The 115,343-nt window shown below is 45.8% G+C and carries 91 protein-coding genes, 1 riboswitch and 1 other annotated feature (2 of these 93 running past the window's edge); of the genes, 22 read left to right on the top strand and 69 right to left on the bottom strand.

The window, feature by feature from the left end; all coding sequences use genetic code 11:
• The 5 genes from P5G61_RS19890 to P5G61_RS19870 all read right to left on the bottom strand — a co-directional run.
• A protein-coding gene (locus tag P5G61_RS19890; protein ID WP_301248113.1) for an MBL fold metallo-hydrolase crosses the window boundary here: on the bottom strand, positions 1-615 show its 5' portion. 96 nt of this gene lie to the left of the window's left edge; the window shows 615 of its 711 coding nt (coding positions 1-615); the start codon lies at positions 613-615; the stop codon falls past the left edge of the window.
• 14 nt (positions 616-629) lie between these two features.
• Positions 630-1,787 carry an FAD-dependent oxidoreductase gene (locus tag P5G61_RS19885; RefSeq protein WP_301248112.1) on the bottom strand — a complete coding sequence of 386 codons (1,158 nt, stop codon included), beginning with the start codon at positions 1,785-1,787 and terminating at the stop codon, positions 630-632.
• Between the two features lie 231 nt (positions 1,788-2,018).
• Positions 2,019-3,110 carry a sensor histidine kinase gene (locus P5G61_RS19880; RefSeq protein ID WP_301248111.1) on the bottom strand — a complete coding sequence of 364 codons (1,092 nt, stop codon included), beginning with the start codon at positions 3,108-3,110 and terminating at the stop codon, positions 2,019-2,021.
• Positions 3,107-3,784, bottom strand: coding sequence for a response regulator transcription factor (locus P5G61_RS19875; protein ID WP_301248109.1), 678 nt, complete (start codon positions 3,782-3,784; stop codon positions 3,107-3,109). The genes P5G61_RS19880 and P5G61_RS19875 overlap by 4 nt, the downstream gene beginning before the upstream one ends.
• A gap of 87 nt (positions 3,785-3,871) precedes the next feature.
• Positions 3,872-4,426, bottom strand: a complete 555-nt coding sequence (locus P5G61_RS19870; protein WP_301248108.1) for a helix-turn-helix domain-containing protein — start codon at positions 4,424-4,426, stop codon at positions 3,872-3,874.
• A gap of 135 nt (positions 4,427-4,561) precedes the next feature.
• Between P5G61_RS19870 and P5G61_RS19865 the strand changes: the two genes are divergently transcribed.
• Positions 4,562-5,143: a LysE family transporter gene (locus tag P5G61_RS19865; protein WP_301248107.1), complete on the top strand. Its 582-nt coding sequence runs from the start codon at positions 4,562-4,564 to the stop codon at positions 5,141-5,143.
• 54 nt (positions 5,144-5,197) lie between these two features.
• On the opposite strand, the gene P5G61_RS19860 is transcribed toward P5G61_RS19865, so the two are convergent.
• Complete coding sequence (locus tag P5G61_RS19860) at positions 5,198-6,169, bottom strand: MBL fold metallo-hydrolase (protein ID WP_435874236.1); 972 nt, start codon at positions 6,167-6,169, stop codon at positions 5,198-5,200.
• 325 nt (positions 6,170-6,494) lie between these two features.
• Here P5G61_RS19860 and P5G61_RS19855 point away from each other — a divergent pair, with 325 nt between their 5' ends.
• Entirely contained in the window at positions 6,495-7,475 is a 981-nt protein-coding gene (locus tag P5G61_RS19855) for an alpha/beta fold hydrolase (RefSeq protein ID WP_301248105.1), read from the top strand.
• A 95-nt stretch (positions 7,476-7,570) separates the two neighbouring features.
• On the opposite strand, the gene P5G61_RS19850 is transcribed toward P5G61_RS19855, so the two are convergent.
• The 6 genes from P5G61_RS19850 to P5G61_RS19825 all read right to left on the bottom strand — a co-directional run bounded on the left by P5G61_RS19850 (position 7,571) and on the right by P5G61_RS19825 (position 14,009).
• The gene (locus tag P5G61_RS19850) at positions 7,571-8,224 is read right to left on the bottom strand and encodes a protein kinase family protein (protein WP_301248104.1); all 654 of its coding nucleotides are present in this window, start codon (positions 8,222-8,224) and stop codon (positions 7,571-7,573) included.
• A 275-nt stretch (positions 8,225-8,499) separates the two neighbouring features.
• A complete protein-coding gene (locus P5G61_RS19845; RefSeq protein WP_301248144.1) occupies positions 8,500-9,981 on the bottom strand; it encodes a DHA2 family efflux MFS transporter permease subunit in 1,482 nt (493 codons plus the stop codon).
• Between the two features lie 71 nt (positions 9,982-10,052).
• On the bottom strand, positions 10,053-10,640 hold the full coding sequence (locus P5G61_RS19840; protein ID WP_301248103.1) for a TetR/AcrR family transcriptional regulator: 588 nt from the start codon (positions 10,638-10,640) through the stop codon (positions 10,053-10,055).
• Between the two features lie 335 nt (positions 10,641-10,975).
• Complete coding sequence (locus tag P5G61_RS19835; RefSeq protein WP_301248102.1) at positions 10,976-12,193, bottom strand: MFS transporter; 1,218 nt, start codon at positions 12,191-12,193, stop codon at positions 10,976-10,978.
• Positions 12,194-12,416: 223 nt separating this feature from the next.
• Complete coding sequence (locus P5G61_RS19830; RefSeq protein ID WP_301248101.1) at positions 12,417-12,731, bottom strand: hypothetical protein; 315 nt, start codon at positions 12,729-12,731, stop codon at positions 12,417-12,419.
• Positions 12,732-13,079: 348 nt separating this feature from the next.
• The gene (locus P5G61_RS19825) at positions 13,080-14,009 is read right to left on the bottom strand and encodes an NAD(P)/FAD-dependent oxidoreductase (RefSeq protein WP_301248100.1); all 930 of its coding nucleotides are present in this window, start codon (positions 14,007-14,009) and stop codon (positions 13,080-13,082) included.
• A gap of 396 nt (positions 14,010-14,405) precedes the next feature.
• Between P5G61_RS19825 and cyoE the strand changes: the two genes are divergently transcribed.
• On the top strand, positions 14,406-15,329 hold the full coding sequence (gene cyoE / locus P5G61_RS19820; protein ID WP_435874241.1) for a heme o synthase: 924 nt from the start codon (positions 14,406-14,408) through the stop codon (positions 15,327-15,329).
• Positions 15,330-15,434: 105 nt separating this feature from the next.
• On the opposite strand, the gene P5G61_RS19815 is transcribed toward cyoE, so the two are convergent.
• The 5 genes from P5G61_RS19815 to P5G61_RS19795 form a co-directional block, all read right to left on the bottom strand.
• Positions 15,435-17,204, bottom strand: a complete 1,770-nt coding sequence (locus P5G61_RS19815) for an ABC transporter ATP-binding protein (protein WP_301248098.1) — start codon at positions 17,202-17,204, stop codon at positions 15,435-15,437.
• Positions 17,201-18,946, bottom strand: a complete 1,746-nt coding sequence (locus tag P5G61_RS19810) for an ABC transporter ATP-binding protein (protein WP_301248097.1) — start codon at positions 18,944-18,946, stop codon at positions 17,201-17,203. Before P5G61_RS19810 ends, P5G61_RS19815 begins: the two co-directional genes overlap by 4 nt.
• Positions 18,947-19,081: 135 nt before the next feature.
• Positions 19,082-19,813, bottom strand: coding sequence for a Stf0 family sulfotransferase (locus P5G61_RS19805; RefSeq protein ID WP_301248096.1), 732 nt, complete (start codon positions 19,811-19,813; stop codon positions 19,082-19,084).
• 454 nt (positions 19,814-20,267) lie between these two features.
• On the bottom strand, positions 20,268-21,086 hold the full coding sequence (locus tag P5G61_RS19800) for a copper amine oxidase N-terminal domain-containing protein (RefSeq protein WP_301248095.1): 819 nt from the start codon (positions 21,084-21,086) through the stop codon (positions 20,268-20,270).
• A 120-nt stretch (positions 21,087-21,206) separates the two neighbouring features.
• Complete coding sequence (locus P5G61_RS19795) at positions 21,207-22,445, bottom strand: MDR family MFS transporter (protein WP_301248094.1); 1,239 nt, start codon at positions 22,443-22,445, stop codon at positions 21,207-21,209.
• A 147-nt stretch (positions 22,446-22,592) separates the two neighbouring features.
• On the opposite strand from P5G61_RS19795, the gene P5G61_RS19790 reads away from it, so the two are divergent.
• Positions 22,593-24,359, top strand: a complete 1,767-nt coding sequence (locus tag P5G61_RS19790; protein WP_301248093.1) for an ABC transporter substrate-binding protein — start codon at positions 22,593-22,595, stop codon at positions 24,357-24,359.
• Positions 24,360-24,498: 139 nt separating this feature from the next.
• On the opposite strand, the gene P5G61_RS19785 is transcribed toward P5G61_RS19790, so the two are convergent.
• From P5G61_RS19785 to P5G61_RS19765, 5 genes are all read right to left on the bottom strand, one after another.
• Positions 24,499-27,132: a PAS domain S-box protein gene (locus tag P5G61_RS19785; protein WP_301248092.1), complete on the bottom strand. Its 2,634-nt coding sequence runs from the start codon at positions 27,130-27,132 to the stop codon at positions 24,499-24,501.
• Positions 27,133-27,326: 194 nt separating this feature from the next.
• Entirely contained in the window at positions 27,327-29,711 is a 2,385-nt protein-coding gene (locus P5G61_RS19780) for a polyprenyl synthetase family protein (protein ID WP_301248091.1), read from the bottom strand.
• 189 nt (positions 29,712-29,900) lie between these two features.
• Positions 29,901-30,698 carry a sulfite exporter TauE/SafE family protein gene (locus P5G61_RS19775; protein WP_301248090.1) on the bottom strand — a complete coding sequence of 266 codons (798 nt, stop codon included), beginning with the start codon at positions 30,696-30,698 and terminating at the stop codon, positions 29,901-29,903.
• A gap of 468 nt (positions 30,699-31,166) precedes the next feature.
• On the bottom strand, positions 31,167-31,922 hold the full coding sequence (locus P5G61_RS19770) for an SDR family NAD(P)-dependent oxidoreductase (protein WP_301248089.1): 756 nt from the start codon (positions 31,920-31,922) through the stop codon (positions 31,167-31,169).
• A gap of 355 nt (positions 31,923-32,277) precedes the next feature.
• Entirely contained in the window at positions 32,278-32,748 is a 471-nt protein-coding gene (locus P5G61_RS19765; protein WP_301248088.1) for a DUF6376 family protein, read from the bottom strand.
• 141 nt (positions 32,749-32,889) lie between these two features.
• Between P5G61_RS19765 and P5G61_RS19760 the strand changes: the two genes are divergently transcribed.
• Positions 32,890-33,858 carry a bile acid:sodium symporter family protein gene (locus tag P5G61_RS19760; protein WP_024628754.1) on the top strand — a complete coding sequence of 323 codons (969 nt, stop codon included), beginning with the start codon at positions 32,890-32,892 and terminating at the stop codon, positions 33,856-33,858.
• 85 nt (positions 33,859-33,943) lie between these two features.
• On the opposite strand, the gene P5G61_RS19755 is transcribed toward P5G61_RS19760, so the two are convergent.
• From P5G61_RS19755 to P5G61_RS19725, 7 genes are all read right to left on the bottom strand, one after another.
• Entirely contained in the window at positions 33,944-34,204 is a 261-nt protein-coding gene (locus tag P5G61_RS19755; protein WP_301248087.1) for a hypothetical protein, read from the bottom strand.
• A gap of 349 nt (positions 34,205-34,553) precedes the next feature.
• Entirely contained in the window at positions 34,554-35,639 is a 1,086-nt protein-coding gene (gene asd / locus P5G61_RS19750; protein ID WP_079344309.1) for an aspartate-semialdehyde dehydrogenase, read from the bottom strand.
• A gap of 117 nt (positions 35,640-35,756) precedes the next feature.
• Positions 35,757-36,034 (bottom strand) — a binding site (T-box leader).
• Positions 36,035-36,226: 192 nt separating this feature from the next.
• Positions 36,227-37,072, bottom strand: coding sequence for a class I SAM-dependent methyltransferase (locus tag P5G61_RS19745; RefSeq protein ID WP_301248086.1), 846 nt, complete (start codon positions 37,070-37,072; stop codon positions 36,227-36,229).
• A gap of 119 nt (positions 37,073-37,191) precedes the next feature.
• The gene (gene galU, locus P5G61_RS19740; protein ID WP_024628750.1) at positions 37,192-38,064 is read right to left on the bottom strand and encodes a UTP--glucose-1-phosphate uridylyltransferase GalU; all 873 of its coding nucleotides are present in this window, start codon (positions 38,062-38,064) and stop codon (positions 37,192-37,194) included.
• Position 38,065: 1 nt separating this feature from the next.
• A complete protein-coding gene (locus tag P5G61_RS19735) occupies positions 38,066-38,503 on the bottom strand; it encodes a GtrA family protein (RefSeq protein WP_301248085.1) in 438 nt (145 codons plus the stop codon).
• On the bottom strand, positions 38,496-39,482 hold the full coding sequence (locus tag P5G61_RS19730; protein WP_301248084.1) for a glycosyltransferase family 2 protein: 987 nt from the start codon (positions 39,480-39,482) through the stop codon (positions 38,496-38,498). Before P5G61_RS19730 ends, P5G61_RS19735 begins: the two co-directional genes overlap by 8 nt.
• A gap of 73 nt (positions 39,483-39,555) precedes the next feature.
• A complete protein-coding gene (locus P5G61_RS19725) occupies positions 39,556-41,805 on the bottom strand; it encodes an ArnT family glycosyltransferase (protein ID WP_301248083.1) in 2,250 nt (749 codons plus the stop codon).
• Between the two features lie 203 nt (positions 41,806-42,008).
• Here P5G61_RS19725 and P5G61_RS19720 point away from each other — a divergent pair, with 203 nt between their 5' ends.
• Complete coding sequence (locus P5G61_RS19720; protein WP_079344304.1) at positions 42,009-42,692, top strand: response regulator transcription factor; 684 nt, start codon at positions 42,009-42,011, stop codon at positions 42,690-42,692.
• Positions 42,692-44,218, top strand: a complete 1,527-nt coding sequence (locus tag P5G61_RS19715) for a sensor histidine kinase (protein ID WP_435874233.1) — start codon at positions 42,692-42,694, stop codon at positions 44,216-44,218. Before P5G61_RS19720 ends, P5G61_RS19715 begins: the two co-directional genes overlap by 1 nt.
• Positions 44,219-44,343: 125 nt before the next feature.
• Here the strand turns inward: P5G61_RS19715 and P5G61_RS19710 are convergent, their stop codons facing one another.
• The 6 genes from P5G61_RS19710 to P5G61_RS19685 form a co-directional block, all read right to left on the bottom strand.
• Positions 44,344-44,913, bottom strand: coding sequence for a GNAT family N-acetyltransferase (locus P5G61_RS19710; protein ID WP_301248081.1), 570 nt, complete (start codon positions 44,911-44,913; stop codon positions 44,344-44,346).
• Positions 44,914-44,978: 65 nt separating this feature from the next.
• Positions 44,979-45,389 carry a hypothetical protein gene (locus P5G61_RS19705; protein WP_301248080.1) on the bottom strand — a complete coding sequence of 137 codons (411 nt, stop codon included), beginning with the start codon at positions 45,387-45,389 and terminating at the stop codon, positions 44,979-44,981.
• A 220-nt stretch (positions 45,390-45,609) separates the two neighbouring features.
• Positions 45,610-46,185 carry a GNAT family N-acetyltransferase gene (locus P5G61_RS19700; protein ID WP_301248079.1) on the bottom strand — a complete coding sequence of 192 codons (576 nt, stop codon included), beginning with the start codon at positions 46,183-46,185 and terminating at the stop codon, positions 45,610-45,612.
• 586 nt (positions 46,186-46,771) lie between these two features.
• Entirely contained in the window at positions 46,772-47,080 is a 309-nt protein-coding gene (locus tag P5G61_RS19695) for a hypothetical protein (RefSeq protein ID WP_024628740.1), read from the bottom strand.
• 98 nt (positions 47,081-47,178) lie between these two features.
• Positions 47,179-48,933 (bottom strand): ATP-binding cassette domain-containing protein, encoded by a 1,755-nt coding sequence (locus P5G61_RS19690; RefSeq protein WP_301248078.1) that lies wholly within the window; start codon positions 48,931-48,933, stop codon positions 47,179-47,181.
• Entirely contained in the window at positions 48,918-49,763 is an 846-nt protein-coding gene (locus P5G61_RS19685; protein ID WP_301248077.1) for an ATP-binding cassette domain-containing protein, read from the bottom strand. The genes P5G61_RS19690 and P5G61_RS19685 overlap by 16 nt, the downstream gene beginning before the upstream one ends.
• A gap of 130 nt (positions 49,764-49,893) precedes the next feature.
• Here P5G61_RS19685 and P5G61_RS19680 point away from each other — a divergent pair, with 130 nt between their 5' ends.
• Both P5G61_RS19680 and P5G61_RS19675 read left to right on the top strand, forming a co-directional pair.
• Positions 49,894-50,484, top strand: a complete 591-nt coding sequence (locus tag P5G61_RS19680; RefSeq protein ID WP_301248076.1) for a biotin transporter BioY — start codon at positions 49,894-49,896, stop codon at positions 50,482-50,484.
• 23 nt (positions 50,485-50,507) lie between these two features.
• A complete protein-coding gene (locus P5G61_RS19675) occupies positions 50,508-50,639 on the top strand; it encodes a hypothetical protein (RefSeq protein WP_301248075.1) in 132 nt (43 codons plus the stop codon).
• 73 nt (positions 50,640-50,712) lie between these two features.
• On the opposite strand, the gene P5G61_RS19670 is transcribed toward P5G61_RS19675, so the two are convergent.
• The 4 genes from P5G61_RS19670 to P5G61_RS19655 all read right to left on the bottom strand — a co-directional run bounded on the left by P5G61_RS19670 (position 50,713) and on the right by P5G61_RS19655 (position 56,629).
• Positions 50,713-52,602, bottom strand: coding sequence for a beta-glucoside-specific PTS transporter subunit IIABC (locus P5G61_RS19670; protein ID WP_301248074.1), 1,890 nt, complete (start codon positions 52,600-52,602; stop codon positions 50,713-50,715).
• A gap of 216 nt (positions 52,603-52,818) precedes the next feature.
• Positions 52,819-53,649: a BglG family transcription antiterminator LicT gene (gene licT / locus P5G61_RS19665; protein ID WP_079344759.1), complete on the bottom strand. Its 831-nt coding sequence runs from the start codon at positions 53,647-53,649 to the stop codon at positions 52,819-52,821.
• A gap of 286 nt (positions 53,650-53,935) precedes the next feature.
• Positions 53,936-55,378 (bottom strand): 6-phospho-beta-glucosidase, encoded by a 1,443-nt coding sequence (locus tag P5G61_RS19660; RefSeq protein ID WP_301248072.1) that lies wholly within the window; start codon positions 55,376-55,378, stop codon positions 53,936-53,938.
• A gap of 420 nt (positions 55,379-55,798) precedes the next feature.
• Entirely contained in the window at positions 55,799-56,629 is an 831-nt protein-coding gene (locus P5G61_RS19655; protein ID WP_301248071.1) for an amidohydrolase family protein, read from the bottom strand.
• A 302-nt stretch (positions 56,630-56,931) separates the two neighbouring features.
• Here P5G61_RS19655 and P5G61_RS19650 point away from each other — a divergent pair, with 302 nt between their 5' ends.
• Positions 56,932-58,656 carry a cellulase family glycosylhydrolase gene (locus tag P5G61_RS19650; RefSeq protein WP_301248070.1) on the top strand — a complete coding sequence of 575 codons (1,725 nt, stop codon included), beginning with the start codon at positions 56,932-56,934 and terminating at the stop codon, positions 58,654-58,656.
• A 180-nt stretch (positions 58,657-58,836) separates the two neighbouring features.
• Here the strand turns inward: P5G61_RS19650 and P5G61_RS19645 are convergent, their stop codons facing one another.
• Positions 58,837-59,274 carry an SDR family oxidoreductase gene (locus tag P5G61_RS19645; protein WP_301248069.1) on the bottom strand — a complete coding sequence of 146 codons (438 nt, stop codon included), beginning with the start codon at positions 59,272-59,274 and terminating at the stop codon, positions 58,837-58,839.
• A gap of 379 nt (positions 59,275-59,653) precedes the next feature.
• On the opposite strand from P5G61_RS19645, the gene P5G61_RS19640 reads away from it, so the two are divergent.
• Complete coding sequence (locus tag P5G61_RS19640) at positions 59,654-60,100, top strand: hypothetical protein (RefSeq protein ID WP_301248068.1); 447 nt, start codon at positions 59,654-59,656, stop codon at positions 60,098-60,100.
• Positions 60,101-60,185: 85 nt separating this feature from the next.
• Here P5G61_RS19640 and P5G61_RS19635 read toward each other — a convergent pair whose 3' ends face one another.
• From P5G61_RS19635 to P5G61_RS19625, 3 genes are all read right to left on the bottom strand, one after another.
• Positions 60,186-62,153 (bottom strand): sucrose-specific PTS transporter subunit IIBC, encoded by a 1,968-nt coding sequence (locus tag P5G61_RS19635; RefSeq protein WP_301248067.1) that lies wholly within the window; start codon positions 62,151-62,153, stop codon positions 60,186-60,188.
• Between the two features lie 28 nt (positions 62,154-62,181).
• On the bottom strand, positions 62,182-63,657 hold the full coding sequence (locus P5G61_RS19630) for a glycoside hydrolase family 32 protein (RefSeq protein ID WP_301248066.1): 1,476 nt from the start codon (positions 63,655-63,657) through the stop codon (positions 62,182-62,184).
• Between the two features lie 169 nt (positions 63,658-63,826).
• Complete coding sequence (locus tag P5G61_RS19625) at positions 63,827-64,810, bottom strand: LacI family DNA-binding transcriptional regulator (RefSeq protein ID WP_301248065.1); 984 nt, start codon at positions 64,808-64,810, stop codon at positions 63,827-63,829.
• Between the two features lie 568 nt (positions 64,811-65,378).
• Between P5G61_RS19625 and P5G61_RS19620 the strand changes: the two genes are divergently transcribed.
• Positions 65,379-66,461: a bifunctional 3-deoxy-7-phosphoheptulonate synthase/chorismate mutase gene (locus tag P5G61_RS19620; protein WP_024633852.1), complete on the top strand. Its 1,083-nt coding sequence runs from the start codon at positions 65,379-65,381 to the stop codon at positions 66,459-66,461.
• 157 nt (positions 66,462-66,618) lie between these two features.
• Here P5G61_RS19620 and P5G61_RS19615 read toward each other — a convergent pair whose 3' ends face one another.
• From P5G61_RS19615 to P5G61_RS19545, 15 genes are all read right to left on the bottom strand, one after another.
• A complete protein-coding gene (locus P5G61_RS19615; protein WP_301248064.1) occupies positions 66,619-68,292 on the bottom strand; it encodes a ribonuclease J in 1,674 nt (557 codons plus the stop codon).
• Between the two features lie 249 nt (positions 68,293-68,541).
• Positions 68,542-69,813 (bottom strand): L-rhamnose isomerase, encoded by a 1,272-nt coding sequence (rhaA, locus tag P5G61_RS19610; RefSeq protein ID WP_301248063.1) that lies wholly within the window; start codon positions 69,811-69,813, stop codon positions 68,542-68,544.
• Between the two features lie 18 nt (positions 69,814-69,831).
• On the bottom strand, positions 69,832-71,901 hold the full coding sequence (locus P5G61_RS19605) for a bifunctional aldolase/short-chain dehydrogenase (RefSeq protein WP_301248062.1): 2,070 nt from the start codon (positions 71,899-71,901) through the stop codon (positions 69,832-69,834).
• Positions 71,902-72,139: 238 nt separating this feature from the next.
• A complete protein-coding gene (locus tag P5G61_RS19600; protein WP_435874240.1) occupies positions 72,140-73,072 on the bottom strand; it encodes a glycoside hydrolase family 5 protein in 933 nt (310 codons plus the stop codon).
• A 367-nt stretch (positions 73,073-73,439) separates the two neighbouring features.
• Positions 73,440-74,150, bottom strand: a complete 711-nt coding sequence (gene treR, locus P5G61_RS19595) for a trehalose operon repressor (RefSeq protein WP_301248060.1) — start codon at positions 74,148-74,150, stop codon at positions 73,440-73,442.
• Between the two features lie 134 nt (positions 74,151-74,284).
• The gene (locus P5G61_RS19590) at positions 74,285-81,796 is read right to left on the bottom strand and encodes a fibronectin type III domain-containing protein (RefSeq protein ID WP_301248059.1); all 7,512 of its coding nucleotides are present in this window, start codon (positions 81,794-81,796) and stop codon (positions 74,285-74,287) included.
• A gap of 175 nt (positions 81,797-81,971) precedes the next feature.
• Positions 81,972-82,628: a carboxylesterase family protein gene (locus P5G61_RS19585; protein WP_301248058.1), complete on the bottom strand. Its 657-nt coding sequence runs from the start codon at positions 82,626-82,628 to the stop codon at positions 81,972-81,974.
• A gap of 15 nt (positions 82,629-82,643) precedes the next feature.
• Positions 82,644-83,660, bottom strand: a complete 1,017-nt coding sequence (locus P5G61_RS19580) for an SDR family oxidoreductase (protein WP_301248057.1) — start codon at positions 83,658-83,660, stop codon at positions 82,644-82,646.
• 97 nt (positions 83,661-83,757) lie between these two features.
• Positions 83,758-84,183, bottom strand: coding sequence for a cupredoxin domain-containing protein (locus tag P5G61_RS19575; RefSeq protein ID WP_024633844.1), 426 nt, complete (start codon positions 84,181-84,183; stop codon positions 83,758-83,760).
• A gap of 204 nt (positions 84,184-84,387) precedes the next feature.
• Positions 84,388-85,341, bottom strand: coding sequence for an EamA family transporter (locus P5G61_RS19570; RefSeq protein WP_301248056.1), 954 nt, complete (start codon positions 85,339-85,341; stop codon positions 84,388-84,390).
• A gap of 106 nt (positions 85,342-85,447) precedes the next feature.
• Positions 85,448-85,558: riboswitch (purine riboswitch) on the bottom strand.
• A gap of 120 nt (positions 85,559-85,678) precedes the next feature.
• The gene (locus P5G61_RS19565) at positions 85,679-87,892 is read right to left on the bottom strand and encodes a DEAD/DEAH box helicase (protein WP_301248055.1); all 2,214 of its coding nucleotides are present in this window, start codon (positions 87,890-87,892) and stop codon (positions 85,679-85,681) included.
• Positions 87,889-89,232 (bottom strand): ATP-binding protein, encoded by a 1,344-nt coding sequence (locus tag P5G61_RS19560; protein WP_301248054.1) that lies wholly within the window; start codon positions 89,230-89,232, stop codon positions 87,889-87,891. Before P5G61_RS19560 ends, P5G61_RS19565 begins: the two co-directional genes overlap by 4 nt.
• A 7-nt stretch (positions 89,233-89,239) precedes the next feature.
• Positions 89,240-90,889 (bottom strand): TerB N-terminal domain-containing protein, encoded by a 1,650-nt coding sequence (locus P5G61_RS19555; RefSeq protein WP_301248052.1) that lies wholly within the window; start codon positions 90,887-90,889, stop codon positions 89,240-89,242.
• 213 nt (positions 90,890-91,102) lie between these two features.
• Positions 91,103-93,610, bottom strand: coding sequence for a diguanylate cyclase domain-containing protein (locus P5G61_RS19550; RefSeq protein ID WP_301248051.1), 2,508 nt, complete (start codon positions 93,608-93,610; stop codon positions 91,103-91,105).
• A gap of 78 nt (positions 93,611-93,688) precedes the next feature.
• A complete protein-coding gene (locus P5G61_RS19545; protein ID WP_301248050.1) occupies positions 93,689-94,330 on the bottom strand; it encodes a biliverdin-producing heme oxygenase in 642 nt (213 codons plus the stop codon).
• 224 nt (positions 94,331-94,554) lie between these two features.
• On the opposite strand from P5G61_RS19545, the gene P5G61_RS19540 reads away from it, so the two are divergent.
• The 4 genes from P5G61_RS19540 to P5G61_RS19525 all read left to right on the top strand — a co-directional run bounded on the left by P5G61_RS19540 (position 94,555) and on the right by P5G61_RS19525 (position 97,185).
• On the top strand, positions 94,555-95,352 hold the full coding sequence (locus P5G61_RS19540) for a Nif3-like dinuclear metal center hexameric protein (protein ID WP_301248048.1): 798 nt from the start codon (positions 94,555-94,557) through the stop codon (positions 95,350-95,352).
• 168 nt (positions 95,353-95,520) lie between these two features.
• Complete coding sequence (locus P5G61_RS19535; protein WP_079344274.1) at positions 95,521-95,946, top strand: DMT family transporter; 426 nt, start codon at positions 95,521-95,523, stop codon at positions 95,944-95,946.
• A gap of 36 nt (positions 95,947-95,982) precedes the next feature.
• Positions 95,983-96,681, top strand: coding sequence for a Crp/Fnr family transcriptional regulator (locus tag P5G61_RS19530; RefSeq protein ID WP_301248047.1), 699 nt, complete (start codon positions 95,983-95,985; stop codon positions 96,679-96,681).
• Positions 96,682-96,699: 18 nt separating this feature from the next.
• Entirely contained in the window at positions 96,700-97,185 is a 486-nt protein-coding gene (locus P5G61_RS19525) for a DMT family transporter (protein WP_024633834.1), read from the top strand.
• Positions 97,186-97,275: 90 nt separating this feature from the next.
• Here the strand turns inward: P5G61_RS19525 and P5G61_RS19520 are convergent, their stop codons facing one another.
• The 4 genes from P5G61_RS19520 to P5G61_RS19505 form a co-directional block, all read right to left on the bottom strand.
• On the bottom strand, positions 97,276-97,992 hold the full coding sequence (locus tag P5G61_RS19520) for a YebC/PmpR family DNA-binding transcriptional regulator (RefSeq protein WP_024633833.1): 717 nt from the start codon (positions 97,990-97,992) through the stop codon (positions 97,276-97,278).
• A 210-nt stretch (positions 97,993-98,202) separates the two neighbouring features.
• Positions 98,203-99,924, bottom strand: coding sequence for an assimilatory sulfite reductase (NADPH) hemoprotein subunit (cysI, locus tag P5G61_RS19515; protein WP_301248046.1), 1,722 nt, complete (start codon positions 99,922-99,924; stop codon positions 98,203-98,205).
• 54 nt (positions 99,925-99,978) lie between these two features.
• Entirely contained in the window at positions 99,979-101,826 is a 1,848-nt protein-coding gene (locus P5G61_RS19510) for an assimilatory sulfite reductase (NADPH) flavoprotein subunit (RefSeq protein WP_301248045.1), read from the bottom strand.
• A gap of 215 nt (positions 101,827-102,041) precedes the next feature.
• A complete protein-coding gene (locus P5G61_RS19505; RefSeq protein ID WP_024633829.1) occupies positions 102,042-102,431 on the bottom strand; it encodes a winged helix-turn-helix transcriptional regulator in 390 nt (129 codons plus the stop codon).
• Between the two features lie 176 nt (positions 102,432-102,607).
• Between P5G61_RS19505 and P5G61_RS19500 the strand changes: the two genes are divergently transcribed.
• Complete coding sequence (locus P5G61_RS19500) at positions 102,608-103,168, top strand: NAD(P)H oxidoreductase (protein ID WP_301248044.1); 561 nt, start codon at positions 102,608-102,610, stop codon at positions 103,166-103,168.
• A gap of 90 nt (positions 103,169-103,258) precedes the next feature.
• Here P5G61_RS19500 and P5G61_RS19495 read toward each other — a convergent pair whose 3' ends face one another.
• Complete coding sequence (locus tag P5G61_RS19495) at positions 103,259-104,815, bottom strand: ABC-F family ATP-binding cassette domain-containing protein (protein WP_301248043.1); 1,557 nt, start codon at positions 104,813-104,815, stop codon at positions 103,259-103,261.
• 245 nt (positions 104,816-105,060) lie between these two features.
• Between P5G61_RS19495 and P5G61_RS19490 the strand changes: the two genes are divergently transcribed.
• Positions 105,061-105,534: an SET domain-containing protein gene (locus tag P5G61_RS19490; protein ID WP_301248143.1), complete on the top strand. Its 474-nt coding sequence runs from the start codon at positions 105,061-105,063 to the stop codon at positions 105,532-105,534.
• A 203-nt stretch (positions 105,535-105,737) separates the two neighbouring features.
• On the opposite strand, the gene P5G61_RS19485 is transcribed toward P5G61_RS19490, so the two are convergent.
• The 4 genes from P5G61_RS19485 to P5G61_RS19470 are packed head-to-tail and all read right to left on the bottom strand — an operon-like array spanning position 105,738 to position 110,325.
• Positions 105,738-106,346: a DUF1349 domain-containing protein gene (locus P5G61_RS19485; protein ID WP_301248041.1), complete on the bottom strand. Its 609-nt coding sequence runs from the start codon at positions 106,344-106,346 to the stop codon at positions 105,738-105,740.
• 29 nt (positions 106,347-106,375) lie between these two features.
• Positions 106,376-107,722: a dihydrolipoyl dehydrogenase family protein gene (locus P5G61_RS19480; RefSeq protein WP_301248040.1), complete on the bottom strand. Its 1,347-nt coding sequence runs from the start codon at positions 107,720-107,722 to the stop codon at positions 106,376-106,378.
• 55 nt (positions 107,723-107,777) lie between these two features.
• Entirely contained in the window at positions 107,778-109,292 is a 1,515-nt protein-coding gene (opuFB, locus tag P5G61_RS19475; RefSeq protein WP_301248039.1) for an osmoprotectant update ABC transporter permease/substrate-binding subunit OpuFB, read from the bottom strand.
• Entirely contained in the window at positions 109,285-110,325 is a 1,041-nt protein-coding gene (locus P5G61_RS19470) for an ABC transporter ATP-binding protein (RefSeq protein WP_301248038.1), read from the bottom strand. The genes opuFB and P5G61_RS19470 overlap by 8 nt, the downstream gene beginning before the upstream one ends.
• A 371-nt stretch (positions 110,326-110,696) precedes the next feature.
• Here P5G61_RS19470 and P5G61_RS19465 point away from each other — a divergent pair, with 371 nt between their 5' ends.
• Complete coding sequence (locus P5G61_RS19465) at positions 110,697-111,059, top strand: iron-sulfur cluster biosynthesis family protein (RefSeq protein ID WP_301248037.1); 363 nt, start codon at positions 110,697-110,699, stop codon at positions 111,057-111,059.
• 245 nt (positions 111,060-111,304) lie between these two features.
• Entirely contained in the window at positions 111,305-112,078 is a 774-nt protein-coding gene (locus tag P5G61_RS19460) for a M15 family metallopeptidase (RefSeq protein WP_301248036.1), read from the top strand.
• Between the two features lie 161 nt (positions 112,079-112,239).
• On the opposite strand, the gene P5G61_RS19455 is transcribed toward P5G61_RS19460, so the two are convergent.
• Positions 112,240-112,479 carry a hypothetical protein gene (locus P5G61_RS19455; RefSeq protein WP_301248035.1) on the bottom strand — a complete coding sequence of 80 codons (240 nt, stop codon included), beginning with the start codon at positions 112,477-112,479 and terminating at the stop codon, positions 112,240-112,242.
• A gap of 141 nt (positions 112,480-112,620) precedes the next feature.
• Here P5G61_RS19455 and P5G61_RS19450 point away from each other — a divergent pair, with 141 nt between their 5' ends.
• Both P5G61_RS19450 and P5G61_RS19445 read left to right on the top strand, forming a co-directional pair.
• Entirely contained in the window at positions 112,621-113,253 is a 633-nt protein-coding gene (locus P5G61_RS19450; protein WP_301248034.1) for a nitroreductase family protein, read from the top strand.
• A gap of 351 nt (positions 113,254-113,604) precedes the next feature.
• Entirely contained in the window at positions 113,605-114,069 is a 465-nt protein-coding gene (locus P5G61_RS19445) for an AraC family transcriptional regulator (RefSeq protein WP_301248033.1), read from the top strand.
• Between the two features lie 90 nt (positions 114,070-114,159).
• Here the strand turns inward: P5G61_RS19445 and P5G61_RS19440 are convergent, their stop codons facing one another.
• A protein-coding gene (locus P5G61_RS19440; RefSeq protein ID WP_301248032.1) for an aminopeptidase crosses the window boundary here: on the bottom strand, positions 114,160-115,343 show its 3' portion. Its footprint extends 61 nt past the window's final position; 1,184 of the gene's 1,245 nt are visible here — the last part of the coding sequence; its start codon lies beyond the right edge, outside the window — the gene reads right to left on this strand; the stop codon is at positions 114,160-114,162.

Here is a 115,343-nt window from a genome sequence, read left to right as displayed (position 1 = left end):
GTCATACGCGGCAAATCGGGTGAGTGAATGGTAGGCTTGCTCCAGGTCCGGTGTCTGCATGGGATTCGGCCCTTGCAGTTGTCCTCCACGATTTAACATGGCATCACCGGCAATTAATGTTTTGGAAGCTGGATGATACAAACTGATATGCCCTGGCGTATGTCCTGGCGTATCAATGACAATGACTCCGCCACCGAATGCCAATTGGTCTCCATCTTGGATAGTATCTGTAACGACAGTTCCCGACACTAATGGGAAATGCGCCGTATTCAGCTGCATGGTTAGAGGCATTTGTTTTAGAAGAGGAAGCTCTCCATCGATGTAAGGACGATCGGCAGCATGTGCATACACCTTTATACCCGGATAGCTCTCCACGATTTCCGTTAGATTGCCGATATGATCCGCGTCCTGATGCGTGAGCAGAATACCCGTTAACTGTTCTAATGAATATCCTGCTTCCTTCAACTTAGCTTCTACTTCTTGCACCATTCCTGCCACCCCTGTGTCCACAAGAATCAATTCATCCTCCGAACATAACAGCGAAGGTGTGAAGGACCACATGCCTTGCGGAAGCTCAATACCGAGTTCAAGAGAAATTACACCTGATTTTTTCATTTTAATAGTCTCCTTTAGGATTGGATAGTAAGTTCATTCATCATTTCACATAATTCTTCAATGGCATTGTCAGAGAAAAACAATTCCATATTGGACTGGGTAACGGTTGCCGTTTCCCCTGCGTACTCAAACATCTTCGTTTCATATACCTGCACGGCTTCCTCAAGATCAGCATGATTTATAATGGCATCAGCAAGCTCGGCAGCATCCAGCATCGCCAGATTGGCTCCTGCACCCGCAAAGGGAGACATCAGGTGCGCGGCATCCCCGATGAGTGTAACGCCCGGTTTGTGTTCCCATTGGTGATGGACAGGCAGCATATATATACGTCTGGGTGTGATTGCCCCGTTCGCACATCGAATATAATTCTTCAGTTGTTCATCCCAATCTTCGAATAATGGCAATATCTCTTGCTTCGCTTCTTCCAAGTTGTCAAATGGAATATTACTCTGCTCCAGCCAATCTTGTTGCACCTTGAATCCCAGGTAAACCCGAATCCGTTTGTCCCCATTCAGCTGTGCCATGATTCCTTTGTGATCGCCTAGGGCATACATGCTTCCCATTCCATTAAATGCGGCAAGTTCGGGAAACTGGACTTCGGCATCCAGAATGTTAAGTTCAATCATGCTCACACCCGAATATGCTGCGGTTGCATCACTGACCAGTGGACGAACTTTGGAAAAAGCTCCATCTGCTGCAATGACCAAATCAACGGTATCGGTAAGACCATTGTCAAAATACAGTTCATGTTGTCCCTGATCAAGTGGCAGAACCTTGAACAATTTACATCCCCATTGAATGGAACTTGGCTGTAGCGATTCGAGTAGCATGGTCCGCAGCACGGAACGGTCTATCTCAGGACGATCATGTTCGGTTTGATCCAGGGCTCCCTGAGCATCAAGCAGAATGTTTCCTTTTTTATTCGAAAGCTTTAACGCCTGTCCTTCGAAGCGGCAAATGGCATGGAACTGATCAAGTAGCCCGGCCATCTGTAATGCTTTTTGGCCGCTCTCCTGATCCAGATCAAGTGTGCCTCCCTGTTCGCGATACGCCGGATAAGGATCACTTTCATACACGACAGGACTGTAACCTGCCTGCTGTAAGATCCTTGCCAGCGTGAGTCCTCCAGGACCTGCTCCAATAATAGCGATGCGTTTATGTTGATTACTCATAACAACCACTCCTAAATTGATTTGTTAATTTCATGTTGTTTTCCTGTTCACAAGCACATCTTATCGCTCGAAGTTAAACGGAATTTAAATGGATGAAGAAATCAACCGATTCATATTTTCGTGAGGTTGTTCTCCTTCTGACGATGTGACGAAAAATTAAAAAAGCACCAGTCGTTAAACGACTGATGCTCCGCTAATCCGATCCTATATTTCACAAGTTAACACCCGGTTTCAAGATTTCTCAGTGATAAGGGGCAAACTCACAACAAATTCCGACCCATGCCCAAGCTCACTTTGGGCAGTAACTTGTCCACTATGCATGTTTACAATTTTTTGGACAAGAGACAGTCCCAGTCCATTGCCTCCCTGTGAACGGCTCCGAGCTTTATCTGCCTTGAAAAACCGTTCAAACATGCGCAGCTGATCTTCTGGTGAAATGCCCACCCCATTGTCCGTGATCGTACATACTGCCTCATCTTGATCGCAAGCAAGCTTTACCCCGATTATCCCTTCTTCCGGTGTGAATTTGATTGCATTGTGTATAAGATTAATCCACACCTGACTCAACAAATCTTCATTTCCTGTAATTATGGTCGCAGGCAGAGAGACATCCAATTGAATTTGCTTTTCAGCCCATTGTGGCTCCAGCATAAGAAGAATGTTTTCAAGCTGTCTATCCAATCGATAAGCTTTCTTCTCCATGGAAGTGTAATCGGACTCCAATGCGGAAAGACGTAACAAATTGCCGCTCAGCTTGGATAATCGCTTACTCTCCGTTTCAATAATATCTGCATATAACACCACTTGCTCCGGATTCACAGTTTTATTTTTCAGCAATGAAGCGTATCCGCTGATCGAAGCGAGCGGTGACTGGATCTCGTGAGATACATTGGATATGAAATCCTGCCGCATCTGCTCCACCGAGCCAAGCTCTCTCGCCATCGAATTTAGGCTGTCAACCACTTCCTGATACGGGCCCTGTTCTATGTCCAGCTTCACAGATACATTGAAATCACCCTTGGCAATTCTGCTTATCGCTTCAAGCAATTCTGTACGTTGTTTATTGAAAATGTATCTGCGATCCTTCCCTTCACCGCCACGTATCCATGCCCACACGTAACCTCCTAACGGCATTAGAGTCAAACCAACAATTGCCGTAAGAATATGGGTAATCAGATCCGGGGGCTTCCCTGTCACCATATAGATCCATTGCATTAGCACATATCCAGCACATAGAGATACAGAGAAGAGCACAAGGAAGGAAATTGCTCGCCTTATAAACCTATCCATCTCCGCACGATTCGCAGCCCCCTCTTTCTTCAAGATGTCTCCTCCAATCGATAACCCAGTCCTCGAATGGTCGTAATCTTGAAACCTGCCGTCTCCGGTTGATAGCGTTCTCTCAACCGATTGATATGTACATCCAGTGTGCGCTCATTTCCTTCAAAATCGTACCCCCATAAGTCCTCGATCAGCTGATTACGGGATAGCGTTTTATTCGCATTACCGGCAAGCTTGAATAACAATTCAAACTCTTTCATGGGGATGGTATGCGTATTTCCCTTTATAATGACGGCGTAACTACTTCTGTCCAGCGTGATACATCCGACGGTAACCGATTGGGAGGCATTTATTTTATAACGCTTCAACAAGGCCTTTGTACGGGCTATAAGTTCAGCAGGTTCAAACGGTTTGGTGAGATAATCATCCGTGCCCATTTCAAATCCTTTAACTTTTTGAGTGATATCCTCCTTCGCAGTTAACATTAAAATCGGAATATCCTCATGAAATTGCCGAAGCTCGCGACACAATTCGAATCCGTCCATCCCCGGCATCATAATATCGATAATGCAAAGACTGGGATGCGCTTCTTCTACCTTTTGCAGCGCATCGTTTCCATCAACCGCTTCAATGGTAAGGAACCCTTCCTGTTTCAGGATCGTATTCACAAGTTCGCGGATATAAACATCATCATCGACAATCAGAATTTGATTCATTACCGCACCTCCCTTCTCTCATTCAGCATGATCGTACGACACGAATTTAAACAAAATATAAATAACATCTTATTCGTATGAACCATTTCATTTTGAATAATGGATGACCATGCTTAACTTGTTCTCAGAGGCACCCGAATTCTTATAGGCATGAGGCTTGTCCGCGCGAAAACGGATCGACTCCCCTTGTTTTACCGTATAATCCTCCTCCCCAACCCGAATTGTAACTTCCCCTTCAAAAACCGTAATAAATTCCTCTGCCCCTTCTATATGCGGTTCAGCATTCAAAGAAGACTTCTCATCCATCTCCATAACGTACATTTCAAAACGGCGCCCCTCTTCGAAAGTAAAATGCGGATATATTCGAATCTTTCCCTCATTCTCCATCAATGCTTGAATATCATTGCCCGTTACGACTGTAGTGTCCGACTTCGGCTCGTGAATCAAGGCGGTAAAGGATATTTTCAGGCCGTTCGCAATCTTCCATACCGTCGCAATCGTAGGGTTCGATTCCCCCCGTTCAATTTGACCCAGCATGGTTTTGCTGATACCAGACATCTCGGCAACCTTGTCTAGGCTAAGCTTTCTTTGTTCCCTGAGCTGCTTCAAATTCTGTGCCAGAACAACATTAATGTTTTTCAAAATAAAGTCACCTCTGTTTTTAAAAGATTATATTGTGCTGTATAGCGTACATATTGTACAATTATAAAGATCGTACGTTATGACGTACGTTTCAATTCAATATAACATACACCGAGAAACAGATGTGGAGGACTTATGAATATTATACCGTTACTGACGTACGCAATCGTGGCTTCATTCACACCGGGTCCCAACAACATCATTGCCATGACTCATGCAAAAAACGAGGGATTCAAAAAAATCCTTCCGTTTATTTCCGGCGTGGCAGCTGGCTGCCTGCTTATTATGTTTCTGTCCAGTTATTTCAACCTTGTTCTGCATCAATACATCCCAAGGATTAAACCTGCCCTGAACGTATTGGGATGTATGTACATGATCTATCTGGCGATCAAAATCATGCGAAATAAACCAGGGAATGCCAAAGATCCCAAGGTGAATCGTTTTTCATTTCTCTTTGGCTTTACCCTGCAATTCATCAATCCCAAAGTCATTTTGTATGGTCTTACGGCTATCTCCGTATTTGTCATGCCTCTCGGTCAGTCACATGTTCATATTATCGTTTTTTCGTTGCTTCTCACCCTCATAGGTGTTAGTGCTAATATGACGTGGGGGTTATGTGGTGTGTTATTTCAAAGTTTTTTATTGAAATATGAACGTCCTTTTCAAATGGTGATGGGTGTTTTGCTCATCTGCAGCGCCCTATCGATCCTATTGTAAAAAAACAAAAAAAGCGTCCTCTCCTCCGATGAGGGAACGCTTTTTCGATCTGCCTCAGTTTGATCTCCACCATGGTTGGCTTGGGTAATTCCCCGAATGCAGCACAACCTTCTCACCAATTTTGGGTGTTGCAATGTTGACACTCAAGGCATGTGCAGCCTTGGTGATCCGTTCAACCGGCTCGTTCCAGGCATGATAGGCCAACGTAAAAGCGGCCCAATGAATCGGGATGAGCAGTCCTCCCTTTACATCCAGGTGAGCTTGCACTGTTTCTTCCGGCATCATATGAATGTTGGACCAACGCTCGTCATATTGGCCGCATTCCATCAGGGTCAGGTCAAAAGGCCCGTATTTTCGACCAATTTCCTTGAAATGAGGACCGTATCCGCTATCACCGCTAAAGAAAACCTTCGTTTCTTGTCCAGCAATGACCCACGAACACCATAATGTAGAATTACGATCCAACAATCCTCTGCCCGAGAAATGCCGAGCAGGCGTACAAGCTAATGTCAAACCCTTGAAGGATAGCTCATCCCACCAGTTATGCTCCGTAATCTGTTCCGAGGGCACACCCAGCTTAATCAGTCGTCGACGCACGCCAAGCGGGACAATAAACCGTTTTGTTTTATTCTTTAATCTGCGGATGGAGGAATAGTCCAGATGATCATAATGGTCATGCGATATAATGATTGCATCCAAGGTTGGAAAATCCTCGGGTTGAATCGGCAGGTTAGTGCTGTATCGTTTCGTACCCGCCCAGGATACAGGAGATGGACGGTTGCCCAGCATCGGATCAAAAAGTAATCTGTGTCCTTCGATTTCAAGCAGAAAAGCTGAATGACCGAACCATGTCACCTGCGGAGGATCGGATACATTTAACGATTCCGCCGGTTCATATTTCACCATGGGAATGCTGCCCGCTGGTCTTCGCTCTATACTTCTCCGCATGGAATCCCTCAACATGCTTACAAGGGAGCTGAAGCTCATACCTGCGGCTGTTGGAATCTGATTTTCGTATTTTGTCATTATTCATACCTTCTGTTCTCTAAAATCAATAATTCAATCCATCATTCAATCTTGAGTATAACAGGAGTAATATTGCTTTATATTAAATCATTGTTCGTTTATAATCAATTTCGCCTTCGGTTATCTGAATTTGAACTTCAATCAACCCTAATGAGCTGTCGAAGATTTTACAGCCCAGCGACGAACATCTCACAGGACTATATCACTAACCCATGTTGATTCATCTCCTGGTTAAACATAATTAAGGTGGAATTAAGACTCTGTTTTCTCTCCAATAAGACTGGGCATATATAATAGAGAAAATACAGCAGAGAGTATGTGAGAGATGATGAAAAAATGGCAAAAAAGATTAATTAAAACGTTTATATTCGGAGTAGTGGCAATTCTCCTCCTTTTGGGTACAGGCGTGATCTACCAACAAGTGAGTGCACGGCAGGATGCCAAAACATTCATTCCTCCTGGCAAGCTGTACAGCGTACATGGTGACAATATGCATTTATATACGGGCGGACAAGGGGAGGTAACCGTTATTCTTGCATCCGGATGGGGTACCGCTGATCCTTATGTGGATTATTATCCGCTCTATGAAAAACTTGCTCCCTATACGAAATTCGCGGTTTACGATCGCTTTGGCTATGGTTATAGCGATATGACCGATAAGAAACGGGATGTCGATACCGTAGCAGATGAATTGCACGAGTTATTACAGGTTTCTGGACAAAAGCCTCCCTACGTGTTGGTCGCCCATTCACTGGGTTCACTCGAAACGCTCCGTTTTGCGCAAAAATATCCGGATGAAGTACAAGGTATAGTCATGATCGATGGTGGAAGTCCGGAACATTATGCGAATGACGATGGCCAGTTGGCTGATGTGATCGGCGGTTTTGCGAATCAATTCCGAATTCAAACGGGGCTGTTCCGCTTGTCCTTACAATCAGACGCAGTCGTGGAAGCCTCCAATGCCAATCGAAACGGTCTGAAGTTTGTGCCTGATGAACTGAAGAAGATCGATACAACGGCCCTGCTGCTTAACTATGGGAATGCCAACACCGTGGATGAGTTACGTGAAATGACAGCCAATGCCAAGGTTGTTGTCGACAACAAAAAGCCCTTTCCGTTTCCGCTTACTATACTGACAGCAGATTACTTTGGAGCCAGTGAACCTATATGGGATAAAACTCAAGCTGAATTTACGTCCTGGTCGGAACACTCCAAGCATGTAACTGTTAAGGATACCGAGCATTATATTCATCAATATCACCCGGACCTTGTCGCTAATGAAATATTGGAACTGGTTAAGAAGTAGATTCCCTGAATAAACGCTGAACTACCAAACCAATTCATGCCAAATAAAACCCTAACGATTCTGGTAATCGTCAGGGTTTTATTGTGTTAAAGGTCTCACTGTGCTAATGCCATCCTTGGTGTTTGCGATCTGAAATGCGCTAGTGCTTCTTGAACCTCCGTAGTCGTGAGGCCGTGCCGATCAAAATAATGCATGACCTCCTTCAGGTCAGTATCATCACCGCTGTATATCCTATCAATTTTTTGTATGATCTCTTGTTGTAATCGCTCTTGAATACGCATGCAACGGACAGGTTCACATAGCCAAAAATCAGTTCGTTTGACCTCCCCTGCTGCAGTCCATAGCAAATTCTCATATCGTATGACATCCCAATCATGATATCCCGCCTGAATCTGCTGAAGTTCTGTGGAAAACATATCATACAACAGGTTTTGCGGGATGTGTCCGTACGCAGCTCGATACTGTCTCAGATTGAATCCTTCAATCCACTCCGTCAGCGCAAAATTCCCGGAAGCATAAGCATACAATTCGGGAACATGATGGTTATTCTGCAAAGACAAGAGCGCTTCACATTCAAACTCCCCATCCATTTTCCCACGAGTAGTATACACTTTCAGGCAGTACTCATGTAAACGATAGACAACCGACTGCTTTCCCATTAGCGAAGCTTGCATGGTCAGATGACCGTTTTTCTCATAGCGATCCAACAATTGTTCAATGTTAGCAGGTAGAGATTTAACGATTCTCATAAAGACGTCTCCTTGATTATAGAATACATTCTAAAACGTTTTCTAATTTATCCATTATAATTAATCTACTCTCTATATTATCTTTAAAATTTCATATGAACATAACCAATTTCGCCAGAACATGAACTATTTGCTTCCATCATCGAGATTTATTCCATTTGCCTACAGGTTATTTTCACTCTAATGGATGGAACCCGTTTCATGTCAAGGTACAAAAAAACGATGCCCCCCTTCGAAGGGAGAGCATCGTTCATTTCTTCTTATATGACTTTCAATTAATGCATAGGGCCTTGTTGTCCCTGCTGAGCACCAACCTTAACTCGCTTCACGAACAGTGAAGTGATCAGTCCAATCACAGCGAGAACCAATGCGAAAACAAATGCATTTTGTACACCGGATGTGAAGCCTGCCAACTGATTCTCAGGACTCTCAGGATCCGTCACACCGCTCAAGAAGCGGGTCTGTCCTGCGCTCAGTATACTTACCGCAACAGCTGTACCAATAGCTCCGGATACTTGCTGCAATGTATTCATAATCGCGGTTCCGTGAGGATAGAAATCAGGTGGCAATTGATTCAGACCATTGGTTTGTGCAGGCATCATAATCATTGAAATTCCGATCATCATGAACACATGCAGCGTAATAATCTTGCCCAGGGTGGTTGTCGGAGTGATTCCCGTGTACATGAAGAGAACGACAGTCACGATAGCAAGTCCGATAATCACTAGCCACTTCGGACCGAACTTGTCGAACAGACGTCCCATAACCGGAGACAAAAATCCATTCAGCAAGCTGCCCGGCAGCAAAACCAAACCAGCAGTCAATGCCGTAACCGCCATACCTTGTTGCAGATACATTGGCAGGATCAGCATGGAAGACAGCATCATCATCATACAGAGGAAGATCAGGATCAAGCCGATCGTAAACATGGGATATCTGAACGCCCGCAGATCCATCATCGGCTGTTTCATTCTCAATTGACGGATGCTGAACAGCAGCAAAGATAACACGCCAATAACCAGTGTGGCAACAACGATAGGACTGGTCCAGCCACCGCCGCTTTCCCCATGTCCTCCGGCACTACTGAATCCGTACACGATTCCACCAAAACCAAGTGTGGAAAGGATAATGGAAAGAACATCAATTTTGGGCTTGGTCAATTTCGAAATATTCGGTAAGAACAGCAAGCCGCATACCAATGAGATAATGAAGAACGGCAAGGAGATCCAGAAAATCCAGTGCCAGCTCAGATTGGCCAGAATCAGACCCGAGATACTCGGACCACTTGCTGGCGCAAACATGATAACTAAACCGATCAATCCCATGGCAGCGCCACGCTTTTCAATCGGGAAGATAACCAATATGGTATTGAACATTAGTGGCAGTAACAACGCTGTACCTACAGCTTGTAATACCCGTGCCACCAACAGAATTTCAAAGCTCGGTGCAATAGCAGCAACAAGCGTTCCTGCAATCGAAAAAATCAGAGAAGTTGTGAACAACTGTCTCGTCGAAAACCATTGCAACAGCATACCGGAAACCGGCACCAAAATACCCAAAACGAGCAGATAACCTGTCGTTAACCATTGAATCGTAGTAGGTCCAACTTCGAGCAAGCCCATTAGCGGAGTCAATGCCACATTCAGTGCTGTTTCACCGAACAGACCAATAAAGCCGCTGAGCAGCATGGCGAATAAAATTGGAAATACTTTATATTGTTTTGTTTCTTGTTGATCCTGTACAGAACCAGCTTTCATGGAAGCCTCCACAATCCCATCCTCCTCAAACAATTTGACAATTTCTATTTCTATTTCTCTCTTTACGAAGCTTATTGCTTCTCTCTTGCATTCTTCGCCACGAGGGACAAATAATCAGCAGCCGTCAGCAAAGGCTGTTTGTCCTGGTTGGTCAGGCTGATAATCAATGCTCCCTCCATTAAGGAAATGACGAGAAGTCCCATCTCTTGTGCTTTCTCTTTACCTATACCATCCAAAATCAGATGTTTCGTAATCATTTGCTGCCAACCTGCAAACACATCCTGACAGGCAATTCGCAATTGCTGACTGATACAGGAGGTCTCCACGGCTGCCCAGAAACTAAATGGAAGAAAGCCCGTAAAACCTGCCGCCTCCGTTTCAACCGCTAAGTCATGGATAAATTGCTGAATAGCATCCCCCGTATTGTCATGAGCTGCAAATGTTTCTTCAAACTTCTGCAGAATGTTTTCATTGGCTTTTTGAATGCACTCGTGAGCGAGTTCTTCCTTGCCATGTGGGAAATAATGATATAGCGAGCCTTTTGGCGTACTGCTCTCCTTAATAATCTGATTTAGACCGGTCGCATGATATCCTTGTGAAAAAAACAGTCTGGCTGCTGTGCTGACGATTAGTTCTCTAGCATTAGACTTTTCACTCAATAAAGCCACATCCTTAAATGAATTATAACAATCGGTCTATATAATTAAAACCGTTTCAAAAAATACTGTCAACTTAATTTTTGATCCAATTCTGATGAAAGCGCTATACATTTAGTCCGAAAATAAAATAAAAAAAGCGAGAATTGATCCTCGCTTTTGTTGTGTATCATTCTTTAGATGGAATGTCATATGGCTTACTCGAAGAAATCATCGAACGACCGCACATGTTTTACATCCATAGGCTGCTTGGACGCAGCCAGACATGCATACGCCCCCACATATACGATCAAGCATAACAATATTAATGATAGCATGTTAAGCACTCCCTTTTTTATCTATCCATTCAGAATCCTCTTTTTCAAAATACGATTCACTTGCTCTGAGCTGGCCAGCATCAAGATAAGGAAAATAAGTACAACCAGCGGGAAAAAGCCGATATTGGTTTTTGCAGCAAGGACGCCAAAAAGCGGAGGAAGAAGTGTGGTCCCTGTGTACGCCAGTGCCATCTGGTATCCCATTAATCGGGCAGAATTCGCTTTGCCGAATCGGGCTGGAGTTTCATGTAGAAGTCCGGGATAGATGGGTGCAAGTCCCAAACCAATCAGCATAAATCCAGCCAGTGCAAACGAAATCGATAATGGAAGTAATAAAATGATTCCACCTACAATGGCGGTCACTTGACCCGCCAGAATTAACACCCGATTTTTAATTTTCAACGTGATAAAGCCTGTAATCAGCCTGCCAATCGTAATGCCACCGTAGTATAGGGAGATCCATCCCGCAGCCGTTTCTGCCGTGATGTTTCTTGCGCCTACCAGATAGCTGGCTCCCCATAAACCCACCGTTGTTTCCACGCCACAATAAAACAGAAATGCGATCAGTGAGTTTTTGACTCCCTTAATCTTCAATACATTCCGTTCAGGTTTGTTCTCACTTTGTAGATATGTGTTTTCCGCTTGCACATGATCTGATTCGTTTATCGGCCTCGCACGCTCACGACTAGCAGCAACACGCTTCCACAAAGGCAACGTCGCAAACAAAATGATGACGAGACAAAACTGGACGATAGCTACAGCTGTATATCCGTTTCTCCAGGAATGTTGATTAGCAATGTAATACGACATAATGATAGGTCCCGTCGTCGCGCCCACACCCCAGAAACAGTGCAGCCAGTTCATATGGTGTGCTTTGTAGTGCTCTGCGACATAATTATTCAACGCAGCATCAACGGCTCCGGCCCCAAGCCCCAGAGGAATGGCAAGAATGACGAGCCATACCAATGAAGGGGCAAAGGAAAATCCAAGGAGTGCTCCGGCTGTCAGATAACAGCTAATTAGCGTAACCTTGCCTGTTCCCCATTTTTGAATAACCGTGCCGCTTGCCAAGCTTGAAACGATGGTTCCCCCTGCAACAACCATGGATAGAATTCCTGCCGACCCAAACGAAGCTCCAAGTTCTGGCCACATAACTGGCCAGGCTGAACCTAGCAAGGAGTCAGGAATCCCCAGACTGATAAACGCCAGGTAGATGATGATAAGAAACCAAGTTGCCATAATAAAATCCCTTCCCTGCATATAAAATGAAAACAAATTCTGAATCTACTGTATAAAACATTTTATTCACACACTTTATAAAGTATATTTATTTATTTTGCTTCAAAAAAAATTCTTTGTCAATAGATCGTATCATCACAAATTAAAACAGCCACCAATCTGGATGAAAATCCAGATTGGTGGCTGTTTTTTGAATAGGTATCAGTATTGAATGATAAATTGATTAATAGGTGACGTAACCCTCATAGGTAACCGTCCACGTATAGCCTGTCTGACCATCGACTGATTTTAATGTAAGTGTCCCCCGGTACGGATCAACATTATAACTAGCCGTCATAGGAATATCACCAAGCGTTGGAAATTGAGATTTGGGTAAAATGGTTTGCCAGGTTATATACTTTTGTGCGTAAGAAACTACTTGTGTACTGTCTGGTAAACTACTTGTTGAAGTTGAAGGTACATTAGCTGCAAAAGATGTAGAGCCTAGCGTGAAACATGCAACGACAGTTAAAAGACCGACCATAAGTTTCTTTTTCATCTTCATCTTCCTTTCGTTTTGGAGTACAGCTCTATCATACAAGAAAGGGTTCTATTAAAATGTAATATTTGTCATATAGTGAAAATATTTGTTTAAATATACGAACTATTATTTCTCCCAGAGTTTAAAGTGATAGTATAATATATTATTTGATACAAAAAATAAACCGAACGAGAATGGAAATCAAATATGCGTTTACGCCAATACCGGTCGGAACCAGTCCACTCGACAACAGAGAAAATCTGTTAAACACAAAAAGGGAATTGCCTCTGCAATCCCCTTTTTGATTTGAATTATTTAGTTAAACTCTTATGCAAAGTCATGGAGATGAAACTGTACATCGTTATCCTATGGGTTTAGATGTTTACCACGCTCATCCCAAGCTTCCATATTCAGCTCACTGTTGATCGTTACAGCGGTTAATGCACCCAGGGACGCCGCAGTAATGGCCTGGTACATCTCTGACGCTGCATCTCCGGCGCTGAATACACCTGGTACAGTCGTTTTGCCGTAATCATCCACAACGACCGTACCGGCTTCATTAACCTCACATCCTAACGTCCGCGGCAGTTCAGATCCAACAGTCAGTTTCGGTCCAAAGAAAATCCCTGTACACGAGATTTCAGTCCCATCCTCCAACACAACCTGCTGCACCATGCCATCGCTTGACTCAATCGATCGAATCGGAGAATCCCATACCGGAACACCATGCTGCTTCAATTCCTGTCGCTGCTCATCCGTTAACTCATCAGGGCCATTTGTGCAAATGATAAACTGGCTTGTCCAGCCGGAGATCGTCTTGGCCATATGAAATGCCTTCGCTCCATTAACGATGATGACCAGCGATTGATCTCTTAGTTCCCAACCATCGCAATAAGGACAGACAAAAGCACTCTTTCCATATACCTCTGTCAACCCGCTAATATCTAATGGCAGATCTTTTTTTCCTACTGCAAACAAAACTTTCTTCGAGCGGTAGACCACTCCTTGGGCCGTTGTAACTTGAAAATCACCATCGGTTCCTGTCACAGAGGTCGCTGTATCCTCTACAAAATGAACGGACGGGTAAACACTAATCTGTTCTTTCGCAGCCGCTCGAAATTCACGGGGACTTGCGCCATCTCTTGTCAGAAAACCATGTGTTTTACGAGTAACCCAATTACGCGGACGTTCATCATCTATGACCACAACCTGCTTGTGGGCTCTGCCAAGTACAAGTGCTGCATTAAGACCTGCTGGTCCTCCACCAATAATCAATACATCCATCTTTTGTTCCATTTTAAACACCCTTTCCAGATATCTAATATCCTTTATTGTTCCAAAAAAATAGAACCATCCTGGTGACTTCTTGCCACTTGTATCTATTCTCAAAAAGCACGAGTGAGAGGAATTCATTTTAAACTATTAAAGACCTCTTATGTCTACAATAAACAAATAAATCTCAACATGCAAGAAAAATATCTTTCTTGTTATGGGCTACGCATTAGTTTCAATGACCTGTATCACAGAAAATCATTTTTAACAATTAAAAAAAACCTTGTTTTTAAATTGTTCACAATCAAATGACATTATTTTAAATACTAAATCGTTAATTAATTCACATAGTGTATTGAATGCTATAATGAAACCACGAGATATATAAGAATAGATATAGGAAGTGAGTTCTTGAAAACATTGAATAAAGGGTCACGGCCCGAAATCAGTCTGGAGTATACTAGCTCGATTCCGAAAGTATTCTTTGATACGATCAAGATCGGAATCATCAAATCCAATCTGATCGCCATGTTTGCCGGTTTAAGTTTGGCTTTGTATGTATTTGATGCATCTATCTTAGCTAATATTGTACCCATTATCCTCTCTGTCATCGGGTCTTCCCTGATTATTGGAGCGGCCGGAGTGTTCAACAATTTGTATGATCGGGATATTGATGCGATCATGGAACGCACCAAAACACGTCCTACCGTAACGGGTCGTGTAGATACCAAAACAGGTTTGATTCTCGGTATTGCCATTACGATAATCGGGGGTATCATGTTGTATATCGCTTCCCCTTCGGCTGCCGTATTCGGTATATTGGGACTGCTGCTGTACGTGTTCCCTTATACGATGTGGACCAAGCGGACAACGGTTTACAATACGGAAGTAGGAAGCCTTTCGGGTGCTGTTCCTCCCCTTATCGGTTGGGCAGCCATTTCACCAGAGCTGGGTCATTATGAAATTTGGGCTTTGGTCATTACCATGCTGTTGTGGCAGATGCCTCACTTCTATGGCATTGCCATCCGGAGATTCGATGAATACAAAGCCGCTGGTGTTCCTATGCTTCCTGTCGTAAAAGGAATCAGACGGACATACATCCAGACGAATGTTTATCTGGTATTGTTGTTATTCTCCAGCTTCTTGTTCTGGCCGATGAGTCCTTTCATTGCCATTGTTGCGTTTCTGGTAAGTTTGGCCTGGCTTATTCTTAGTGTGGCGACTTTCGATAAGAAAGAAACCAAGAAATGGTCACATAAAATGTTTATTTTCTCCATCAACCACATCACGATCATTTTCCTGGTCATCATTGCGTATTCATTGATTGCACAGCTGATCAAATAAAGATTGACCAAATTAGCCATAATAAAAGCCGTACAGATTTAACTCTTCCACAAAGAGTTGTCTGTACGGCTTTTTTCTTTTGTAATTTAGCGGTATAACTCATACCTATCCCACTTTAACCGGCGTCTGCTCACCTTGCCAAAGGAGCTGCATCTCTTCATTGGTAGCAAGCAAATCGGTCAAGCTTCCCTCGGCCTCAATTCGTCCATCCTTCATGACGATGATATGATCTGCCTTGGCAAGTGCTGCTCTGCGATGAGACACTGCAATACATGTGACATCCGGCTCCTGAAACAATCCTTCCCAGACCTGTTGCTCTGTTTCCACATCCAGCGCACTGGACAGATCATCGAAGATGAACAGGTCCGCTTCCGTCATCAGCATGCGACCGGTTGCCGCGCGTTGAATCTGACCACCCGACAGCATGACACCTCTTGGACCTACAGACGTTTCAAGTCCTTGATCCAAGTTTTGGATATCCTTATCCATAACAGCCAAGCGGATAGCTTTTGCAAGCGCCTTTTCCGTACGCCCCTGTTTGCCCTGAACTATATTTTCTTTCAACGTATCACTGAACAGTCGGGGCACTTGCGGCGTATATGCTGCTCTGGGCGGCATCAGGAAAGTAGCGGGATCAACATCTTCTCCATTCCAACGAATCGTGCCTTCCTGTTTGGGCAGCAGTCCCAGGAGTGTGCGTACCAGAGTCGATTTTCCAGACCCAACCCGTCCAGTGATGACCAGAAATTGTCCCCGCTTCACACGGAAGCTGATATCCTGTATTCCATTTGCAGAATGAGGATATTGGTACGTCAGATTACTGATCTCCAGCTCTCTTAGCTTCTCATTGGGATCTCTCTGTTCAGTAGGAAGCTCAGGCGGATCTTCATTCAGATAAGTCTCTCTGAAATCCATGATCTGGTCTTCCTCACCCGGACGAAACAAAGTTCGCATCCGGTCAAACGATACTTTGAGCCGTTTATGCTGAAACACCATATATCCAAACAATGAAATGCTAAAGCCAATATTGGCAAGATAACTGGTGAACAAGGCAAAATTACCTACGGTGAAATTTCCGGACTTCATCTCGGCCGCACACATCAGGAGAATGAGCCCTGTACAGATACTGAGCACATGCTGATTAAGGGATCGCATCCACTGTTTGAACAGATTATCCCGGAGTGCAGCCTGACGACGTTCTTCATTCAGTTTGTTGAAACGAGTAGAGACATGCTCTTCTGCCTGCCCAAGTTTCAGCGCCTGCACAGCTCCAAAGGTCTCGGCAATGAAACTGGTGATTCGTCCTGTCGATTCCCGATTGGCTTGAGCATATCGACGAGCACGATTACCAGACAAGTTATTCAGTAACGTTACAACGACCAGCGGCAATACCGCAACGAGAGTGATTTTCCAGTTGATGTTTGCCATGATGATGATAGATACGATGGCAAACACGAGCCTTCCCCAAAAGTCCACCCAGGATTCTACGTACTCAACCACCTCATCCACATCATCCCGAAAGCGACTCATCGCCTCACCCGGTGAAGCTGGCAGATTACGTCCTGGCCAGCGCATAATACCGGCAAGCATATTGGTACGTAGAATCGCCTGAATATGGTAGATATACGTTATCCATGCATAGAATGCGGCAAAAAACGTTCCTACTCTTACCGCTCTAATCAAAGCAATGAAGATCAGCGGAGCCGCCAACCACATATAATCACTGGAACCCGCTGTTGCCCGATCAAAGAACCACTGCATCCCGATTCCTATTAACAGCGGCAAAGAATGAAATATGCACCATGACAATCCGTTGATCAAAAATAGAAACGGCCTGAATCGAAACAAACGGCCTATAAATCCGGTTACAGTCATGCCAATTCCTCCTCTCGCCCCGTAAGCAGCAATCTCGCATAATGTGACGCCGGATCGCTGGCGAGTTCTTCTCTGGCTCCGAATTCCAGTACCTTTCCATCACCCAGTACCATAATTTGATCCACCTTCTCCAACGTAGCCAGACGATGTGCAATGATAATTCCGGTACATTGCTTCATCAGCTGGTCGATAGCAGACTGAAGCATGCTCTCTGTTGCGGCATCCAGTCGTGAGGAAGGTTCATCGAGAATGACAAGACTTGGTTCGGTCAGAAATACACGTGTCAGGGCAAATAATTGAGCTTCCCCTGCGGACAATGAAGAACCACCTGCCTTTAGATGTGTATCCAACCCTGCGGGCTGTGATTCGATCCATTGAGTTAATCCCAGTCGATCCGTTGTCTCCTTAATAATTTGATCCGAGACGTCCTGGTTGAACAACGTTAGATTGTCTCGCAGCGTACCGTCGAACAGCTGTACATCCTGTGTTACCATACCCACCCTGCGGTAGAGTGCAGGCAACGTAAGCTCTGAGATATCTTTCCCGCCAACATGAATCGTACCGCTATCCAGATTATACAGGCGCAGAAGAAGACGACTGAGACTTGATTTGCCGCTACCTGTACGACCGATGATCCCCAGCCGTTCGCCAGGTTTAATGGCAAAGTTAATATTCTGCAATACAGGTTTATCCTTGTTATAACTGAAGTTCACCTGCTTGAATTCCAGACCAAGCGGCCCTTCTGGCAGCTGATCCTCGCTTCCGTCTTCAATCTCACTGCGCAAAGACAACAGTTCTCTCGAACGAAGCATACCGGATTTTGCCTTCTGAAACTCCTGCACCTGATCGCCCAGCATCTCAATTGGATCATTAAGCATCTGTGTGTATTGATATATCAGAAACAGGGTTCCGATGCTGATGATTCCTTTCATGTAGTAATGAACACCGAGCAATAGTACTGCCGTAACAGCCAGGGCGAACAGAATAACCGTCGTATTCCATGGAATAACCCGAAGCAGCCAGGCTTTTCTGCCCTTTTGAAACACAACGCGCATCGTGCGATAAAAGCGATTCATCACATACGGGACATGCCCATTGGCTTGAACATCTTCGATTCCCGCGATACGCTCTTCAATCAGTCCGAACAAGGACGCACTCGCTTCCCGCTCATTTTTGGAAGAGTTCACTCCCAAATTCCGAATGAACACCATAAACAGAATCGATAACAATGTAAATACCGTCATGACAATCGCAATGGGTACATTTACGCTGAACATAAATCCGAGGATTCCGGCAAGCAATACAAAGCTTCCAATCACCTGCACAATAAACATGGCAAAGAAGTTGGAAATACTCGTCACATCACCATCCACCCGTTCAATCATCTCTCCTGGTGTCTTCACGTTATGGAAGCGCATATCCAAACGCAGACAATGCTTCAGGAGATCTCCCCGTAAACGGTTCGTTGCCCGCCAGGCAACATCATTACCCAGATAACTGACGGCTACCGTAATCAATTGATTCACTACGGCAACAACCAGAAATAATCCGGCAAGCTGAATCAGGTTAGCAAGGACTCCCCCACTTGCGGCTGCATCAATGAATCGTTTAATAATCTGTGGATTCAGGAGCTGCAGCCCCGTTGACGTTAGCAGCATCACCATAAGCAAGGCCAATCGCCCTTTAACGGGTTTTAGATATTGCAGCAGCCAGGACATGGAGCGTTTCTCTGTTTTGGGCATAGCCCATCACCCCTTTATATAACATTTCTGTTTCATTTTAAGATTTAATGCATTTTGATCCTCACTAAGATGAATCATGCATAATAACATTAAATGCAACATTTCCAACCCGTGGATGAATCTTACCAATTGTGTTCACCATTTTACATTCTCCCAATCCCTTTGGCATTCTTCCCGAAATCTCTGTACCCATTGTTCAGAAATCTCGTCTGCAATCGGGTCAAAGAATGGGGGTGATACGGTAACTTCGTCAGATTGAACATTCAAAAACGCTAGCACTTTCATGACGGTTCCTTCGTAATCTTCTATAAAATCCTCATAAACAATTGTCAGCGGCACAATACCTGACTCGGACAGGAAATCTTCAATTGCTGCTTCGCACATGTTACTCTCCACAAGCAGATGCTTAATCGCATTAAAATTATATTGATCTGCAATGTCTTGCAACTGAGGACTGTCTCCGTGCTTGCGGTGCCACTCGCCCGAGACAATGGCTCTCCACCATGACACAGCTAATCTGACTTTGTTGCGACGCGTCATGTAAATATGCTTGTTGCAATGAGGAAAGCCCGTACTCCATACCTCAGCCCGTGATAACTCTGTTGGAAGACTATAGAGTCTGCGGAATGCGTCAATCCATCGTTGTTCAAAATTGATCTTGATTCCGAAAACGCCGTTCGACGTTGTCCCCTGATCCCAGATCTGCTCCAGATCTTCACGCTTTAATGTGTCCGGGCTCTTATGCTGATAATGAAGCCATTCCCTCGGATAACCTGCGACACCCGTAGAACTTAAGGCTTCACCCAGCAGAGTACTGCCCGTTCTTTGGGAGAACCAAATGGTATAACTTTGAGTAGGTCGTTTCATATTGTTGCCTCTCTTTCTCCCCTTAGAGGTAGTTTCATTCATAAAGCACTACAAAATCTCCCTTCCATGTGCAACAAATTGAGTGGAATGCATGCAAAAAAGCCATAGATGAACTAATGTTCATCTACAGCTTGTAACAATAAGAGAACCATATGAAATAAGAAGCGTTTCTGGATTTCTCCTCTGCACGCAATAATGATGATCGTCCACGACAGGGGTGCACAAACATGACTGTCTAGACGCCAATATACAAATCCATTGGTTAAGTCACTATGCTCATGCGTATTCAGTTATCGATTCAGAATGCGCCCTGTCTGGAACATGTTCATCTTAACCACCCGTCACACATATTTGTTGTTTATTGTATTCGCTGCACCGTAATCCGTCAAGATAATATTAACTCAATTGTTATTTCCTTCATGCCATTGACCATCATATGCTGCAATTTCAACGATCATAACCCCAGATAGGGAATTTCTCTGAGATTAAACATTAACTGATTCACTTTCCATACACCATTACTGTAAACAAGTTCAATATTTCGATCATTTACATAATGAGAATCTCCCGTTAATGTATTTCCGATTACGAACGATTGGGATAACGTCGCTGTTGTACTGCTTGTATAATGAACGGAGGTCTCTGGAGCATCATATACCATCCAATCACTGACTAGATCCTGCCTCTTGAGAATAAATTGGATTAAATCTTCTGTAAAATAAGGCTTGAAATACGCACTGACCTGCTTAATCTGAGACAAGCCTGAAATTTCATTCAATTTCTCTGATAAAACATTTAACCGCCCCTGGGTTATTTTCCCAGTATCGGGTATTTGGATCGTCTCCTCTTTCATACTTACTATCATGTTTTGATTATTCAGGTGGATGGTTGCTTGTTTAGTTTGTGGGTTCCACTCTAGCTTGGCCCCTAACGTTTGGCTGACAAATCGCAAGGGAACATATGCTGTACTATCAATTAATTCAACAGGAGAATCCATTCCGATGATCTGTTCATTCACTCTCGCATTTTTGAAGTTAGCTACAAGCCAAATTTCTTTTTCATCCTTTTTAATTCGAATGCTCTTCCCGTCCTTATACCACGTTACGTCTGCCCCCAAATTGCTGGACACTACCCTCAAAGGAATTAGAACTCGATTATTGGATAATACTCCAGTCCCAATCTCTAGCGTGGTACCCTCAGCTAAACACGGCGTTGAAAACGCGGCAAACATAATACACGCAAGCAATGTTGAAGTGAGCTTTTTAACTATCATTTGGAACCCCCACGAGGAAATGTTTACCTAAAAAACACCGATTACTCAATGAAAGTTACACTCTCCAAAAAAAGTTAAAACAGCTAACACTTATTTGCATTACAACTCGCATCGCTTAAGCTATGCACTCACTTCTATTGGTGTAGATTCTTCTCTCTCCCTGACAACAAGGCGCCTATGCGCTACGATCAGAAATGGCAATCCGAGTGCAGTGGTCAGTGCCAGCGGTACAAAAACGAACAGGCCATTCCCCGTCCCAAATTGGGTTAATAGGAGTCCTCCTAGAATCGGTGCCATGACGCTGCCCAAGTTATTGAATCCAATGGTGCCGAAGTAGGTCCCTTTCCATTCGGGTTTGGCAATACGGTCAATCAGCACATCCATCATGGTGAACATGAGCACTTCCCCAACCGTGAACAGAATGACACTGATCATCAGCAGCATAACGCCTTCAGCGATGCCAAACAGCAACAGACTTGTGGCAACCAACAGATTTCCAAGAATGAGGGGCACCACCGGCTGGAATTTGCTGGCCACCCGCACAATCGGGAATTGGACTGCAAGCACCGTCAACGCATTAAGTGAAAGCATATAGGAAAACACTTGGCTCCCATGTTCAAAAAGAGGGTTCTGGGCAACATACTGAGCCAGGGTAGAGCTAAAATGACCATACCCGAGTACGCAAAACGTTGTTCCGATCAGTACTGGCAAAAATACACGGTCACGTCCGGTGGTAGCGAGCGCATCTCGTAAACGGGGTGCAGTGACCTGGACATGTTCTGGCAGAGTTGCGCGCTGCAATTGAAATTGCAGGAACAAAACCAGGCCGTAAATGATATACACCAACCCGGAGATCATAAACGGAAACGTGGACTCTGCTGATCCCAGCTGAAGACCGATAATGGGTCCGAACACAACTCCCAGATTAATAGCGGCATATCGGAGATTGAACACAAGCAGTTTATTCTGCGGCGGAGTAATATCCGATAAGAGTGCACGTGACGTAGGCTCAAACACGGCGCGGCATAATCCGTTTAATGTATTGGCCACAAAAAATACCCATAGATGCTCCGCTGCTGAAAAGATGAAGAAAACACAGGCCCAGCCAAATACGGAGACCATCATTACTTTTTTGCGACCGATTCGATCGGAAATATAACCTCCATAAAAGCTGACCATAACCCCTGCCAGAGAACTGACTGCGACGGTTACGCCAGTCTGTGTTGGTGTAGCTCCCAATACCTGAGTCAGATAAATGGATAGAAACGGAATGCTCATGGACGTAACGAGACGTCCAAACATCGTTCCCACAATAATGGTCCACGCTAAAGGATGGATTTGACGTAAATGTTGCTTCATGCGTATGGTTCTCCTGTTCTAGATGTTTTTGTCTCAGATGGGCTACCTTTGCCCAATCCCTTTATGTATAATTGTATGGATCAAAGGGGGAAATAAAAGTGTAAGAAAACGAGAGTACATTTCACCCTTTATGAAGGAGCACATCATATGGATACAGCAACAACCCATTATCTACATCTTGCCACAGCCAAAGAACTTTCTCTTAAATTTCATGAATCCGTTCCCGTAACCATCGACAGCCTTTCCGCCGCCCTATGCTGCACCCCACGCAACGTGAAGTTTATTCTGCGCAAGCTAGAGGAACAAGGCTTTATTCACTGGCAGCCCGGGCGAGGCCGGGGACATCATTCTGAGATGACATTGCTGCGTAGTGTGAATGAGGCGCTCGAGGAGAGCTTTTTGGAACTGATGGGCAGAGGCAAAATGAAGGAAGCGATCGAGCTGATTGGCAGTACCGAGAAGAACGATGCTCTACGGGAGCGGCTGCTGAATTCATTGAATAAGCAGATGGGATTCCACAGTCATGCCGAGAGCTCTTCCGGCCAGGACGTGCTTCGTATGGTGAGATCACGAAGATTAGCAGAGCTGGACCCTGCCTTTGTGTATACTGCTTTTGAAACCTATCTGCTTGGGCAGGTTTGCAGCACGCTGATCACCTATGATGCCAAAACAGGAACCTTCTTACCAGATCTGGCGCATATGTGGGAGTACAACGAGGATCAAAGGGTATGGGTGTTCTATCTGCGTAAAGGGGTACGGTTCCACCATGGCCGGGTAATGACATCCCGGGATGTCCAATCTACATTAGAGCGTTTGCATACTGTAAATAGTCCATTCATTTGGCTGTACCGGGATATCGAGCGTGCGGAAGTTGCCGGGGATTACTGCATTCGTTTTTATCTAAGTCGGCCTAATCACTTCTTCCTGCATTTGCTTAGTTGTGTCTCCATGACGATTCTTCCCTATGATGTCGATGTAGACCAACAATTGATCGGTACCGGACCCTTTCGCATCCATGAAATAAATGAAACTGTGCTGGTAATCAATGCATTCGATGCCTATTATGGAATCCGTCCTCATCTGGATCGAGTGGACATTTGGTTTGTGCCCAATCTGGGTCCATATGAACGTCATTATGAGTTGCCAGGAACTGACCGACTGAAGTTAGCTACAGACGATACAGGGACTAACAGTATCGATTATCCAGCAACAGGATGCCGATATATGCTGATTAATTTTCGTAAAGCCGGTATTCACCATCAACTCGAATTTCGGCAAGCCATGCGAATGGTTTTCGATCCAGTCGCTCTGGTAAGAGAATTGGGCAGCAATCGAATTACACCGGCAAACAGCTTTCTTCCCTGGAAAAGCGCTGAGCATGCTTGGCGCGAATCGTCTCTTGATGATGCCCGTGAGCTGCTGCGCAGCAGCGGATATCAGGGGGAAAAGATCATACTGGCATACACGGTGGCTAAAGATCAGAAAGAAGCAGAATGGCTTAAGCAACGCGGAGCCACAATCGGCTTATGTATTGAGTTACAGCCTTTCGTTGAATATCCCAATGTAAGGGAAACGAGCGAAGCTGACTTCATTATTGCAGAAGAAGTTTTGGAAGATGACTGGCAATTCGGCATGATTAATTTTTTCATAAACAAGCGTAACTATTTTCATATTTGTTTATCACCCGCTATACAGTCCATTTTTTATCGGAAAATAGAGACGTTCCTTCAGCAGAATGAAGATCAAAGGTCGACACTGCTTAATGAAGCTGAGGATTTACTGCGCGATAACTGCTGGATCTTGTACGGCTGCCACATGAACAAAAAGGCTTTGCTTAATCAGAGTCTCTTTGGCCTTCATACCGCTGAATTTGGCTTCATGGATATCTCCAAACTATGGATCAAAAATCAGTAATTTAGCATTCCAGGAATGGAACATGCCCAAAAAGCCGCTCCCTTATCCATCGATAAGTTAGCGGCTCATTTGCCGATCAAGAGTCAGTCCTACGGAATGTTGAATTCATTTGTATACCACTGTAGGACTGTTTGCAATATCATAAACGACCGGTTTGTTTCTTTGTCTTGTAGTACTCCTCCATCACTTGCATAATGGATTCACTTTTAATTGGTTTGCTTACATACGCATCCATTCCAGCCTTCAGACATTTGTCCATATCCCCTCTAACTGCGTTCGCAGTAACTGCAACAATATAAGGGCATGACTCTGGAAGTAATTCCTTAATCACTTTGGTTGCTTCAAATCCGTTCAGACGAGGCATGTGCACATCCATAAAAATAATATCGTATACACTTCGTTTGACCGCCTCCACTGCCTCTATCCCGTTCACCACATAATCCACAAAATGCCCTTTTTTTTCAATCATCCGGCGCAGAACAAGCTGGTTCACCTCATTGTCCTCCGCGATCAGAATTCGCAATTGATCTGTTTTAATCTTTTGCTGTTCTAGATCATATCTGTTGAACTCCTCCATGTTGCTGACTTTAAACGAAGCTGTAAAAATAAATGTAGTCCCCGGATCATCGGACTCTTCAATCCAGATATCTCCCTGCATAAGCTCTACAAGCTTCTTGCTGATCGCCAGTCCAAGTCCAGTACCTTGAGGCTTGCGCGTCATGAAATTCTCCAATTGGTAGAAGGCCTCGAATAAATGCTCTCTTTTCTCGACTGGAATTCCAATCCCTGTATCCTTCACTTTAAACTGAAATTGAACGTCATTATATTCTTGTCCGATAACCTTCACCTCGATTTCAACACTGCCTTCCGGGGTGAACTTCACGGCATTGCCGATGATGTTGGTTAGGACTTGTTTTAGACGGTAAGCATCCCCATACACGGGAAGAGGAATGGCGTCATCGAGGCTTAGATGAAGATGCAACTGCTTCTCCCGAATCATTGGCGTTACGATATTAACCGTCTCCGTCACAATTTCCTTAAGATCGAAGGGTTCATCCACCAGATCGGTTTTACCCGACTCTATTTTGGAGAAGTCGAGAATATCATTGATAATCGCAAGCAGTGAATCCCCACTCTTTTGGATGATTTCGATGTATTCCTTTTGCTCTCCGCTAAGTCCAGGCGTATCCAGAAGCAAATCCGTCATCCCAATCACTCCATTCATGGGGGTACGGATCTCATGGCTCATCATTGCCAAAAATTCACTTTTTGCCTTATTCATTCGTTCGGCAGTCTCTTTGGCTACAAGAAGCTTCTTCTGTTCCGTAATATCCTTCGCAATCAGATAGAAGCCCACGTTTTTTTCATTAATAATGATGGGCGCAAGCGTTGCTAATACTTCTGTCTCAGAACCATCTAAGTGCTGAATGGCATTGATTTCTTTCTCAGCCATCTCATACTGGCTATTGAGAATAAGTCCGAGATGATACATTCCGATAAACCTGCATATGCTTGTTCCGATCATTTCCGCAACCGGGCACCCAGTCATCTTCATTGCTACCGGGTTGGCATTTATGATATTGCCGTTCATGTCAAAAGAAATGATGGCATCATGATTATATTTTTTGAGTGATGTATAACGTTCCACCGATTCCTGTAGTTTGAATTCGACAAGCTTACGCTCCGTAATATCCTGCAGAGTACCGTTCAACTGTACTGGTTGTTGATTCTCATCAAAGGTAATTAACCCTCGCAGATGAAGATACTTTTCTTTACCATCTGAACCCAGATGCCGATATTCAAAATCAAGCGGTTTGCCCGTTTTCACCGATTCGATACATGCCTTCAACCGCTGCTCCTCTGTCGGCTCCATGAGGGCAAAGATATCGCTGGCTTTATACCGTTTCTTATGATCTATTTCAAAAATCTCAAATATCTGGTTGGACATGGAAACATGGTCATTAATCATGTTCCACTCCCAACTGCCGATCATGGCGATCCGTTCTGCTTCTGCGCTAATTTCCTCATGTTTCTTTCTCTCCGATATATCCCGACCAATGGCAAGAATTTGTTGCTCCTGCCCAGGGTCCCCAATTATCTTATATGTGGTTTCAAACCAAACACAATGCCCATCTTTATGGCGAGCCTGCAAATTCAACATATGACCTGTGCTCAAATCGATCTGCGAGGTACCTCCTAGATCCTGAGGATGGAAAACTGCTGTATTGTTATTGCCAATCACTTCTTCTGGCGAATACCCAAGCAAATTATAAATGGAAGGAGAACAATAGCGACAAACACCATCAAAGGTGGCGATATAGATGATTTCCTGTGCATTATCGGAAATAAGTTTGAACATTTCTTCCGTTTGAAGCAGCTTTTGTTCGGTTGTTTTATGATCCGTAATATCTACAACATGGCAAATAAAATACAGCGCTTCACCGCTAACCTCGTTCCGAGCCAAAGATATATGCAATGATATCCATATAATTTCTCCATTTTTCTGAATATAACGCTTTTCGTATCTGTACTCTTTCAATTCACCTTTACAGAGTTCACGCACGTATATCAGATCCTGTGCAACATCATCGGGATGGGTGATCTCCTGGTAATCAAGTAGGATTAACTCTTGAGCAGTATAACCCAGCATTCTGCATAAAGCAGGATTCACTTTCATCCACTGTCCTGTTGGAGCAACAAGTGCAATCCCAATAGGTGCTTGATTATAAATCTGCTCAAACAATTCGTGATGATCGACCTTTTGAACCTGCATCTTAAGCTCTCCTTTTGTTGTATAAACGCAATATTTGCTTAGTACCCGGTTTTTTCATTATTGAAACATCTCATTTTCTAATTGTTTGTGTCGGGAACGCAAAACAAGACCTGGATTCAATCCGTAAGGAATCCAGGCATCTATGTTTTAACTTATATAATCCATGCTGAGTGCAGGATGGATCAGGAAAGATCTCACCGCTCCCGGCCAATAATGTAATCCAACAGATGCCTCAGAAAAGAAATCGGTTTTGGCATTTCGTTCAGTGCATCGGTTGCCAGACAGTAGTGCTCCCACATCTCTTTCTTCGCGCCATCTTCACCCAAAATAGATACAAAGGTGGAGCTGTTGTTGCGCACATCCTGACCTGCCGGCTTACCGAGTACCCGGTGATCTCCTTCCAAATCCAACAGGTCATCCTTAATTTGAAAGGCAATACCCGCATGATAGGCAAACTTCTTCAGAGATGCAATCTCCACTTCCTTCACCTGAGCCAGAATGGCTGGCATCACAAGTGCAGCCTCGAAAGCAATGCCTGTTTTGTAGAAACAGATCATGTTCAATTGTTCCAGTGTCAGCGCTTTTCCTTTGGCGTTCAGATCCATCGCCTGTCCCATACACATATCTTCTGCTTTTTGAGCCGAATATTGAATCAGGGTAAGCACCGTAGCGGCGTCAAACTGTTTGAGGGAGGATTGCTCGCCAATGGCTTTTTGGATGAGAAACAACCCTGTCAATTCAGCTGTTGCGCTGTTGTGCACCTGATGTAAAGTAGAGCGGCCTCTCCGGGTCGAAGCATTATCCTGTGTCGGCAGATCATCAAAGATCAGTGAAGCGGTATGCATGTATTCCAGTGATCTAAGAAGAGGGAGGATAGACGCTTCATGTAGTCCATATTCACGCACTCCCATCACCCAGGTCAGGATCGGCCTTAGCCGCTTGCCATCTCCCTGCAGACTGTAATTTGCTGCATCAATCAGTGTCTTTTTCATCTCTGGAAGTCCGCTCGGCTTGGAAATCTGCAATTCAATATTGATCTGTTCACGAACTGTGCGAATCGTATCCAGAAAATCCTGTTTTTCCTGCTTGTCATTCTGCAATTGCATGATGACCTGATCCCGCAGCAATTTATCCAGGAAATCCACATCATCGGCTTTTCGCACCATTTGCTGAATTAGGTGATTAAATTCCGGTTGTCCTGAGGCAAAGATCTTCATCACTTCGTTATATTGATCTTGACCCAACCGTTCTTTACAACGCTTAAGACCATTAATAGCACGATCCAATATGACCTCACGTGTCTTCGCATCCGAATGGTACACCTCATGAATCAGATAAGAGATAACCGCCCAGTAAAGTTCGTATGGATTAATCAGATCGGGTCGCAGATCACGGTACTTCAGATAGTAGGTATATGGGGTTACTGCCTCCTCCTCCATATCAGCAAACATATCAGCAAAATCGTCTGCAAGCTGATTATATATGCCATAGTAGAACGTCCGCAAATCAAAACCTTCATCAGCCGATGCACTGAGCACGGAGCGAACAATAAGTCTGGAGGATGAGGATTTAATAATAATCGGGATATAAAGTTCTTCATTGGAATAATTTGCGTTCGACAGTTTCTTGGCCCGGTCTACTTCCTGGGACTGAAAGAATACATAGGATTGCTCGAAGAACGTATGCTGTGTTTCAGCGCGCTGGTAGTTTTTAATATACTCGAACGCCTCCCTCAGCTCGGCATGAACATATTGAATGACTTTGAGGTTGGCTCCCTTCCATTCGCCGATATCCGGCACGATCCCGGTGAGAAGCGCATTTCGAATCAAGAGAGAATACTGCTCCTTCTCTTGTTCAGTTAACGCCTGCGAATCTAGCAGGTCATCAATAAACGGATAGGTCAGACCGTAAGAATAACCAAGCCGAATTGCAGCGTCCAGCCTCTCGGAACGTTCTTCCCGGGGAGTCTCGTCATGCATATCATCGTTCACATGCAGAACCACTCCCAGGATAATCTTAAGCAGCTTGCGCTGTGCCTGTTCAGCGTCCAGTTCTTTGGGAATATTGGAAGCGACATGCTTTAATTTGCTGATTACCCAGATGACGGCTGTTTCCACGTTCTCCTTCTGAGCCCAGCGATACAAGGCGGCCAGACTGATATAATCCGGGCTTTCCTTGCGATAAATTGTATTTGAACGCATAAAGTATGCTTTAGTATCCTGAGCCACGCGCTGAATACGCTCTTGGGTATCAGGGGAATCCAGTGCTTTGCCCAGATCTCGCATATAAATGTAAGAAATACTTCGATCCAGGTAATCATCCAGTTTGCCTGTAACATTCAGCCAATGGATATATCTATGAGCATCCCGGGAATCCGGCTTCTTTTGACTCGGTAATAAAAAAGATAACCAGGAAAATGGTTGAACATGCTTTTTTTTCCACAAGTAAATATCTTGCGTAAGCGCAGTAGTATAGGTGTTATCCAAAAGTTGTTCATGAAGAGAATTAAAATATTGAGCTGCCTTCTGTTCGGCCAGCCGATATCCTGCATCAGCCTGTTCTGTAAGTACGTTATTCATAGGATGGATACCTCAACTTCTAATAATGTTAAACATGTATCCATGAAAGGAGTTTGAGGGTGCTCCATGGACGAAAACTGATGTGAATTCATGCTGCAACAAATTCGCCAGCTCATGTTCATAACCTTTATACGGCATTCCATCCGTTTGGTTACGAAATCGTCATGGACGCTTTAATCCTATGTCGTTTTACAAAATGGAAGACCACACCTTCACTGCTGTAATGGCGATAAGAATCATCAGTCCATACCGAAGCAGTCTCACATCAATCATCGAACTGACTTTGGAACCGATTGAAGCGCCAAGCAGACTCCCGATTACCGTATAAATGATGGGCTCCAGCGGGATGTCTCCACCCAGAACCTTGCCCAGCACTCCACCGATCGCAGAGATGAACACAATCGCCAACGAAGAAGCTATGGTCGTCCGGGTAGGGATCTTAAGTACAGTAAGCATGATTGGAATTAATATAAAAGCTCCGCCTGCACCGACAATTCCCGAGACGATCCCAACAGCAAGAGCCGATCCTGCCGCAACATACGTGTTAAACACCAATGGTCCACCCGAGTCCTCTGTTCCCTTACCAGGAATTAGCATGAGCACAATCGCGATAATGGCCAGAATGCCATAGATCAGATTAATAACTTCTCCATTCAGATGACCGGATATGAATCCGCCAATCAGACTCCCAACAAGAATACTGGAGCCCATATAAGCCACCAGACCTTTATGAATGAGAGCGTCGCTCTTTTTTCCACTCCCTGTTCTCCTGATGTAGGCGATCACACCAGCAAGTGAGGCAAAAAACACCTGAAACATGCTGATTGACGATACCTCGTGTGCCGAGAACGGCTCCAGCCCCATAAGAGAAGGTACGTACAATAACAACGGGAAATTAATTATGGCTCCACCAATACCCAACAAACCGGAGAAGAAGGAACCGACCAGACCCAGTATAAACATGATGATAAAAAGCAGAGTATCCATCGGTTTTTCTTCCTTTCTTGCGGTGTAAAAATGATGCAAAAAAACAGTATACGCGGATAAAATATTCGGCTATAATAAAAACCAAGTAAATTAATCCGAAATGAGTGATTAAGCATGTTTAACGTGTTCAAGACTCTTTTTGAAAATAAATGCCCGCTATGCAACGAAAAATTACAAGTTCACAGTGATGCGTTATGCGCTACAAAAATATGCTCCCAATGTCACTACAAAGAAGAGAGCTATGGCTCTCTCGGTGTGCGTATTGTCTATGACACCACAAAATGATAAAAGCACATGCCTGCTTATTGTATCATGATCTCTGAACTACCGGGATGACTATATAGAATTATTTTCATAATATACATTCGTCTTATATGGGATATAAAAAACGGTGCAGAACGATTTATTCGTTTCTGCACCGTTTTTTCTTATATTTTTCGGATACGGACTGCCTTTATACCGCACATCTTATTTTGTTTTGAAGCTGAGGAATCCATCATCTACCGCAATCGTTGTACCATTCACTGCACTGGCAGCATCACTGAACAGGAAGGCAACAACACTCGCAACTTTTTCCGGCTGAATGAGCTCTCCGCGCATATGTTGGGTGGCAAGTGCATCCTTCATCGCTCTGTCATCACCCAAAATCGGGGTCTCAATGAATCCTGGTGCAACACCGACCACACGAATGCCATGCTCAGCCAGTTCCAGGGCACCGGATTTGGACATCATCACGACAGCTGCCTTGGCTGCATTGTAGTTAAAGCTTCCCACAGCAGCAATGCTACCATAGATCGATGCTGTATTTACAATGGTCCCTTGTACATTCAGTTCAACCATTTTCTTCGCACCATAATACATGCCGTAATACACACTGTGTTGGTCAACATCAATTACTCTGTGATAGGATTCCGGGTCCATCTCCAGAAATGGCTTCACAAGTCCAATGCCTGCATTGTTGAAAATGCCGTTCAATGTTCCGTATTTCTCTACCGTCCAGTCGATTAGGGCCTTGATCTCGTCCCCTTTGGACACGTCCACTTTGTATGCCCCGGCTGTGCCACCAGCTGCTTCAATCTCGGCAGCAAGCTTCTTCGCACCCTCTTCATTATAATCCGCCACAACAATCGTCGCGCCCTGTGCTGAAAGTTGAAGAGCTGTTTCTTTACCAATCCCACTCGCTCCGCCCGTAATAATGATTACTTTTCCATCTTGTTCAGACATAACGCAGGTCTCCTTTGATAAGAACATTATTTTGGTGCAGTCAACAGAACTAAAGTAAGTAACTATATTTTATTTATATAAATTCATCATACGCCGATGTCACACCGTTGTCAAACAAGGGAGGGACTTCACATTAATATGTGCAGAAAATTCATATCCATCCTGTAAATGTATTACCTAGTCTTGCTACTTTACACCTTAGATATAAAAAAACACGAAAAAGGACGATATTCCCGAGAGGTAAAAACACTTCGGTATAACGTCCTTATTTATTTAGATGATGCAATTTATTAGGATGATGCAGCTATCGCTTACAAATGACTATGACTACACCTGTAACTGCTGCTTCAGTTTTTCAATTATTCCCCAGCCCGCTTAACGGATCTTTTAAACCATTGATATTGGAGATCAGTTCTGAAATTCCTGTCTTCTCCCAGTTTTCGGCTGTAAAACCGTGCTGTGCAATCGTATTCTCGAATTCACCCACAACTTCAGTTAATTGATTATTATAACCAACCAGATTCTCATGAATGCTTTCACCTATTGCTGGTGCTGTGAGCTGAGAGAATTCACTTGCTTCCGCCTGAATCTGATCGATTTTCTCCTGAACCTGAGTGGTCACTTCCGGATTGTTCACTGCTCCTGAAGCGAGTTGTTGCAATTCTGTACCAGCGTTTGATACTTGCTCTATATAATCAGTAGCCCCACTAACATAATTCAAACTTTGATTCGCTTGTTCCACAACGGAACAGGCCGAGATCACTAGAATACTTGACGCAATGAGGCCTGTCATCATCCAAGCTTGCTTTCTTTTCCATTTAATCACAATCATCCCCCCTACTCAAAATTGGAGTACTCCTCCAAAATCCATCATAACTGTTCGGTGTACTTCATTGCAAATGGGTCTGCATTCAGCTTTATTAACATGTATAATAAAGGAATCACACGGTAAAGGGATGTCATGAATATGCTTCAGGCCTTAAATGTACGCTTGAACCGCATCATGCCACTGATTACCCCAATCAGCATTATTATTGGCGTTCTTTGCGGGAGTCTTCTTTCTTCTTATACCTTTTTGTCACCATGGCTTTTTGCTTTCATGACGTTTGCCGGAAGCATCAGCCTCGGGATACGGGATTTTGTGAACGTGCTGAAGAAGCCTTTTCCACTGTTTGTTTGCCTGTTTATTTTGCATTTGGCGATGCCTTTGATTGCTCTGGGCATGGGTCACCTGGTATTTCCAACGGATGCCTACACGATAACGGGCCTTGTTCTCGCCGCAGTTATTCCGACTGGTGTAAGCAGCTTTATCTGGGTCAGTATCTATCGGGGCAATATCGCTCTGACGCTTTCGATTATCCTGATTGATACGATGCTTGCACCTTTTGTTGTACCCGGGATATTGTCTCTCCTGATCGGAACCAGTGTCACCCTCGATATGGCAGCAATGATGAGCAGTCTGTTCTGGATGATCGTTGTCCCCTCCTTGCTCGGTATGCTGCTGAATGAGTGGACCAAGGGTGGAATTGTCCCGGTCTGGGGACCAAGGCTGAATCCGTTCTCCAAATTGTTCATGGCAGCGGTTGTCGCAATCAATGGCTCTGTTGTTGCTCCCTATTTGGCTGACTTTAATTGGCGATTGGCGGGTCTCGCAGCCATCATCATTTTCCTCGCGTCGTTTGGTTATGCACTGAGTTACTTCATTGCCCGATTGCTCGGTTGGAATGAAGCCGATCAGGTCGCGCTTGTGTTCAACGGAGGCATGCGCAATATTAGTGCGGGAGCGGTGCTTGCCGTATCCTATTTCCCTCCGCCGGTTGCCGTCCCGGTTGTACTCGGCATGGTATTTCAGCAGATGCTGGCCTCCCTCGCTGGATACCTGCTTGGCCGCCGCTCGCAGACTCTTCACAATGCTGATAAGACCTCTGCAGCCTAGTACAAAATAAACAAATAAAAAAACGCCGACAATATTGTCGGCGCTTTTTTGGTTCAAACTAATAAAAAGCTATACATTCATAAAGCTAGTAATCTGAGAGCGAAATTCCAGCTCCTATGATAAGTACGAACACAAGAACATACACAACAATTCCGATCGCTGCCCACAGCAACGATGCTTTGGCATAATTGGCTTTCGAAGGGTTGGAATCTCCAAATGCCCAAACAAACAACATAATTATGTTTACAAGCGGAATCATCATAAGGAAAATTGTAAGCATCCAACTACCGAAACTTACTGGTGGTGGTCCTGGCTTATGTACTCTTTGACTAGCAACTTCTGACATAATATTTCTTCCTCCTTTCTTCTCCATTTCAATTGCTACCTGCTAAGACAATCTACTTCTAATTTAAGAAGAAAAGTTTTCCGTTAATAAAAATACCGGAAAACTCATGAATTTACAATGTAATATTTACCATATTAGTTTTTTGACATATATTTTTTTTAACTTATCTCGAATCTCCGAGCTGTTATCCAAATACCAAAGCAAAGCGGCTTGTATAGGCACAAAGATACCCCTCTGTTCAACAAAAATAAAATTCATCTTCACAGATGTCTCTTTACTCTCGTCTACTAAAAGGGGTAGCCTGTCAGTCATATTTTATTACTTCTATTCCTATTTCCACAATGTCAGTTTATTTCGGCTGAATATATCCTTCAGCTTTGAGCAATTCAGCGATCAGAACTGCACCGCCTGCTGCTCCGCGCAACGTGTTATGAGACAGTCCTACAAACTTGTAATCATACAGGGAGTCTTCGCGCAGTCTGCCTGTTGATACGCCCATACCGCGCTCGATGTCACGGTCCAGTTTCGTTTGTGGTCTGTTCTCTTCTTCAAAATACGTAATGAACTGTTTCGGAGCGCTTGGCAGACCCAGCTCTTGCGGACGACCTTTGAATTGCAGCCAACGATCCAGAACTTCTTCTTTGGATGGTTTTTTCTCAAAGGATACAAATACGGTCGCCAGGTGACCATCTGTTACAGGAACACGAATACATTGTGTTGTAATTAATGGTGAGGACGCTTTTACAATCTCATTATTTTGAATGCTTCCCCAGATACGCAGCGGCTCCTGTTCACTCTTCTCTTCCTCGCCACCGATGTATGGAATTACGTTATCCAGCATTTCCGGCCAGTCCGTAAAGTTTTTACCTGCTCCAGAGATCGCTTGGTATGTGGAAGCTACCACTTGAGTTGGATTGAACTCACGCAAGGCGTGAAGTGCAGGCACATAGCTTTGAATCGAGCAGTTCGGTTTAACCGCGATGAATCCGGTTTTGGTTCCGAGACGTTTGCGTTGAGCTTCAATTACGTCCAGATGTCCCGGGTTAATTTCAGGAATGACCATTGGCACATCAGCCGTCCAGCGGTGAGCCGAGTTGTTGGAAACAACCGGAGTTCCCGTTTTGGCATAAGCCTCTTCGAGCGCTTGAATTTCGTTCTTTTTCATATCTACAGCACAGAATATAAAATCAACCTGGCTCGCAAAAGCTTCCACTTGGGAAGCATCCTGCACAACGATGTTTTTCACTGCTTCCGGAATCGGAACAGCGAGCTTCCATCTGCCTTGTACGGATTCTTCATAGGTTTTGCCTGCCGAGTTGGCACTAGCTGAGATTGCAGTTACTTCAAACCATGGGTGTCCATTAAGCAGATCTACAAAGCGTTGACCTACCATCCCCGTTCCTCCGACGATACCGACTTTCAATTTTGCTGACATAAAATCATCATTTCCTTTCGGTGTGAGTTTCTCCTTAGTAAACACTATTCAGGCATTTCCAAAGCGTGTAGCCAACATCCCGGAAAAACCAAAAAATCCCATCCCCAAGACAAAAGTCTCAGGGACGAGATTGTTACACTCGTGGTACCACCCAGATTCGCCAATATGTCGCCATACCAGCCTCTTCGAGTTAAGGATTACTGCATTCATTCATGCGCATCCGCTTATACTCTTGCTCTGTAACAGGAGCTCCTGTCACACCATCCCTCAATTCTTAAAGTTCCGATGTGCTGCTCTGAGTCTTTATTCAACAAAAATTTCTTTACTCCTTTTCAGCTGCCGGAGCTCTCTGTGAAAGAATGCTTTTTATCTACTCATCTCTTCATCGCATTTGATATTGCGATTATAATATCAAAGTTACCATCGTGAAGTAAACACATTTTTTTTGGATAATGGAATTTATACGTTTTCAGCGGAGCTGAACAATTCAATTATCGCAAGAAAAACTTCAGCTAAACGCGGTCTGTCTTCTGTGAAAGTTCGTCGATAGACGTTTATTTTATAAATTGCTGCAAATGGCTATTTCTTTACTGCTTTTTGGCAACAATCGCATACGTTCCCAATGGACTTCCAGGCCCCGCGGCATGATGTGACCTAAGTAATTTCAATTCGGAAAGCAGGAGTGTTCTTACCTTATCAGGGATCGGAAGCATTTTCAGCTCTATAGGCGCTTCTGCCAATGTCATTTCAGTTTCCCATTGACCGTCCTGCAGTTCGGGAGAATGGATCGAAACCTCTTCCTTAATCGTCCAGCCTGCCGAAGAGACAAGCTCTCGGATATCCTCCGGTGTAAAGAGCGTGCGCACATTGGAGAAGCTGTTTTCCTTGTAGCATTCGACCTGGGACTGAATCAGAACGGATAACCAATGCGAGAGCTGGCTCACATCTGTAACGCGTGCATCCCATTCGGCGAAACATAACTGATGTCCCCACGACCTTACCTTGCTAAGAATCTGGGCGAGCTCGTCAAAAGATTTCAAGTACCACGAACAATGAGAAAGTACAATTACATCAAACTCATTCTCGGCAAATTGAGCCTGTTCACTTAGAATGTCAAAATCATAATCCATTCGAATTCGGTTGCCTAGCGGAGATTTCCGCAGATTGGCTGCCGCTTCACCCACAGTTAGCGGTGCACCATAACTCTCTGGTGCAATGTCTACCCCATGAACGTATCCGTGCTCCCCCACCAGATGCGCTAGCACGGCCGTTGTATCTCCCTGACCACAACCGATTTCCAGAACGCGGCAGCCTTCCTGGATTCCCCAAAAGAGACCCAGTTGCATCCGGTGCTCAGTCTGAATGTATTGAATAGCAGCGTTGTCCTCCACGTCCATATACTTAATCAGATCTCTGATGATCGTCTCACTCATGATTCCACACTCCTTAAAGAGCAGCTTGAACTTCCTGCTCATTGTAGCGTTACAGGAACCATTGTACAATACTGGAAATTGTTAAACTTGCCTTAATCTTTAACAACGGTCACGTCTTATCATCCCCACTGTGTTGCAAGCTGCTGAAGATACGGAGTCAGCATGGGCTGCAATTCCTTACGCATGAGTCCGATCTCCAAAATGGCCTGAATATATCCGAACTGATCACCAATATCGTAGCGGCGCCCCTCCAGCTCAAGCGCCAGCAGCTCTTCCACCTGGCTCACTTCTTTCAAGGCATCCGTTAGCTGATATTCCCCTCCAGCCCCTCTCTCGATTCGATCCAGAATGGGAAAGATGGAAGGTTTCAGAATGTAACGCCCCATTACGGCTGTTCGGGAAGGCGCTTCTGCGATGGAGGGTTTTTCTACCAGATTGGTGATCCGGTGAACCCGATCCTCTGCCCCCTGTGAATCAATAATCCCATATTTACTCACATCAGCAGCCTGCACTTGCCGCACGCCAACAATCTGACTGCCTGTTTTTTCATATAAATGAATCATCTGTGCGAGCGCCGGTGGATCAGATACCATAATATCATCTCCAAGCAATACGGCGAACGGATCGTCTCCTACAAACTGACGTGCACATCCAATCGCATGACCCAATCCAAGCGGCTCTTTTTGACGGATAAAATGAATGCTGGCCATTTCACTGATCGCTTGAACTTCTTCCAGCAGTGCTTGCTTACCTTTGGCATACAGGGAGTGCTCCAACTCAACTGATTTGTCAAAATGATCCTCGATCGATTTCTTATTACGTCCGGTTACGATGATAATATTTTCAATGCCGGATTGTACCGCTTCTTCCACAATATATTGAATGGCCGGTTTGTCCACAATGGGCAGCATTTCTTTGGGTTGTGCCTTGGTTGCCGGCAAGAATCGGGTACCAAGCCCCGCTGCCGGAATGACTGCTTTTTTAATTCTCATATCATGAAACACTCCTTTCATTAGCATCAGATGACGAATCAGACCTTTGAGCAGGATCTGCCCGGAACACCCAATACCGACTGGCAATATAGTTTATAACCATGCCCGTGAGGGTAGCCAGTATTTTACTCATTACAACGCTCCAGCCTAATGTGCTATTGCAGAAGTACAGAATCAGGGAGGATAACGCCAGAACCAAGAGATTGGTAATTACAAAACGCATGATTTCGTTTTTTTTGTCCTGTCTTCCTGCATCCTGGAAAGTCCACCTGCCGTTCCACCAGTAACTGTTCAAGACCCCGCAGCTGTAGGAAATCACCTGGGCAATCAGAGCAGGTGTGCCTGCGGCAGCAAGCAACGTAAACACCATTGCATCCACTGCCGTATTCAGGACGCCCACAATTCCGAACTTAAACAACGTGACCAGACGATTAGTCATGGTGAGCAACTCTGCCCGTTAACCGTGTCTGACCCGACTGACTTTCCACCTGATACACATCTCTCACAATGTATAGCGGGCGCGCCTTGGTTTCATCGTAGATTCGGCCGACATACTCGCCAAGAATGCCCAGCATGATCAGAATGAAGCCGTTAAAGATCAGCATGATGCTGACCATTGAAGGCCATCCTTTGATCGTTGAATCTGTAAATATCGCAGAAGCGATGACACTTAGCATATAGATGAAGCCGCCGATGGACAGGACAGCACCCACGTATCCCGCAAGCTTGAGCGGCTTGTGTGAGAATGATGTAATGCCGTCCAGACTCAGCTTTAACATGCGTTTCAACGGGTATTTGGTTTCCCCTGCCAAACGTTCATCCCGTTCATACTCAATGGCTGTCTGACGAAATCCCACCCAACTGACCAATCCGCGGACAAATCGATTTTTCTCCGGAAGACGCTTCATCTCATCACATACCTTGCGATCCATCAGACGAAAATCCCCGGTATCCACTGGAATATCCGTATCCGTCGACGCTCGCAGTACGCGGTAGAACAGGCTTGCCGACCATTTCTTGAAGCGGGTCTCCCCGCTTCTGCTGGTCCGACGGGCATAGACAACCTCGTAGCCCTCTTTCCACTTGTCGATCATGTCCAATATCAGCTCGGGAGGGTCCTGAAGATCCGCATCAATTATGACGACTGCGTCGCCTGCTGCATAATCCATACCTGCCGTAATCGCGATCTGGTGACCAAAGTTGCGTGCAAAATCAATCAGCTTCACACTTTCATCCCAGCGGGCGTAGTCACGGATCATCTGTGCACTTTGGTCCACACTGCCGTCATTGACAAACAACAGCTCGTAACTCTCTCCCGTACTGCCCATGACTTTTTTCAGACGCCGATAGGTCTCCTCAATCACCGCTTCTTCGTTATACATTGGAATGATAATGCTGTATCGATACTTTTGAGCCATGTTCGTTCCCTCCCTTTTCCGTTGTTTTCGTTCTAATTGTTCAAATTCATATCGTGTATCACTTGGATCACACTTATAATTTCACTTCATATAAAGTCGTTTGACCGCCGAAACCGGAATCGCTATCTGTTCCCGTCTTCCACTCTGACGTTGGAATCTCCGTACCATGCTCCTTGATCCAGTCGCCGATATCAGAACTTCCACCTCGGCCGCCCATGCCACCTACCATGAAGTATTTCACTTGTCCACTCTTCACGAGTTGTTCCAGTTTTTCCGTGGTATACACCGGATCTGAACCCGAGAACCCGCCAAGCGTAATGACTGCTTCATTTTCATCAATGATATAAGGGGCGGCCTGGTTGTAGTCCGTCGTTGCGAAGAGATAGGTTTCACCTGTGTTATGCTCTCTCAGATAATTCAGGGTTGTGGTGTCCACTTCTTCGTTGCGGTTCCCTGCTCCACCTCGCCCACCTGTCGTAGGCATTCCTCCGCCACCATTCATGCTTCCTCCTGAATTCGGAGGTGTTCCCATGCCCGCATTGTTCGGGTCAGCATCATCGGACGATGGGATATCCTGAGCGGTGTCATCTGATGCATTCGGCGGAGTCATACCCATATCGCCACCATTGCGATCACCCTGTCTATCTCCCATAGCCATGCCCATGCCGCCGAACATCCCATTGGAACCTGTAGGTCCAGCCGCCGGAATCATGCTGTTGCCTCCATATGTGATAGGTGTGAATGCCCAATAGATCGGACCGATCAGCATGACCATGAAGCCTGCGATAATCAAACCCTGTTTCCATGGGTGTGAACGATTAAGCATCACAATCAGGATAATCGTGATCAGAATACCTGCAATTAATTCACCTATGGACCAACCTGCCCCGATAGTCTCGTTATACACCTGCATGATATACCAGCCGAAGATGGTCGTCAGCAGCACGGACAATGGAAGCAGCCAGGCTTGCCAGCCATTGCGTTCACGATATGCCGTCCACATGGCGGCAAATCCTGCTCCGGTTAATGCGGCTACCGGAGGTGCGAGCATGATCAGATAATATTGATGGAAGAAGCCTGCCACACTGAAGAAAGCAGCTACCGGAAGCAGCCAAGCCAGCCAGAACAAAGCTTCCTTATGCTTATCATCGGTTATATTTCTGCGTCTCAGCCCTGCGAAAATGGCGATACATCCAAGCAAGACGGTGGGCAACAGCCAACTGGCCTGACCGGACAGTTCAGTTTGGAATAACCGCAGAGGACCTTTTTCCCCCGTGCCAAACATGCCGCCCATGCCTCCACCGCCATTACCGCCTGCGAAACTTCTTCCATTAGGCATTTCGCCACCGTTTGGCATCTGACCGCCCGGGAAAGTCATTCCGTTCAAGCCACCCATTTCACCGTTTCCCGGTAGATTGCCTGTAGGAGCCGAGCCGCTGCCCGACTGATCTGTTCCTGAACCCTGGGAATTGGCATTGCCACGAACATTACCTTCATCCGAGGCATTTGGCATACCTGCATTCGCTGATCTGTTCTGTTGTCCCGTAAGACGGGATAAACCGTTATATCCAAAAGCCAGCTCCAGCACCGAATTCGTTTCACTGCTGCCGATATAAGGCCGCTCATCTGTCGGTATAGAATCCACAGTGACTGCCCAGGATAAGGAAACAACGGCCAGCACTGCCGTACTTCCAATTAGCAAGATGATTTTTCTTCTCCACTTGGCGTTGAATGCAAGCAGATAGAACAAGTAGAAAGCCGGAAGAATCATATAGGCTTGCAGCATTTTCATATTAAAAGCAAGTCCAATGAGCGCAAAGGCAACCAGAATGCGCCAAGTGCTGCCTTGCTTGCTTCCCTTGAATAAGAACCATGAACCCAGCAGCAGCGTAAAGACCAGCATGCTGTCAATATTGTTGGTACGGCTGACCGCAGCCACAACTGGTACGGTTGCCATCGCAAGTGCCGAGATTCGCGCCGCGCCAAGTCCAAATGTAGGCTTGACCATGAAATATATCAGCAGCACCGAACCGATCCCCGCTAATACTTGCGGTAAAATAACACTCCATCCATGCAATCCAAAAACGTAAGCAAAAGCGGTTTGAATCCAGAAGACAACGGGTGGTTTGTCTACGGTAACCGAACCAGCCGAGTCGAGCGATGCATAGAAAAAGTTATGGAAATTTCTCAGCATGCTCCCAACGGCGGTCGTATAATAGGAATTGGCATATTGGTCGTTCCAGATGCCATACCCGTTCAGAAATGCCGCCAGTAAAACAATCGGCAGAAGGACAAGATCAATCCTTCGTTTGGCGTTATTCAATCTCAATCACTCCTTCAAGTTCTTCATGTCTACTATTGTGGCATGCCAAAGTAAAACTGGGATGAGTGCCCGCTGAATGTTGCCTGAGGATAACTTGCAAACTTTTCAGCTAATTTTCAGTTTGGCGAGCGATAATATAGCATATAGACCTGTAAAATTGAGGGTATGTAATAGATGGATTTAACGGGGAGGAACGCCTGCTTATGAAGCTGAGTACTGGCATTAAAATACTTTTGGCAGATGATGAACCACATATTTTGCAATTTCTGGAGCTTGGACTAAGCAATGAAGGCTTTGATGTACGTACAGCCCCCGACGGAGCCGCTGCGCTTGAATTGGCACTTGATTTCCGTCCACATATGGCCATTCTGGATGTCATGATGCCAGAGATGGATGGGTTTGAGGTTGTTGAGCGTCTGCGCAAGAGCGGGGCTCAGATCGGGGTGATCATGCTGACAGCCAAAGATGAAGTCGAGAATCGCGTCAAAGGCCTATGGCTTGGTGCCGACGATTATATGATTAAACCATTCGCGTTCGATGAACTGCTTGCACGGATTCAGGCAAGGCTTCGTAATCAGTTTCCTTTATTAATCGGGGCGGTGACTCATGGGCCATTCCGTATCGATGATCAACGCAAAGAGATTACCTATCACGATCAGATTCTGGAGTTGTCTCCTACCGAATATGAACTTTTAAAATTCATCGTGCTTAATCATGGCATCGTCCTGAGTAAAGCGACCATCCTAAACCGTGTGTGGGGGTATGATTTTGGTGGAGAAGAAAACATTGTGGAGGTGTACGTTCGCTCCTTGCGTGACAAATTGGGGGATAAAGAGCATAAACTCATTCGTACCCTTCGAGGTGTCGGATACAGGGTGGATCTCTAATGGGGTCTTTACCATTGAAGAATAAACTTCCTTGGGCATGGCTGCATCGCTGGGTATCGCCACGTTCGCTTCGCTCTCAATTACTCGCGCGCTCCCTGTTCATTCTCGCTGCTCTGTTATTGTTAATTGGTATTCTTCAATTCTGGATTATGGAAAGCTTTCTGTATCGCAACCAGGCGAAAACGATGGAAGAGCAGCTCATGTCCATGCCCCCTGTTTGGCTCGGAACGTCTTCACGAAGTGGTGCGACAAATAATCCTTTTGGCGGGCAATCCGGATCAGATCCAAGAGGATCAGGCAATCGTTTCTTGTACATTCCGGATCGTTCACTGGCCTTATTTGATAATCAAAGTGGCTTCGAGGACATTTTTGGTGAAGACGGTCTAACCGCTCCTCGCTTGACATCCGTTGAATATGAGAACATTACAGATCAGATCAACGATAAGCATCATGTTCCATACCGGATTGTAACGGATAACCAGGGCAATGAGCAGTTAATCGTTTTCTCCTCACCGGGACCACGTAATCGCGGCTTACCCATGGTGCAGATGGGCACGCCTACGAAACCGCTAAAAGATCTAATCGTGAAACAGCTTCTGATCTTCTTGATGTTATCCCTGCTGGCTATGGTCGCTGGACTTATTCTATACACCAAGGCACTTCGCCGGACACTGATTCCCTTATCCAGCATGGTAGACACAGTGCAACGAATCGATGCAGGCAGTCTGGCCGAACGCCTTCCTGCGGTCCAGGGACAACAGGAAGTGGATCAACTGGCGCTCTCATTTAACGGCATGCTCGAAAGGCTGGAAGACTCCTTTGAAGCAGAGCGCGAGTCGAAAGAGCAGATGCAGCGTTTTCTGTCCGATGCTTCCCATGAGCTGCGTACCCCTCTTACCTCCATTCACGGATTTATTGAGGTGCTCAAGCGCGGCGCAGCCTCCAATAGCGAGCAATTATATAACGCTTTGAACAGCATGTATGGTGAATCCGTCCGCATCAACAAACTCGTAGAGGATCTGTTGATGCTGACCAAGCTGGACCAGGCGCCCCAGCAGGAGCAGGAGGTCATTCAACTCGATAGTTTGCTGCTCGAAATGCAGTCACAGCTTGTCATGATGGCTCAGCAAAGACAGGTTCATCTTGACCTGACGGCTGAAGTCCATGTCATGGCTGATGCTCACAAATTAAAGCAGGTGGTGCTCAATTTGTTCCACAATGCAGTACAGCACACGGATTCAGATCAGGGAATCATCAGCATCACGTTATATGCCGTTCAGCATAAAGCCGAGTTAACCATAAAAGATAATGGCTCAGGAATTGAACCGGAGCATCTCCCTCACATCTTTGAACGCTTCTACCGCACAAGCTCTTCCCGGTCGAGAAAACAAGGTGGCGCGGGTCTTGGCCTTGCCATTACCCGTTCAATTGTAGAGTCGTATGGCGGGAAAATCACAGTACGCAGCCAGATCGGCGCAGGAACCGAATTTACGATTTTACTGCCATTGGTAGAGGGTGAAGTCTAAGCTCAACGAGGCTCACAAGATGCAGCTTTTCGTTTTCGTTTTATTGCGGCTCTTATCGCATGACGAATAACCCTTTCATTTCTACGGAGAAATGGGAAGGGTTATTTTTGTATCGAAAATTATCGTTACTGTTTCCGCAATTGGTAATGGTTGTAAAATTCATTCTCGACTTCGATCAAATTCAGCCATTCAAAATTGCATTTCTGTATCACCTTATTGGATGCCTGATTCGTTAATAGAGCGATGGCATTCAACACTTCAACGTTTGTATTTTCAAATAAATACTGTGTTATTCCTTGTACTGCCTGCGTTGTAAAGCCACGGTTCCGGAAGTGTTTCGAAATTCCGTACATAATCTCCCGATTGGGCGCTGGCAGCTCGTCCTTAATCCCCGAGCAGCACCATCCTATGAACTCATCATTTTCTTTGAGCACGATAGCCAAACGTAAATAGAGGTCCCCAATGTCCCCACCCGCCAAAACAGCTTGTTTAAAATTCTGATTCTCGGGAATTTCGTATTGAGTGAGCCAGAGGGCTCTCTCTTCAACCGTAGCATTCCATCCCGGCAAAAATTCGTAAACCTCGGGTTGCCAGGTAATTTCCTGCAATTTCTCCAAATCCTCAGCTCGATACTCGCGCAAATAAATATCTTTGCAATCAATGATTAATTCATCGCTTTTTATGGTTTGTTTCATAATGCCTCCTGGTGTACATCTTATCTACCCTGTTGCGTTTCACTTTAAAGCTCGATAATAAAAAATCAATTCAGATTATAAGCTTGTATTAAATTCTTCTCTTCATCAAGTGCGTACACATTCGTAAACGTTGTCATTAACATCATTTCGTCTTCACTCTGGTAAGCTTCCGGCATTTTCATGATAAACGTATTATTACTGGATTCTACCTCCTGAGTCTCACCGTTTGTATATTCAATCTTAAACTTGTGTACAGGCATATCGGAATATAAAGCGCCCCATATAAAATTCCCTTTGTTGTTCTTCGGCTCCGCTCGTACCAAAAAAGCAGGCCCCACATCTGAACTTGCTGTCCAACCTGATTCACTATCCGTATCATAGAGATATCTCCCATTCTTCTGTTCATAGGCAGCAAAGACATATTGCGTTTGATCTAATGACAAAACCAGTTCATTTTGCTGATCTACATTCACCATTTGAAGGGGGGATTTCCAAGAAGATTGAACAGCCTTCTCTAGCGTTTTATATCCAAAAATATCATTCCAGAAGAATACACTAACACTAACCAGTACACATACAACAAAGCACGAACTTATCCATAAAAGCTTCCTCATATTTCCCCCCTTGCACATTGTCAGTTACCCAACTAACAATGGCAGATCATACACACCGGGTCGCTCTGATTTAAATTGAGGCTCATGCAAGCCCTTCCTTATCAATAAACTCGTCTTTGGTTAAACCGAACATGATCAGATCCTGATATTTTCCATCGGTATAAATCACCTGACGACGCACGCCCTCCTGCACACACCCAAGTTTTCTCATCATAGCTGCGGAAGGTTCATTGCCTTCAAGAACACAATCATTGAATTTATTAAGCCTGCGCTCGAAAAAGGCATATTTCAACAAGATTCGAATGGCTCTCGTCCCATATCCTTTTCCGCGATGATCCCTGTCAATTTGAATTCCAATGCTAAAGGTACCATTCCTTTCATCGATGCTGTTCAGGTTCACGCCCCCGACATTCTCACCATCCATATTTTCAATCGTAAACATGATCCGTCCTCTGTCTAGAGAAAAATCGGAGAAGGCTTCCGTAAATTTCTTCGCCTCAGCATTCGTAGGGGGCAGCTCCACTGCACATTCCAGTAAACGGCGAGCAGGTGAATCAAAGCGGTTATAATAATGATTATCCCAGTCTTCCTCACGCAATGCACGTAATCTGACCTGATCATCCTGCCAAAAATAATCGTTATAGTTAATCTCTCTCATTCTGATATCCCCAATTTATTAGAGTTTTTCTTCAAAATTACTGAAAGCCGAAGCGGAACTGAGCATGGAGCGAACGCTAACGAATCTGAGGCGTCTTATTCATGGATTTGAAGTGACCGCAGAAATCTAAAGAACCTGAGAAACGCTATATTAGGATTAAACAGCCTTTTGCAGCGTTTTTGTCATGGATTTCGGGAAATAACGTGTCTGATGTTCCTTACTCTTTTAAAAGAGGACTTGAAGGCGATATAAGACGTCCTGAGTTCCTTAGAAATTCTTCTACCTATTTTCCAGAATAATCCGGCTTGGACGATAATCTCCATCATCGGTTAGCTTCCTGAATTGGAATTACACACCTTAATTTTCAGCTTTTCAAATCCATATCATACTGAAAATAGTCCTAATCCATGGTTATCTCCTTATAAATCTTATCATTGATATATCAATTACTCCTTTAAAATAAGCTATGCCTATGATAACCCATATTGTGGAATTTGAGGAGATTTCTTTTTCTTACGCTACAACCAAAAATAGCCCCCGGACAGAACGATCCTGCCGAAGGCTATCATCTATTTTATATATAACGTCATTCCGATTCTTCTTCTTCCGGGTATTGTGGCTTCGTTACACTATCGGGGACCGTTTCATCGAAGACGTCCTGACCGGGATAATCCCGTACTTCCCCTTCGTGCAGCTCATGATTTTCATAATCGAAACGGTGTGCAGTCCTTTGATCCACTCGCCACGGCGAGCTTTTGCCAAGAGATTCAGACATCAGAGATGAGCCGTAAGGACCTTCAGGGAACTCTTCGAGTGTGATATCATTTCGCTGCGACTCCACCGTGGACACATCGGTATATTCTTTCCTATCTTCTTGCAAAAATTTATCCTTCATCGTTCGTCCCTCCAAATCTGCTTCGTGGTGATCAGAGCATGTTTAGTTTGAACGGGAATGAAAGCATTTATGCATGTTCATTGGCAAAAGTACATTCTTCAATCTCTGATCCAGATATAAAATACAAAGACAATAAGTCCAATCATACAAATCCACGTATCCCGTTTGGACCATACCAATAAGGAGGAGCGTGCTCCAAGCATGGAATTCTCTCTGACTTTTCGCATTTCCATCGCTATCGTCATGTCCTCTGCACGCTGAAACAGCGCCATGAGCAAGGGAATGACCATCGGACCAAGATCACGTACCCGTACCGTATTTGGTCGTAATGCAGCTTTGCCACGTGCCCTGACGATCAGCGAGAAGCGCTGCCATTCACTCCAGATCATCGGGATAAAACGGAAGATTAAAGACACGGCGAGTGCAAACGATGACACGGGCAGCTTAATTTTTTTGCCGATCCCAAGCACCCAGTTCAGTCCTTCCACCATGCGCCCATAAGGCGTAGTCAGTGAAAACCAAAGACTTGCCAACGTGACGATAAACAAACGGTACACATTCAGTAAAGTCGCTTCCGCCTGCATCAGGGAGAATCCGAACTGTAGACCGCCTCCCTCTGTAGAAAGAGTCGTCCCCGATAACGCTGTGGATACGAGAAAAAACAGTACCAGCGGCTTCATTAACTTTATACATCCAGCCAAAGTGTGACGAGGCAGCACAACAAGGGCCAGCAATACCGGAACCAACGTGAGTGACAAACCTAGCCAGTGGTGTTGTAGCATCGTCGCAGTCACGAGCAAAATGTATAGAACCCATTTCAGACGTGGGTCCATGGCTCCATATATTCCTCTGCTTGAACCTGAATCAGCGTGGGCGTAGATAGCCTCCTGTCTGCCTTCTCCTCCCGAAGTGTCGAAGCGTGATAAGGCAAATCTCTCTTCATCTCTGAATTGTTCCTCATTATCAACGGCATCAGCCTTTGGCTCTAAAGGCTCATTAACGAACTGAACAATACTTTCAGCCATTTCCTCCGGGGTCAGGGCAGTAAAAGGCAAAGGCATGCCCGCCGCCGCGAATTGCTGTGCCAATTGCATGGAAGGTGGAAGCCCAATTCCGGCAAGCTCCAGTAATTCTGGCCTGGCCTGAAGTTCTTTTGGTGAAACATCACCAACCAGACGTCCCTTCTGCAACAAAAGAACACGATCCGCAAGAGGTAAAAATGTGTCCAGATCATGCGTAGCCACAATGGCTCCCTCACCTGCATTTCGATGCTGATTCAATACGTCCAGCAGCGTGACTACACTTTGTGCTTCCAATCCGGCGCTCGGTTCATCGAGTAATAGCCACGGAGGCTGCGCAGCCGTTCCCAGGGCGAGCCCCAGTCTTCTCCGTTCGCCTCCACTTAGTGCAAAGGGTGATCTGTCCAGATGAAATCGTTCTTGCCCTTCATGCCCCCCAGTCGGGGAGTCCCAGCGCTCAAGCGCCTCATTTATCTGCCTTTTCTTTTGTTCTTCGGGTAGACGATATGGACGCAGGGAAAACGCAAATTCACGCCCAATGCTTCGTGCGAATAGCTGCTGCTCCGGGAATTGAAAGACCAACCCCATTTGCAGCAGAATGGACTGTGGTACTTTCCCCTTCTGCCAGTAAGGCTCTCCGTCCAGCTTGAGGCTACCCTCATCTGGAGGTTTTAGGCCAGCGATTGTTTGCAGCAGTGTGGTTTTGCCTGATCCAGTGCAGCCCAGCAACAAAGTGATTTCTCCACGGTTCAGTTGAACAGTGATATCTTGAAGCAGCGGTCTTCTGTCCGATTGTGACGAAGCAATGCCTACATGTTCTAGTTCGATTGCCAAAGGGCTACCTCCTTAACCAACTGCTCAGGTCGTAGAGGTGTCGCATGTTGGAGCAGACCTTTTCGTTTCAGGAGTAGAGCTGTCTGCACCGTAAAAGGTGGAGCAAGCCCAAGCTTTTCGCAGGGCGATGGTTGTTGTGCTTCTTTTCCAGCCTCAGCCGTCGTCTCCTGCCTCTCCCTTCCATAGAAGAAAACCTCAGGCGTTCCATCGTAAACGCAGCGTCCCTGTTCCATGGCAATAATTCGATCGCACAGCGTCGCTTCCTCCAAATGATGCGTAATCCAGATTACCGCTGTCCCTTGCTGGACAATGGCTTGAACTACAGCTTCCATTCGATCTCTGGCTCCAGGGTCAAGCATGGCCGTAGGTTCGTCCAGAATGAGTACATCCGGCTTGGCCGCCAGCGCAACCGCAATATTAAGCAGCTGCTTCTGTCCTCCAGACAGCATAGATATGGCCGCCTCTGGCGGGTGCTCAAGCCCTACTGTATATAAAGCGTGCTCTCTTCGTCGTAAGTGCTCCTCAGGAGATTCAAGCAACGAGGCTAAGGCAAAATGAAATTCCTCCTCAATGGTATCTCCAAGTACCTGGGCATCAGGCTGCTGGAGAACTCCATGAACAACCAGTTCTGGAGAAGCCTTTCTTTCTCCGCCGGATAACGGTATGAATCCAATCAGCAGCCCAGCCAGCGTACTTTTGCCGCTACCATTGGCTCCCACGATACTTATCCATTCTCCGGGAACCAATTTCAGTGAAACCCCATCCACTGCCTTACGAACACGCCCTGACTCGGACGCATAATGAACACGGACATTTTCTAGTGTTATCAAAGGTGTAACGTCTTGCATCTTAAATTGGTCCTTTCCCTTTTGAATCTTTTGTGGTACGATCCAAATCGTTAACCACATTCGTTTGATCGGTTAACAATAAGATTACCAAAATTGAAAGGAATGTTCAAACATGAAATTGTCTTTGCGAGGTATTGTATTTAGCGCACTCATGGCAGCCATACTTGTTATTTTTGGATACATAAGTATTCCCATTGGTTTCTCTCCTGTGCCGATTACATTGCAAACTCTTGCGGTTATGCTGGCAGGCGGACTGCTTGGCCCATTATATGGTTTTCTAAGTATCGCTCTGGTCGTCATCCTGACTGCAATTGGTTTCCCGCTTCTGCATGGCGCAGGTGGACTCGCAGTACTCCTCGGGCCTACCGGGGGATATGTCATGATGTGGCCCTTCTCCGCATTAATCATCGGATTGCTGCTCAGTAAAATCAAAATGAACGGATTCGTTGGTTATTTCCTGGCCTTTATTGTATTTGAGGTGTTTGGTTCAATGCTGATCTATGTTTCGGGCGTGCCCTGGTTGGCCTATGCTTACAAAATGTCGTTACCCGAGGCCATGATTCAAGGATTCTATCCCTACATCATCGGTGATCTGATCAAAGCCTTGTTCGCTGCAATTATCATCGCACCTGTTCGCATGGTCTTCCCTCCACAGCGACTGACTGGCAACATGAACTCAACGGTTGTACGAGCAGATTCTTAAGACTTCATTGAGTTGAACGCAGCATGTATTGGCAGCAGCTTCCGGCAGAACAGAACGGCCAGGTCTACCGCATGACCGAAGACTGGCTTCGGGAAGATCCCATCTCCATGATGGGACAGGTTCAGGATCTGATGAATTTGAATCGGATTGGTTAACAAACCAAAAAGCCGTGTCCACGTAAACAGAAAACATTCTGTTCCACGTTGGACACGGCTTTTGTTCCTATTCCTACTCTTGTTCCGGTCCCTTACCACCATACAGGGTAAGTAACGGTTCTTGAACCCGAACTTGTCCCGTAATCAAAGGAACCACTTCCTCATAATCCGTAGAATTCGTTACAATGATAGGTGTTACCGTATGATAACCTGCTGCCTTGATCTCAGCAATATCGAATTCCAGCAGCAAGTCTCCCGCTTTCACCCGATCACCTTCCTGAATATGTGATGTAAAGTGCTGACCATCGAGCTTTACGGTATCGACCCCGACATGGACCAAAATCTCAGCCCCCGTATCCGATACAACAGCCAGTGCATGTTTCTTCTTGAAAGCTACGGTAATTGTACCGTCAAAAGGAGCAACGACTCGGCCAACTGCCGGCTCAATCGCAATGCCTTTGCCCATCGCGCCCGATGAAAATGCCGGGTCAGGTACATCGCTAAGATCCACAATGGTTCCCTCGATTGGGCTGAGTACTTCTTGATCCGATGAAGCCGCTGTTCTTTCGGATGGCTTGGTGGTTTCTGTGCTTTTTTCTTTTTCTTCTTCTTCAACCGGATCTTTGAACCCCATAATGTAGGTCAGTGCAGCCGCAACAACAAAGGATACGCAGATCCCAAGGATCAGTCCAGGGAAGCCCTCTCCACCCGGTCCATAGAAGATCGGTAAAGTCAGCAGGCCTGGAGCGCCCGAAGCGAATGCCTGAGTACCTGCTTGACCAATGATGGCCCCACCTACCGCACCACCGATAACTCCTGCGATGAATGGACGTTTGAGTGGAAGAGTCACACCATAGATGGCAGGCTCGGTAATCCCGAACAGGGCTGTCAGCGTGGATGAACCTGCTAGCGTTTTCAGCTTTTTATTTTTGGTTTTCAGCATAACACCGAAGGCAGCTCCAGTCTGTGCGAAGATGGAAGCTGTCGCAGCCGGCTTGACGCCATCACGTCCATATACAGCAATGTTGTTAATGAATACGGGAATGAGACCCCAATGAATTCCGAAAATAACGAGCAGCTGCCAGCTTGCACCCATAACGGCTCCTGCCAATAACGGACTGAATCCGAAGGCAGCCACGAGTCCTGATGCAATGGCATTACCTACATATACTCCAAATGGACCGAATACGAGCAAAGTAAGTGGAACCATAATGACAAGCAAAAATAATGGAGTGACAAAATTTTTCACACTTTCGTGAAGAACTTTATTGAAGAATTTCTCCAATTTGCTCATGACGATCACTGCCAGAATAATAGGAATAACGGTAGATGAATAGTTCATCAAAATGACAGGAATCCCGAAGAAATCAATTGGCGTACCCTCCGCCTTGAGTGTAACGATGGAAGGATAGATTAATGCGCCTGCGATCGTCATCGCCACAAACATGTTACCCTGGAATTTGCGGGCGGTTGTAACCGCTAACAGCAAAGGCAGGAAATAAAACAGACTGTCTGCCGCTGCAAACAAGATCTTATACGTGGTTTCCGTCGTTTCCAGCCAGCCGACATTACTTGCAATGAGCAGCAATCCTTTCAGGATACCGGCCCCCGCCATAACCCCTAGCAGCGGAGCAAAAATACTGGAAATCACATCAATAATGCCGCCTAGGCCTTTTGCGGATTTCTTCGGCTGTTCCTTTTCGGAAGAGTCATCCAAAATGTTGCTGATCTGACCAATGGCGCTGTAAACCTCAGGCACCTTATTGCCAACGACCACCTGGAACTGACCCCCGTTTTCCTTGACTGCAATGATTCCCTCTGTCTTCTCCAGTTTGGCTTTGTCTGCCTTGGCATCATCCTTCAATACAAACCGCAAACGTGTTGCGCAATGTACCAGTGATACCACATTCTTTTCGCCGCCGACCAGCTCGACGATCTCTTTTGCGAGTTTTTCCTGACTCATGCTGTGCACCCCCATATTTACTAAAACAGGCATCTTACCGATTTTTTTGCACGCAAAAAACCTAAGCCTTGAGTAAGTTTTGGACACACATCGGGTCCTGTCTTCTCATGACTTAGGTTTTGCCTGCATAACCAGTAACAATCCCAGTTAAATCGTATTCAATTCCTGTTAATCTCATATTATTATGATTTAACCAAATTTGTAAACATTTAATTATTAACGATTAACGACACGCTCAATGTGGACGGTCAGATACAATTTCTCTTCGTTGGTAAGCTGATGGTTATATTCCTTGTTAACGAACATTTCGATTTTCTCCGCACATGCCGCTGCTTCCGGGTGCTTCTCTTTGATCATGTCATAGAAGTGGTCATAGTTGTTGTCATAATGCGTTCCGCTTAATACCCTCTGGGAGAAGAACTTCAGATGCGTAATGAAGCGAAAATAACTGAGAGACTCTTCATCGAATTCCATCTTGAAGTGATATTTTGCTATATTAATAATCTGTTGAATAAACTTCGTGATGTTCATCGTTGTAATGACTTCTTCATTCATCTCTGCATTGACAATATGCAGGGCAATATACGCTGCTTCATCCGGTGGAAGCTCAATATCCAGTCTGGTCTTAATCTGCTCCAGCGTTTTCAGACCCAATCCGAACTCAGCCTTGTACAGCTGTTTGATTTCCCACATCAGTGCATTCTTGATTTCAACCCCTTCACGATATCGTTCAATCGCAAAGTTAATGTGATCTGTTAGGGAAACATAGATATTTTCATTCAAATTGCGACCGAGATTCTCTCTGGCGTAGGTAATAATTTCCTCTACTATCTCGATTAGTTCCATCGGCACTTCGCGCAGCAGCATTTTGAAATTGTCGGATGTCTGCTTGTTTTTAAGCGCAAATACTTTCTGGATGCGGGTCTCGTCTACTTTATCCCCCGGTTTTTTCTTAAAGGCAATCCCACGCCCCATCACGACAAGCTCTGCTCCATCCGCTTGATAGATGCTAATGACGTTATTGTTGATAACCTTTGCTATTTTCACTTCAATCCCCCCGTCACGATCCACTCTCTTGGCAGTCATATATCACCTTTTGGGCGTACAAAAAAAACCTGAAGCATCACAAAATAAACAAGACATGTACGTCTGTTTTTTTGGTGCTTAGGTTTTGCCTACTTCAAGTAGTAACAATCCCAAAACGATATAATTGCGTCAAGTATAGCGCGAAGAGACATATATGTCAACGCTTTCAATGAGGGAACAATCGGAAGTTCCATGAAGAATGGTCCTTCCGATCATATGAGGGAGAATTATCCCGATAATGCACTTTTTACTCTTCACCTAAATTGCTGCCATCCGATTCAATAACATTTTTGTACCAGTGGAAGCTCTTCTTCTTGATTCGCTTCAGGTCACCCTTACCTTCATTGTCACGATCCACATAGATGTAACCATAGCGTTTTCTCATTTCTCCCGAAGAAGCACTGACAATATCAATAGGCCCCCAGCTGGTATAACCGATTATCTCTACACCGTCCTGCAGAGCTTCACCCATCTCGGCAACATGGCGTTTCAGATAATCAATGCGGTACGCATCATCAACCTCACCTTCAGGTGTAACCACATCATTGGCTCCAAATCCATTTTCCACAACAAACAGCGGTTTTTGATATCGGTCATGCAGTTGATTGGCTGTAATACGGATACCTTTGGGATCAATCGTCCAACCCCACTCCGATTTTGCCAAATATGGATTCGCTACAGAACCAAATACATTGCCGGTCGTCATGTTTTTGACCACTTCAGGGTCCGTGGAGGTTGTACGACTTGAATAATAACTAAATCCGATATAATCAACGGTATGGTTTTTCAGAATTTCGTCATCACCTGGCTGCATGGCAATATTCAATCCATGGTCCTTAAAGAAACGTTTAGCATAACCCGGATACTCTCCTCGCGACTGAACATCAATGAAGAAATAGGACTCCCTGTCTTTCTCCATGCCCTGGAATACATCTTCCGGATTACATGTATACGGATAGAAGCTGCCTGCCGCAAGCATACAGCCAATCATTGCGCCGGGAATTATCTCGTGACAGGCTTTAACAGCCAGCGCACTTGCCACCAATTGATGGTGTGCGGCCTGATACTGGATCTCCTTCACATTTTCACCATCCTTGAAGACAAGACCCGCGCCCAGGAATGGCAGATGCAGCAGCATGTTAATTTCATTGAAGGTCATCCAGTATTTCACCTTGTCCTTGTAACGGCTGAATACGGTTTTGGCATAGGTTTCAAAAAGACCCACCAGTTCACGACTTCTCCAACTGCCATATTTCTCAATTAGATTAACTGGTACATCGAAGTGAGCGAGCGTAACCACAGGCTCAATACCGTGCTTCAACAGTTCATCGAACAAGCGATCATAAAATTGCAATCCCGCTTCATTTGGCTGTGCATCTTCTCCGGTTGGAAAAATTCGTGCCCAGGCAATCGACACACGCAGCGCTTTGAATCCCATCTCGGCAAACAAAGCAATATCCTCGGGATAACGGTGGTAAAAATCAATCGCTTCATGTGAAGGATAGAACTCAGTTTCCAGCGGGGTCAATGCAGGAACTTTGCCCTTCATAATGCTTCTGCGATTCTCTCCTGTCGGCAGCAAGTCAACAATACTTAGTCCCTTGCCATCTTCCAGATAAGCGCCCTCCGCCTGATTGGCAGCAATGGCTCCACCCCACAAAAAGTCTTTGGGAAACTTAAAATTAGTCATCATTCATTCTCCTTCCAAATATGTAATTCTGTTATCCGCTCCAATCGCAAGAAACACTAATAAGACAAAATATTTATGTTGAACTACACATTTACATCATAAACGGAGGGGACAGAAAAAATCTGGAGAAGCGAAGCTAAAAGCTTTCTGAAAGAAAGCTGCCTCGGAAGCATACGCTTCGCCTTTACAGCGATCGGAAGATTGTTCTGTCAGCGCGGTGTCCAATGTAAAATCGTTCGTTCAACTTAAATACAAAAAACCCGAACCAGCCTGGATACACGTTGCAGTGTAAACAAGCCAGCTCAGGTTATGCCCAATATCGGTAACATTCCCAGATCACAATTATGCGGATGGATAAAACTTTAGCAAGGAATAAGGACACTGTCAATATCATTAATGTTTCTCCGGGGTGAGTCAGCTTCAGTCCTGCAAATAAAAAGCTCTACAGGTACCTCCGAAAATCATATTCTGTTCCGCTTCAGACAAGGTACACACATGGTTCCTAACTAACTCAAGTACTTCGGAGTATGTAGCGGACACCATGCTGACAGGCCAATCCGAGCCAAACATTAATCTATCCGAACCAAAAGCATTGATGGCGACATCTAGATAAGCTGTAAAGTCTTCCTGCTCCCAATTCTCCCCATCCGCTTCAGTAACCATCCCGGAGAGCTTGCAATACGCATTCGGATGTTCAGCCAGAGAATAGAGAGCTTCCATCCAAGGTGATAGCTCCCCTGACTTAATATCCGGTTTCGCCAGATGATCAAGCACAAAACGCTGCTCCGGGAAGCTTCTCACCAGCTCCACTGCGTAAGGCAGCTGCTCTTTGGACACCAGCAGATCATACGCCAGATTATGCTGCTGAAGCAGAGCGATGCCTCGCTGAAAATCCTTACGCACTACAAACTTCAGATCAGGTTCATCCTGTATGACATGACGTACTCCCTTCAACCAGGGATTCGCTGCATATCTCTCAAGCTGACTCTCAGCTTCAGCTGAGCACAAATTGACCCATCCCACAACACCCTTGATAAACGCATACTGCTCTGCCAATTGCAGAAGCCATTCCGTCTCCTTCACGGATTGTCTTGCCTGGACAGCGACACATCCCGAAAATCCTGAATTGATAAGCAACGGCTCTAAGTCCTCTGGAAGAAAGGAACGGCGAATTACGCCCATATCATCCCCAATCCATCCATAATCGGCGGTATTATAGCTCCAGAAATGTTGATGTGAATCCAGCTTCATGGATATCTCCTCCTGTAACTTTATTTAACCGAAAGAAATACATGATTGCAACGCTATTCTTCCTTTCCGCAAAAAATGTCTTTTGTGTAATCACTAATTTCTATATGAATTTTCTTCCAATAATAAGGGTATGTACATCCCTTGAAACATGATATATTTACAATTCAGAAAACGCTTTCAATACTTTATTTGGAGGTGATCCCATTTTATTGTCACTTAACTTGTGACGTGCTGGGCTTGTTCCCAAAACAGACATGGATAATAAACTATTCTACTATTCCACAATAAAGGAGATTATGTTAATGAACAAAAACCGCAAATCAGTCCTCTCACTCACTATCGTAACAGCAATGATCCTGTCCTTGTTCTCATCCGCCATCGCCTCTGCTGCTACAGATGAGACGGTTCAGACAAGTGCTGCCGTTGCTCCAACTAATATTCAATCCTACGTTACTGGGATGGAGCCGGGCTGGAATCTCGGTAATTCACTGGATGCTGTTGGTGCAGATGAAACGGCCTGGGGTAACCCGCTAATCACTCAGCAGCTGATCCAAAGTATCGCCAATCAAGGCTACAAAAGTATTCGTATTCCAGTGACCTGGCAAGCTCACATGGGTGGAGCACCCAACTACACTATTGACACCGCTTACATGAATCGGGTACAACAGGTTGTAAACTGGGCCCTTGATGCCAACCTGTATGTCATGATCAACATCCATCACGATTCATGGCAGTGGATCAGCTATATGGAGAATGACCATGCCAATGTTCTTGCACGGTACAACTCTGCCTGGACTCAAATTGCAAACAAATTCAAAAATGCATCCACCAAGCTGATGTTCGAAAGTGTAAATGAACCACGCTTCACCGAAGGTGGTACAACGAATACTGCTACTGCATACGCGTTGCTGGATGAGTTAAATGTATCTTTTCATAAAATCGTGAGAGCATCGGGGGGAAATAATGCAACACGTCCATTGGTCCTCCCAACGTTGCATACCTCTTCCGCTCAACCAGATCTTGATGCATTATCCCAGACGATTGCGAAATTGAATGATCCTAACCTTATCGCTACAGTCCACTACTATGGCTTCTGGCCATTCAGCGTAAATATTGCTGGGTATACGAAATATAATGCTGAAGTGCAAAAGGATATTACGGATACCTTCGACCGTGTGTACAATGCTTTTACTGCCAAAGGCATTCCGGTTATCGTCGGTGAGTATGGCTTGCTCGGCTTTGATCAGCACACAGGCGTCATTGAGCAAGGTGAGAAATTGAAATTCTTTGAATTCATTGGCCAATACCTCCGTTCGAAGCAAATGACCACCATGTTATGGGATAATGGACAGCACTTCGGCCGTACCAGCTTCACCTGGTCTGACCCTGACCTGTATAACACGATGAAAGCAAGCTGGACAGGTCGTTCGTCCACTGCTGAATCCGATCTGGTATATCTGAAAAAAGGGGCTGCAATTCAGGATAAAACCGTAAAACTGAATCTCAATGGCAATACATTTAGTTCTCTTGTCAATGGTAGTACAACCCTTGTGAATGGAACGGATTACACCATCAGTGGTGATGTGCTGACATTGAAATCCAGTCTATTGACCAGACTGACCACTTCCGGCAATCTTGGCGTCAATGCCAAGCTGACCATCAAATTCAACAAAGGCACAAACTGGAACCTGAATATCATCAAGTATGATACGCCTAAACTGAGTAATGTAACGGGCACAACGAGCTCATTTGCGATTCCGACTACCTTTAATGGCAATCAATTGGCCACCATGGAAGCAACGTATACAAGTGGTGGAAACGCAGGTCCGCAAAATTGGACTTCGTTCAAAGAATTTTCCTACACTTTCAGTCCGAATTATAGCAGCAACGTGATTGAACTGAAACAAAACTTTTTCAACGAAACAAACAATGGCGAAGTCATTCTCAAGTTCCACTTCTGGAGCGGAGACGTCATTACGTACAAAATAACAAAGAATGGTTCCAGTGTTGTCGGAATCTCTTCCTAATAGGGTTCCAAAGCTCCATCTACAGCAGATTAGAGTTCACGAAACGTTTTGTCCAGGGCAACCGGCTCTGGACAGAACGTTTTTCATTTAATTCTTGATTAATTCGACTGGCGTTGGGAAACCGCTATCATTGACTTCGTAGTCTCATGTTATGTTTTCTCTGCTGCCTTCTGGGCGGGTTTACAATAAAAATGAAACATCTCCACTCCGGCTATGAATGACATATGTTGCTCCCAGGCCTTTATAAACAAGGCCTACTCGGGCCCTGTTGCTGGAAACGACATAGAGTTGTTGCGGACATAAGCCGCGACACAGCTCAATGTCCTGGCAGCACTGCGGCAAGTTATTTTCAAATACATAGGCGTTTTTCACTACAAATTCGGGCGGAAGCTGATTACGGTCTGCCATCTCCTGAATGGAACGCACAGTGACTGCACCAAGTGCTTGAAGTTGTTCCCCCTCCTCTTCACTGTGTACAAGCACGATAACCGCAAATCCCCTCTTCAGTAAAACATCCACAAAATTCTTGCCCACCTCACCATATCCTGTCGATACAACCATCATTGCTTTATCCATTGCCGCCAACCTCGCCTTCACATCAGATCCTGCAAATGCCATCTGGAGTACGTTATGTGCGAATCATAGTCCTCTGTCTGCATCTCTGCAATTGAACTGCATCCGACTTCTGCATCGTTCTAATCGATTCCAGACAATCCAGGTGAGCATTTCTTGCCCAATCTCCTCTTTACGCTGTCATGCGGCATGTTACTCGGTCTGTCATGAGCGGAAGAAAAAATCAAGTTATTCGTGTCCAAAATGCAGATATATCTCTTGTTAATCGCTTACATGTGTGAATTTCTAACCAAACATCGGAAAATCAGTCGTATTTTCATTCCCGTTGATTTTACTTGAGCTGTGTTCAGTCGTAATATAATCCGCAGGATAACGAAAACAATAGAAAACGATAAGGTGATTTTGCCTATGGAGGTTGGATCGTGTGATTGCAAGTTGTGATATGGAAATTCGACCGGAGATTCGTGTTGATGCCCGGATTAGTTCCATGGAGATTATTCGGTACGACATGCGAAAGTTACCTTTCATAGCTCGGGAACATTCATCCTGCTACTGCGGATTGTTCAAAATCTCATCCGGAAATGTTCATGGTTTTGCCGAGTTTGAATCGCCTGGGGGTTCCCATCCCTCTGATCTGGTAAAATGGGTTTCGGTGTTCAGAGCTTTAAAAGGTATGGAGCTGTCACAGGTCATGCAATATATCCAGCAGCATCAACAGCTATGGGGAAATGAGCGCATAGTATTCCTGCAAGAGGCCGTTAGCGATTTGCTTCTCAACCTGGAGCAAGCCAGCACTTCTGATGATAGGTTAAACCGGGAAGAAATTCGTGCCTTTCTAATGCAATACGCATTGACGTATTATTCTTTTTGACACCTTCCTAAAAATGCAAATAAACCCTGGTGACATACACCGGGTTTATTTGCATTTTTTGACCTGTCTTTTTCAACTGTTTCCCTTATTGCGGTTCAGTAAATTTCACAATCATTAGTGCTTCTCCGTTAGCTTGAACAGAGCCTGTCAAATTGGCCATCACCTGTTCAATCGTATCGTTCCCATGGGGAATAAGCACAGGTGTAATCAATGGAAGTCCTGCAGCCTGAATGGCTTTCATGTCAAATTCAATCAACAATTGTCCTGCGGTTACGGTGTCGCCGCTATTCACATGTGCGGTAAAACCTTCCCCCTTTAATCCAACCGTGTTAATTCCGATATGCACTAGCATCTGAACACCGGTCTCATGTTCCAGAATTACTGCATGTTTGCTCTTGTTCATCACATGAGCGATAACGCCGTCAAAAGGTGCAAATACTTTGCCCTCAGAAGGCTCGATAGCGATCCCTTCTCCCATATGCTTTTCCGAGAATGCCGGATCAGGTACCTGCTCCAGAGCAACGGCTGTGCCTGTCATCGGTGAGGCAATCTCCAGGATATCTACCTTGGTACGATGGTTAACGGCCTGACTGGCAGATGAGTGTGGCTTTTGCGAGTGAACTTCCGACTTGCCCACATCTCCTCCATTGTCTGGTACTTCCTCTGCAACCGGCTGATCCTTATATCCAAACAACCAGGTAAGTGTAAAGGCAATTCCCATGGCAACCACGTTGGACAAAATGTACAAAGGCAATTGACTGTTCAAATACAGCAGAGTTCCCGGAATAACTGTCACCGCCATACCAGTACCTTGCAAGTGGAACAAAGATGCGAGAAATCCACCTACAGCGCCTCCAACAAGCCCCATGATAAATGGTTTCATATACCGCAAGTTAACCCCGAAGATAGCAGGTTCGGTAATCCCTAGAAATGCAGAAAATGACGAAGGAAGTGCGAGTGCTTTCAGCTTAGTATTTTTAGTTTTCAACCCCACCGCCAGGCAAGCCGCTCCTTGTGCAGCCATAGCGCAGGTAATAATCGCGTTGAACGGATTAAAGCCCGTTTTCTCCAGCAATTGTATCTCCAGAAAGTTAAAGATGTGATGAACACCGGTAACGACAATAATTTGATGAAAGAAACCAATAATAATACCCGCAATACCCAATGGCAGTCCCAATACGGCAGTCGTTCCATGCAGCACCCACTCCTCCAGGGAATGGAATACCGGGCCGATCGCGAAGAGTCCCAACGTAATCATGACCGTCAGCGTAATAAAAGGGGTAAGAATTAAGTCCAGTGCCTCCGGTACACGTCTTCTCAGAACTTTCTCAAACTTCGCTCCGATCAACCCCACGAAGAACGCAGGCAGCACGGAGCCCTGATACCCGACTACCGGTATGAACCCGAACATATGCAGCGGTTGTGCCGATCCATCGGCCACAGCGTACGCATTTGGCAGCGCCGGATTCACAAGCATCAGACCCAAAACGATACCCAGAACCGGACTCCCGCCAAATACGCGGAACGCAGACCAAGCTACTAGTGCAGGAAGAAATGCAAATGCTGTATCCGTCAGGATCTGAGTAAATAGCAGGAAATTGGGCGAAATGTCTTCAGGTGTTGCACCAAACAGCGAAAGAATTTCATTCTGAGTGAGCAGCCCCCGCAGCCCCATGAACAGCCCCGTTGCCACGAGCACAGGAATAATCGGTACAAAAACGTCACCAAACGTACGAATGGCCCGTTGAAAAGCATTGCCTTCCTTTTTGCCCTGACTCTTCACGTCTTCCTTGGAAGTTCCCTCGATCCCCAGCTTCTCTACCTCTTCAAATATCCGGTTTACGGTTCCTGTTCCGAAAATGATCTGATACTGGCCCGAGTTGAAAAAAGCCCCTTTCACTTTGTCGATGTTCTCGACCTGCTTCTGATCGATCTTGTCCTTGTCATTCACCATGATCCGAAGACGTGTTGCACAATGTGCAAATGACGCGATATTTTCTTTGCCCCCGATGGCACGAATAACGTCCTGGGCAATCTGCTGATTATCCGACATGGTTCTTCATTCCTCTCACGTTATATCTCTAATAATCCCACTTTGATGCCTGAAATTTTGCCTTGCCTGCCTGTGTAAAGAAGCGAATCTCCACACTTTCCTTACTAGGGAAGATACGGCTTGTGAATACCTCTTCTCCATCATTGACAAAGATCTCAACGGAAGAAGAATCCACAAACATATGAATCTTAAGCGCGTCTGCATTCAGTGCGCAGCGCCGCACATTTCCATTCGGCTCCGCGAGCGGGGCACCTGATTTGGAGCGATCCAGGATTACTTTCTGTTCCAAGCGATCATACTGCAACACAGTCTTCTCTTCTGCGCTTGCCCGGAATTCAATGCCTACGGTCTCTGCGTCAAAATCACGGATCTCACATTCCAACTCATAAGCAATTCCAGCAAAGTCCGCGAAGGATCGGGTCTCATTTTCCAGCGTGAATTCCATATGATTCCCTTCTGAATCCCCTCGAAGCTTCACCATTTCAGAGACAGGCTGCTGGATTAACTTACCCTCCCGAAGTGACAACTGCCGCGGAATCGTCAGGCAATGAGCCCATCCACTCTGGTCTGTCGGATACTCCAAATCCGGGAGCCCCATCCATCCCACCAGAATTCGTCGTCCATCCGGCGCCTGCATCGTCTGCGGGGCATAAAAGTCAAATCCGCGATCCAGCTCCTGAAACGGACCATGTTCGAAATCCCTTGTCTGAAGATCCAGTGGTTCGCCAATCAGATAGCCCGACTGAAAAATGTTCTGATACTCATCTCCCTGACTTTCTATTCCTTGAGGAGAAAAGATCAGCACACCCTGACCTTGCAGCTCCATATAATCGGGGCACTCCCACATGTAGCCAAACTTCGGTAGCCCAGTATGAATCTCTCCAAGAAACGTCCAGTTTCTAAGATCTGACGAGCGATATAATACTGTGCATCCGGTCTCATCCACGCGCTGGGCTCCAATCACACAATAATACGTGTCCCCCTGCTGCCATACTTTTGGATCTCGGAAGTGCTCTGTGTACCCAAAAGGTACTTCGGAGATTACAGGTTGATCCACTTTGGCTATTGAACCGCTTTCATCCATAATCGCCAGACACTGATACGGATGCCTGATCCACTCTTGATCTCTTGTATTGCCTGTGTACAGCAGATACAGTTGACCTTCTTTTTCAATAGCACTGCCCGAATACGCCCCATGTGAGTCGTATGTGTCACCCGGCTGAATTCCAATTCCGACTTCTTCCCAGTTCACCAGATCCGTTGAACGGGTATGATACCAATATTTCATTCCATGCTCGGTCCCGAGTGGAAACCACTGATAGAACAAATGATAATACCCCTGATAATAAGAGAATCCGTTAGGATCGTTAAGCAGTCCGGTTATAGGCTGGATATGGTAACTCTGTCTCCATGGACATGCTGAGATCAAAGCTTCCAGCTTGCCTATTTCTCCAGGCTCTGCCTGCTCGATTCGTCTGTAGCGCTGCTCTCTAGTCATTTTCATAAAAAGTGTTCTCCATCCTCGCGAAAAGTAAAACTTAAATTAGAGGAACCGGTTCCAATGCACTTAAAAAAATAATTCCATATGGCTTTGTCGCCTGCACCGTGTTCCCATATCCGTATTGGATATTTGGTGTGGAACCGGTTCGATGGAATTATCATATAGGATTCATTTATATCTTGTCAACGCTTTCTCGTGGAATAATCTCCACATCAAGGATCGTGCACTGTTCCACTGGCTCGCCTTTTACCAGACGAATAATGTGCTGGGCCGCCACTTGACCTGCCTCAAAATAATGATATTTCACCGTCGTTAGCGTAGGATGAATCATCTCGGTAATTTCGTATCCACCAAATCCGGTAACCGAGAGATCCTGGGGAATTCGTACCTTGTTGGAAAAAGCAATTTTCATCACACCCAGTGCGATATTATCCGTTGCGCCCACAATAATGGTCGGTTTGCTTTCTTTCATAATCGCTTCTGCGGTAACGATAGCTTCGGACATTTTGAAGCTTGTCTCATAATACGTCACATCACATCCGGCACATTCGTCAATTGCACGCTTGAACCCTTGTTTGCGATGGATACCCACCGCCTGATCTTTCTCGGTAACACCCATATAGACGATCTTCCGATGGCCTTTTTCCACAACATGCTTACCCATCTCATACCCCGCCTGATCATCATTATGAACCAGACTGTGCAGCTGTTTATGCTGCTGTCCTACTAAGAGGACCGGAATACCGATGTCTTCAACGGCTTTCAGATGTGCATCGGTCACTTCGGCGGCTAGCAGAATAATGCCTGACACTTTTTGTCTGGCAAAATCATATATTGCATCAATCTCACGTTGCATATCCTGGCTCGTATTCGCAATCAACATCTGATACTGATTATTTCTTAATTCTTCATCGATGCCAATCAATGTCTGGGAGGTTGCAAAGGAATCCAGACGAGGAACAACCGTTCCAATAATACTGGTTTTTTTGGCTTTAAGACTCTGTGCAAACGTATTGGGTACGTAATTATATTGTTTAATAATGCGCTCAATTTTCTGCCGTGTATCTTCACTAACCGAACCACCATTCAGGAAACGAGAGACTGTACTCTTCGCCACGCCTGCCATTTGGGCGATATCCGAAATCGTTTTATTCATAATTTCTCCTCTTATTCACATTCGCATGCATTCACTTATATTATACTTCGAATGGCATACCCTTGCGAATACTATTCCCATGAAGCTATTAGTAAATCTCACAGTACACTGGAAGCAGATGTATAATGCGTCACGGTAAAGCGTTATTGATGCATGGCATTAATTCAGCTTCTTGCAGACAAGGAACATGAGATGCTAGTATAACTTCAATTCGTAACGTGCATCATGAAATACAGCACAGAACATCATTATTCATACAGGCTATGACGGAAAGAGTACGCGGAGTTATCGTTCATTACAGGGACGCGGTGCCGAAGACTGAGAGCACCCGAAAGGAACATGCCGCCGAAGTTCACTCCCGAGCCGATTGCTGAAGAGCTGCTCCTCAAGGTACAGCTTCTAGGACAATCCGTTCCTTGCGTTAAAAGGTCAAAGTGAGAAACAGATCGGCTGTATTCAATCAGCAGGACCGTTTCTAATTAGGGTGGTACCACGGCTTCTTCGTCCCTTACGGATGAAGGGCCTTTTTGTGTTTTTTCATAAACCTATATTGAAGGAGTGGATCAGAATGGATCAAAGCAAGAACTTGGAACAATTAAGAGGCCGATTGAGTGAAATTAACCATAACCTCCTGCACTTGTTGTCAGAACGGGCCCAAATTACACAGGAAATTGGTCAAATCAAGGAAAAACAGGGTGTACCCAAGTTTGATCCGGTTCGCGAAAAAGAAATGCTGGAGGAACTGACTGCGGCTAACCCGGGCCCTTTCCAAGACGATGCCATCAAGCTCCTGTTCAAACAAATTTTCCAAGCCTCCCTGAACCTTCAGGTCGACGAACACAAGAAACAACTGCTCGTTAGCCGCAAAAATCAGCAGGAAGATACGGTCGTCTCCATCGGAAACGTCAAGGTAGGTGCAGGCAAACCGATCATGATTGCTGGACCGTGCTCAGTTGAAAGTTACGAGCAGGTACGTGAGGTCGCCGCAGCGCTGAAAGCAGCCGGCATTACCGTGATGCGCGGAGGTGCATTCAAACCTCGTACTTCTCCATATGACTTCCAGGGACTCGGAATCGAAGGATTGAAAATTCTGAAGGAAGTTGCCGATGAGTTCGGGCTGAAGACCATTAGTGAGATTGTGCATCCAAGTCATATTGAACTGGCTGGCGAGTATATAGACGTGATCCAGATCGGTGCCCGTAACATGCAAAACTTTGAACTGCTCAAGGCTGCGGGAGATGTAAACATCCCTATTCTGCTGAAACGCGGGTTGTCTGCAACCATTGATGAATTCGTGCATGCTGCGGAATATGTTGTCTCTCGGGGTAACAAACAGGTCATGCTGATTGAACGAGGCATTCGCACGTATGAAAAAGCAACCCGAAATACACTCGACATCTCTGCTGTACCGATTCTGAAACAGGAAACCCACCTGCCTGTACTTGTGGATGTCACCCACTCTACCGGTCGCAAAGACATTCTCGCTCCTTGTGCCAAGGCAGCTCTGGCAGCGGGTGCAGATGGTGTTATGGTTGAGGTTCATCCAAATCCGGCGGTGGCCCTCTCGGATAGCGCACAGCAATTAAACATTGAGCAATTTAATCAGTTCCTCACATCTGTGAGACAATCGGGGTTGCTGAAGGATCAATAGGTTAATTAACAAACAATAAAAGCCTGACTAAAATGTGTGTTCATACAAATGCTATATGACCACACATTTCTCAGGCTTTTGATCATCTTAATTTCCTAGCAGGAGTCTCTATTCCCGTACATAACACGCAGCATCTTTGACCGTATTCTCCCTTTCCTCATACCTCAATAATAATGGGCAGAATCATCGGTCTTCGTTTCGTCTGAGCGTAGATGTAATGACCAATCTCGTCTTTCAGCTTTCTTTTGATCACATTCCATTGATTCGCTCCGCTTCCGGTTAGTTCATTCATCTTGTTTTGAACCAGTTCATGAAGCTCTTTCATGAATTCCTCGGAGTCTTTCACAAATACAAAACCTCTGGAGATAATCTCGGGAGCTGTAACCATATGTTTCTCCGTTTTGCTTAGCGTAGTCACAATCACCAACATTCCATCGGAGGACAGTTGCCGGCGGTCACGCAGCACGATATTACCGACATCGCCCATGAGCAGACCATCAACCAGACTGTTGCCTGAAGCAATTTTGGGACCCGAAGAAGCAACGCCATCTTTGTACTGAATCATATCCCCATTATTCAAGATAAATACATGATCTCGTTCAATCCCCACAGACTCCGCGAGCTGTCTATGCTGATACAACATACGGAACTCGCCGTGAACAGGAATCAGATAATCAGGCTTCATCAGGGTCAGCATCAGTTTGAGTTCTTCCTGGCTACCATGTCCTGATACATGCATGCCTGCTGCGCCGCTTGAACCATAAATAACGCGTGCACCGAGCACATACAGATTATCAATGACATGCGCAAGATTGCGCTCGTTTCCCGGGATCGCACCAGCGGCAATGATAACGGTATCTCCAGGTGCAATCTTCACATGAGGATGTTTGGAGGCAGCCAGGCGGGATAATGCAGCCATCGTCTCACCCTGACTTCCCGTACAGAGCACAACGACCTCATCAGGTGGAAACTGGTCCGAATCGATTGCTTCTATGAGCAGCCCCTCAGGAACATCCAGGTATCCCAGTTCACTGGCTACAGACACTACATTGATCATGCTTCTGCCAAGCAGAGCCAGCTTACGCCCCGTCTCGAATGCAGCATTTACAATTTGCTGTACCCTGCTTACGTTGGACGCAAAGGTTGATATAAATACTTTTTGTTTGGCACGAATGAACGCATCCAATATGTGATCACCAACGACACGCTCGGAAGGCGTGAATCCGGGTCTCTCTGCATTGGTGCTTTCGGACAGCAGTACGTGAACACCTTGTTTGCCAATCTCGGCCATACGATGCAGATCGGGATATGGCCCATTAACAGGTGACAAATCAAACTTGAAATCCCCGGTATGGACGACATTGCCGCCTGGTGTCTGAAAGAAAATGCCGAGACAATCCGGTATGCTGTGACTGGTTGCAAAAAAAGAAACCTCAATGGCACCCAGCATAATACTGGATTTGGAGTCAACCGTATGGATCTCCGCTTTGCGCAGCAGCCCATGCTCTTTCAGTTTAAGCTCAATTAATCCTCGTGTCAGTCTGGACGCATACACAGGGATATTGATTTGTTTTAACAAATAAGGAATGCCTCCAATGTGGTCTTCATGTCCATGAGTAACCACAAGCGCTCTCACCTTGTCCTGATTTTCCAGCAGATACGTTACATCCGGAATGATAAGATCGATCCCCGGCAGGGTTTCATCCGGAAATTTAGAACCACAGTCGATGACAATGATGTCCTGATTATACTGGATAAGGTACATGTTCTTGCCAATTTCATTCAATCCGCCAAGTGCAGCAATATACAATTTGTTGTGGGCGAGATCCAAATCGGATTGATCCTCCTCTACGGTTTCAATAATGGCAAAGATGCCTTACATTCTTTTTATGTATTTTTAGTATGGAGCTTATGACTGCACTTATGCATTTTGAAGCTTTTCCATGTGAAAAAACCACAGCGGAGGGTTGCTCCACTGTGGTTTGCATCATCTGAACGATGAATAATGCGATAATTACATAAATGATGACGACTCTAACTACCAACTGCTTCTTATTTTATAATGTAAATTAAATATTTATTATACGAGAGACTTATCACGCTGAAGCAAAACTTCCTGCTCATACGTTTTGATCTCAGCAATCCACTGTTCACGTACAGGTACTTGCTGTTGGGCACAATAATAATCCCAAATCGCGCCAAAAGGATAGGACTTGAACTCTTCCGTCAAAGCAAGACGAAGTGTATAATCCCCTTCCAGTTCAGCTGTTTTCAGGGTATCCACAGGTTCCAGCATTGCACGTAGCAGTGCTTTAATCGTATTACGTGTGCCAACCACCCACGCAGCAACCCGGTTGATGCTTCCATCAAAGAAATCGAGACCGATATGTGTCGTTGGAAGCAGATCATGACGTACCAGTTCGCGGGCGATTTCCAGCAGCTCATCATCCATAATGACAACATGGTCACTGTCCCAACGCATTGGGCGGCTGACATGCAGCAGAATACCGCTGGTAAATAGGGCCAACGAAGACAGTTTGTTGGATATCACTTCCGTTGGATGAAAATGTCCGGCATCGAGGCAGATTAACGTATCATTTTGCAGTCCATAGCCCATATAGAATTCATGCGAACCCACAACATACGCTTCGGAACCGAGGCCAAAAAGCTTGCTCTCTACCGCATCCAGATGATACCTCGGATCAAGCTTCTCGGCAAATACCTCATCCAGAGAATCCTTGAGCCGCTTCCGCGGTGTCATCCGATCGATCGGATTATCCTTGAACCCGTCTGGTACCCACACATTGGTTACACAGGTTTGACCCAGCTGCTCACCGAAGTAAGCACCAATGCGGCGGGATGCTTTGCAGTGATCGATCCAGAACTTGCGAATCTCCGGATCAGGGTGACTTAGTGTGAAGCCGTCACTTGATTTTTCATGTGAAAAGCAGGTTGGATTGAAATCAAGACCGAGCCCCTGTTCTTTGGCCCATTTTACCCAGTTCTCATAATGCTTTGGCTCAATCCGATCCAGCTCCACTTGTTCGTCCGTATCCGCGTAAATCGCATGCAAATTAACCTTATGTTTGCCGGGAATCATGGAGAATGCCTGCTCCAGGTCTGCCCGAAGCTCTGCAGGTGTCGCTGCAGCCCCCGGATACTGTCCTGTAACGGATATTCCGCCCGTCAGTTCCCCGTCTTTATTCAGAAAGCCTTTTACATCGTCCCCTTGCCAACAGTGAACAGATACTTTGATCTCCGCGAGTTTCTTCAGCACTTCATCCGTATCAATTCCATGCTGGGCATATAACGATTTGGCTGCTTCATATGCTTGCTTGACTTGATTTTCCATGTGCAAGAACCCTCCTTATTATCGTGTAAATGCTGCCGGCACACCGCCGTCAATGGTCATCATACATCCGGTTGTTTTTTCCGATTTGGAAGACGCGAAGAATGCGATGCCTTCCGCAATGTCTCTTGGATAAATATTGACGAGCAAAGTCGTACGTTTACGATAGTACTCTTCCAGTTGGTCCGGTTCGATGCCATATGCTGCTGCACGTTCATTTCTCCATGAACCGTTCCAGATCGCTGAACCTTGCAGGATCGCATCCGGAAGAATCGTATTGACACGAATGCCATATTCCCCGCCTTCTGCTGCGATGCAGCGGGCCAGATGAGCTTCGAGCGCTTTGGCCGAGCTGTAAGCTGAGGCGCGTTTACCCGCATAAACCGAGTTTTTGGACCCGATAAATACCATACTGCCACCAATCCCCTGCTGTTTCATCAACTTAAAGGCTTCGCGCGCCACGAGGAAATACCCAGTTCCCAGCACATTCATGTTCAGATTCCATTCCTTCAAGGATGTTTCGTCAAATGGACTGGAGGTAGCTAAGCCCGCATTGTTCACAATGATATCCACTCCGCCATATTGGACGGCAACTTCGGCATACGCAGATTGCACGGCTTCCTCATCGGTCACATCCATCTTCAATGCATATGCGCGATTCGCACCATATTGATCGTTAATTTCCTGAGCTACCTTCTGCGCCCCTTCAAGGTTGAGGTCCGCGAGAACGACGTGTGCCCCTTCGGATACCAATCTGCGTGCTGTTTCGCTTCCAATTCCACCGGCACCCCCGGTAATAAACGCCACTTTACGGGAAAACTCGGTCTCTGCCGGAGCCAGCGATAATTTGTACAGCTCAAGCGACCAGTACTCTACATTGTAGGATTCATTGGCGCTGAGGGATACGAATTGGCCCAAACTTGTCGCACCACGCATCACGGCAATGGCTCTATGATACAATGCCCCGCTTACCTGGGACAGCGCCCAGCTCTTGCCTGTGTTGATCATGCCCACACCCGGGATGAGAATGACACGAGGCGCAGCTTCGAACATCACGTCACCTTCGTTTTTGTTACTTTCAAAATACGCTTGATATTGTTCTTTGTAGGCGGCTACGCCTTCCACCAGCTTGGATTTCAGCCCTTCGATATCCTCCGCGTCCGGTGTCCAATCAATGAATAGAGGTACCACTTTGGTGTGAACCAAATGATCCGGGCACGCCGCGCCCACCTGTGACAGCTCTGGTGAGTCCACTCCTCCAACAAAGGCAAGCACATCCTCCTGATCGTCAAAGGACAAAATCATTTTTTTGCTATCCGATACCGCTCCCCGAATGGTCGGCATTACTTTGGATACGATCTGACGACGAACTTCTGCCTCAAGCGCGGGATGTTTTTCTCCGCCAAACAGGCTTTCTTCGTCAACACGTGCTTCAATAAAGGCTTCCGCTTCATTAATTATTTTGATCGTCTGCGCGTAACATTCCTCGGAGGTTTCTCCCCAAGTCACGAGTCCGTGCTTCTCCATCAGAACCAGTTCGGCATTTGGATTCGAGAATACGCTTTCAGCAATCATCTTGGACAGTGTAAACCCGGGACGCACATAAGGAACCCATACAAATCGGTCTCCGTAAATCTCTTTCGCCAATTCTTTTCCGTTATCTGCACAACACAGACTAATAATTGCATCCGGATGGGTATGGTCCACATGTTTATATGGAAGGAACGCATGCAGTAGGGTCTCAATGGATGCACGTGGATGTTTGGAATCGATCATGCAATGTCCCAGATATTCGACCATCTCTTCATCCGACATGGATTCACGTTCGATTAATGGACGAATGTCTTCAAGTCCAAGGCCTGTAAAATGATTCGCCTGCATAGAAGCCAGGTCAGATCCGCTGCCTTTAACATACATCACTTCTATATCACGGCCGCGAAAATCTTTCACCGTCGTTTTGGTAGACGTGTTACCTCCGAAAATGTTACAAACACGACGATCTGCACCAATCAGATTGGATCGATAGACCAATTGCTCCAGTCCCGTTGTTTTCTCCGAAGCCTGTGATGAATTCCATAAACTCTGTACCATTTGTTCCCCTCCGATAATGTTTGTTTTATTCCTAATCAGAGTTTATCATCTTTGTTTTGTTTTGAAAACAAAAGATTTTAAATATAAACGGAAAAATTCAAAAGGAGGTTGTTCTAATGATTCACTATTAAAGAAACACCCTGACGTATTGGTCAGAGTGTTTGGGTGAGATTTTATCCTCAAAAGAAGCTTGAATGCTTCTCGGTAATTGTTGGAACCTTGTATGGAAAGATAGATCCTAGTAGATCCCTGCTTTTTGGGATGTATTTTTAATTCCATAGGTGTCGTTAACGACCGTGTTGCCAAAGCTTGTCAAACTTCCGTTAGGGCCCGTAGCCAAATCCAAATAGCTCAAATCAGAGTTGTTGCCATACCATGACCAAGCGAGCCAGCCTACGCCTTTTTCCTGACCATATTTCATGATCGCATATTCATCGACATCCCCGTTCGTGTGATATCCACCAAACTCACCGATGATCAGGGCCAATCCTTTGTTCAGCACGCTTTCCATGTTGGCTTTGACGGTTGCCGCATCTTTGCCGGCATATTCATACATGTGAATGGAGAATACCGTGTTTTTCTGTGAATCTGCTGCAAATACACTTTGTCCATAATCCACGATGGATTGTGGGTACTGCCCCCAGCCGGCTGCATCCACAATCAATGTATTGTTAATACCGGCATTTCTTAACTTCGGAATCGCCTTTTTGTATCCGTCAGCCCAGGCACTGCCGTTCCATGTTCCATACCATTCATTCGCAATATTAACGATAACCCTATCTTCTTTGCCAATGAGTGCTTCCTTGATGCTAATCCAGTAGTTCACCGCTGCATCCAACGAATTATAGTCATCCTTACCTGTTGCATCATGTACTTCAAGCACCGCAATCATTTTGTTTGCGCTTACAACATTAATGATGTTTTTAACGGAGTTCAGATCGTCTTTCGTGTACTGTACACCATTGGACAGCACAACTCGTACGGTGTTGGCACCTGTTTTGGCAATCGCAGGGATAGCCGTGTTCAGATCATTTTTAAACCAGGAATGTCCATGATTGACACCTCTCATAACAAATGCCTTGCCAGTGGAATCGTACAATTTGCCCCCACTTACATAAAATCCTGTAGCAGCAGACGCTTTGGGCGCAGCACTTCCCAGAATCACTAACATAAGTGCAGCAATTACGGTGAAGACTGTACACTTTTGCAACTTGACCATTCGTTAGAACCTCCCACATTTTTTTGTTTATTTCAATTAACCCTGCTCAAGGCAATAAGTTAACTAAAATCAAAAGTAACTCATAATCACAGAAGGTTATTAAGATAAGTATAAAATAACTTTGTATAAGATAAATAATTTAATATTATTTACCTTATCGTTAAGGTTATGGACATATAATAAAATGAAAACGCTTACCGGTCAAGTTATTCTTACCATGATAAGGAATTAATTTTAGCTCCACAGCAAAGAGAGTACCTCATTCACCGATAAAAGAAGTGAAAGGTACTCTCTTTGTTCTATGGAAGGTCAATGAACCTTATCTGCGCCGGGCAAAATCTACAAATCTGAACTTGTCCGGGCGATGCCTCGCCTCTGTGAATTGAAACTGACTGGCATCCTCTAGGTAAACCTGGCTTCTAACTACAACTACATTATGGAACCCTTCGAGATCAAGCAATTCCCTATCCTCAGCAGTTGGCTCCTCCACCAATATTTCCTTTTTCGCAAAAGAGATGGTCAACCCCAGCTCTTCTTCAATGTACTCAAAGATGGAGTCATTACATATTTCCTTGGTCAAACCGGGAATAAGCCGCTGGCTTATATGGTCCTTGTCCAGAATGACATGTTCGCCATCGACTTGGCGCACACGTCTGATCTCCCAGACCTTTTCATTCAGACCAAAATTGATTTTTTTGAACAAGGCCTGATCAACCTTTTTTTCTTCAAAAACCTTAACGTACGTTTTGGCCCGATGTCCCATTTTTTTAGCCAGTTCCTTGAAGCTGACAAGTCCTGAAATAGGAAAATCGATTTTACGTATATCCAGTACAATGGAGCCCTTGCCTTGAATTTTCTGAATATACCCTTCTTCAGACAGCATTTTCAGCGCCTTGCGAATTGTTTCTCTGGACGTTTGATAGCTTTCCGATAGATCAAGTTCCGATGGAAGCAATGTACCTGCTTCAATTTCTCCAGTCCGAATACGAGCTGCAATATCTTCATAGATTCGGATAAATTTATTATTCATCATTCATCACCACTGTCCATTACCCTTTTTTGTCATATTAGCTACCTATTATAACATTAAAAGTCGAACAACCGATAATGTGGCTGCTGAAGATGATGAAAGGATGAAGTTACATGTTAATCTATCTACGTCATTCACTCCGTTTTTGACGTGTTAGTATCGGCGTCTATACTCGTTCCATTGTTGTCCATAGTTTGGTTCTCTTCAATAATACGAATCAGTTTGTTCAGTCGAAAGATCAGAGCTGCCGCCTCTGATCTGCTCAGATGCTGCAAGGGACGGAAACTGCCGTCTTCATATCCGGTAAGCATATACATCCCTGCAAGCTCTTCGACCTCTTCTTTGGCCCAATCGGACACATCCATCTGATCCGTAAACGCACGACGTGAAGTTGCAGGTTCCGGCTTGATTTTGCGAATAACATTCGCAATAATCTTCGATGCCTGTTCCCGGGTTACGAGCGCATGTGGAGCAAATTTACCATTTCCCATGCCATGAACCATATCACGCCTTACGGCGGCTTCTATCTCTGGAGCAAACCAATCCTGATCGTTTACATCCCGAAAAGCATGCTGATAATTGGCAGATGTGTCTACACCCATTAATCGCACAATAAGTGCTGTGAACTCCGCTCTTGTAATGGGACGACGCGGTTCAAAGCGGGTATCACTTACACCTTGAATGATGTTTTGCTCGGCCAGCCATATAATCTGATCTTTATTGAATGTTTGGCCAATATCAATGAATTTGACCTCTTTTTTGACTGTTGTTTCCGATTTCTCATTTAGCTCTGGTTGAGACACTCCAGATTGAGCATCCTCCGGTTTGGAGGAAGGTGATGGTGAAGCAGCTCCACTTCCGCTTGGAGGTGGATAGGGCAGAGTCACAGCCGTGGCCTGCTGGCTTTCGCTTTTTTCCCCGGCTGAATTTTCAGTCCACAATAGTACATCATAACGCTGCCCACCCGATAATCCTGTCCAGATGTAGCTTCGATCTTTTCCACGATAAATCTCCCGTCCACTACTAGAAAGCACGATCGTTTCATTCGAAGATTCCAGCTTCCAGTTCAATACAATGCTGCTTGTACTCTGTGCGATCGCTGAAACGGTGAATTCATCGGAGGGCAAAGTCTCGAATTCCGGTACACTGACCGTCTCTCCGTCTCCTGCCTCATTGAAAGGTACAATAGACAAGTTAGGATAGCGCTGGGCACTTTTCAATTCAGTTACATGTATCGACGTTTCCGTTGTTGTCGCTATCAGCTCGTCTCCTTGATAGATACGGTAGCCTGCTGCTCCAGGAATCACATCCCATACAATATCTGCACCATGCTGAGTGCGTTCTTTCGCTTGAGGTGGAGAAGGGATTTTGCCAGGCAGCGTAATTGCTTTTAGATTGAACCCGGCTTCACTAATACCAGACGCATTTACGGTCTTGATGGTATACACATAATTCACTCCAGGCTCAAGCCCCTTGTCCTCGTAAAAAGGCTCGTCAACAGACACTCGGCTAATCTCTGCACCGTCACGTTCAATGATGAATTGTTCAGCCCCTTTGACATGGCTCTTTTCGAACTGAAGTTGAATACTCTCCTGTGTCGAACGATATTCCAATTCCTTGGGAGCTTCCGGTTTGGTTAACACCGTATATTCAAGCTTATGAGATGTATCTCCCTGCTCGTTCTCGGTATACAGTTCAATGGAGTAGTTGGTTCCGCCCTGAAGCTGATTCACGATATACTCTTTTTGTTTGCCTCTATACAGCTCCTTACCATCCATTAAGACCACAAATGTTTCGTTGAAGTAAGGGAAAGCCCACTCCAATCTGGCATGATCGGTCTCTGGATATAGCTTCATCTCAACAGAATCAACATGAGGCAGCGTGAAAAATGGAGCAACTACCATGGGACTTCCGTTACCCGCCGTATTGTATGGAACGATCTGTACTTGTTCATATTGGGCTGCGCTGGTAAGTCCATTAAGGGTAACCTCAGTAACTTCACTCTCTGTAATAGTAGTAACTTCGTCATCCGCTATCATTACAATATACCCATCTGCTCCCTGGACCCGTTTCCACTTCATCACTGCCTTCGTCTCTTCAATCACATCTGGATGCAGCGTTTCTGTAATTGTTGCAGGCAGCGTACGCACTTGAACATCAAATCCCGTATCACTATCTCCTGAAGCATTCGAAGTCTTAACCGTATAGGTGTATCTCTCTCCCGGCTTCAAATCCTTGTCTTCATAAGAATTACTTGCCGCCGGAATACGGTCAATTTCAATACCATTCCGCAAAATAATGAATTGATCTGCGCCTCGGGTGGCGCTGCCACTCAGATCCAGCGTTGCCGATTGATCGGTTACGGCGGCGATACTTGCCGTTTGTGGGGATATGGGCCTGGTCAACAAAAGAACCTGAACAGGAGAAGAACGGTGTCCATCTTCATTCATAACAGTAAGTTCAAACTCATACGTGGTGCCTTCCAATAAACTGGCGAGATGGACCGATGATTCGGACACAGTCTGTACTTCCCCCGTTGTCTGATTGCGAATTTCATATGCGGCGGCTCCCTTTACTGCTTCCCACGTCACATCAAACGCGTACGTTCCCTTGATTACAGTAATCCCATCTGCAGACAGAGGCAGGGTCTGAGTCGTTATACCATAAGTTAGAGACGCCCCTGTACCACTTGCATTAACTGCACGGATCTTATACGTATATTTCGTGCCCGGCGACAAATTCTCATCTACAAATCGAGTTTCAGTCGCATCCATGCGAGCAATTTCTCGCCCATTGCGTTCAATGATGTATTCATCTGCACCTTTTACCCCTGTTTTGGTGAAATCCAGACTAAGGCTGTTTTCCGAAACTTCCAATGCCTGAATTTCAGCTGGTTTCTCAGGTAATGTCAGTACAGATACAATCGACGCTCCGGATGCTGTCCCTTGTCGGTTAACTGCAACTAGTGTGTAGTGATGCTTCGTTCCATCCTGAAGTCCTGAAATAAAGGCCGTCAGCTCTGTTCCACGGTAAATTTCCTTGTTCCCCTGTTGAATTATATACTCCGAAGCACCTGCTACCGAGGCCCATGACAAGGTGGCTTTATGTACCCCCGGTTCAACAACGATTCCTGAAGGCGGCGCTGGTTTGGATAATCGAATCAAGCTGGCGGACTGACCGGTTCCGGACGCATTCACGGCCTGTACTTCCACGAGATACTCCATGCCTGGCACCAATTCTCCAGCCGTATAGGCAAGTCCCGAAGTTCGACCTGCTTCCGTCCCATTAATTTTTACGATATAGGACTCGGCTGTATTTACAGGTTCCCATTCCACCCCAATGCTTGTTTCATCCGTACGCGTGACCGCGAGTCCTTCAGGTCTGGTTGGCAAAGTAAGCAGTTCACCGCTTGTGGCTGCACCATAACCGGCAGCATTTCCAGCCTCCACCTGATACGTATAACGGCGGCTGCCTGATAACTGATGCACTTCAAGCCGTGTATCTGATATTTCATAACTCTGTCCATCAAGAACAACCCGGTAGTTCGTGGCTCCAGGTACTGCATCCCATCGGAGTGTTGCTCCTGTTTCAGTCGGTTGTACAAAGTGAAGACCCGAAGGACTCTCGGGAAGTGTCGTTCCATATGTTCGACTCGCTTGACCTTGCCCACTTCCATTACCTGCCTGAACCTCCAACTGATACATCACTCCCGCAGTCAATCCCGTGATTGCCCATTCATGCGTTCCGGCAGGCAATGTCTCCCTTTTCTCTCCATTCACAAAGACTTCGTATTGCTCTGCACCTCTTACCGGATTCCAACTTAGACGCAGGCTCGTAGTAGTAGCATTATCTATACTCAAGCTTTCAACGGACCCGGGCAATGTCACCAGCTTCTGCAAACTAGCTACTGGACCTTCTCCTGTCTCATTTGCAGCCAGCAATTCATAGCTATACTCTGTACCACTATCCAGACCTGTGTCCACAAACTCCGTTTCCAATCCTTCGTACAATTCTGATCCACTGCGCGAAAAGCTGTAATACGTGGCTGAAGTTACCGTCTCCCATGCCAGAGAGATCTCATGCTCACGAATCTGTACGGCCGCAAATTCACCGGGGGCCGCAGGCAATGTCAGGAATCCGGCCCTGCTGCTTTCTCCCGCACCACTCTCATTCAGCGCGGTGACCGAAATCATATGAATGCTTCCCGGGATTAGATTGGTAATGTACGGAATGCTGGAAGAATCGGAGAATGTCTGGTCATAAACGATCCTCCCATCCGAAGTCGCAGCCATGATGCGGTATGCAGTAGCCCCTTGAACCGAATCGAAATGCACTTCTGCCAGCTCAGGCTGGGAATCCACTTTTCGAATTTGTAAAGATCCCGGTGCGGCTGGAATCGTTAGTGCACGGACAATTACTGCATCACTTAAGCCAGCATGATTTCGAGCCCTTACTTCATACTCATAGACTTGACCACCACTTAGGGAATGATCATTGAGCGTATGTTTGGGATAGTCTACTGTCCACGACTGGCCTGTCGTATGGTTAATAATTTCGTACTGATACCCGTCGGTATACCATTCTCCTGTCGGCAAATCCCACGTAAGTTCTGCTGAGGTCTCATTAATCTGTATAATGCTCACATTTCCAGGTTGCTGTGGTTTGCGCTGGATCTGATAAGGCGCTGATACCGTCTCGTATGTATTTCCTGCCATGTCCATTGTTTTGGCATGGATGTACCAAATGCCTTCCGATTCGATTGAAACAATATGCTCATTGCTATGAGCTTCATTCCAGTTGTCAGGTGATGTGGTACTGTTGGTCACTCTATACCATCGCGAATTCTCATTGATACCCGAATCAGAATCTGCATATTGCACTGTAGCCGTAATATCCGTGTCGCTCCAACCCTGTCCATTCGGTGTAAACGTAATCGTTGGAGCAACCTGATCGACATGAGCCGTACGACTCACCTCCTGGCTAACGTTTCCGACAGCATCTCGCGCTCTGGCTCGAATTACCGTGGGTCCGTTTGAACTCACTGTACCTGAGTTTCCTACAATATACGGGGCGCCATTCAAACTATATTCATACGATATGGCATGCTCATCTACGCTGCCAGCAATCGTAAATTGTACAGCTTCCTTGCTCCAGCCGGACTGACTCAATGTAATAACCGGCTCTGTTGGAGCGGTCTTATCCAATCGAATGAATGCTTTCGCTACAATACTTACATTTCCTACCCGATCAAGCGAGCGTGCATATAGTGTGGTTTGTCCTTCCTTGGTAACCTTCACTTCACCGGTGTAATCGATCCAGGGGCCTTGTTCGTTTAGACGATATTGGCTTTTGGCAAGCCCGCTGCCTGTATCTTCACCGCTGGTTATTTCAAAAGACACATCCTTATTCGTCCATTCATCGTCACTGAGCGTAATTTTAGGCTCCTCAGGACCTGTCTTGTCGATCCGGGCAGTGGCTGAAGTTGACGCACTAACGTTTGAGGCCCGATCTACACTTCGAGCCTGGATTTCGGTTACTCCTTCCGTATGGATGGGAAAAGGCTCTCGATAATCGGTCCAAGTCCCTTCACCTCCTAACCTATATTGTGTAAGCCCCACTCCACTTGCTTCATCCGTACCTGCCGTTAACGTTACCGTTACTGACGAATTGGTCCATTCCGGAGGATTCAAAGAAATGGCGGGAGGTGTTGGAGCTGTACGGTCCACCCGTGCTATGACAGACGCTTCCTGTCCTGTATTGCCAAATGTATCTATACTACGTGTAATAATGAGAGTGTTTCCTTCAGAAGCAACCTTAAAAGGAACTGTGTACTCCTGCCATTCTCCTCCGATTCCCAGCTTGTACTGTGTCTTCTGCACACCGCTTAAGGCGTCCGAGCCTGTTGTAATCGTAACCAGGACATCTTCCTTGGTCCAAGAGGAAGGATTAACCACTATAGAGGGTGCTGTGGGACCAGTCGTATCTTTCGTGATCTGACCCGCTGAGGTAAAAGGAGTCTGTATGCCTTCTCCATTCAGTGCTGCTACATATACGTCATACAATCCGTCTGCAAGTCCAGTTAAAGCGAGTTCAGTACGAGTTGATGAGGTGGTACCCGATTGAAGTACTTGTCCGACCGAGTTACGTATTTCCGTTTTGTAGTTCGTTCCCGCAGGATTGCCATTGTTATTCCAACTCGCCGTAACGGAGTTACCCGACTGGCTCACAGCTGCCTCATTAGGTGTATTTGCCAGTGTAAATTTGCTAGCTGGGCTTGAATACCCCGTATAAGAACCAACCGCATTTTTGGCGCGTACGGCAAAGGAATATGGGGTATTCGGTGTAAGTCCGGTCACTTGCCGACTATTTGATGTACCTGTATCAAAGATCTGATTTGTCGTTACATTTTTCAGTTCATACGTCACGGAAGCATCATTCGCCTTTTTGTCCCAGTTCACTGTCAGATTATTAGGATTAACCGATGTAAATGTCGGCGTTCCCGGAACAACGAAGCTTTTCACCGTAAAGTTCACGGTGCCCGCTGAAGATACCCCACCCTTGTCATCCATAACCCACACCTGCAGCGTATGTGCTCCATCTGCGAGCGTATCTGGCAATGTGTAATTCGTATTAAACGACTGATTTGAACCTGTAGCTGTCATCTGTGTCAAAATGTTCTCAGACCCACCGTCGATTGACCATTTGACGGTCAGAAGATCACCTACATCCGTATCCCGGGTTGTACCTGAAATTTGAAGCTGTTCCCCTTTATAATAGGTCTGACCCGAGGAGGGGGCTGATAGTGCAAACGAGGGCGGTGCATTTTTGGGACCAATTCCTACAATCGTCGAAAATTTGCGTGACGCCTCGTTGGCGGTTGCTTTGCCGTCCCACCAGAATTGCGCAGCGGTATCCGTCGCCGTCACCGTCTGTCCTGGCGTAAAGGAAGATGGGGAAGAACCACCTGTTAGCTGCGCACTGTCCGGGCTACTATACTGCCCCATGAAAATACGATCCGCGTCCACAACATTATACGTATTGGCATAAAAAGCCGTCACCTGAACGCCACCGCTGTAATTGCGCCAGCCGTTCTCAATCACTTCAAACGGAGAAGCATCGTTACCATTCACCATCGTATCCCAGTAGAATGTGCCTCCCAGATTTAGTGCAGAGCCGCTGCGGTTAACAGCCTCCAGCTCCACCTTCATATACCCTCCCTGAGATGTGGCATTAACGATGGACACTCGCAAAATATACTCTACATTGTCTTTTTGCCTGGACATTTCGATTACGTTGTTATTGATTCGATAATAATTAAGGGGCAATGACTTAAAATTAACAGGCGTTCCATTATGATCAATAATGGTGGATACATTCCCGGTATCGCCACCGTAGAATACGTTGGTATTTGGAAGCAACACAATTCTATATTTGCCATCACTATTCATCTCCACCTTCACCTTGGAGGATTGAACAGCCTTCATGCTGGCTGTATCGGATACAATACTGATGCTCTCCACAGCTTCAGCCATAACGGTCGTTGAACTCCATTCGACCAACAAGGCTTGGGGAGACAGCAAGGCAAATGCCAGTACCACTTTGGTAAGCTGCTCGGCTTGTTTTTTAATAGATTTTCGCGATTTCATCAACGTCTGCTCTCCTTTTCTGCACACCAAAAAAGGAGGCACCCCAACAAAGGAACAAAGTCCTCTGTTGGGGTGCCTCCCCTAACAAGTGTCATTTTTTCTTGATTATAACGATTCCAATAACGAAAGTAAATACTTAGGAATGCTGAAAATATTTTCATTCACGAATGATTGATTATAACGTATGGCTCAGAAACCACTTGTACAACTCTGGGTTATCATACGTTTCTGTCCAGGCATCATGGTCACCTTCAGGGTATATCGTGAGCTTCACATCCGCGTTCAGTGCTTCGAGTGCATGAACAATCTTCTCAGATTCAGAGACATAAACGATGTCATCCTTGGCGCCATGAAATGCCCAGACGGGTATATTACGCAATTCTTCCGCTTTGGATGGATCGGCTCCTCCACATACAGGAACTAATGCTGCAAATGTATTCGGGTAAAACAGCGGAAGATCCCATGTACCATATCCGCCCATACTCATACCAGTAAGATACACCCGCTGCGGGTCAGCTGCTTCGGTTTCCAACACATGTTCCAGAAGAGCCATAACAGCTTCGCGATGCATACCCCAGAATTCATCTACCGGGCACTGCGGTGAAATTACGATAAAAGGGAAACTTTTGTCCTGCTCAGCAATAAGGGGAACCCCGTGTGCTTTAATCTTTTCCAAATCATTCCCTCGTTCCCCAGCACCATGAAGAAACATAATGACAGGCCACTTCTCATTATTGGAAAGCGGCTCCTCCCTCTCAGGAATGTGCAGCAGATAGTCCAATGTAACGGTTTTGGTGATTTCTTTTACCAGCCGATGGCCGCTCTGGGACATATGCTCGCCTCATTTCTAATCTCTAATTTTCAGCAATGCTTCGTCCAGCACTCCGACCACTTTATCACACCAAGCATCAAACTCGGGATCTTCGGTCTGCAATTCAGGATGTGCAAGAATGTATTCTATGGTGCTCCGGATTCCTTGATCAGCCCTGATCGTTGCCACAAATTCCGGAACCAGTCTCTTTAATTTACTGTTATCAAATACCACCGTGTTCGCCTTATCCCCCAGCAAACCGCCTCGAAGATCCTGATCACTGCACGCCGCCAAAAACTCGGAAGATACATGAACCGCATGAAGCTTGACGCCAAGCACTCCTGCAATAATCTCATAGATCTGATTCCAGGTTACCGACTCGTCCGAGGTAATATGTACCGATTCACCAATGGCGTGGATATTGCCCATAAGGCCAATGAATCCTTTGGCAAAATCACGGTTATGCGTTATGGTCCAGAGTGATGTGCCGTCTCCATGAATGAGTACCGGTTTATTTTCACGCATGCGCTTAAGGACCTGCCAGCTGCCTTGGGCTCCGTGCACACCCAGGGGAACAGAACGTTCACTATACGTATGGCTTGGACGTACAATAGTCACCGGAAAGCCTTCTTCACGATACTGTTTCATCAGATAGTCTTCACAAGCTATCTTGTTACGTGAATATTCCCAATACGGATTCGATAATGGCGTACCCTCAGTGATTCGATAATCAGCAAGTGGTGTCTGATAAGCAGATGCCGAACTGATAAATATAAACTGCTTCGTTTTGTCCTTGAACAAACGGTAATCTCTCTCCAGCTGTGAAGGTACAAATGCAATAAAGTCTGCGACAACATCGAACTCCAGGTCCGCAATCAGCTCTGCAACCCGTGCTTCATCGTTAATATCAGCTTGCAGCACTTTGATTTGCGCAGGCAAATTATCGTTTTGATTTCCCCGGTTGATCAAATAAAGTTCACAGCCTTGCTTGGCAAGCTGATCGGTAATTGCTGTACTGATGGTACCTGTTCCTCCAATAAAAAGCGCTTTCATATTTGCCCACCTCCAGATGAATTTGATCACTAGTCCATGATATCACGCACATCAAAGAGGAGCAAAGATTCAATTAACGAATCTTTGCTCCTCACCATTATATGACCTTGATCGTTCCATAGATCATGTACATACCACAGTGAATTTCATATTCACCAGGTTGGACATCCTTGTCTACAGTATAGTAGTTGTTTCCTTTTTGCATGTAAAGATCCATGCCGAGCTTGTCAGCCGCTACTGATTTGACGTGTGTTACTTGCCGGGTAAGAATAAAATTGATTTTGGTGGGGACCCCGGATTTAACTTCAATAACATCTGGTTCAAAACCGTCATTACTTACGTTAACATCAATAACTTCATATCCCTTCAAATCCTCCGGCGTCTCGGCTTTGGCCGTTACGGCACTTCCTGAACCAGGTGACATGTCCTTGCCCATAAAATACACCATAAAAGATCCCAGCAGTACAACTACCGTAATTCCCAGCGTAAGCCAAGGCCAGGTTTTGCTAATCCAGCTTTTCATCTCAACGCTCCTCTTTCTATGTTCCCATTCTATTGCAACTCTTCTTCAGCATACCCCATCCGGTTAAAAATGAAAATGACTCATATGGGCCATATTGACTGGCGTCACTGAGTTAAATGTAATTATAAAAAAGAGCCTGCGTTATTCAGGCTCTTACTCTTTCAGCTATAGCTATGATCCTTATAACTCTATCTTATTCCCCACTCAGGAATATAGAGGTGTATTTCGACTTCGTTTCATCCGTAACTTATAGATCTCTGGCAGCGCTACACCAATCAGCACTACGATAACGCCAATCCATTGCAATGCGCTCACATGCTCGTGAAGCACGATGGATGAGAGCAGCACCGCGATCGGGAGTTCAACCGCACCAAGAATTCCGGCCATGTCACCACCAATATGAGGGACACCTACTGCGAACAATACTGGCGGGATAAAAGCTCCGAAGAATCCAAGCAACAATCCAAAAACAAGCAGCTGACTCCAAATCAATCCGTTAAACAGGAACGTCGGAGGGAACAGGATACACAGCAAGACCAGACCCCCTGTGACCATCCAGGCACTGCGAAAAGCCGGATGCGCCGATGGAACCGCTTTACCACTAAATAGTACAAACAGCGAGTAACTTACAGCCGCCATCAACCCAAGCGCTATGCCCAAGCCGTTAAACTCCCCGAGTCCCTGTTCCAGGAAACCTGCTGCCAGCAATGTTCCGCCAAACAGGATAATCAACGTCAAGAAGGTTACTTTGTCAGGGCGCTGACGTTTGCTAATGGCCTGAATTAATACGCTAATCCACGTAAATTGGAACAAAAGAATAATGGCCAGAGATGCGGGAATGTACCGCAAAGACTGATAGTAGACAAGACCGGTAATGACCGTTGGTGTCCCTGCAGCCATTAATAGCAAGCGCTGCTTCCACGTTAATTTCTGGAAAGCTTTTGCCATAGCTGCTGATGGTTTCCCATCTGCCTGTGATTTCCGTTTCATTCTAAACTTTGAGTATAATGCCAGCATCCAGGACAGGATAAAACCCGTGATCAGCTGTGTACCCACAACCTCTCCAAGTTTGTACCCTTCGCCGTAAGCCAGAACCACAATTGTGGATAATATGCCATAGCTCATCGCTCCTGCGAGAACGGACAGATAATATTTCATGATAGATAAACCTCCTGATGATCGAAAAATGCGTCCGCATGTTTGATCCATGCCAAGGTCACAGACACCATCCAAATGCAAAAAATCCTAACTACGAGCAAGGGATACAATGATTCCCTGGCATCGTAGTTAGGAAGTATAGGCTTCCCGTAGAGACCCTCGCCCTGTGTACACTTTCGGCCTGCGAGGTTATACGAAATAAAATATGCATTTGTTGTTTGCGATTCGTGTGTGACGACTTTTCATATATTACATGGCAGGTGAGGTGGTGTCAACCCTGATTCACAATTTAAATTTTTCTAATTCAAATTCAAAGTAAGTGAATTGCGCAATTACGTCATTTCATAGATGAAGAATCCCATGTTAACGTTTGCTGTAATCCTTCTTTCAAACCATTTAAATCCAATCCATCCACTGAAAAAGCCTCTCGGATCAATGGAGGAGCCACGAATTCATCATATTTCCCAAGATACGGTGCCTCATTTTCTGAAAGTAACGCAGATGCGTCTTCCGCTGTTCGACATTCGCTCATGATCTCGGCCAAAAGTGTCCGACCATCCACCTTGCCTGATACGACAAAATAATAAGGCTCCATCGGTACAACAGAACGCAAGGCAAGCTTGTCAGACAAGTTGTGCTTCATTAAACGCTCCAATGTGCGGAAAGACTTACTTCCCACCCAGGGCAATACATACAGGGAATCTCCACCGGCTGGGATGACCACCTGTTTCAGTAATCCACTTTCACGTGCAAGTCGACGAGCACGTTCCAAGCGATTTACCGCTTGAGGGGAAAGATAGGGATAGATCACCGTGTCTGACAGTACTTCACGCATTTTCTGGACGACTGTCGTATGAATGTCCCCACCTGCACCAAGCCATAACGTATCCACCTTGCCTTTGGCCGCCTTCACATACACGGATTTATGCTTGTGGTCCACCTCTTCCACTTTCCAGAGTTTGCCTGCAAGCGAGAAGCAATAACCTGGTGGTGGCACCGTTGTAATAGAGCCAATCTCTTCGGAGCCATTCAGTACTTTGTGCTCTTCATCATCTTTGAACACTGCGTAGAAGCGATAGTTATTCACTGTTTTTTCACCCGTAAGCCCGATGATTAATGTCCGATCTTCCGTCCACTGCAGATGATCGGTCTCAATCAGATAATTCAGAAATAGCTGATATTGATCTGCACGAATGTGCGTAAATGGTGCCAGCGAAAGCATAGCCTCAGCCAGTTCTTTGGGTTCCGCCTCCCCCATGCTTTTCAGCATGCTCATCGTCTGATGGTAGAGCACACCCATCGGCATTTTACGAGCTTCAAGCGGTTCAACCCATTTGGTTTTTACATACAATTCAATTACAGCAATGGCCCGCATGAGTGTCCATGGCATACGAGCAGGCAATTGAGCTTCCTCATCCTCTTCTTCCGGACATACAAAAAGCATCTCGGAAGCCATATCCTCGCGCCTGCCTGATCGTCCAAGACGCTGAACAAAACTCGATGCACTATAAGGCGCGCCAAGCTGCACAACCCGTTCCAGTTCACCAAGATCAATACCCAGTTCCAGTGTTACGGTAGCCGCCGCTACTGCTGGCCCTGATCCGGTTCGCAGGGCAGCTTCTGTTTCTTCTCGCAACATGGCGGAAATGCTCCCGTGATGAACATGGAAAACATCCCGCTCCTGTCTCCGTGCGGCGACACGCCGCATCTCAAGTATGGTAACTTCGGCGTCCGTCCGACTGTTGGTGAAGATCAACGCTTTTTTACGATGTGTACTTTCATAGATAAAGTCGTAATAGACTTTACGTGCATTATGCAGATGCTCCGCCTGTTCTTCATCCCGCGCATCAGGAAATGAAAAATGCTCCACCCGCAGACGCAGCTTGCGACCACCGGGAGAAGCGACCACATCGACACCCTGCCCTGTTCCGGCAGCTAGCCAGGCTGTTGCTGCATCATAATCACTCAGTGTCGCAGACAGTCCCACTCTTCGCGGTTTACATCCAGCCATGCGCTCCATTCGAGCCAACTCACTCAATACCTGAATGCCTCGATCTGCTCCCATGAAAGCATGAACCTCGTCAATAATGACATACCGCAGATCATGAAACAGAGCTGGAATGGCATTGGGACGATTCATCAACAGACCTTCCAGCGATTCAGGCGTAATCTGAAGCACACCGGATGGATGTCGCATAAGACGGGTTTTCTCTGCCTGAGGCACATCCCCGTGCCAATGCCATACCGGAATATTGCCCTCTGCCAATAAGTCCTTTAGCCGCTCGAATTGGTCATTAATCAGTGCCTTAAGCGGCCCGATGTACAAAATGCCCACGGATTTGGAGGGCCGTTCATGCAGCTCGGTCAGCGCTGGAAAAAAAGCCGCCTCCGTCTTGCCGGAGGCTGTGCCTGCCGCAATCAGCATATGATGCGGAGTATGAAAGCAAATATTGCAGGCTTCAATCTGAGCAGGCCGGAGCGATTCCCATCTTTTCTTATAAATAAATTCCTGTACAAAAGGAGCCAGTCGATAGAAGGGATTCTCACTCATAATTCAAACTCCGCCAGAAAATCATCCAGATCATCGGCAGATGATGAAGAATCCGTTCCTTTTCCAGCTTCAGGCGGTTGGACTGCTCGCTCACCAAGCAATTGAGCATAGGTCACTTCGGGATTCTGATGGAGCGTATGCAGCACATCCATGAAGTCCCGCACCACTTCACGTGTGGTCAGTAACTCATCTGCACCGAGTCGGTTCACCGCTGTTTGCATAAAACCAACTAAATCCTCATCCGTCAGACTTGCACTGTATCCAAAGTGAAGGGCATGAATCTGACGCAGCTTCTGCAGCAGAATCAATATCTCTTCATGGGACAACATCGTAAGTTTCAGGATCGGTCCGGTATAATTCGCATATTCCCTTGCTGCATAGCGGCCATCAATGAGTCTGGACCGAAGTGCTTCGTAACTGAAAAGCCCCCGTCTTTCATCCTCCACAAATTGTGGTGTGCCGCCTACAAAAATGCCGAGGTATTCTGCTTTGCCCTGCATCGTATCATTAAACATGGTTAGCAGCTTCTCGTAGTTGCTTTGGCGGGAAATGCTGTTTGTAATTTTGTACAGATTTACCGCTTCATCTATGAACAACAGTAACCCTTTGTAACCGATCCGTGACGTGAATTCTGACCACAATTTGAAGTAGTCGTACCAGTTATCATCGTCAATGATGACGCCGACGGCCAACTCTTTTTTGGCTTCTGTCTTCGTCGAAAATTCCCCTCTTAACCAACGCAGCGCCGCCTGTTTATGGTCATCATCCGCCAATTTATACCCGTTCCAGTACGAAGCCAGCACCTTGGCAAAATCGAACCCATGCACCAGATTCTGCATTTCGTTCGTTACTGCATAGATCTGCTTCTCCACTTCACCGGGAAGTGCGGGATCATCCGGGCGCAAGCCCTGGCTCTGCATCGCTTGTTGCTGAAGACCGGCAATCCATTTCTGCAAAATCGATTCCAATGCCCCGCCATCCGGGCGTGTGCGAGTGGACAGACGAGTCATCAGCTCACGGTATGTTGCAAGCCCCTGACCTTTGGTTCCCACCAATCTGCGCTCCGGAGACAAATCGGCGTCCGCCACAACGAATTCCCGATCCATCGCATAGTTGCGAATCATTTGCAAAAGAAAGCTCTTTCCGCTGCCGTATCTTCCTGTAATCAGCTTAAAGGCTGCCCCGCCTTCAGCAATGTTGTCCATATCCCGCAAGATCGCATCCACTTCAGATTTTCGCCCAACAGCAATCTGCTCCAGTCCAATTCGCGGCACAACGCCCGCTGTCAACGAATTCACTAGTGCGGTAGTCAGCCGCTTGGGTATTTTAAGTTCTGCCACTGCCCAATCACCTCTTCACATGTTCAAACACATTCATATAATCCGATACCATGCGATCGCCTTCAATCAAAAGGTCACCAATCGTTTCCATGGCTATATCATTAATTTCATCCAACAGAAGTGCAGGCATCGTACCGTATTGCTCTGCCACTTGCATCAGCTCCGTATCCGGGTTGACACCGAGCAAGGCATGAATTGTCCTTACATGACTTGGAGAAAGCTGCTCCGAGAATACTTTCCATTCTTCATCCAGATTAGCTGAAACGGTTTCTTCCCATTGAAGGGTTAATGACTCCGAATCTCCGCTTCCTTTTCTTCGGTCAGCATTAATTGTCTTCTCGATGTCAGCCCCCAGCTGGTTAGATCGCTTAGCATCTTCTCCTTCAGCTTTATCAACTGAGTTCTGAATGACCATAGGGCCTCGACTGCCCTTATTCTGTTCAATCTCTGCCAAGGTTCCCAATACATCAGATCTGTTACTCACATCGGTAGCATCGTTTGTATCCCTATCTTCATTCACATGCTCTTCCTCAATCATGAGTGCTCTCCGCACATATTCGCTTTCCTGCTGCAGCGAAGCAAGTTTCTCTGTATCAATTCGGACTATCGGTTGCTCTACTTCTGGCATTTGCTCGACTGCAAAGACCTTGTCCAGGTAACGTTCAATCACGTTTGCAAGCTCAGGTTCAAGGGTCTTTCCGCGGAGCCGCCCTCTGAAGCCGAGCAGTTCACGGCATTTATTTTCCGTGCATCGAAAAACCCGGGTTACAAACTGGATAAAATCTGCATGCTCTCCAATCGGAACATATGACATTCGAGCCGATTTTCCATAAATCGAGTCGTCATATACGGCTTTTCGAAACAACGTGCGTTCCATAGTCCTTTCATGATTCAGCTGAAATTGATCCAGTATGCCTGCCTTGCGTGTACGCAGCAGATAGGTATCCACCAAAGCCATAACACGAGGAATGTATTGTTCCAGAACTTGCTTGCCGCCATCCCTGTAAAATTTGCTGAGCGTAATGTCATAGTCATAGTATCTCTGTAAAAGCTTCAAGGAGAGATCCGATACATTGCCGTTTAACAGCTGCTTCAATTCCATATCCAGAATCTCTGGTGGCAGATACCCGCTCGAAAGCTCCACCATCTCGGATAACGACATGTTCAACTGGTGTACCAGGCCAAAATCAATGATCCACTCCTGCATATATACATTCAACTGCGGGAGCCGTTCACGATAGCTCATCCAAAGCTGTTTTAATTGGTCGTAACCTTCCTGGGGTTCCTGCCAACCAATTCCGTTAATCAGTTCATAAATATGAACAAACAGATAGGACAGATCCGTATCAGGGAAACGTCCTTGCCGGACTTCCGTCCTCCAATACATATACCACTTTCGCTGGGGTTCGTTCATTACACCATAGGTCGGCCAATAGCTCATGAAAGGAATCCAGGGAGCCTGCTCCCCTTTCACTTCCATGAGCTGCCTTGCTTCCTCGACAAACCTTTTTTCCGAAGACAATATGCCGCCAGGCAATCTTATATCAAAATCAGCACGGACAATCGTTGAACGATCAGGAACCGGGACTGCCGCTGTGATGGGCTCTTCACTCAGATCTATCTCCATAAATTCCAGTTGTCTTGAATCCTCTTTCATTGAATTCCGTTTCACCGTCCTCTACGTGTGAATGCGAACAAGTGTATCCATATTGAACATTATAACACTTGTCCTGTGCCTGCGGTGATGAAAATAATACTTTCCTTTTGAGCAGAAAAAAAGAAAGACATTCAAACTGATATCCAGTTTAAATCCCTTCCCTCTTTACCATTTACCTGTATTCTTTACAGCAAGACCTGGTACAACTTCGTGTCAAACCACGATAGCCCGATTTTTCCCGCCACTCTTGGCTTGAGCAAGGGCCTGACTGGCTTTTTCAATTAGATCCGACATCATTAGCGTCTCTTCGGGAACCATTACCGCACCGCCTACGCTAACAGTGACTACTTCACTTGGGCTGGACAGATCCCTCTGAATTTGAAGTGCAAGCACATGTTGTCTAATTTCTTCGGCAAGCTCCGCTGAACGTTCTGATGTCGCACTCTTCAGTTTCAACATGAAGGTTCCTCCCCCAAGACGTGAAATGACGGCATTATTTTGTTCACTAACAACCGTAAGTACATCTCCTATCCATTGCAGGCACAGATCGCCGCCTTGAAGTCCATAAGATGCATTATATGAACGGAAATCATCGATATCGATAATAAATAGACCCAAACTGCATTTCTCTTGCAAACATTCATCCCAATCATCCTGAAGCCGGGATTTGAATATCGTCTGAAGCGGCATGTCTGTTAACGAATCTGTGTTGAGATAGTTCTGGAGCTGACTGGTTGTCTCCGTATAATGATCCTGATCATGATGGGAGTTTCCACTGTTCAGAAGGACCATCACTGAAGGTTTGCCTGCATGCGTAACAGAAGCCAGCGTAATCTCAAGCAGCAAAGACGTGCCCGTTGCTGTGGTGAAGTACGCCTTGTTGGTAAACAAACGAGTATTATTGAGCTTCAGTTCCTCCAGATTTTGCTGCAAAATCGTTCTTGTCTTGTCAGGCACAAACCCTCTAAATTCCTTGCCGATGAGATTTTTGGAGTTTTCATAGCCAAGCAGTTCAGCTGCCCTGTTATTGCAATAAATAATGAATCCATCCGTCAACGTAAAAAAGGCCACCGGGGAAAACTCCATCAACTGCAAGTAGCGCTGCTCATTTTGCCGCAAAACACGTGCATTCTGTAAAGATTGCTCCTCCGCCTGAGCCAGCTGGTTCTCCGTTTGACGGCGCACAATGCTTTTGAGCAATGGCAGCACATTCAGTTCCTTCGTTGTCCATGGGTAAGAAGTAGACTGAACGACCTCTCTCCATTTTTCGAAGGATTTCCGCGGAGACAAGCGCATCCCATCATCGGTTTTGATCACTGCTTTGGCCGGATCCCCTGCCCAATCCACAAGCTGAACCACTTCAGGACGGAACCAGATGATATAGTGATGCTGCCCAGGGGATATGGCAACATACACAATACCTGATGCTTTTTCCTTGTAAGCTTTAGCAGGATCATACTCCAAACTCAGTTTGGAGGTGTGATAACTGTAATCTTCCGACTTGCCTGCCAACCATGCCGCCAGTTCCCGAACTTGCTCTCTTGCTGGCGTATCGCCATATAACAACAGCTTATCCTGATAGCAGATCGCAGCTCCCGAAGCATCCATCAGGCTCAGTAAGGTCTGCTCTTCACCCTGCAGCTCTTCAATAATTCTCGCTGGACTTGTATTGCCAATAAAGATATTTGCAAATTGGGTAGCTGCTTCACGTGACCTGATCTCAGCCTGATAGTCATCTAACTGTTGACGTTGGAACAGTTCACTTGAGAAGAAGGAGCCCAGGAAGTTACACAAGTTCCGAACACGATGAGGTATATATCTGGCTGAATTATGATGACATGTAATCAGGCCCCACAGTTGATTGTCATGAATCAGGGAAATGGTTACGGTTGCGCCTACCCCCATGTTTTGCAAATACTCAATATGTAACGGGGATACACTGCGCAGAACCGACAAGCTCAGATTAAGCGGTTTGCCCGTCAAAGGTTGCAGCAGGGGAACAATCTCCACAGGCTGATAATTTACGTTCACGATGGTGCGCAACCAATTGCGCAGGTACAGCTCGCGCGCCTGTTTGGGAATATCAGACGCGGGGTAATGGTGTCCGAGAAATGGTTCTAGTTCTTCCTCGCGTGCTTCTGCGATGACCTTCCCATTCCATTGTTCGTCAAATTCATAGATCATGACCCGGTCATAGCCGAGCATTTCTTTCACTTGTTCTGCTGCAATCTGACTCGCTTCCACCCGATTGTCCGTACTTTTGATGCGGCTGAAGAATCTGGAAATCCACTCAAAATCATTACCTTCCATGTTCCCTTTTTCATAAGAAGGTTCCAGCTCCAGAATCAACAAGCCTTCACTTTCATGAATGACAGAAGTGAAGACCTGAGCCTTTCCAGATACGTTTATCGTGAGATCCATATATTGCAGGTCTGATGTTACAGATGCACTGAAGTTGCATGCCAGCACCTGTCTGATATTATCCTTGCCAATCAGATGCTCAAGTGGCAGACCAATCACTTCCTGCACAGTAAGACCGAGATGTTCTTCTGTATTTTGGCTGCATTGTACAATCGTCGGGATATTGTTGGTGCTCACAGCCAAGAGCACACCATGAGGTTGAATGAAGCCGGGGATATGAATGGGTTCTTTGTCGCAATTGTTTAAATCAATTGGATCACTAGTGTACGTACCCTGATTGAGCAATGTACGGTTAAGCATATTATTTTCTTTCCTGGACTTCGATTCGGGCATAGCCTGAAAAATCCCCTCTCATGATGTGATAACACTTATTTCAACTTATAACTGATCTGTATTTGTATTTGTATTTGTATTTGTATTTGTATTTGTATTTGTATTAATCCATTGATCGAGTAATCGGAACGTTTCCGAAGCCGTGTGCACCATAATATCGTGATCTTCTTCCGCTGTGATGGATTGACGCAGCAGCTCCGTGAACTCTGCCCATCTTGTTCTGGTTTCCGTACCATAGGCATTAAAATATTCCAGCCCCCGATCTGCTTCAATCGGCAGGAACTGTGACAAGCGCTTCGTCATGATCTGACCTCCGTTCGTAGATCCTTCAATGACGTATAGATAGCCAAACAACCTTGCTGGTGTCGAGATATCCGGAAGATCCCTACATAAAGGAATCTGGCTGATTTCTTCTTCACTGGCGCCAAGATTCCGCAGGTCATTTTCAAGTAAGTTCGCTTTTCCTCTAATCTCGAAATCCAGTCCCGTACTTTCCCAGAAAGGCTGCTGTACAGCCTGATCTTCCAATGGTTTCAGGAACCCGTAGAATTTCTCCAGATATGTCTTGTAATCTTCCAAGCTAACGGTTTGATTCATAATAGCCTTGGCATAATCGTTCTGTTCCACTTGTCTGTGATAATGAGCTGTCTCACTCTTCAGACGTTCCATAATCGTACTGGCTGTCATGTAATCATCGCCCTTCTATGTCGGATCTCTTCATCAGAATTAAAACGTATACTTAACTAATGTTCAGTGCAGGTTTGAATGGATACTTCATTTAATCTAGATAAAGACTCTATGTAAGTATACTTTCTCTTGTAAGAGAAAACTATATGAATCAGGTAGATAATGCTCTTCATCCCTCAAAATGATACACTGTTTGCATACCTGTCATTGGAGGAATGATCCATATGAGTATAACCATTCAACATGTTATAAACCATCTCACTGCCAAAGTTAAACTACCGGAAAACACCGTGGATCAACTAATCACGGGCTCTCCCAACCAGACGGTCACAGGCATCTTTGTAACTTTTATGCCTACACAACATGTGATTGAGCAAGCTATACAACACGGTGCCAACCTCATCATCGCTCATGAGCCTCCCTTCTATAACCATCATAGTCATACCGATTGGCTGACTGATGATCCGGTCTATGAAACCAAGAGAAAACTAATCGAGAACGGCGGAATTTCTATCTATCGCTGCCATGATGCAATTCACCGTTTTCAACCGGATGGCATTACGGAAGGATTGGTTCATTCATTAGGATGGTCCTCTTATGTAGTACAGCGTAAACCGGAAGCCGATTTACTGTCCTTTCCGGAAGGTATGACACTTCAGCTTATTGCGGAACATATTAAACGTTCGCTTGGGATCGAATATGTACGCCTAGCTGGTGATCCAAAGATGGCATGCAGACGAGCAGCAGTTCTTGTTGGTTTTCGAGGCAACGGCAGTCTGACCATTCCTCTGCTTGAGCAGGAAGATCTTGATCTCATTATTGCAGGTGAAGGATTCGAATGGGAGACACCGGAGTACATACGTGATGCCGTGCAGCAAGGAATACAAAAGGCTCTTCTTATGATCGGCCATGCCGAGAGTGAGGCTTCGGGAATGAAGCTTCTGTCTGATAGATTGGCTGCGGCTTTCCCGGAATTGGCTGTTCATTTTATAGGTGAGCAACCGGTATATCAAGTAATTTGATTGTCATAATAATGTTCTAAACAGGGTTCTGTGTGGATTTTGCGGAGCCTTTGTTGTACTCTAAATGCTATAACTTCTGAGCTGAGGACATTTGTCCTTGGCTTTTTGAGTGAATATATCATTTAATAGAAAACGAAGAAGTAATGACGCGACAAGGAGAGTACAACCATGAGAGGAATTATTTTTGCACTATTAGGCGGTGCATGCATCACCCTGCAAGGGGTCGCGAATACCCGAATCAGTACGGACATAGGCACGTGGCAAGCCGCAACCATTACACAGCTCACCGGGTTCATACTGGCGGCTCTGATCCTGGTATTCGTACGTGACATCAACCTGCAAGGATTGAAGCAAGTGAAGCCCATGTACCTGGCGGGGGGCGCATTTGGGGCAGTAATTATTTTCAGCGAAGTCACGGCAATCCAGCAAATCGGAGTAACCTTTACGATCTCAGCCCTGTTGATTGCACAGCTGTTCCTGACCTTTCTGGTCGACAGTAACGGATGGTTCGGCGTCGTGAAGCAAAAGATGAAACTACCGCAGTTTCTGGGTATCGCATTAATGGTTACGGGCGTCATTATTATGAAACTGTAGCTGGTGTCGAGTATATAGTCGGGGGTGAAATACATTATGGAAGAATACCAGAATGAGCATCAATTATTGCACTATCTGAAGCAGTATCAACTCGAATCGGTATTTTACGAGCCCATGCGTACGCATATGACGTTATGCCATTTCGAGAAGTGCGAATTGATCTGCCGTGAAGGCGAAACTTCCGAATATTTATACGTGTTGGTCGAGGGGAAAATCAAAATCTTCACGACCTCACCACAGGATAAAACACTCGTTCTTTGTTTCAAAACACCACTTGAAGTCGTTGGTGATGTCGAGTACGTTCGAGAGAGCGACATCGTGAACACCGTACAGGCGGTCTCACCTGTCGTGATGCTGCGTATTCATTATCAGTGGTTGGCTGAACTAGCCAGCGATTACGCACCCCTGTTGAAATTTCTGCTCAAAATTATTTCTCACAAGTTTTATATTGATTCGAACTTCTCCAACTTCAACCTGATGTATCCGGTTGAGGTTCGATTAGCCAGCTACCTGCTGTCCATCTCTACAGAAGAAGCGGGGACTGTTGTCCACGAAGAGCTGGACGCTTTCAATTTGACAGATATCGCAAATCTGATCGGCACGAGTTATCGGCATTTGAATCGGGTGATTCAGAAACTATGTGCAGATGGATTAATCATCCGGGATCAGGGATTTATTATGGTCAAAGATCGAGCAGGTCTAGCAGAAGTGGCGGGTCATAACATCTATGAATAAGGAGATCTATATCCTATGATCATTACAGGTATTTTGCTTGCGTTACTGGCAGGCTCTCTTGTCAGTCTGCAGACCATCTTTAATAGTAAAGTAAATGAACGTACCGGCTCGTGGTCCACAACAACGATGGTGCTTTTCACCGGGTTTATTGCATCGTTTCTGATTTCTTTGGTGGTGGAGGGGAAAAATACGTTCAGCTTCCAGCACATGCAGCCCTGGTATTGGCTTAGCGGAGCCATCGGTGTTGGGGTGGTCTTCTGTCTCGTACAGGGAATGAAGCTGCTCGGTCCTACCTTTGCCATCTCTATCGTACTCACCTCCCAGTTAAGTTTCGCCCTGCTGTTTGATTCCATGGGTTGGCTTGGACTGGAGCAAATTCCATTCTCCTGGAACCAGCTTCTCGGGGTTCTGGTCATCGTAGGCGGTATCTTGTTGTTCAAGTTTGGCGGCAGCAAGTCTGCAAAATCGAAAAAATCTCCTAGCGCGTTGCAATCCGACTCCTAGAAGAACAATAAAAAGAGTGTCTGTCCAATCCCGTTGATTGGCCAGACACTCTTTTTGGCAATTGATACGAGTAAGTATCGTTAATTCACATTAAACGAACTCTACGTTATGGTACACCTGCTGCACATCTTCAAGGTCCTCAAGCGCATCGATCAGCTTCTCGAACTGGGCTTGTGCGTCCTCTGGAAGTTCAATATGGTTTTGCGCCAGCATCGTCAGCTCGGCTACCGTAAACTCGGTAACGCCCGCCGCTTTGAACGCCTCCTGTACCGCATGGAATTGGTCTGGCTCAGCGTATACGATAACTGATTCATCTTCGTCCACGATATCACGTACATCCACATCCGCTTCAAGCAGTAGCTCAAGCACTTCTTCTGAAGTTTTGCCTTCAACCCCGATTACCGCGGTAGGATCAAACATATACGCAACTGAACCACTCACACCCATATTACCCGCGTTTTTGTTAAATGCGGAGCGCACTTCCGGTGCAGTACGATTCACATTATTGGTGAGGGCATCCACGATGACCATGGCACCATTAGGCCCGAATCCTTCATAACGCAATTCTTCATAATTCTCGTCCCCGCTGCCTTTTGCCTTTTCCATGGCGCGATCAATAATGGCTTTGGGTACATTATACGTCTTGGCACGTTCCAGCACGACTTTCAGTGCGCGGTTCGCTTCCGGGTCCGGTTCGCCCTTCTTGGCAGCTACATAAATCTCAACGCCGAATTTGGCATAGACCCGGCTTGTATTTGCATCTTTTGAAGCTTTTTTTTCTTTAATATTATTCCACTTACGACCCATATCGTTTCCGCTCACTTTCAACATATAATCTGCTTTCTACCTAGTCATTATATCTTGTTGAGCGTACTTCAACAAGTTTAGACTCACGAAATAATGGTAAAGGGCAAGTCAATTCCACCTTGCCCCGTTTAGATATCCCAAAAGAAAATGATCCAAAAACGCCAAAGAAGCAATTCCATAAGGAATGCTTCTCTTCACGAATTCAACTAATTAAGCATGAAATTGCTGACCATCCAGCACTTCAGGCACATAACCGGCACGAATGACGAAATCTCCAAAATGCTCACCATCATTGCGCTCTCTGGCATATTGATTCACCATTGGAGTCAATGTGTCCAAAATTTCGGTTTCGCCAATATTTTCTTTGTACAATTTGTTCAAGCGATGCCCTGTAAAACTTCCGCCAAGATACATATTGTATTTCCCCGGAGCTTTGCCGATGAACGAAATCTCAGCCAGCATCGGTCTAGCGCAGCCGTTCGGGCAACCCGTCATACGAATGACAATCTCTTCGTCTCTCAGTCCAGCTTCATCCAGTACAGGCTCCAGCTTGTCGATCAGTGAAGGCAGATAACGTTCGGATTCTGCCATGGCAAGACCGCAAGTCGGAAGCGCCACACAAGCCATAGAACTTCTGCGAAGCGCAGAGTAATGCGCGCCATCGGTCAGATTGTATTGCTGAATCAGCGCTTCAATCTTTTTCTTCTTCTGGCTGCTAACATTACCAATAATCAGGTTTTGGTTAGCTGTCAGACGAAAATCTCCGGTATGAACCTTGGCAATTTCCCGCAAACCCGTCATGAGCGGATAACCGTCCACATCCTTCACTCGTCCATTCTGAATGAACAAGGTGTAATGCCATCTGCCATTGCTGCCTTTCACCCAGCCGTAACGATCTCCATTATGATCAAAATGGAACTCGCGCGCCGCATCCAGCTTCCAGCCGAGACGACTGGTCAATTCCTCCACGAACCAGGCCAGGCCGCGGTCATCGATTGTATATTTGAACCGGGCATGTTTACGCACTGCACGATCCCCATAATCCCGCTGAATCATAACCGTCTTCTCCGCGACATCAATCATTTGCTCTGGTGTACAGAAACCAATGACTTTGGACACCTGAGGATAAGTCTTCGGATCACCGTGAGACATGCCCATACCACCGCCGACTGAAACGTTAAAGCCTTGCAGCTTGCCGTTCTCCACAATCGCGATAAAGCCGAGATCCTGTGAAAATACATCGACATCATTGGATGGAGGAACGGCAATTCCGATTTTGAACTTACGCGGCAAATACACTTTGCCATAAATCGGTTCCACTTCTTCATCCGAATCCTGTGAATCAATAATTTTCTCCCCATCCAGCCACAGCTCGTGATAAGCACGGGTACGCGGGTCAAGATGATTGCTCACCTGGCATGCCCATTCATATACTTCAGCATGAATATCCGATTGATCCGGATTCGGGTTGCACATCACGTTCCGGTTGACGTCGCCACACGCAGCAAGGGTGCTGAGCAACGAATCATTCACTTCACGAATGGTATTTTTGAGGTCCCATTTGAGAACACCATGCAGTTGAAATGACTGGCGTGTCGTCAAACGAATCGTCTCATTCGCATATTTATGAGCAACACGATCCATCATCAGCCACTGTTCGGGTGTAACAATCCCTCCGGAAGCACGCACACGCAGCATGAATTGGTAAGCAGGCTCCAGCTTGGATTTATTCCGCTCATTACGCAAGTCACGGTCATCTTGCATATAACTTCCGTGATGTTTCATCAGGCGGTTATCGTCCTCGGGAATTGCTCCACTGATTCGATCCGCCAGTGTTTCTGTCAGGCTTCCGCGCAAGTAGTTACTTTTGATCTTTATATCTTCCACATCGCTGTTTGTGCGCTGCGGGTTAAGTAAGTTATTATAAGTCATGCTGCTTTCTCCTCTCGTATCAACGGAATGCCTTATCTGGCATATACTCTGAAATTAATACACATCCCGCTGATAACGTTTTTCCTGTTGCAACCGTGTCAAGTATTCTGCTGCCTGTTCGGGTGTTAAACCACCCTCTTGTTCAAGAATTGTTGCGAGTGCAGCATGAACATCATGTGCCATTCTTTTCTCGTCACCACAGATATATACACTTGCACCTTCCTGCAGCCACTGATACAGCTCTTTGCTGTGTTCCAGCATCCGATGCTGTACATATACTTTCTCTTCCGCATCACGAGAAAAAGCCACATCCATCTTCGTAAGAACGCCGTCTTTAAGCCAGCGCTGCCATTCGGTCTGGTAAAGGAAGTCGGTGGAGAAATGCTGATCCCCGTAGAATAGCCATGTCTTGCCACCTGCACCCGTCTCTTCACGTTCTCCAAGGAACGATCTGAACGGAGCAACACCTGTACCTGGCCCAACCATAATGATTGGAGCATCCGGGTTCTCCGGCAGTTTGAAGTTAGGATTTTGCTGAATAAAGACAGGCAATGTATCACCGATTTCGGTTCGTTCTGCCAGATGAACAGAGCATACACCGTAGCGCTCTCTGCCACGTGAATCATAACGTACTGTGCGAACGGTCAGATGAACTTCATCCGGGAAAGACTTCGAACTGCTGGCGATCGAATATAGACGTGCCGGGATTTTACGAAGTACAGCTACAAATGATGCAGCCGGAATACCTTTAAGCCCATAGTCATGTACCAGATCGAGCAAGTCACAGCTGTTCATCACCTTGCGAAATTCCGAATTATCTGCGAGCAGAGCGGGCAACCCGCTTCCCGGATTCAGCTTCGCGAGCTGTTCAACAACCGGTTTGGTTACCGCTGTAATTTCAAAATAACGCAGCAATGCTTCACGCACCGATACCTGTTCTCCAGCTTTATTCACCGTAACGCGCTCATCCGCATTCCATTCCATGGCTGCAATCAGCTCATCGACTAAGCGTGGATGATTTTCAGGGAATACACCCAGGCTGTCACCCGGTTCATACTCCAGATTGGAGCCTTCCAGGGACAGTTCAATGTGTCGCGTCTCCCGGTCCGATCCTCTTCCGTTCAAATTGAGATTTTCCAGTACTTCTGCCTTAAAAGGATTCGTGCGGTTGAATTCCGATTCCCCGCTGCTTACTGCAGCTACAACACTTTCACTGGTTATCGTACCTGCAGCATCCGATGTGCTGCTGAGTGAAGCAAGTACATCATTCATCCACGCTGCGGCTGCTTCATCAAAATCAACATCACAGTCCACACGTGGTACAAGCGCTGTTCCGCCTAGCTCCTGCAAACGATTGTCAAAATCTTTTCCTGTCTGGCAGAAGAACTCATACGAAGTATCTCCCAGCGCCAATACGGAGTAACGCAATCCTTCGAGCTTCGGAGCTCGTTTGCTATGCAGGAATTCATGCAGTGGTATCGCATTATCAGGCGGTTCGCCTTCTCCATGTGTGCTGACAATAATGAGGAGATTCTCTATTTTTTTCAGTCCGTTCGGTTTGAAATCTCCCATTGCCGACAGAGTCACCTGAAGCCCCTGCTCTTCCAGCTTTTTCGCCAGTTTCTTGGAGAGTCCGCTGGAGTTCCCCGTTTGTGATCCAAAGAGTACTGTAACTTCCCTGGACACCGCTGGTGTACTTGGAGGAGTAGTCAAACCTGCTGAAGTTACGGGCTGTTGTGCTTGTGCCATACCACCAGGTACAGTTAAAGCTGCAGTTCCCTGAATGGCTGTCAGATATCCGCTTAACCATGTTTTCTGTCCATCGTTCAATGTAGGAATAAGGCGATTGAGCAACTCAACCTGTTCCTGATTAAAAGGGCTGTTTGTCACTTGAAGTTCCACCATTTGCCACCTCGCGCATTGCTTCAATTTTAATTCCTACTAAAATGATCATATTAATTTCTACTCTCTTGAACCTACCATACCCGGTGGTAAGGGTCAATTTCGATGATTTTATAGCATTTATCAGTTTCGCTGATAAAGGACAAATAAACAACAAATACCCCCCTTTTCAATTCAGGACGGTTGTTGTTTTTAATATTCATTTGGCCGCAAGCTTAGGTAGAAGGGTTATGCGGAATATATTCGCTAAAATGATTCTCCAGCACTTTGCTTTTATCTCCATATACTCTGTCCAGATGATTCTCTCCCCACAGACAGATGCGGTCGATGATATTCTGCAGGGTAAGACCATACTCCGTCAGCTCATACTCTACCTTGGGCGGAATCTGGGGATGAATAATCCGGTGGATAATTTCATTCTTTTCAAGATCACGCAGCTGCTGGGTAAGGACCTTTTGGGTAATGCCGGGAATGGCTCTGCGAAGTTCGCTTGTTCGTTTTTTACCTGATATCAACTGATACAGAATTAGAATCCTCCATTTTCCACCTACCAGTTCCAGCATCGCCTGCACTCCGCTTTCATATTTTTTCAGTTCATGTTCCACTCGTAATCCCCCTTAAATCACATATATGTATATCCCTTATTATTAGTAACCGAAGAACCTCAAGGTTTCTACAGCACTCGAAGGTGCGTACTTCTCAATAGGATGTCATGAAACTTATAATAACATTGGTCAGAACGTTAAACCAAAAATGAAGAAAAAAGGATGGTTACTCCTACATGAAAGTCAAACTGGTCGTTACTCACCCAAGACAGGATTCCCTAACATTTGCCGTGATGAATCGTTTTATAGAAGGTATGAAGGAGAATCACCACGAAATTGATATTCTTGATCTGTATCGTGATGGATTTGATCCTTTATACAGTGTAGAAGATGAGCGAGATTGGCAAAATCCCGATAAGCAACATGCCCCTGTAATTCGCAAAGAACTGGATCGCGTGCTTGCGGCTGATGCCATTGTATTTGTTTTTCCAATATGGTGGTACAACGTCCCATCCATGCTCAAAGCCTATCTGGACAAGGTATGGAACATGGGACTATTGAACAGGGTTAACTCCAAAAAGGTACTCTGGATTGCTCTAGCTGGAGGTACGGAGGCTTCATTCCATAAGTACGATTATTACAACATGATCACGAATTATCTGAATAACGGGATCGCTGGCTATGCCAAATTACAGCAGTCACAAGTGGAATTCCTCTACGAGACGTTATCGGAATCCAAAGAACATATTGAAGGCTTACTGGAGCAAGCGTATCAACTCGGCAGACATTACCAATAACCGTTGCAATGCAAAAAGACAGCGTCCATTTAACCATGGCGCTGTCTTCTGTATGCTGGTTCATATTTTCATCCAGTGATGGCGTTGAAATTAGAACACCTTCGTTGTCCACGACTCACAATTCCATGTCTCCGTAACCACATCACGATAGAATTCAGGTTCGTGAGAGATCAACAGAATGCTGCCTTTGTATGCTTTGAGCGCACGTTTCAATTCTTCCTTGGCGTCAACGTCCAGATGGTTCGTCGGCTCATCGAGTACAAGCAGGTTCGTTTCATTATTGATCAGTTTGCAAAGACGCACTTTGGCTTTCTCGCCACCACTCAGAACCGCAACCTTGCTCTCAATATGCTTGGTAGTCAGTCCGCATTTTGCGAGTGCAGCACGCACTTCAAATTGAGTGTAGGACGGGAACTCCTGCCAGATTTCTTCGATACAGGTATTGTAATTCGCTTCCTTCATCTCTTGTTGGAAATACCCAATCTCCAGGTGTTCACCACGCTGAACGGTTCCTTCCAGTGCTTGAATCTCGCCCAGAATGCTGCGCATCAGAGTTGTTTTACCGATACCGTTCGCACCAACGAGGGCGATCTTCTGTCCACGCTCCATGCGCAGGTCCAGTGGTCTCGACAACGGCTCATTGTATCCAATGACAAGGCCCTTCGTCTCAAAAATGAGCTTGCCGGACGTTCTGGCATCACGGAAATTGAACTGTGGTTTTGGTTTTTCTTTGGCAATTTCGATGACATCCATCTTGTCCAGCTTCTTCTGTCTGGACATCGCCATGTTGCGCGTAGCCACACTGGCCTTGTTCCGGGCCACAAAATCCTTGAGATCCGCAATTTCCTGTTGTTGGCGCTTATACGCCGACTCCAGTTGTTGTTTTCTCATCTCGTGAACCTCTTGGAAGTGATCATAATCGCCCACATAACGCGTGAGATCCTGATTTTCCATGTGATAGATCAAGTTAATTACACTGTTCAGGAACGGGATATCATGCGAGATCAGAATAAAGGCATTCTCATATTCCTGCAAATAGCGTTTCAGCCATTCGATATGCAATTCATCCAGATAGTTCGTAGGCTCATCCAGGAGCAAAATATCCGGTTTCTCAAGCAGCAGCTTGGCGAGCAGTACTTTCGTACGCTGTCCACCACTAAGGTCATTAACGTCCTTGTCCAGACCGATATCGGTCAGACCCAGACCGCGTGCTGTCTCGTCCACTTTGGCATCGATCATGTAAAAATCCTGATTGGTCAGCGTATCTTGAATCGTACCAACGTCCTCAAGCAGCTGCTCCAGTTCCTCAGGAGTTACATCGCCCATCTTGCCATACATATCATTCATTTCCTGCTCCATGTCGAACAAATACTGGAACGCACCACGAAGTACATCACGAATGGATTGTCCTTTGTTCAGCACGGCGTGCTGATCCAAATATCCGACACGCATGCGTTTGGACCACTCCACTTTGCCTTCATCCGGCTGGAGTTTACCTGTAATAATGTTCATGAAGGTCGATTTACCCTCACCATTGGCCCCGATCAGTCCAATGTGTTCGCCTTTCAGGAGGCGGAAAGAAACGTTGTTAAAGATAGCACGGTCACCAAAACCGTGACTTAATTTTTCGACATTTAATATGCTCATACATGACACCTTTTCTATATAGACTTAATTCTTTGTATATTATAAGCGTTATATCATGCACAACTCAACGCCATATTGTAAATTTAGCACCACTTTTCAATGAAATGTCCTGCATTTCGACTCCCGATGCACTCAAACTGAAAACAATGGCATTTGCCTTATATGTATGGATGGGTTAAAATTTTTCCTTAAACGACTTACTACTATAAGAATGGAGCTCTCTTGGAGAGCATCAGGTGAACATGATGATTGAAGTGAAACAATCCAAATTGGGTGATGGGGAATTTAACCGCGGCGTATTTGCGACCGTAGACATTCCAAAAGGCCAGCTGATCCATCAGGCTCCGGTTGTCCCTTATCCCAATGAAGACCACGAGCATGTGGAGAAAACAATTCTCGAAGATTATGTATTTGAATACGGAGCCAACCATACGGCTATCCTGTTGGGTTATGGCAGTCTGATCAACCATTCCTACCAACCCAATGCCACCTATGATATCAACTTCGAAAACCATACCTTTGACTTCTATGCTTATACAGATATCAAAGCCGGTGAAGAAATATTGATCAATTATAATGGCGAGGAAGATAACATGGACCCATTATGGTTTCTGGATGATTACGAAGAACGTATGCGTGAGTTGAACGAAGCAAGTGATGGTGAAGAGGATGCTGATGACATTGAATCTGCGTCCCAGGACACGGACTCAAGCAAATAAGATCTTGATGATAAACTACAGCAGTAGGTCTACTTCATGTGAACAAGACTTTAATAAGCTGCTCCCTCATCCGTTGTAACTTTGATACAGCGGCTATGTCGTTGTCTTTAAAGGCAAACTAAACAAGCCATTCCTCCACCAAGGAAGACTGGCTTGTTTTAGTTTATTGCGTTTTCACCACATTTCCCAACATCGAACCAATCTTAATCGGCAATGGGAGGATCGGTGTGCAGATCCTGATCCGGTTCAGTCATTTTCCACTTCGTAAACGCAACTTCGAACCCGGCGCGCTTGGGAGAACAGAGAAACGGTCCGGCTTGCTTGTTCGTCTGATAGGCAAACCTCGCTACACGAATCGTGCGCCATGGATGCTCGTCCGTACGGGCGCGAATGATCACCGCTTCGTCATGATATGAAGCCCGAATGGTAACGATACGCCCACCCCACTCTGGCACAGGTGAGAGCGACCAATCGGAAAATCGATCCGTTACGACAGCTCCTACATGAGCCACGCCGTCGTTTACTTCAACCCCCGCCTTGATCCATTGGTCCTGGCCGTGCCAAAGCATCAATCCGGCCTGATCATATAATTCCGTAAATGAACTCAGATCAAATGAGACTTCAACTGCCTTGGTTCCATCCCATGGCGCAAGCATGGCATGCCCATTCTGATGACAGAAACCATAAAAGGTTTTCTCCCAGAAGTCACTGCCCTCCTGTGCCTCCACAATCAGACGGTCACCTTCCGTTCGTGCCTGAGCCGGTTCGGTTGTCCACTCGGCATCATGAATCCGATGAAAATTAGCTGACATGATTCTTCCCTTCCTTCCACATCATCACATTAAATTAAAGAGCCCAAGTCCGATGCGGCTGTAGGATATGCAAAATTCATGGTGTTTAACTGATCGGTCGTCAAATCAAACTGAATCGCCATCGCGAACAGGTTAATCAGTTCTTCTGTTTTGCCACCCAACACATGGGCACCCAGGATACGCCCTGTTGCCTTATCAGTAATAACTTTGGCCATGGCAAATTTTTCATTTGTACGTTTATAAGTATACCATTTCGACATGTCATTTACCTTCACCTCGTAGCCCTCTTTCTTGGCCTGCTCGACACCGAGGCCTACAGAACCCAGGGATGGCACGGTAAATACAATCGAGGGCATCACTTTATAATTGGGTTTGTGATGATTGCCTTCAAGCAGATTCAAGGATACCGCGCGTGATTCCTGGCCTGCGAGCGGCGTTAGTGGAAGTCCTTCCGTGGCGGACACATCGCCAGCTGCAAAGACTCTTGAGTTGCTTTCACTTTGCAGGTACTCATTAACGATAATACCTTTTTTCGTATAGCTGACATTACCCTTCTCCAGTTCAAGCCCCTCTATATTCGGAATACGTCCGGCTCCATGGACAACAAGTCCACATTGCCATTGATGATCCGCCCCATTACGGGTTCCGCTAACCACATACGTGTTGCCCTGCTGACGAATCGCCTTCACTTCCGCATTCAAGTGCACGTGAATGCCTACTTCTTCGGATTTTTTCAGCAGCAGGTCCACCAGTTCGGAATCAAACTGTTTCAGCGGCTCTTCACCTCGATGAATAATATGGACTTCCGTGCCAGCTCTGGCCGCAATATGTGCAAATTCAAAAGCAATGTAACCGCCACCCACCAGAACCAATTTATCCGGCAGCTGTTCCAAATCAAGAAAATCATCACTGTATATCAGATGCTCTGCACCATCAATAGGAAGCGGGGCTGGACGCGCACCTGTTGCGATTAAAATATGTTTTCCCTGCAGCACTTCATCCCCTACACGAATGTGACCTTCGTCGACAAAAGAAGCCTTGCCGTGGAACGTATCCATCCCTGCCTGTTTGAACTTATCCTCACTGGCTCTCGGAACACTCTCGGTAAATGTTCGCTTGAACGCCATCAGCTCCGACCACCGAATTGAGGCGTTACCTTCCACCCCTTTGCCCTTCATTCGTTCATTCCAGTCGATAAGTTCAGCTGCTCCTGCAAGTACTTTTTTGGGATCACAGCCCCGTAATGCACAGGTTCCGCCAAACTCTCGTTCATCAATTACGGCAATTTTCCATCCAGCTTCGGCGCAGCGGCTAATCACAGAACTTGCAGCACTCCCGGTTCCAATCGCGATCAAATCATAAGGTTGTTGTGTCATGTTGACTCCTCCTCTTCATGTGTAACCGTCAATATACAAACGCATGAGTATCAAACTATAATAATCCTGCCTTTTGCAGATAATCCGTTGCCACTTGTTGTGGACTTGCTCCATTAACGTTTACTTCGTAATTCATCTGGCGCATCTCATCGTCTGTAATACGACCTGCAAGTTGATTCAGCACCTCGACCAGCTGCGGATATTGATCTGCCGTTTCTTTGCGGAGCATCGGTGCTCCCTGATATGGCGGGAACAATCCCTGGTCATCCTCCAGCACAACGAGTTTATACTGTCTCAGCTCACTGTCGGTTGAGTAAGCATCCAGCAAATTGATGTCTCCTCGCTGAACGGCCGCATATCGCAGTTTCGGCTCCATCGTAGCCACATTAGGGAATTTGATGCCATACTTCTTCTGAATGCCAACATATCCGTCTTCCCGATCTGAGAATTCCAGTGTAAATCCTGCCTTAATCTGCTGCTGTACCGACTTGAGGTCCGATATGGTCTTTAGATTATACTGATCCGCAACCTTTTGAGGCACGGCCAACGTATACGTATTGTTGTAATCCATCGGGTTGAGAAGAACCATATTGAACTGGCTCAGCATCCCGTCCTTTGCCTGTTCATACACTTCTTTTCGATCGGTGCTGACTGCGGTTTCTTTCATAAATTCCGAAATGGCGGTACCCGTGAATTCCGGATAAATATCAATATCACCTGATTTCAGTGCATTGAACAGAAATGGCGTTTTCCCCAATCCGGGTTTCAATTCAACCTTCAGATCGGTATCTTTTTCAATCAGCAATTTGTACATATTAATGAGAATTTCCGGTTCTGCACCCAGCTTGCCAGCAATAACGAGATCCTTTTGCCCTCCACGGGAGAGCCAGGGAATCGTGATCACCAGAACGGCCACCAGGGCAAGTGTTCCGAGAGTAATCATCGTTTTCCTGAACGATATACGTTGGAACTGACGCAGCAGCACATCAAATAAAATGGCAAGCAATGCGGCGGGGATGGCTCCCAGAATAATCAATGCGGTGTCATTTCGATCAATGCCGAGCAAAATGAGTTCACCCAAACCACCTGCGCCAATCAGGGCAGCAAGCGTTGCTGTACCTACAATCAGAACCATCGCGGTACGAATCCCTGCCATAATGACAGGCATTGCGAGTGGCAGCTCCACTTTGGTCAGACGTTGACGACTGTTCATGCCCATGGCATTCGCTGCCTCGACCATGGAAGGATCGACTTCGGATATCCCTGTGTACGTGTTGCGGAGTACCGGAAGCAGGGCATACACTACAAGCGCAATGATCGCAGGCAGTGTACCGATGCCGAATAATGGGATGAGCAATCCGAGAAGCGCCAGGGAAGGGATCGTTTGCAGTACTGCCGTAACCCCAATAATCGGCTCAGCCACTCTCGGTTTGCGTGTCAGATAAATGCCAAGCGGGATGGCAATCAGAACGGCAAAGAACAACGCGATAAAGGAGATCTGAATATGCTCAAGGAGAGCAGACAACAACTGTCCTTTACGCTCACTGAACACTTCCGTAAATCTACTCATGTCCTTCACCCCGTTCCTGCAGCTGGCCGGACCAGTATCGGATTAGATCGGCTCGACTGACCTGGCCTATAATCTGGTGGTCTTTCTCGACCAGCAAATGATCATGGGAAGCCATGATCTCCACAAAATCCGGCAGTGTAATCGATACGGGAACAGCCGTTTTGACTGACTTAGGTACATGCCCGGGTGCGAGTGGTGACATGATTGTTTCAAGATCAAATAAAGAAGTTAGTCGTTCTGGTTCTCCGGAAGCCTTTTGCAATTCATACATCGTGTCCCCACCAGATACAGGCTGTGAACTCCTATCCGGACCAGGACTGCCAACAAAGTCACGTACAAATTCATTGACCGGCTGCTGGATCAGTTCTTCCGGGGTGCCTACCTGTAACACTTGCCCATCCTTCATGATACAGATGCGATCCCCCAGCTTCATCGCTTCCTGAATATCATGAGTAACAAATACAATCGTCTTCTTCATCTGACGCTGAATTTCCAGAATATCGTCCTGTAATTTCTCGCGGCTTATCGGGTCGAGTGCACTGAACGGTTCATCCATCAGTACAATTTCGGGATCGGCAGCGAGTGCGCGCAATACACCGATTCTCTGCTGTTGTCCACCAGATAGCTCAGCAGGCTTGCGATCACTGTATGTGGTTCCTTTCAGTCCAACCATGTCCAGCAAAGTATGTACGCGCTCCTTGATTTGCTCTGACTTCCACTTTCTCAGTTCAGGAACAACCGCAATATTTTCGGCAATCGTCATATGTGGGAACAATGCAATCTGTTGCAGCACATATCCGATATTCCAGCGCAATTCATGAATGTTATATTCATCGATGGGTTTTCCATTAATCCGTACGGTTCCATCTGTCCGGTCGATTAGGCGATTGATCATTTTGAGCATCGTGGTTTTGCCGCAACCGCTCGGGCCAATCATGACGAACAGCTCTCCCTTATTAATGTTGAGATTCACCCGACGCAGAGCATGGGTTCCATCAGGGTATTGCTTGGATACATTTTCGAACTGAATCATCCGTTCACTTCTCTCCTTTATGAAACATTCATTCTCATCTATTTCCCCAAAATTATAGACATATAATCACGGTGCTGGACTGAGGCATTGTTGTTTCTATAGAAATCGGTTATGTACGGATACCTCCAAAGGTTGAACAATCAACAAAGAAGACGGGCATCCAGGCACCGTCTTCTTATTATTATGCAGTATTTCCTTCCAATATTTTTATAATGAATGGGGACATCATAAAAAAGGAAAGTACACTTTCCAGACTGGTCAGTCAAGAAAATAAATGCTTTGGTTTTTGACAGAGTGGTATAATGATTATAGAAGTTCGATTTATCCAATTACCATTACGATCATGCCAACATATAAAGGAGTGTAGCGATATGCATATTCAAATTACAGATTTGGCTGCTGCGCGATTGACTGAAAGCTTGAATGATCAGCCCGGTTATTTCAAAGTGATCTATGACATGGAAGGTTGTGGCTGTAACGGAATTATTGCCATACTCATCGTGGATGAACCCGAAGCTCTGGATGTACAGATTGAAACCAATCTGGTGCCGTTCTATGTCGATCCGAAGCAACAGTTAAACCTGGAGCAGCACATGAAGCTGGACACGGAACCCAACTACCCTTCATTCAAATTAAGCAGTGATTCCGGCGTACTCAGCAGCAATGTCCGTGTTCGGGATGCCCGCGCAGTGGCTGCTGGAAGCTCCGGCAATTCTGTTTCGTGCGAGCTGTAATTCACAGTTTCTTTTCTAGTATGACGAGAACTTGATTCGCATCTATGTACACACAAAGACTTTGCACCCAAGGTGCAGAGTCTTTTTTTCGTGTTCTTTTTCTCATCAGACCATTAAAAACTATGAATCTCGCAAACTTTGTTTACAACTCGGAAACAATTGGAGAATCTATGGATATAATCCTCTAGTATACTCGGTATATAGCAAAGCACGAGATTGATATAACCCGAGGAGGAACACACATCATGAAATCTTTCACACGTAAATCTATCGTATCCACGATACTCATAGGATCTGTCGTAGCAGGCTCAGCATTCACAACACTGCCCTTCACGAATGGGATGAGCCCGGTCGCATCTGCTGCCAGCTCTAGCTTCACTCAATTCCTGCACGATAATGCACCTGGACGTACAATCAAAACGAGCGGTGGTCTGGCAACGGTGACGAATCTATCAAGTACAGTTGTGCTTGTGAATAAAAAGAGAAATCTGCCTTCGACCTACGCCCCTCAGGATCTGGTTGTTCCTAACATCCCATTCAGCTTCTCTGGCTCCAGTCCGAAAAAGCAAATGCGTAAAGTGGCTGCTACCGCGATTGAGAAATTGTTCGCAGCAGCAAAAAAAGACGGCATTGATATCAAGGCTGTGTCCGGCTATCGCTCTTATGCGACGCAGAAATCCATTTTTGATCGAAATGCGAGTATCAAAGGCGAAGCTGTTGCCAATAAAACCAGTGCTCGTCCTGGACAAAGTGAACATCAGACCGGCCTTGCAATGGATATCTCCAGCGCATCAGCGGGATATGACTTGCAACAAAGCTTTGGGAACACCAAGGAAGGCAAATGGCTGAAAGCCAATGCACATAAATACGGATTCATCATTCGTTATGGCAAAGATCAGGAGAAACTGACAGGCTACTCTTATGAGCCATGGCATGTGCGTTATGTGGGCGTGTATATTGCTGGGGAAATTACGAGCCAGAATCTTACACTTGAGCAGTATCTGGAGCACGCCAAATAAAAAAACAGGAACCAAAACAATTAAGTAACATTCGTTCCGTTCTTACGACTATAGTGTGTAAACGAATAGATGAACTTACAGGATGGGGCCCGGGATCGGGCCTTTCATTCCTGCACCACATCTACACCTACATAATAAGCAGCAAATAACACTCTGTCATATTAAGGACCTACAATTTTCCTGAAAACGACTGGCAGTCTCTTTACGCTTTCCGTTCCAGCCCAAGAACCCACACCAGCAAGAAGTGCATTATGAAACAGATAAAGTGCAACATTGTACGCAAGGGTACCCAGCACCATCTCCACCACTAAAAAACGTTTTAGCGTGGAGGATTCGATGACATAGACCTGAAACTCATTTCTGGACTTCCCCTCCCTATACCTTGTAAGGAGTGTTCTCATGAATCACCTCTACTGTTTTATGTTTATCGTATGGCAGGCAGATCTTGTCTTATTCAAAAATAATACTAAATAATACTTACATAAAGTAACTAAGTGTGTTATAGTCAGTTTATAAATCATACATAAGCGAGGGAAACAACCATGAGTGAACTGGAGAACCTAGTTAAAAACCGCAGATCCGCCATTATTTTTGAAGAAGGAATTGAGATTCCAGAGTCGGAACTGCAAGAAATGTTTGCCCTGAACAAATTCGCACCTTCCGCCTTTAACCTCCAGCATACGCACTATCTGGTGCTGACGGACCCAACCCAGAAAGAGAAAGTATACGAAGCTTCACAGCAATATAAAGTGAAAACCGCCTCTGCGGTCATCGTTGTCCTCGGCGATATCAACGCACACCATCATATCCGCACAATTAATGAGGGCCTGCTGAACCTTGGCGCGCTTACTCCGTTCCAATACGAGCAAGAATCGCAAAGCGTCACCGAATTTTACGAAACGCGAGGAAGGTTCTTCCAGAGGGAAGATGCAATTCGTAATGCCAGCCTGTCAGCGATGCAATTGATGCTGATCGCTCAGGATCGTGGTTGGGACACCTGCCCCATGATTGGCTTCGACGCTGAAGAGTTGCAACGTAGCTTGGATATTCCCGACCACTATGTACCTGCCATGCTGATTACGATCGGTAAAAAATCAGACGCCAAACAACGCCCGCGCGGATACCGCAAACCGATTAACGAATATGTCAGCTTTAACAAAATGCACGCCGAATAACGAAAAGATGCAAACCAAAAAGCCACGATCTCGTGGCTTTTATACGTTTCATATATGAAGCGTTTCAGACATTTCAATTTTATCGTCAAACGATGTATAACGCGATTGACAGTGATGTAACGGTATCGATGTCGCTAGACTGAATATAACCTCGATAATCGCAGAGATGCACCAGAACCCATTGTTTAAAAAATTTGTTGGTAAAATCTCGGGTAATATCCGTTACAATTATTCTCCCCAGACATAAAGTCCTACGATCTTTCTTTTCCCAAAAATACATATGAATTTTTTTTTATACCATGATAGCATTCGAAATGTACCCCATAACCGTAACGGAAGGAATGAAAACCAATGGAATTTCACATTGAAAACCTGCCAACATCCCGAATTGCCTATGTACGACAAGTGGGTCCGTACGGTCCCGCTAACAGCCACGCGATGGAGACGTTAAAGACTTGGGCCAGATCCAAAAACCTGCTTACAAAGTCCACCATACTGTTTGGCATTCCCCAGGACAACCCGGAAACCACGCCTCCCGTACATTGTCGATACGATGCTTGTATTGTTATATCGAAGGATGACCCCTTGGATGAATCTACTCCCCAACTTGAAGAAGCTGAGCTTCCTGGCGGGCAGTATCTGGTTTGCAAAGTCAAACATACCGCAGAAGATGTGAAGCAAGCGTGGACTGAGATTTTCCCGTATTTGGAGAGTAGCGGTTACACAATGGACAACAAACCCATATTGGAAAGATATACGGGTGATCTCCTTCCTCTGGATGTTTGCGAAATATGCGTACCCGTAAAGTTACAATAAGCTAATGCAAAGTTAGTGCAATACGCATACGCAAAAAAGTGACTTCAATGTTGAAGTCACTTTTTTGTCTTTTTACATAATATTTACCAATTAAAATGCCCAGTTCCCTTTGCGGAATACAGGTTCCACCGTACCATCCTGCAGCTCACCATCGATGTCGAGCTCTGCGGAACCGATCATGAAGTCTACATGGGTCAGACTGACGTTGCATTCATGTTTCAGCAATTCCTCGTTAGACATCGTCGTACCATCTTTCATATTGAACGGATATGCACTTCCGACAGCCAGATGGCAGGATGCATTTTCGTCAATACCGGTATTATAGAAGATACGATTCAAGTTGGAAATCGGGGAATCATGCGGCACGAGGGCCACTTCACCAAGATAACGTGCACCTTCATCCGTGGCAAACAGGTTTTTCAAGTGCTCTTCACCCGAAGCTGCTGTAAAAGCAACGACCTGTCCATCCTTAAATGTTATTCTCATCTGGTCTACCAGCTGTCCGTTCAGGTTGAGTGGCATCGTGCTGCTGACGAATCCGTTCACTCCACTGCGCTTCGGCATCGTAAACACTTCTTCTGTCGGCATGTTCGCAACGGTATACACACCTTGCTTGTTCTCTCCACCGCCGCCTCCCCAGATATGATTGTTCACGAGCTCAATTTTCAAATCTGTTCCTGGTGCGCGGTAGTGCAGGCTTTTATAGTTTTTCTTGTTCAGCAAATCACTCATGGCATTCAGGGTGTCCAGATGTTTTTTCCAGTTCTGTACTGCATCTCCGCCATCGACACGGTTCATTTTGAAGATGGTTTCCCACATAACGTTAATCCGATCTTCCTCAGGAATGTCGGCAAACACTTTGTTCGCCCATGCCTTGGTTGGCGCTTTGATCAGACACCAGCTAATCTCGTGGTTACGTGTATATTTCGAATATCCGCGTCGTGCATGAGCCGCCGCCTTGGTTGCACGCGAAACGTTGTCAGAATTGATGCCCTTGTACAATTCAGGGTCAGGTACTTTGATCGTCAGGGTTGCGCCGCCTGTTTCTGCAAACTTCTCCATCATTTCCGCCTTCCAGGCCGGGTAATAGTCGAAGCTGTCATCGGAGCCATGTTGAAAACGACTGCGTGTAATATCGTCGTCTTCAAAATCAACCTGTACATACTTGGCGCCAGCCGCGTATGCTTTTTGCACGATCAGGCGGGTGAATTCCAGTGTTTCGATAGGTGCCGTTACGAGCAGATCCTGCCCTTTCTGAATATTTACGCCGACTT

This window comes from Paenibacillus vandeheii (genome assembly GCF_030433635.1).
GTDB lineage: Bacteria > Bacillota > Bacilli > Paenibacillales > Paenibacillaceae > Paenibacillus > Paenibacillus vandeheii.
This window is presented reverse-complemented; position numbering and strand designations above follow the sequence as displayed.

Bases quoted from the DNA above. Each gene is read 5' to 3' on its own strand.
- P5G61_RS19885 (WP_301248112.1), bottom strand. From the start codon at position 1,787: ATGAGTAATCAACATAAACGCATCGCTATTATTGGAGCAGGTCCTGGA.
- P5G61_RS19875 (WP_301248109.1), bottom strand. From the start codon at position 3,784: ATGAATCAAATTCTGATTGTCGATGATGATGTTTATATCCGCGAACTT.
- P5G61_RS19865 (WP_301248107.1), top strand. From the start codon at position 4,562: ATGAATATTATACCGTTACTGACGTACGCAATCGTGGCTTCATTCACA.
- P5G61_RS19860 (WP_435874236.1), bottom strand. From the start codon at position 6,169: ATGACAAAATACGAAAATCAGATTCCAACAGCCGCAGGTATGAGCTTC.
- P5G61_RS19855 (WP_301248105.1), top strand. From the start codon at position 6,495: ATGATGAAAAAATGGCAAAAAAGATTAATTAAAACGTTTATATTCGGA.
- P5G61_RS19850 (WP_301248104.1), bottom strand. From the start codon at position 8,224: ATGAGAATCGTTAAATCTCTACCTGCTAACATTGAACAATTGTTGGAT.
- P5G61_RS19845 (WP_301248144.1), bottom strand. From the start codon at position 9,981: ATGAAAGCTGGTTCTGTACAGGATCAACAAGAAACAAAACAATATAAA.
- P5G61_RS19835 (WP_301248102.1), bottom strand. From the start codon at position 12,193: ATGGCAACTTGGTTTCTTATCATCATCTACCTGGCGTTTATCAGTCTG.
- P5G61_RS19830 (WP_301248101.1), bottom strand. From the start codon at position 12,731: ATGAAAAAGAAACTTATGGTCGGTCTTTTAACTGTCGTTGCATGTTTC.
- P5G61_RS19825 (WP_301248100.1), bottom strand. From the start codon at position 14,009: ATGGAACAAAAGATGGATGTATTGATTATTGGTGGAGGACCAGCAGGT.
- P5G61_RS19815 (WP_301248098.1), bottom strand. From the start codon at position 17,204: ATGACTGTAACCGGATTTATAGGCCGTTTGTTTCGATTCAGGCCGTTT.
- P5G61_RS19810 (WP_301248097.1), bottom strand. From the start codon at position 18,946: ATGCCCAAAACAGAGAAACGCTCCATGTCCTGGCTGCTGCAATATCTA.
- P5G61_RS19805 (WP_301248096.1), bottom strand. From the start codon at position 19,813: ATGAAACGACCTACTCAAAGTTATACCATTTGGTTCTCCCAAAGAACG.
- P5G61_RS19800 (WP_301248095.1), bottom strand. From the start codon at position 21,086: ATGATAGTTAAAAAGCTCACTTCAACATTGCTTGCGTGTATTATGTTT.
- P5G61_RS19795 (WP_301248094.1), bottom strand. From the start codon at position 22,445: ATGAAGCAACATTTACGTCAAATCCATCCTTTAGCGTGGACCATTATT.
- P5G61_RS19790 (WP_301248093.1), top strand. From the start codon at position 22,593: ATGGATACAGCAACAACCCATTATCTACATCTTGCCACAGCCAAAGAA.
- P5G61_RS19785 (WP_301248092.1), bottom strand. From the start codon at position 27,132: ATGCAGGTTCAAAAGGTCGATCATCACGAATTGTTTGAGCAGATTTAT.
- P5G61_RS19780 (WP_301248091.1), bottom strand. From the start codon at position 29,711: ATGAATAACGTACTTACAGAACAGGCTGATGCAGGATATCGGCTGGCC.
- P5G61_RS19775 (WP_301248090.1), bottom strand. From the start codon at position 30,698: ATGGATACTCTGCTTTTTATCATCATGTTTATACTGGGTCTGGTCGGT.
- P5G61_RS19770 (WP_301248089.1), bottom strand. From the start codon at position 31,922: ATGTCTGAACAAGATGGAAAAGTAATCATTATTACGGGCGGAGCGAGT.
- P5G61_RS19760 (WP_024628754.1), top strand. From the start codon at position 32,890: ATGCTTCAGGCCTTAAATGTACGCTTGAACCGCATCATGCCACTGATT.
- P5G61_RS19755 (WP_301248087.1), bottom strand. From the start codon at position 34,204: ATGTCAGAAGTTGCTAGTCAAAGAGTACATAAGCCAGGACCACCACCA.
- asd (WP_079344309.1), bottom strand. From the start codon at position 35,639: ATGTCAGCAAAATTGAAAGTCGGTATCGTCGGAGGAACGGGGATGGTA.
- P5G61_RS19745 (WP_301248086.1), bottom strand. From the start codon at position 37,072: ATGAGTGAGACGATCATCAGAGATCTGATTAAGTATATGGACGTGGAG.
- galU (WP_024628750.1), bottom strand. From the start codon at position 38,064: ATGAGAATTAAAAAAGCAGTCATTCCGGCAGCGGGGCTTGGTACCCGA.
- P5G61_RS19735 (WP_301248085.1), bottom strand. From the start codon at position 38,503: ATGACTAATCGTCTGGTCACGTTGTTTAAGTTCGGAATTGTGGGCGTC.
- P5G61_RS19730 (WP_301248084.1), bottom strand. From the start codon at position 39,482: ATGGCTCAAAAGTATCGATACAGCATTATCATTCCAATGTATAACGAA.
- P5G61_RS19720 (WP_079344304.1), top strand. From the start codon at position 42,009: ATGAAGCTGAGTACTGGCATTAAAATACTTTTGGCAGATGATGAACCA.
- P5G61_RS19715 (WP_435874233.1), top strand. From the start codon at position 42,692: ATGGGGTCTTTACCATTGAAGAATAAACTTCCTTGGGCATGGCTGCAT.
- P5G61_RS19710 (WP_301248081.1), bottom strand. From the start codon at position 44,913: ATGAAACAAACCATAAAAAGCGATGAATTAATCATTGATTGCAAAGAT.
- P5G61_RS19705 (WP_301248080.1), bottom strand. From the start codon at position 45,389: ATGGTGAATGTAGATCAGCAAAATGAACTGGTTTTGTCATTAGATCAA.
- P5G61_RS19700 (WP_301248079.1), bottom strand. From the start codon at position 46,185: ATGAGAGAGATTAACTATAACGATTATTTTTGGCAGGATGATCAGGTC.
- P5G61_RS19695 (WP_024628740.1), bottom strand. From the start codon at position 47,080: ATGAAGGATAAATTTTTGCAAGAAGATAGGAAAGAATATACCGATGTG.
- P5G61_RS19680 (WP_301248076.1), top strand. From the start codon at position 49,894: ATGAAATTGTCTTTGCGAGGTATTGTATTTAGCGCACTCATGGCAGCC.
- P5G61_RS19675 (WP_301248075.1), top strand. From the start codon at position 50,508: ATGTATTGGCAGCAGCTTCCGGCAGAACAGAACGGCCAGGTCTACCGC.
- P5G61_RS19670 (WP_301248074.1), bottom strand. From the start codon at position 52,602: ATGAGTCAGGAAAAACTCGCAAAAGAGATCGTCGAGCTGGTCGGCGGC.
- P5G61_RS19660 (WP_301248072.1), bottom strand. From the start codon at position 55,378: ATGACTAATTTTAAGTTTCCCAAAGACTTTTTGTGGGGTGGAGCCATT.
- P5G61_RS19655 (WP_301248071.1), bottom strand. From the start codon at position 56,629: ATGAAGCTGGATTCACATCAACATTTCTGGAGCTATAATACCGCCGAT.
- P5G61_RS19650 (WP_301248070.1), top strand. From the start codon at position 56,932: ATGAACAAAAACCGCAAATCAGTCCTCTCACTCACTATCGTAACAGCA.
- P5G61_RS19645 (WP_301248069.1), bottom strand. From the start codon at position 59,274: ATGGCATTTGCAGGATCTGATGTGAAGGCGAGGTTGGCGGCAATGGAT.
- P5G61_RS19635 (WP_301248067.1), bottom strand. From the start codon at position 62,153: ATGTCGGATAATCAGCAGATTGCCCAGGACGTTATTCGTGCCATCGGG.
- P5G61_RS19630 (WP_301248066.1), bottom strand. From the start codon at position 63,657: ATGAAAATGACTAGAGAGCAGCGCTACAGACGAATCGAGCAGGCAGAG.
- P5G61_RS19625 (WP_301248065.1), bottom strand. From the start codon at position 64,810: ATGAATAAAACGATTTCGGATATCGCCCAAATGGCAGGCGTGGCGAAG.
- P5G61_RS19620 (WP_024633852.1), top strand. From the start codon at position 65,379: ATGGATCAAAGCAAGAACTTGGAACAATTAAGAGGCCGATTGAGTGAA.
- rhaA (WP_301248063.1), bottom strand. From the start codon at position 69,813: ATGGAAAATCAAGTCAAGCAAGCATATGAAGCAGCCAAATCGTTATAT.
- P5G61_RS19605 (WP_301248062.1), bottom strand. From the start codon at position 71,901: ATGGTACAGAGTTTATGGAATTCATCACAGGCTTCGGAGAAAACAACG.
- P5G61_RS19600 (WP_435874240.1), bottom strand. From the start codon at position 73,072: ATGTTAGTGATTCTGGGAAGTGCTGCGCCCAAAGCGTCTGCTGCTACA.
- treR (WP_301248060.1), bottom strand. From the start codon at position 74,150: ATGAATAATAAATTTATCCGAATCTATGAAGATATTGCAGCTCGTATT.
- P5G61_RS19590 (WP_301248059.1), bottom strand. From the start codon at position 81,796: ATGAAATCGCGAAAATCTATTAAAAAACAAGCCGAGCAGCTTACCAAA.
- P5G61_RS19585 (WP_301248058.1), bottom strand. From the start codon at position 82,628: ATGTCCCAGAGCGGCCATCGGCTGGTAAAAGAAATCACCAAAACCGTT.
- P5G61_RS19580 (WP_301248057.1), bottom strand. From the start codon at position 83,660: ATGAAAGCGCTTTTTATTGGAGGAACAGGTACCATCAGTACAGCAATT.
- P5G61_RS19575 (WP_024633844.1), bottom strand. From the start codon at position 84,183: ATGAAAAGCTGGATTAGCAAAACCTGGCCTTGGCTTACGCTGGGAATT.
- P5G61_RS19570 (WP_301248056.1), bottom strand. From the start codon at position 85,341: ATGAAATATTATCTGTCCGTTCTCGCAGGAGCGATGAGCTATGGCATA.
- P5G61_RS19565 (WP_301248055.1), bottom strand. From the start codon at position 87,892: ATGAGTGAGAATCCCTTCTATCGACTGGCTCCTTTTGTACAGGAATTT.
- P5G61_RS19555 (WP_301248052.1), bottom strand. From the start codon at position 90,889: ATGAAAGAGGATTCAAGACAACTGGAATTTATGGAGATAGATCTGAGT.
- P5G61_RS19550 (WP_301248051.1), bottom strand. From the start codon at position 93,610: ATGCTTAACCGTACATTGCTCAATCAGGGTACGTACACTAGTGATCCA.
- P5G61_RS19545 (WP_301248050.1), bottom strand. From the start codon at position 94,330: ATGACAGCCAGTACGATTATGGAACGTCTGAAGAGTGAGACAGCTCAT.
- P5G61_RS19540 (WP_301248048.1), top strand. From the start codon at position 94,555: ATGAGTATAACCATTCAACATGTTATAAACCATCTCACTGCCAAAGTT.
- P5G61_RS19535 (WP_079344274.1), top strand. From the start codon at position 95,521: ATGAGAGGAATTATTTTTGCACTATTAGGCGGTGCATGCATCACCCTG.
- P5G61_RS19530 (WP_301248047.1), top strand. From the start codon at position 95,983: ATGGAAGAATACCAGAATGAGCATCAATTATTGCACTATCTGAAGCAG.
- P5G61_RS19520 (WP_024633833.1), bottom strand. From the start codon at position 97,992: ATGGGTCGTAAGTGGAATAATATTAAAGAAAAAAAAGCTTCAAAAGAT.
- cysI (WP_301248046.1), bottom strand. From the start codon at position 99,924: ATGACTTATAATAACTTACTTAACCCGCAGCGCACAAACAGCGATGTG.
- P5G61_RS19500 (WP_301248044.1), top strand. From the start codon at position 102,608: ATGAAAGTCAAACTGGTCGTTACTCACCCAAGACAGGATTCCCTAACA.
- P5G61_RS19495 (WP_301248043.1), bottom strand. From the start codon at position 104,815: ATGAGCATATTAAATGTCGAAAAATTAAGTCACGGTTTTGGTGACCGT.
- P5G61_RS19490 (WP_301248143.1), top strand. From the start codon at position 105,061: ATGATTGAAGTGAAACAATCCAAATTGGGTGATGGGGAATTTAACCGC.
- P5G61_RS19485 (WP_301248041.1), bottom strand. From the start codon at position 106,346: ATGTCAGCTAATTTTCATCGGATTCATGATGCCGAGTGGACAACCGAA.
- P5G61_RS19480 (WP_301248040.1), bottom strand. From the start codon at position 107,722: ATGACACAACAACCTTATGATTTGATCGCGATTGGAACCGGGAGTGCT.
- opuFB (WP_301248039.1), bottom strand. From the start codon at position 109,292: ATGAGTAGATTTACGGAAGTGTTCAGTGAGCGTAAAGGACAGTTGTTG.
- P5G61_RS19470 (WP_301248038.1), bottom strand. From the start codon at position 110,325: ATGATTCAGTTCGAAAATGTATCCAAGCAATACCCTGATGGAACCCAT.
- P5G61_RS19465 (WP_301248037.1), top strand. From the start codon at position 110,697: ATGCATATTCAAATTACAGATTTGGCTGCTGCGCGATTGACTGAAAGC.
- P5G61_RS19460 (WP_301248036.1), top strand. From the start codon at position 111,305: ATGAAATCTTTCACACGTAAATCTATCGTATCCACGATACTCATAGGA.
- P5G61_RS19455 (WP_301248035.1), bottom strand. From the start codon at position 112,479: ATGAGAACACTCCTTACAAGGTATAGGGAGGGGAAGTCCAGAAATGAG.
- P5G61_RS19450 (WP_301248034.1), top strand. From the start codon at position 112,621: ATGAGTGAACTGGAGAACCTAGTTAAAAACCGCAGATCCGCCATTATT.
- P5G61_RS19445 (WP_301248033.1), top strand. From the start codon at position 113,605: ATGGAATTTCACATTGAAAACCTGCCAACATCCCGAATTGCCTATGTA.